The 114182-nt window shown below is 71.0% G+C and carries 99 protein-coding genes and 2 tRNA genes (2 of these 101 cut by a window edge); 61 read left to right on the plus strand and 40 right to left on the minus strand.

Annotated features, from left to right (window positions below; all coding sequences use genetic code 11):
* Nucleotides 1-306: the end of a dienelactone hydrolase family protein gene (locus AB0959_RS01300; protein WP_366824135.1), read on the plus strand. The gene continues 420 nt to the left of window position 1, outside the view; 306 of the gene's 726 nt are visible here — the last part of the coding sequence; its start codon lies beyond the left edge, outside the window; its stop codon occupies nucleotides 304-306.
* A 253-nt stretch (nucleotides 307-559) separates the two neighbouring features.
* A complete protein-coding gene (locus AB0959_RS01305; protein ID WP_366824136.1) occupies nucleotides 560-1021 on the plus strand; it encodes an ankyrin repeat domain-containing protein in 462 nt (153 codons plus the stop codon).
* Nucleotides 1022-1037: 16 nt separating this feature from the next.
* Here the strand turns inward: AB0959_RS01305 and AB0959_RS01310 are convergent, their stop codons facing one another.
* The 5 genes from AB0959_RS01310 to AB0959_RS01330 all read right to left on the minus strand — a co-directional run bounded on the left by AB0959_RS01310 (nucleotide 1038) and on the right by AB0959_RS01330 (nucleotide 7240).
* Nucleotides 1038-2069, minus strand: a complete 1032-nt coding sequence (locus tag AB0959_RS01310; RefSeq protein ID WP_366824137.1) for a dipeptide ABC transporter ATP-binding protein — start codon at nucleotides 2067-2069, stop codon at nucleotides 1038-1040.
* Between the two features lie 26 nt (nucleotides 2070-2095).
* Nucleotides 2096-3160, minus strand: a complete 1065-nt coding sequence (locus AB0959_RS01315) for an ABC transporter ATP-binding protein (RefSeq protein ID WP_366824138.1) — start codon at nucleotides 3158-3160, stop codon at nucleotides 2096-2098.
* Nucleotides 3161-3168: 8 nt separating this feature from the next.
* Nucleotides 3169-4152 (minus strand): ABC transporter permease subunit, encoded by a 984-nt coding sequence (locus AB0959_RS01320; protein ID WP_366824139.1) that lies wholly within the window; start codon nucleotides 4150-4152, stop codon nucleotides 3169-3171.
* A gap of 157 nt (nucleotides 4153-4309) precedes the next feature.
* Entirely contained in the window at nucleotides 4310-6100 is a 1791-nt protein-coding gene (locus AB0959_RS01325) for an ABC transporter substrate-binding protein (protein WP_366824140.1), read from the minus strand.
* Between the two features lie 111 nt (nucleotides 6101-6211).
* A complete protein-coding gene (locus AB0959_RS01330) occupies nucleotides 6212-7240 on the minus strand; it encodes an ABC transporter permease (protein WP_366824141.1) in 1029 nt (342 codons plus the stop codon).
* Nucleotides 7241-8091: 851 nt separating this feature from the next.
* On the opposite strand from AB0959_RS01330, the gene AB0959_RS01335 reads away from it, so the two are divergent.
* Genes AB0959_RS01335 through AB0959_RS01355 form a run of 5 tightly spaced genes read left to right on the plus strand, consistent with a single transcriptional unit; the run spans nucleotide 8092 to nucleotide 13721 of the window.
* Complete coding sequence (locus AB0959_RS01335; RefSeq protein ID WP_366824142.1) at nucleotides 8092-9738, plus strand: ABC transporter substrate-binding protein; 1647 nt, start codon at nucleotides 8092-8094, stop codon at nucleotides 9736-9738.
* A gap of 6 nt (nucleotides 9739-9744) precedes the next feature.
* Nucleotides 9745-10668, plus strand: a complete 924-nt coding sequence (locus AB0959_RS01340; protein ID WP_366824143.1) for an ABC transporter permease — start codon at nucleotides 9745-9747, stop codon at nucleotides 10666-10668.
* Nucleotides 10661-11671, plus strand: a complete 1011-nt coding sequence (locus tag AB0959_RS01345) for an ABC transporter permease (protein WP_366824144.1) — start codon at nucleotides 10661-10663, stop codon at nucleotides 11669-11671. Before AB0959_RS01340 ends, AB0959_RS01345 begins: the two co-directional genes overlap by 8 nt.
* 9 nt (nucleotides 11672-11680) lie before the next feature.
* Nucleotides 11681-12655 (plus strand): ABC transporter ATP-binding protein, encoded by a 975-nt coding sequence (locus tag AB0959_RS01350; protein WP_366824145.1) that lies wholly within the window; start codon nucleotides 11681-11683, stop codon nucleotides 12653-12655.
* Nucleotides 12648-13721, plus strand: a complete 1074-nt coding sequence (locus AB0959_RS01355; RefSeq protein WP_366824146.1) for a dipeptide ABC transporter ATP-binding protein — start codon at nucleotides 12648-12650, stop codon at nucleotides 13719-13721. Before AB0959_RS01350 ends, AB0959_RS01355 begins: the two co-directional genes overlap by 8 nt.
* 156 nt (nucleotides 13722-13877) lie before the next feature.
* On the opposite strand, the gene AB0959_RS01360 is transcribed toward AB0959_RS01355, so the two are convergent.
* A complete protein-coding gene (locus AB0959_RS01360) occupies nucleotides 13878-16049 on the minus strand; it encodes a prolyl oligopeptidase family serine peptidase (RefSeq protein WP_366824147.1) in 2172 nt (723 codons plus the stop codon).
* A gap of 160 nt (nucleotides 16050-16209) precedes the next feature.
* On the opposite strand from AB0959_RS01360, the gene AB0959_RS01365 reads away from it, so the two are divergent.
* The 4 genes from AB0959_RS01365 (at nucleotide 16210) to AB0959_RS01380 (ending at nucleotide 20498) form a co-directional block, all read left to right on the plus strand.
* Entirely contained in the window at nucleotides 16210-16404 is a 195-nt protein-coding gene (locus AB0959_RS01365) for a hypothetical protein (RefSeq protein ID WP_164432626.1), read from the plus strand.
* Nucleotides 16405-16507: 103 nt separating this feature from the next.
* Nucleotides 16508-17506, plus strand: coding sequence for an N-acetyl-1-D-myo-inositol-2-amino-2-deoxy-alpha-D-glucopyranoside deacetylase (gene mshB / locus AB0959_RS01370; RefSeq protein WP_366824148.1), 999 nt, complete (start codon nucleotides 16508-16510; stop codon nucleotides 17504-17506).
* A 73-nt stretch (nucleotides 17507-17579) separates the two neighbouring features.
* Nucleotides 17580-18014: a DUF6113 family protein gene (locus tag AB0959_RS01375; protein WP_366824149.1), complete on the plus strand. Its 435-nt coding sequence runs from the start codon at nucleotides 17580-17582 to the stop codon at nucleotides 18012-18014.
* 249 nt (nucleotides 18015-18263) lie between these two features.
* Nucleotides 18264-20498 carry a hypothetical protein gene (locus AB0959_RS01380; protein WP_366824150.1) on the plus strand — a complete coding sequence of 745 codons (2235 nt, stop codon included), beginning with the start codon at nucleotides 18264-18266 and terminating at the stop codon, nucleotides 20496-20498.
* 128 nt (nucleotides 20499-20626) lie between these two features.
* Here the strand turns inward: AB0959_RS01380 and AB0959_RS01385 are convergent, their stop codons facing one another.
* Entirely contained in the window at nucleotides 20627-21478 is an 852-nt protein-coding gene (locus AB0959_RS01385; RefSeq protein WP_366824267.1) for a transglutaminase-like domain-containing protein, read from the minus strand.
* Between the two features lie 17 nt (nucleotides 21479-21495).
* Nucleotides 21496-22572, minus strand: a complete 1077-nt coding sequence (locus AB0959_RS01390; protein WP_366824151.1) for a GNAT family N-acetyltransferase — start codon at nucleotides 22570-22572, stop codon at nucleotides 21496-21498.
* A 110-nt stretch (nucleotides 22573-22682) separates the two neighbouring features.
* Here AB0959_RS01390 and fdxA point away from each other — a divergent pair, with 110 nt between their 5' ends.
* Nucleotides 22683-23012, plus strand: coding sequence for a ferredoxin (fdxA, locus tag AB0959_RS01395; protein WP_366824152.1), 330 nt, complete (start codon nucleotides 22683-22685; stop codon nucleotides 23010-23012).
* Between the two features lie 99 nt (nucleotides 23013-23111).
* Nucleotides 23112-24206, plus strand: coding sequence for a bifunctional succinyldiaminopimelate transaminase/glutamate-prephenate aminotransferase (locus AB0959_RS01400; protein ID WP_366824153.1), 1095 nt, complete (start codon nucleotides 23112-23114; stop codon nucleotides 24204-24206).
* A 103-nt stretch (nucleotides 24207-24309) separates the two neighbouring features.
* Here AB0959_RS01400 and AB0959_RS01405 read toward each other — a convergent pair whose 3' ends face one another.
* Both AB0959_RS01405 and AB0959_RS01410 read right to left on the minus strand, forming a co-directional pair.
* Nucleotides 24310-24759: an ATP-binding protein gene (locus AB0959_RS01405; protein ID WP_366824154.1), complete on the minus strand. Its 450-nt coding sequence runs from the start codon at nucleotides 24757-24759 to the stop codon at nucleotides 24310-24312.
* A gap of 305 nt (nucleotides 24760-25064) precedes the next feature.
* Nucleotides 25065-26120 carry a heavy metal transporter gene (locus tag AB0959_RS01410; RefSeq protein ID WP_366824155.1) on the minus strand — a complete coding sequence of 352 codons (1056 nt, stop codon included), beginning with the start codon at nucleotides 26118-26120 and terminating at the stop codon, nucleotides 25065-25067.
* 174 nt (nucleotides 26121-26294) lie between these two features.
* On the opposite strand from AB0959_RS01410, the gene dapE reads away from it, so the two are divergent.
* Both dapE and AB0959_RS01420 read left to right on the plus strand, forming a co-directional pair.
* Nucleotides 26295-27374 (plus strand): succinyl-diaminopimelate desuccinylase, encoded by a 1080-nt coding sequence (gene dapE / locus AB0959_RS01415; RefSeq protein WP_366824156.1) that lies wholly within the window; start codon nucleotides 26295-26297, stop codon nucleotides 27372-27374.
* A gap of 120 nt (nucleotides 27375-27494) precedes the next feature.
* The gene (locus AB0959_RS01420) at nucleotides 27495-28253 is read left to right on the plus strand and encodes a TIGR00730 family Rossman fold protein (protein ID WP_366824157.1); all 759 of its coding nucleotides are present in this window, start codon (nucleotides 27495-27497) and stop codon (nucleotides 28251-28253) included.
* Between the two features lie 200 nt (nucleotides 28254-28453).
* Here AB0959_RS01420 and folP read toward each other — a convergent pair whose 3' ends face one another.
* Nucleotides 28454-29314 carry a dihydropteroate synthase gene (folP, locus tag AB0959_RS01425; RefSeq protein ID WP_366824158.1) on the minus strand — a complete coding sequence of 287 codons (861 nt, stop codon included), beginning with the start codon at nucleotides 29312-29314 and terminating at the stop codon, nucleotides 28454-28456.
* 130 nt (nucleotides 29315-29444) lie between these two features.
* On the opposite strand from folP, the gene AB0959_RS01430 reads away from it, so the two are divergent.
* Together AB0959_RS01430 and AB0959_RS01435 are read left to right on the plus strand one after the other, a co-directional pair.
* Nucleotides 29445-29798, plus strand: coding sequence for a DivIVA domain-containing protein (locus AB0959_RS01430; RefSeq protein ID WP_366824159.1), 354 nt, complete (start codon nucleotides 29445-29447; stop codon nucleotides 29796-29798).
* Nucleotides 29795-30373: a DNA-3-methyladenine glycosylase I gene (locus AB0959_RS01435; RefSeq protein WP_366824160.1), complete on the plus strand. Its 579-nt coding sequence runs from the start codon at nucleotides 29795-29797 to the stop codon at nucleotides 30371-30373. The genes AB0959_RS01430 and AB0959_RS01435 overlap by 4 nt, the downstream gene beginning before the upstream one ends.
* 126 nt (nucleotides 30374-30499) lie before the next feature.
* Here AB0959_RS01435 and AB0959_RS01440 read toward each other — a convergent pair whose 3' ends face one another.
* Complete coding sequence (locus tag AB0959_RS01440) at nucleotides 30500-31303, minus strand: enoyl-CoA hydratase-related protein (protein WP_366824161.1); 804 nt, start codon at nucleotides 31301-31303, stop codon at nucleotides 30500-30502.
* A 374-nt stretch (nucleotides 31304-31677) separates the two neighbouring features.
* Here AB0959_RS01440 and AB0959_RS01445 point away from each other — a divergent pair, with 374 nt between their 5' ends.
* Nucleotides 31678-31845, plus strand: a complete 168-nt coding sequence (locus AB0959_RS01445) for a DUF3117 domain-containing protein (protein ID WP_003966491.1) — start codon at nucleotides 31678-31680, stop codon at nucleotides 31843-31845.
* 120 nt (nucleotides 31846-31965) lie between these two features.
* Here AB0959_RS01445 and AB0959_RS01450 read toward each other — a convergent pair whose 3' ends face one another.
* Nucleotides 31966-32664, minus strand: a complete 699-nt coding sequence (locus AB0959_RS01450; RefSeq protein WP_366824268.1) for an O-methyltransferase — start codon at nucleotides 32662-32664, stop codon at nucleotides 31966-31968.
* Nucleotides 32665-32887: 223 nt separating this feature from the next.
* Here AB0959_RS01450 and sigE point away from each other — a divergent pair, with 223 nt between their 5' ends.
* From sigE to AB0959_RS01475, 5 genes are all read left to right on the plus strand, one after another.
* Nucleotides 32888-33586 carry an RNA polymerase sigma factor SigE gene (gene sigE / locus AB0959_RS01455; RefSeq protein ID WP_366824269.1) on the plus strand — a complete coding sequence of 233 codons (699 nt, stop codon included), beginning with the start codon at nucleotides 32888-32890 and terminating at the stop codon, nucleotides 33584-33586.
* Nucleotides 33583-34866, plus strand: a complete 1284-nt coding sequence (locus AB0959_RS01460; protein ID WP_366824162.1) for a zf-HC2 domain-containing protein — start codon at nucleotides 33583-33585, stop codon at nucleotides 34864-34866. The genes sigE and AB0959_RS01460 overlap by 4 nt, the downstream gene beginning before the upstream one ends.
* A 762-nt stretch (nucleotides 34867-35628) precedes the next feature.
* Nucleotides 35629-37335: a trypsin-like peptidase domain-containing protein gene (locus tag AB0959_RS01465; protein ID WP_366824163.1), complete on the plus strand. Its 1707-nt coding sequence runs from the start codon at nucleotides 35629-35631 to the stop codon at nucleotides 37333-37335.
* Between the two features lie 226 nt (nucleotides 37336-37561).
* Nucleotides 37562-38008, plus strand: coding sequence for a sec-independent translocase (locus tag AB0959_RS01470; RefSeq protein WP_366824164.1), 447 nt, complete (start codon nucleotides 37562-37564; stop codon nucleotides 38006-38008).
* 365 nt (nucleotides 38009-38373) lie between these two features.
* On the plus strand, nucleotides 38374-39036 hold the full coding sequence (locus AB0959_RS01475) for a hypothetical protein (RefSeq protein ID WP_366824165.1): 663 nt from the start codon (nucleotides 38374-38376) through the stop codon (nucleotides 39034-39036).
* Nucleotides 39037-39180: 144 nt separating this feature from the next.
* On the opposite strand, the gene AB0959_RS01480 is transcribed toward AB0959_RS01475, so the two are convergent.
* Genes AB0959_RS01480 through AB0959_RS01490 form a run of 3 tightly spaced genes read right to left on the minus strand, consistent with a single transcriptional unit; the run spans nucleotide 39181 to nucleotide 42295 of the window.
* Nucleotides 39181-40314, minus strand: a complete 1134-nt coding sequence (locus AB0959_RS01480) for an Mrp/NBP35 family ATP-binding protein (RefSeq protein WP_366824166.1) — start codon at nucleotides 40312-40314, stop codon at nucleotides 39181-39183.
* Between the two features lie 42 nt (nucleotides 40315-40356).
* A complete protein-coding gene (locus tag AB0959_RS01485; protein ID WP_366824167.1) occupies nucleotides 40357-40989 on the minus strand; it encodes a DUF1003 domain-containing protein in 633 nt (210 codons plus the stop codon).
* Nucleotides 40979-42295, minus strand: a complete 1317-nt coding sequence (locus tag AB0959_RS01490; protein WP_366824168.1) for a CBS domain-containing protein — start codon at nucleotides 42293-42295, stop codon at nucleotides 40979-40981. Before AB0959_RS01490 ends, AB0959_RS01485 begins: the two co-directional genes overlap by 11 nt.
* 174 nt (nucleotides 42296-42469) lie before the next feature.
* Between AB0959_RS01490 and AB0959_RS01495 the strand changes: the two genes are divergently transcribed.
* Nucleotides 42470-43219, plus strand: coding sequence for a hypothetical protein (locus AB0959_RS01495; protein ID WP_366824169.1), 750 nt, complete (start codon nucleotides 42470-42472; stop codon nucleotides 43217-43219).
* Nucleotides 43220-43338: 119 nt separating this feature from the next.
* On the opposite strand, the gene AB0959_RS01500 is transcribed toward AB0959_RS01495, so the two are convergent.
* Together AB0959_RS01500 and AB0959_RS01505 are read right to left on the minus strand one after the other, a co-directional pair.
* Nucleotides 43339-43872, minus strand: coding sequence for a hypothetical protein (locus tag AB0959_RS01500; RefSeq protein WP_366824170.1), 534 nt, complete (start codon nucleotides 43870-43872; stop codon nucleotides 43339-43341).
* Nucleotides 43873-43927: 55 nt separating this feature from the next.
* On the minus strand, nucleotides 43928-45040 hold the full coding sequence (locus AB0959_RS01505) for a magnesium and cobalt transport protein CorA (protein ID WP_366824171.1): 1113 nt from the start codon (nucleotides 45038-45040) through the stop codon (nucleotides 43928-43930).
* Between the two features lie 604 nt (nucleotides 45041-45644).
* Between AB0959_RS01505 and AB0959_RS01510 the strand changes: the two genes are divergently transcribed.
* Nucleotides 45645-46232 (plus strand): suppressor of fused domain protein, encoded by a 588-nt coding sequence (locus tag AB0959_RS01510; protein WP_366824172.1) that lies wholly within the window; start codon nucleotides 45645-45647, stop codon nucleotides 46230-46232.
* 130 nt (nucleotides 46233-46362) lie between these two features.
* Here AB0959_RS01510 and AB0959_RS01515 read toward each other — a convergent pair whose 3' ends face one another.
* Nucleotides 46363-47616 (minus strand): MFS transporter, encoded by a 1254-nt coding sequence (locus tag AB0959_RS01515; RefSeq protein ID WP_366824173.1) that lies wholly within the window; start codon nucleotides 47614-47616, stop codon nucleotides 46363-46365.
* A gap of 199 nt (nucleotides 47617-47815) precedes the next feature.
* Here AB0959_RS01515 and AB0959_RS01520 point away from each other — a divergent pair, with 199 nt between their 5' ends.
* From AB0959_RS01520 to AB0959_RS01535, 4 genes are all read left to right on the plus strand, one after another.
* Nucleotides 47816-48457, plus strand: a complete 642-nt coding sequence (locus AB0959_RS01520) for a DUF6758 family protein (RefSeq protein ID WP_366824174.1) — start codon at nucleotides 47816-47818, stop codon at nucleotides 48455-48457.
* A 218-nt stretch (nucleotides 48458-48675) separates the two neighbouring features.
* Nucleotides 48676-49542 (plus strand): PHP domain-containing protein, encoded by an 867-nt coding sequence (locus AB0959_RS01525; protein WP_366824175.1) that lies wholly within the window; start codon nucleotides 48676-48678, stop codon nucleotides 49540-49542.
* Nucleotides 49543-49827: 285 nt separating this feature from the next.
* Nucleotides 49828-50433, plus strand: a complete 606-nt coding sequence (locus AB0959_RS01530) for a MarC family protein (RefSeq protein ID WP_366824176.1) — start codon at nucleotides 49828-49830, stop codon at nucleotides 50431-50433.
* 179 nt (nucleotides 50434-50612) lie between these two features.
* Nucleotides 50613-51995, plus strand: coding sequence for an MFS transporter (locus AB0959_RS01535; protein ID WP_366824177.1), 1383 nt, complete (start codon nucleotides 50613-50615; stop codon nucleotides 51993-51995).
* 37 nt (nucleotides 51996-52032) lie between these two features.
* Here AB0959_RS01535 and AB0959_RS01540 read toward each other — a convergent pair whose 3' ends face one another.
* Nucleotides 52033-52185: a hypothetical protein gene (locus AB0959_RS01540; protein ID WP_152776214.1), complete on the minus strand. Its 153-nt coding sequence runs from the start codon at nucleotides 52183-52185 to the stop codon at nucleotides 52033-52035.
* A gap of 269 nt (nucleotides 52186-52454) precedes the next feature.
* On the opposite strand from AB0959_RS01540, the gene AB0959_RS01545 reads away from it, so the two are divergent.
* Nucleotides 52455-53354: an NYN domain-containing protein gene (locus tag AB0959_RS01545; RefSeq protein WP_366824178.1), complete on the plus strand. Its 900-nt coding sequence runs from the start codon at nucleotides 52455-52457 to the stop codon at nucleotides 53352-53354.
* A 16-nt stretch (nucleotides 53355-53370) separates the two neighbouring features.
* Here the strand turns inward: AB0959_RS01545 and AB0959_RS01550 are convergent, their stop codons facing one another.
* Complete coding sequence (locus tag AB0959_RS01550; RefSeq protein ID WP_366824179.1) at nucleotides 53371-54258, minus strand: alpha/beta hydrolase; 888 nt, start codon at nucleotides 54256-54258, stop codon at nucleotides 53371-53373.
* 223 nt (nucleotides 54259-54481) lie between these two features.
* Nucleotides 54482-56764, minus strand: a complete 2283-nt coding sequence (locus AB0959_RS01555; RefSeq protein ID WP_366824180.1) for a DEAD/DEAH box helicase — start codon at nucleotides 56762-56764, stop codon at nucleotides 54482-54484.
* 482 nt (nucleotides 56765-57246) lie between these two features.
* Between AB0959_RS01555 and AB0959_RS01560 the strand changes: the two genes are divergently transcribed.
* The gene (locus AB0959_RS01560) at nucleotides 57247-58002 is read left to right on the plus strand and encodes a ferritin-like fold-containing protein (RefSeq protein ID WP_366824181.1); all 756 of its coding nucleotides are present in this window, start codon (nucleotides 57247-57249) and stop codon (nucleotides 58000-58002) included.
* Nucleotides 58003-58138: 136 nt separating this feature from the next.
* Here AB0959_RS01560 and AB0959_RS01565 read toward each other — a convergent pair whose 3' ends face one another.
* From AB0959_RS01565 to AB0959_RS01580, 4 genes are all read right to left on the minus strand, one after another.
* The gene (locus tag AB0959_RS01565; RefSeq protein ID WP_366824182.1) at nucleotides 58139-58408 is read right to left on the minus strand and encodes a hypothetical protein; all 270 of its coding nucleotides are present in this window, start codon (nucleotides 58406-58408) and stop codon (nucleotides 58139-58141) included.
* Between the two features lie 232 nt (nucleotides 58409-58640).
* Nucleotides 58641-58871 carry a DUF3107 domain-containing protein gene (locus AB0959_RS01570; protein WP_322724976.1) on the minus strand — a complete coding sequence of 77 codons (231 nt, stop codon included), beginning with the start codon at nucleotides 58869-58871 and terminating at the stop codon, nucleotides 58641-58643.
* A gap of 167 nt (nucleotides 58872-59038) precedes the next feature.
* Nucleotides 59039-59680 (minus strand): TetR/AcrR family transcriptional regulator, encoded by a 642-nt coding sequence (locus AB0959_RS01575; RefSeq protein ID WP_366824183.1) that lies wholly within the window; start codon nucleotides 59678-59680, stop codon nucleotides 59039-59041.
* A 392-nt stretch (nucleotides 59681-60072) separates the two neighbouring features.
* Nucleotides 60073-60300, minus strand: coding sequence for a hypothetical protein (locus AB0959_RS01580; RefSeq protein ID WP_366824184.1), 228 nt, complete (start codon nucleotides 60298-60300; stop codon nucleotides 60073-60075).
* A 271-nt stretch (nucleotides 60301-60571) separates the two neighbouring features.
* Between AB0959_RS01580 and AB0959_RS01585 the strand changes: the two genes are divergently transcribed.
* The 7 genes from AB0959_RS01585 (at nucleotide 60572) to moeZ (ending at nucleotide 70002) form a co-directional block, all read left to right on the plus strand.
* Nucleotides 60572-61753 carry an alpha/beta hydrolase gene (locus tag AB0959_RS01585; protein WP_366824185.1) on the plus strand — a complete coding sequence of 394 codons (1182 nt, stop codon included), beginning with the start codon at nucleotides 60572-60574 and terminating at the stop codon, nucleotides 61751-61753.
* An 8-nt stretch (nucleotides 61754-61761) separates the two neighbouring features.
* Entirely contained in the window at nucleotides 61762-63492 is a 1731-nt protein-coding gene (locus AB0959_RS01590) for a DUF3152 domain-containing protein (protein ID WP_366824186.1), read from the plus strand.
* Nucleotides 63493-63717: 225 nt separating this feature from the next.
* On the plus strand, nucleotides 63718-65586 hold the full coding sequence (locus AB0959_RS01595) for a DUF3492 domain-containing protein (RefSeq protein WP_366824187.1): 1869 nt from the start codon (nucleotides 63718-63720) through the stop codon (nucleotides 65584-65586).
* Nucleotides 65583-66842, plus strand: a complete 1260-nt coding sequence (locus AB0959_RS01600) for a hypothetical protein (RefSeq protein ID WP_366824188.1) — start codon at nucleotides 65583-65585, stop codon at nucleotides 66840-66842. Before AB0959_RS01595 ends, AB0959_RS01600 begins: the two co-directional genes overlap by 4 nt.
* Nucleotides 66843-67069: 227 nt before the next feature.
* Nucleotides 67070-68023: an NAD-dependent epimerase/dehydratase gene (locus AB0959_RS01605; RefSeq protein ID WP_366824189.1), complete on the plus strand. Its 954-nt coding sequence runs from the start codon at nucleotides 67070-67072 to the stop codon at nucleotides 68021-68023.
* Nucleotides 68011-68760, plus strand: a complete 750-nt coding sequence (locus AB0959_RS01610; RefSeq protein ID WP_366824190.1) for a spherulation-specific family 4 protein — start codon at nucleotides 68011-68013, stop codon at nucleotides 68758-68760. Before AB0959_RS01605 ends, AB0959_RS01610 begins: the two co-directional genes overlap by 13 nt.
* A 63-nt stretch (nucleotides 68761-68823) precedes the next feature.
* Complete coding sequence (gene moeZ, locus AB0959_RS01615) at nucleotides 68824-70002, plus strand: adenylyltransferase/sulfurtransferase MoeZ (RefSeq protein WP_366824191.1); 1179 nt, start codon at nucleotides 68824-68826, stop codon at nucleotides 70000-70002.
* A gap of 119 nt (nucleotides 70003-70121) precedes the next feature.
* On the opposite strand, the gene AB0959_RS01620 is transcribed toward moeZ, so the two are convergent.
* From AB0959_RS01620 to AB0959_RS01630, 3 genes are all read right to left on the minus strand, one after another.
* Nucleotides 70122-71672, minus strand: a complete 1551-nt coding sequence (locus tag AB0959_RS01620; protein WP_366824192.1) for an alpha/beta hydrolase — start codon at nucleotides 71670-71672, stop codon at nucleotides 70122-70124.
* 151 nt (nucleotides 71673-71823) lie between these two features.
* On the minus strand, nucleotides 71824-73371 hold the full coding sequence (locus AB0959_RS01625) for an alpha/beta fold hydrolase (RefSeq protein WP_366824193.1): 1548 nt from the start codon (nucleotides 73369-73371) through the stop codon (nucleotides 71824-71826).
* 194 nt (nucleotides 73372-73565) lie between these two features.
* Nucleotides 73566-76361, minus strand: a complete 2796-nt coding sequence (locus tag AB0959_RS01630; RefSeq protein WP_366824194.1) for a lysylphosphatidylglycerol synthase transmembrane domain-containing protein — start codon at nucleotides 76359-76361, stop codon at nucleotides 73566-73568.
* 185 nt (nucleotides 76362-76546) lie between these two features.
* On the opposite strand from AB0959_RS01630, the gene AB0959_RS01635 reads away from it, so the two are divergent.
* From AB0959_RS01635 to nudC, 5 genes are all read left to right on the plus strand, one after another.
* On the plus strand, nucleotides 76547-76912 hold the full coding sequence (locus tag AB0959_RS01635; RefSeq protein ID WP_366824195.1) for an MGMT family protein: 366 nt from the start codon (nucleotides 76547-76549) through the stop codon (nucleotides 76910-76912).
* A 248-nt stretch (nucleotides 76913-77160) separates the two neighbouring features.
* A complete protein-coding gene (locus AB0959_RS01640) occupies nucleotides 77161-80622 on the plus strand; it encodes a UvrD-helicase domain-containing protein (protein WP_366824196.1) in 3462 nt (1153 codons plus the stop codon).
* A gap of 123 nt (nucleotides 80623-80745) precedes the next feature.
* Nucleotides 80746-84273, plus strand: a complete 3528-nt coding sequence (locus AB0959_RS01645; RefSeq protein WP_366824197.1) for an ATP-dependent DNA helicase — start codon at nucleotides 80746-80748, stop codon at nucleotides 84271-84273.
* A gap of 10 nt (nucleotides 84274-84283) precedes the next feature.
* Nucleotides 84284-85696: a dipeptidase gene (locus AB0959_RS01650; protein WP_366824198.1), complete on the plus strand. Its 1413-nt coding sequence runs from the start codon at nucleotides 84284-84286 to the stop codon at nucleotides 85694-85696.
* Nucleotides 85697-85788: 92 nt separating this feature from the next.
* Nucleotides 85789-86736, plus strand: coding sequence for an NAD(+) diphosphatase (nudC, locus tag AB0959_RS01655; protein ID WP_366824199.1), 948 nt, complete (start codon nucleotides 85789-85791; stop codon nucleotides 86734-86736).
* A 103-nt stretch (nucleotides 86737-86839) separates the two neighbouring features.
* Here nudC and AB0959_RS01660 read toward each other — a convergent pair whose 3' ends face one another.
* A complete protein-coding gene (locus AB0959_RS01660; RefSeq protein ID WP_366824200.1) occupies nucleotides 86840-87082 on the minus strand; it encodes a mycoredoxin in 243 nt (80 codons plus the stop codon).
* 221 nt (nucleotides 87083-87303) lie between these two features.
* On the opposite strand from AB0959_RS01660, the gene AB0959_RS01665 reads away from it, so the two are divergent.
* The 5 genes from AB0959_RS01665 to AB0959_RS01685 all read left to right on the plus strand — a co-directional run bounded on the left by AB0959_RS01665 (nucleotide 87304) and on the right by AB0959_RS01685 (nucleotide 91211).
* A complete protein-coding gene (locus AB0959_RS01665; RefSeq protein ID WP_366824201.1) occupies nucleotides 87304-89502 on the plus strand; it encodes an ATP-dependent DNA helicase UvrD2 in 2199 nt (732 codons plus the stop codon).
* A 165-nt stretch (nucleotides 89503-89667) separates the two neighbouring features.
* Nucleotides 89668-89994: a hypothetical protein gene (locus AB0959_RS01670; protein WP_366824202.1), complete on the plus strand. Its 327-nt coding sequence runs from the start codon at nucleotides 89668-89670 to the stop codon at nucleotides 89992-89994.
* Nucleotides 89995-90168: 174 nt separating this feature from the next.
* Entirely contained in the window at nucleotides 90169-90537 is a 369-nt protein-coding gene (locus AB0959_RS01675) for a WhiB family transcriptional regulator (RefSeq protein WP_030038270.1), read from the plus strand.
* On the plus strand, nucleotides 90534-90857 hold the full coding sequence (locus AB0959_RS01680; RefSeq protein WP_366824203.1) for a hypothetical protein: 324 nt from the start codon (nucleotides 90534-90536) through the stop codon (nucleotides 90855-90857). The genes AB0959_RS01675 and AB0959_RS01680 overlap by 4 nt, the downstream gene beginning before the upstream one ends.
* Before the next feature lie 129 nt (nucleotides 90858-90986).
* Nucleotides 90987-91211, plus strand: a complete 225-nt coding sequence (locus tag AB0959_RS01685; RefSeq protein ID WP_366824204.1) for a hypothetical protein — start codon at nucleotides 90987-90989, stop codon at nucleotides 91209-91211.
* Nucleotides 91212-91220: 9 nt separating this feature from the next.
* Here AB0959_RS01685 and AB0959_RS01690 read toward each other — a convergent pair whose 3' ends face one another.
* Both AB0959_RS01690 and AB0959_RS01695 read right to left on the minus strand, forming a co-directional pair.
* On the minus strand, nucleotides 91221-92567 hold the full coding sequence (locus AB0959_RS01690; protein WP_366824205.1) for an AarF/ABC1/UbiB kinase family protein: 1347 nt from the start codon (nucleotides 92565-92567) through the stop codon (nucleotides 91221-91223).
* Nucleotides 92560-93762, minus strand: a complete 1203-nt coding sequence (locus tag AB0959_RS01695) for a ThiF family adenylyltransferase (protein ID WP_366824206.1) — start codon at nucleotides 93760-93762, stop codon at nucleotides 92560-92562. Before AB0959_RS01695 ends, AB0959_RS01690 begins: the two co-directional genes overlap by 8 nt.
* 250 nt (nucleotides 93763-94012) lie before the next feature.
* Between AB0959_RS01695 and AB0959_RS01700 the strand changes: the two genes are divergently transcribed.
* The 4 genes from AB0959_RS01700 (at nucleotide 94013) to AB0959_RS01715 (ending at nucleotide 97974) form a co-directional block, all read left to right on the plus strand.
* Nucleotides 94013-94609, plus strand: coding sequence for a M48 family metallopeptidase (locus AB0959_RS01700; protein WP_366824207.1), 597 nt, complete (start codon nucleotides 94013-94015; stop codon nucleotides 94607-94609).
* A gap of 185 nt (nucleotides 94610-94794) precedes the next feature.
* Nucleotides 94795-96510 carry a TerD family protein gene (locus AB0959_RS01705; protein ID WP_366824208.1) on the plus strand — a complete coding sequence of 572 codons (1716 nt, stop codon included), beginning with the start codon at nucleotides 94795-94797 and terminating at the stop codon, nucleotides 96508-96510.
* Nucleotides 96511-96521: 11 nt separating this feature from the next.
* Nucleotides 96522-97202, plus strand: coding sequence for an AIM24 family protein (locus AB0959_RS01710; RefSeq protein WP_366824209.1), 681 nt, complete (start codon nucleotides 96522-96524; stop codon nucleotides 97200-97202).
* A gap of 16 nt (nucleotides 97203-97218) precedes the next feature.
* Nucleotides 97219-97974, plus strand: a complete 756-nt coding sequence (locus tag AB0959_RS01715) for an AIM24 family protein (RefSeq protein WP_366824210.1) — start codon at nucleotides 97219-97221, stop codon at nucleotides 97972-97974.
* Nucleotides 97975-98028: 54 nt separating this feature from the next.
* On the opposite strand, the gene AB0959_RS01720 is transcribed toward AB0959_RS01715, so the two are convergent.
* A complete protein-coding gene (locus AB0959_RS01720) occupies nucleotides 98029-98550 on the minus strand; it encodes an NUDIX hydrolase (RefSeq protein WP_366824211.1) in 522 nt (173 codons plus the stop codon).
* A complete protein-coding gene (locus tag AB0959_RS01725; RefSeq protein WP_366824212.1) occupies nucleotides 98547-99968 on the minus strand; it encodes a zinc-dependent metalloprotease in 1422 nt (473 codons plus the stop codon). Before AB0959_RS01725 ends, AB0959_RS01720 begins: the two co-directional genes overlap by 4 nt.
* A gap of 192 nt (nucleotides 99969-100160) precedes the next feature.
* Here AB0959_RS01725 and AB0959_RS01730 point away from each other — a divergent pair, with 192 nt between their 5' ends.
* The 4 genes from AB0959_RS01730 to AB0959_RS01745 all read left to right on the plus strand — a co-directional run bounded on the left by AB0959_RS01730 (nucleotide 100161) and on the right by AB0959_RS01745 (nucleotide 103263).
* Nucleotides 100161-101270, plus strand: coding sequence for an SDR family oxidoreductase (locus AB0959_RS01730; protein ID WP_366824213.1), 1110 nt, complete (start codon nucleotides 100161-100163; stop codon nucleotides 101268-101270).
* A 79-nt stretch (nucleotides 101271-101349) separates the two neighbouring features.
* Nucleotides 101350-101811: a molybdenum cofactor biosynthesis protein MoaE gene (locus AB0959_RS01735; RefSeq protein WP_366824214.1), complete on the plus strand. Its 462-nt coding sequence runs from the start codon at nucleotides 101350-101352 to the stop codon at nucleotides 101809-101811.
* Nucleotides 101812-101935: 124 nt separating this feature from the next.
* On the plus strand, nucleotides 101936-102097 hold the full coding sequence (locus AB0959_RS01740) for a hypothetical protein (protein ID WP_366824215.1): 162 nt from the start codon (nucleotides 101936-101938) through the stop codon (nucleotides 102095-102097).
* A 68-nt stretch (nucleotides 102098-102165) separates the two neighbouring features.
* Complete coding sequence (locus tag AB0959_RS01745; RefSeq protein WP_366824216.1) at nucleotides 102166-103263, plus strand: PDZ domain-containing protein; 1098 nt, start codon at nucleotides 102166-102168, stop codon at nucleotides 103261-103263.
* Between the two features lie 100 nt (nucleotides 103264-103363).
* Here AB0959_RS01745 and AB0959_RS01750 read toward each other — a convergent pair whose 3' ends face one another.
* Nucleotides 103364-103906 carry a PPA1309 family protein gene (locus tag AB0959_RS01750; protein WP_366824217.1) on the minus strand — a complete coding sequence of 181 codons (543 nt, stop codon included), beginning with the start codon at nucleotides 103904-103906 and terminating at the stop codon, nucleotides 103364-103366.
* Between the two features lie 174 nt (nucleotides 103907-104080).
* Here AB0959_RS01750 and AB0959_RS01755 point away from each other — a divergent pair, with 174 nt between their 5' ends.
* From AB0959_RS01755 to AB0959_RS01770, 4 genes are all read left to right on the plus strand, one after another.
* The gene (locus tag AB0959_RS01755; protein WP_366824270.1) at nucleotides 104081-107059 is read left to right on the plus strand and encodes a UPF0182 family protein; all 2979 of its coding nucleotides are present in this window, start codon (nucleotides 104081-104083) and stop codon (nucleotides 107057-107059) included.
* A gap of 44 nt (nucleotides 107060-107103) precedes the next feature.
* A tRNA-Met gene (locus AB0959_RS01760) sits at nucleotides 107104-107177 on the plus strand.
* Nucleotides 107178-107473: 296 nt separating this feature from the next.
* Nucleotides 107474-109381, plus strand: a complete 1908-nt coding sequence (locus AB0959_RS01765; RefSeq protein ID WP_366824218.1) for a tetratricopeptide repeat protein — start codon at nucleotides 107474-107476, stop codon at nucleotides 109379-109381.
* A gap of 79 nt (nucleotides 109382-109460) precedes the next feature.
* Nucleotides 109461-109534, plus strand: a tRNA-Met gene (locus AB0959_RS01770).
* 185 nt (nucleotides 109535-109719) lie between these two features.
* Here AB0959_RS01770 and AB0959_RS01775 read toward each other — a convergent pair.
* From AB0959_RS01775 to hisN, 3 genes are all read right to left on the minus strand, one after another.
* The gene (locus AB0959_RS01775) at nucleotides 109720-110136 is read right to left on the minus strand and encodes a Fur family transcriptional regulator (RefSeq protein WP_366824219.1); all 417 of its coding nucleotides are present in this window, start codon (nucleotides 110134-110136) and stop codon (nucleotides 109720-109722) included.
* 222 nt (nucleotides 110137-110358) lie between these two features.
* A complete protein-coding gene (locus tag AB0959_RS01780; protein WP_366824220.1) occupies nucleotides 110359-110751 on the minus strand; it encodes a CBS domain-containing protein in 393 nt (130 codons plus the stop codon).
* A 194-nt stretch (nucleotides 110752-110945) separates the two neighbouring features.
* Nucleotides 110946-111746, minus strand: coding sequence for a histidinol-phosphatase (gene hisN, locus AB0959_RS01785; RefSeq protein ID WP_366824221.1), 801 nt, complete (start codon nucleotides 111744-111746; stop codon nucleotides 110946-110948).
* Nucleotides 111747-112388: 642 nt separating this feature from the next.
* On the opposite strand from hisN, the gene AB0959_RS01790 reads away from it, so the two are divergent.
* A complete protein-coding gene (locus AB0959_RS01790) occupies nucleotides 112389-113006 on the plus strand; it encodes a TetR/AcrR family transcriptional regulator (protein ID WP_366824222.1) in 618 nt (205 codons plus the stop codon).
* 17 nt (nucleotides 113007-113023) lie between these two features.
* On the opposite strand, the gene AB0959_RS01795 is transcribed toward AB0959_RS01790, so the two are convergent.
* Both AB0959_RS01795 and rsgA read right to left on the minus strand, forming a co-directional pair.
* Entirely contained in the window at nucleotides 113024-113347 is a 324-nt protein-coding gene (locus AB0959_RS01795; protein ID WP_366824223.1) for a multidrug efflux SMR transporter, read from the minus strand.
* Nucleotides 113348-113544: 197 nt separating this feature from the next.
* Nucleotides 113545-114182, minus strand: partial view of a ribosome small subunit-dependent GTPase A gene (gene rsgA, locus AB0959_RS01800; protein ID WP_366824224.1) — the 3' portion only. Its footprint extends 373 nt past the window's final position; 638 of the gene's 1011 nt are visible here — the last part of the coding sequence; the start codon falls outside the window, past its right edge; it ends in the stop codon at nucleotides 113545-113547.

Consider the following 114182-nt stretch of genomic DNA (forward strand, 5'->3'; position numbering starts at 1 on the left):
ACAGTCAACGCGCTGACCACGGGCCGACCGGGCGAGGCGGCGCGCATCCGCTGCCCGGTGTGGGCAGGGGTCGGGTCGGAAGATCCGATCATGCCGCCCACGCAACGGGACGCGTTCACCGCCGAGATGCAGGCCGTGGGCGTCGACTGGCGCCTCGTGGTCTACGGCGGTGCCCTGCATGCCTTCCACCATCCGCCGGTCGACCATCCGGTGGTCCCCGGCGTCGGCTACCACCCACGGCAGGCGCAGCGAGCCTGGCACGATGTCGTCGACCTGCTCGCCGAGTGCCTGCCCGTAACGGAGTGATCTGGTCAGTCCAAGCTCGGGCGCCCGCTGCCCACCGTGCCGCCTGGGCCGCACTGCCACACGGGCGGGGCGGGCTGCGGCTTGCCAGTGATCCACTTCGGCCGATCGGTTCGGCCACCATGCCCCTCCGCACTGCCTGACCACCAGCTACGACAAGCTCGCCGTCCGCTACGGGGCCACTGTGCTGGTCGCCATGATCAACGAATGGATATGAGTGGCTCTGGCGAACCCATGATCGCTAGCCTCACCGGCTATGAAACAGCGGCTGCAGAAGAAGCTCTCCCACCGTCTCTTCGAGGCAATCCTGTCAGGTGACGCCAGAAGCGCGAAGTCCCTGCTGCGCAGTGGAGCAAGTCCGGAGTGGAGGAACACCGACGGCACCACTCCTCTCTACCTGGCATCGGTACAGGGAGAGGCCGAAGTGGTCGGCTTACTCATGGAAGCCGGGGCTTCCCCCGACGCGGAAAGCAGCGGCCCCGGCTCAGAAGGCACACCGCTGTGCGCAGCTGCTTGCTGGGGACACACCGCAACGGTCCGGGAACTGTTGGCGCATGGTGCCGATCCCAACCTCCGCGAAGACCACGGCGCCGGCTGGTCCCCACTGGACTGGGCGGGCAAGGGCCCCCACCCCGACACTGCCGAAGTCCTCAGGGCAGCAGGAGCGCACCCAGCAACGAAAGCCCACCCAGCAACGAAAGCCTACCCAGCTCCGTAGCCAGCAGGATCTCTACTCACTTTCGCAACAGACCCTGGGCGGCCTGGGCGACCGGCACCGTCTCCGGGTGGTGGCAGGCCGTCAGGTGGCCCGTGCCGTTGCCCTCGATCCTGAGCAGCGGCGGGGTCTCGGTGGCGCACTGCTCGGTCGCCTTCCAGCAGCGGGTGCGGAAGCGGCAGCCGGAGGGCGGGTCGATCGGGGAGGGGACGTCACCGGTCAGGAGGATGCGTTCGCGGGGCGGGGCGTGCTCGCTGACCTCGGGGACCGCCGAGAGCAGGGCCCGGGTGTAGGGATGGCGCGGGTTCTCGTACAGGTCCTCGCGGGTCGCGATCTCCACGATCCTGCCGAGGTACATCACCGCAACCCGCTGGGAGAAGTGGCGGACCACCGCGAGGTCGTGGGCGATGAAGACGAAGGCGATGCCCAGGTCCTTCTGGAGGGTCTGGAGGAGGTTCACGACCTGGGCCTGGATCGAGACGTCCAGCGCCGAGACCGGTTCGTCCGCCACGATCAGCTTGGGGGAGAGGGTCAACGCCCTCGCCACGCCGATGCGTTGTCGCTGGCCGCCGGAGAACTCGTGCGGGAAGCGGTTGTAGTGCTCGGGATTGAGGCCGACGGTCTCGAGGAGTTCGCGGACCTTCCTCTCCCGGCCGCCGGCCGGGTTGATGCCGTGGATCTCCATCGGGGATTTGATGATCGTGCCGACGGTGTGCCGGGGATTGAGCGACGAATACGGGTCCTGGAAGATCATCTGGATCTCGGGGCGGACGGCGGTGAGTTCCCTCCGCGAGGCGTGCGTGATGTCCCGGCCCTGGTATGTGATCTTTCCGGCCGTCGGTTCCAGGAGCCTGGTGATCAGGCGGCCCGTGGTCGACTTGCCGCAGCCCGACTCGCCCACCAGACCCAGGCTCTCGCCCTCGGCGACCTGGAGGTCCAGGCCGTCGACGGCCCGCACGGCGCCGACGGTCCGCTTGACCGGGAAGCCGCCGCGGATCGGGAAGTGCTTGGTCAGACCGCTGACGTCCAGGAGCGGGGCGGTACTGGTCATCGAGTGGGGTTCCTTCCTGCGCTACGTCAGTTGACCCGGGCCGCCGCGTAGTCCGCGAAGTACTCGCCGCGCTGGTCGGTGGTCAGGTGGCAGGCCGTGGCGTGTCCCTCGGCCGGCTCCAGCAGGGGCCGCCGCGTGGCGCACAGCCCGCCCCCGACCTTCTCCGCGAACGCGCACCGCGGGTGGAAGCGGCAGCCCTGCGGCGGGGTGAGCAGCGAGGGCGGGGTGCCCGGGATGGGCGACAGCGGGACGTCCACCGGGCCTTCCAGGCTCGGCATCGAGCCCAGCAGGCCCAGCGTGTACGGGTGCTGGGGCGCCCCCAGCACCTCGGCCCGGCCGCCCTGCTCCACACACCGGCCGCCGTACATCACCAGGACGTCGTCGGCGATCTGGGAGATCACCCCGAGGTCGTGGGTGATGAAGATGATCGCGGTGCCGAACTCCTGCTGGAGGTCCCTGAGCAGGTCCATGATCTGCGCCTGCACCGTGACGTCCAGGGCCGTCGTGGGCTCGTCGGCGATCAGCAGCTCGGGGTCGCAGACCAGCGACATGGCGATCATGGCGCGCTGCCGCATACCGCCGGAGAACTGGTGCGGGTAGTCGTCCACCCGTACGTCCGGCTGCGGGATGCCGACCCTGCGCAGCATCTCCACCGCCCGCTCCCGTGCCTCGCGCCGGGAGGCCCCGGTGTGCTTGCGGTACGTCTCGCCGATCTGTGCGCCCACCGTGTGGTACGGCGACAGGGAGGCCAGCGCGTCCTGGAAGATCATGGACATCTTGTTGCCGCGCAGCCGCTCCAGCTCCCGTTCGGTCGCCGTCAGCAGCTCCTTGCCGTCCAGCAGGATCTCACCGTCGATCGCGGTGCGGTGGCGGTCGTGGAGGCCCAGGATCGCCAGGTTGGTGACGGACTTGCCGGAGCCGGACTCGCCCACGATGCCGAGGGTCCGGCCGCGCCCCAGCTCGAAGGAGAGCCCGTCGACCGCCCTGACGACCCCGTCCTCGGTGTCGAAGTGGACCTTCAGGTCCCGCACGGAGAGGAAGGCCCCGCCCGCCTGTGCATGCGTACTCCCCGTCTGCGTCTGCGCACTCATGACTCCCCCTACGCCAGCCGGATCCGCGGATCGATGAGCGCGTACACCGCGTCCACCACGATGTTCGCCACGACGATCGCCGCGGCCGCGACGAGGACGACCCCGAGGAGCAGCGGCAGGTCGTTGTCCCGTACGGCCTTGATGGAGAGCGCCCCGATGCCGTGCAGCCCGAACGTCTCCTCGGTGATGATCGCGCCGCCGAGCAGATACCCCAGGTCGAGGCCGAGGATCGTGACGATGGGGCCCATGGCGCCGCGCCAGGCGAACCGGAAGAAGACGGTGCGGCGGGACATGCCCTTGGCCCGGGCCGTGCGCACGTAGTCCTCGTTCAGGGTCTCGACCAGCTGCGAGCGGGTCATGCGCGTGTAGTTGGCCGTGAAGATCAGCGCCAGGACCAGCCACGGCAGCAGCAGGCCCTTGAACCAGGCGGCCGGGTCCTGGGTGAAGCCCGAGCTGTCCTGGGGGCGGGGCAGGATGTGCCACTCGTCGGAGAGGTAGTACATCGCGACCACGCCCACGATGTAGATCTGCAGCGACGAGCCGATCAGCGACGCCGACGACGCGATCTTGTCCAGTGCCTTGCCCTGCTTGACCGCCGCGAGCATGCCGGTGCCCACGCCGAAGGCGACGAACACGACCGCGCTGCCGATCGACAGCGACAGCGTGGTCGGGAACCGGTCGGTGATCAGGCCGAGCACCGGCTCGTGGTTGGTGAACGAGTAGCCGAGGCACGGGGCCGAGCAGTGCCCGAGCCCCTGGTAGTCCCGGCCCGCGAACACACCAACGAGCCAGTGCCAGTACTGGACGGGGAGCGGGTCGTCGATCCCGAGGTTGTGCCGCACCAGCGCCAGCGTCTGCGGCGTGCACACCTTGCCGCAGGCGGCGCGGGCGGGGTCGCGCGGGGCGACGTAGAAGAGGACGAAGGTGATGGCGCTGATGATCAGCAGGATCAACACCGCACTGAGCGTCCTACGGGCGATGAAGCGGACCATGGCGATAGGTGTCCCTGGAGAGTCCCGGTTCGAGGGGGTGCGCCCCGTGTTTTCAGAGGCGCGGGGCTGTGCCGATCTGCGGCTGCGCCGCGGGGCGCGACGAGCCACGACGAACCAGCGGTCGGCAGTCGGCAGAACCCCGCAGACGAGTCGCCGATCAAGCCTTGGCGTACAGCTTGTAGAGAATGAACGCGGAGAACAGCGGATCGAACTCGGCCCCGCCGACCTTCGTCCCGTACAGGTAGAAGCGCCGCTGATACGTCTCCGGAATGATCGGCGCCTCCTTCTGCATGATCTCCTTGTCCAGCGCCGCCCAGGCCGCCTCGGACTTGACCGTGTCCGTGATGCCCGCGTCCTTCTTGATCGCCGCGTTGACCCACTTCACGTTGAGCTGCGAGACGTTGTTGGCGCCGTTGGCGATCGTCGTGCCGTCGAAGAGCGGCTGGATGAGGGTGTACGCGGCGGGCCAGTCCGGGGACCAGCCGAACCACATCACGTCGAACTGGTTGTCTATCTGCTGGACCTGGTCGTAGTAGCTGGTGGAGTCCACCGGCTTGACGACCGGATCGAAGCCCGCCGCCTTCAGGGCGTTGGCGATGACGACCTTGGTCTTGTCGTACGCGTCGTTGGATCCCTGCGGATAGGTGTAGACGATCTTCTGGCCGAGCTTGCCGGCCTGCTTCAGCAGCGCCTTGGCCTTCGCCGTGTCACCCTGCGGCTTGGTCAGCTTGCCGTAGATGTCGAACTTCACGCGGCCCGCGATGTCCGGGCTGAGGATGGTGGTCGCGTAGTCGCCCGCTGACGGGCCGCCGTAGATCGAGCGGATCTGCTCCAGCGGCCAGGCGTAGTTGAGGGCCTGGCGTACCCTCACGTCAGTGATGCGCTTGCAGTTGATGGCGTAGTAGTACAGGCCGGTGAGCAGGCCGTTGACGGTGCGGGACTTGAGGTCGGCGGTGCTGATCACCTTCTGGATGCGTTCGGCCGGTACGCCGCTGTAGGCCATGACCGCGTACTGGTCGTTCCCGGAGTCCGCGATCAGCCGGTCGGTGGCCTGGAGGGCCTCCGGACCGAACTCGAACACGAAGGAGTCCGGGTAGGCGTTGCGGATCGCGTCCGTCTTCGGGTCCCAGTGCGTGTTGCGCACCAGCGTCATGGACTTGTCGATGGAGTGCTGCTTGATCCGGTACGGGCCGGCGGAGACCGGGTCCTTGTCGTACTTCTCCTTGGTGTCGTGCTTGACGGGCACGGCGCCGTAGGAGTGCATCGCCAGCGCCCAGTTGAGGTCGCCGCGGGGCGTCTTCAGATGGAAGGTGATGGTCTTCTTCGCGGAGTCCGTGACGATCGAGTCCAGGTGCTTGCCGCTGTACGGGCCCTTGTAGAGCGACCGGAAGTCGGTCGAGCCGGTCAGCCAGGTCTGGACGTAGGTGGCGCCCTCCGTGGTGAAGCTCGCGAAGCCGCGCTCGATGCCGTGGCGTACGTCGTCGACGGTCAGTTCACTGCCGTCCTCCCACTTCAGCCCGTCCTTCAGCGTGAAGGTCCACGTCTTGCCGCCGTCGGACATGGTGCCGGTGTCGGTGGCGAGGTCGCCGACGAGCTTCATGGAGCCGCCGGGGGCGATCTTGTAGCCGGTGAGGCAGCGGATGTAGAGGTTGCCGACCGTGGAGTTCCAGGCGAAGTAGATGCGTTGCGGGTCGAGGTGGGAGAAGTCGTCCGGACCCAGCGCGTGGATCGTGCCGCCCTTCTTCGCTCCCGTGACCTCGGGCGCGGGCCCGGTCGAGTCGTCCTTCGTGCCGATGGTGACCGCCGAGTACTTGGTGGAGCCGGTGGAGCCGCTGCCTTTGCCCGTGGTGCCACCGCCTCCGCCGCCGCTGCTGCACGCGGTGAGGACCATGGAGCCGCCGGCCGCGACCGAGGTGGCGATGACGAAGTTTCTGCGGGAGAGAGACATGAGGTGTCCTGCCTGAATCAGGGAGATAGGGGGAGGCTGCGGGTGGTCCGGCGGGGCCCCGTCGCCCGGGCCGGAGGGAGGGGTCGGCCCCTCGGGGCGCCGTCAGCGCCGTCAGCGCCGGATCTTCGGATCGAGCGCGTCGCGCACGGAGTCGCCGAGGAGGTTGAAGGCGATCACGAAGATCACCATCGTCAGACCGGGGAAGAGCATGTACGTGATGTCGTTCTGGTAGACCTGCGAACCGCGCTGGATCATCACGCCCCAGTCGGGCGTGGGGTCCTGGAGCCCGACGCCGAGGAAGGCGAGGGCCGCCTCCGTGGTGACGTACATGGGAAGCGCGAGGGTCCCCTGGATGAGGATCGGCGTCCACAGGTTGGGCAGCAGTTCCTTGAAGATGACCCGGGCCGGTGAGGCGCCGGTGACCTTGGCCGCCTCGATGAACTCCCGCTCCCGCAGGGCGAGTACCTCACCGCGCAGCAGACGGGCCATGGGCGCCCAGCCGAACGCGGTCATCACCGAGATCAGGCTGAGGACGATCAGCCAGGTCGGGGTGTTGTCCTCCGGCGAGACGAAGATCGAGATCATCACCGGCCAGAAGGCGATGAAGAACAGCGTGGAGGGAAACGCCAGCAGGATGTCGATGATCCGGCCGACCAGGTTGTCGACCCGGCCGCCGAGATAGCCGGCCGTGATGCCGACGACCACCCCGAACAGGGTGACCAGCAGGGTCGTCACCGAGGCGATCAGCAGCGAGTTGCGGATGCCGTAGAGCAGCAGGGTGAACACGTCGCGGCCGAGCTGGGGTTCGATGCCGAACCAGAAGTCGCCGCTGATGCCGCCGTTCGGCTTGATGGGGAACCCGAAGTCGTTCAGCAGACCCGACTGGTTCTGCCCGTAGGTGGTGTACGGGTCCTTGCCGTACAGCTTCGCGATCAGCGGGGCCGCGAGTCCGGCCACGAAGAAGAACAGCACCACCCAGGCCGAGAGCACACCCGTCCGGTCGCGCCGGAAGCGCAGCCAGGCGAGCCGCCCGGGGGAACGGCCGGCACCGCCCTGGGTCGGCGCGGTGGGCGCCGGGGGTGCGGCACCCGGGTCCGCCGCCACCTGGAGGGGGGCGGCCGATGGCATGGGGGAGGTCATGGTGCTCCTGGCCTGGATGGGGCGAGGGGGGTGGCGCGGGTTCACTGCCGTGGACATGGCGAGGACCGACGTGCCGTCAGCACGGGGCGAACCCTGTGCCGTTGGCGTTGAGCGAGCCTGTGTGCCGTTGGCGCGTGGCGTGCCCGTGTGCCGTTGGCGTTGGGCGAGCCCTGTGCCGTCGGCGCGGGGCGAACCCCTGTGCCGTCAGCGTGAGGCGCACCCTCGGCCGTCAGGCGCGTGGCGTGCCCGCATGCCGTCGGCGCGGGGCGAACCCCTGTGCCGTCAGCACGGGGCGAACCCTGTGCCGTCGGCGCGGGGCGAACCCCTGTGCCGTCAGCACGAGGCGAACCCTGTGCCGTTGGCGCGAGGCGAACCCGTATGCCGTCAGCGTGAGGCGCACCCTCTGCCGTCGGCGCAAGGCGAACCTCTTGCCGTCAGCACAGGCCCAACCCCGTGTCGACGAAGCGGAGCGCCCCCGTGTCGCCGGTGCGGCGAGCTGCCCGAACCGTGAGACACAGCGGTGACTCCCTGCCGTTCGACACGACGTGAACCGACGTGCCAATCGCGACTTTCAACCCCCCTCCGTCCAGCGTCAATGAATCGTTGACGGCTTTGATCTGGTCTTTTGCCGTTTGACCCAGGTGTGGTGGGCCGCATGGTCCGGCTTTGGACTGTCATGACCAAAGCGGGGGACGGCGGGCGCACCGGCCACGGGGTCCGATATGCGGGTGCCGTCCTCTCGGAATGCGTACATCCGGATGGCCGCCACCCCCGGACGGGCGGGGTGAATGTGCGTCATGTGCGTGATGAGCTGATATTGACCGGTAACAGCACTCACGAGGAGGCACCCCATGCGCGGAGCCAGACACACCCGACCGGTCCGCCCGGTCGTCTGCGCGATGGCCGTCGCCCTCGCGGCGACGGCCTGCGGTGGCGGCGGCGGTGGCGGCGGCGAGGGCGGTGGCGACACCGGCGCGGTGCTCAGCTCCTCCTGGGGCGACCCGCCGAACCCGCTGGAGCCGGCCAACACCAACGAGGTGCAGGGCGGCAAGGTCCTGTCCATGATCTTCCGCGGTCTGAAGCAGTACGACCCGAAGACCGGCGCGGCCGAGGACATGCTCGCCGAGAAGATCGAGACCACCGACTCGACGAACTACACGATCACCGTCAAGGACGGCTGGACCTTCAGCAACGGCGAGAAGGTCACCGCACGCTCCTTCGTGGACGCCTGGAACTACGGCGCGAGCCTGAAGAACAACCAGCGCAACGCGTACTTCTTCGAGTACATCGAGGGCTACGACAAGACCCACCCGGCCAAGGGCAAGCAGACCGCGGACACCCTCTCCGGACTGAAGGTGACGGGCGAGCGGACGTTCACCGTCAAGCTGAAGCAGAAGTTCTCCAGCTTCCCCGACACCCTCGGCTACAACGCCTACGCCCCGCTGCCCCGGGCGTTCTTCGACGCGCACGAGGCCTGGCTGAAGAAGCCCGTCGGCAACGGCCCCTACCTGATCGAGTCCTACGCCAAGGGCTCCCAGCTCTCCCTGCGCACCTGGGACGCCTACCCGGGCGAGGACAAGGCCGTGAACGGCGGCGTCGACCTGAAGGTCTACACCGACAGCAACACCGCCTACACGGATCTGATGGCGGGCAACCTCGACCTCGTCGACGACGTACCCGCCTCCCAGCTGAAGAACGTCCGCAGCGACCTCGGCGACCGCTACATCAACGCCCCCGCCGGCATCATCCAGACGCTCGCCTTCCCCTACTACGACAAGAGCTGGGGCAAGACCGGCATGGAGAAGGTCCGCCAGGGACTCTCCCGGGCGATCAACCGCGTCCAGATCACCCAGACCATCTTCCAGAACACCCGCACCCCCGCCATCGACTGGACCTCACCCGTCCTCGGCAAGGAGGGCGGCTACCGGGCGGGCCCCTGCGGGGAGGCCTGCGTGTACGACGCCGCGGCCGCCAAGAAGCTGATCAAGGAGGGCGGCGGGCTCCCCGGCGGCCAGGTCAAGATCACCTACAACGCGGACACCGGCTCCCACCGGGAGTGGGTCGACGCCGTCTGCAACTCCATCAACCACGCCCTCGGCAAGGACAACGCCTGCGTCGGCAACCCGATCGGCACCTTCGCCGACTACCGCAACCGCATCACCGACCGGAAGATGACCGGGCCCTTCCGCGCCGGCTGGCAGATGGACTACCCGCTGATCCAGAACTTCCTCCAGCCGCTGTACTACACCGACGCCTCCTCCAACGACGGAAAGTGGTCCAGCCCTCAGTTCGACAAGCTCGTCGACGAGGCCAACGCCGAGTCCGACGCCGCCCGGGCGGTCGCGAAGTTCCGGCAGGCGGAGGAGGTCCTCCGGGACCAGATGGCCGCCATCCCGCTCTGGTACCAGAACGGCAGCGCGGGCTACTCACAGCGGCTGACGAATGTCGCGCTGAACCCGTTCAGCGTCCCGGTGTACGACCAGATCAAGGTGGGCTGACCGACCGTGGGACGGTACGTCGCCCGTCGTCTGCTGCAGATGGCCCCCGTCTTCGCCGGCGCCACCCTGCTGATCTTCCTGATGGTCAATGTCATGGGTGATCCCGTCGCGGGACTGTGCGGCGAGCGGCAGTGCGACCCGGCGACGGCCGCCCGGCTGAAGCAGGAGTTCGGCCTCGACCAGCCCGTCTGGCGGCAGTACCTGACCTACATGGGCAACGTCTTCACCGGCGACTTCGGCACCGCGTTCAACGGGCAGAAGGTCACCGAGCTGATGGCGACGTCCTTCCCGGTCACCGTCCGGCTGACGATCGTCGCGATCCTCTTCGAGATCGCCATCGGGGTCACCCTGGGCGTGGTCACGGGCCTGCGCCGCGGCCGGCCCGTCGACACGGGCTTCCTGCTGGTCACCCTCGTCGTCATCTCCGTCCCGACCTTCGTCACGGGCCTGCTGCTCCAGCTGCTGCTCGGCGTCCAGTGGGGCTGGATCAAGCCGTCGGTGTCACCGGAGGCCGGTTTCGGCGAGCTGATCGTGCCGGGGCTCGTGCTGGCGTCCGTGTCGCTCGCGTACGTGACCCGGCTGACCAGGACGTCGATCGCCGAGAACGCTCGCGCCGACTACGTCCGTACGGCCGTCGCCAAGGGGCTGCCGCGGCACCGGGTGGTCGTCCGGCACCTGCTGCGCAACTCCCTCATCCCCGTGGTCACCTTCATCGGCGCCGACGTCGGGTTCCTCATGGGCGGCGCGATCGTCACCGAGCGGATCTTCAACATCCACGGCGTCGGCTACCAGCTCTACCAGGGCATCCTGCGCCAGAGCACGCAGACGGTCGTCGGCTTCGTGACCGTCCTCGTCCTGGTCTTCCTGGTCGCCAACCTGCTCGTCGACCTCCTCTACGCCGTACTCGACCCGAGGATCCGCTATGCCTGAGCCGCAGCCCCTGGAGGAGCCCTTGGAGGAACCTCTGGGGTCGTCGTACGTCTCGGGCGGGGCCGCGGACCTCGTCCCCGCCGACGCGGAGATCCTCCGGACGGGACCGAGGGACAGGGGGCCACGCGGGCAGGAGCCCACGGCCGCCCCCGAGGAGCGGGTGCGGAGCCTGTGGTCCGACGCGTGGCACGACCTGCGCCGCAACCCGGTCTTCGTCGTCTCCGGGCTCGTCATCTGCTTCCTCGTGTTCATCGCCCTGTGGCCCTCGGCGATCGCCCCCGGCAACCCCCTCGACTGCGACCTCGCCAACGCCCAGCGGGGCCCCGGGCCAGGCCACCCCTTCGGGTTCAACGGCCAGGGCTGCGACGTCTACACACGCACCGTCCACGGGGCGCGGACCTCGGTCACGGTCGGCGTCTGCGCCACGCTCGGGGTCGCGGTGCTCGGCTCGGTCCTCGGCGGGCTCGCCGGGTTCTTCAGCGGGACGTGGGACTCGATCCTGTCCCGGATCACCGACGTCTTCTTCGCGATCCCGGTCGTGCTCGGCGGTCTCGTCCTGCTCTCGGTGGTGACCAGCTCGACCGTCTGGCCCGTCATCGGGTTCATGGTGCTGCTGGGCTGGCCGCAGATCTCCCGCATCGCGCGCGGCTCGGTCATCACCGCCCGGCAGAACGACTACGTCCAGGCCGCCCGCGCCCTCGGCGCCTCGAACACCCGCATCCTGCTCCGGCACATCACGCCCAACGCGATCGCGCCGGTCATCGTGGTGGCGACCATCGCGCTCGGCACGTACATCGCGCTGGAGGCGACCCTGTCGTACCTCGGCGTCGGACTGAAACCGCCGAGCGTCTCCTGGGGGATCGACATCTCCGCCGCGTCCCCCTACATCCGCAACGCCCCGCACGCCCTGCTGTGGCCCTCGGGCGCCCTCGCGCTCACCGTCCTCGCGTTCATCATGCTCGGCGACGCGGTCCGCGACGCCCTCGACCCCAAGCTCAGGTGAGGTGACGTCATGCTGCTCGAAGTGCGTGACCTGCACGTGGAGTTCAGGACCCGGGACGGGGTGGCCCGGGCCGTCAACGGGGTCAGCTACGGCGTGGACGCGGGCGAGACGCTCGCCGTACTCGGCGAGTCCGGCTCCGGCAAGTCGGTGACCGCGCAGGCGATCATGGGCATCCTCGACACCCCGCCCGGCCGGATCAGCGGCGGCGAGATCCTCTTCCAGGGCCGGAACCTGCTGAAGCTGAAGGAGGAGGAGCGCAGGAAGGTCCGGGGCGCCGAGATGGCGATGATCTTCCAGGACGCGCTGTCGTCCCTGAACCCGGTCCTCACCGTCGGCGACCAACTCGGCGAGATGTTCGTCGTGCACCGGGGGATGTCGAGAAAGGACGCCCGCGCGAAGGCCGTCGAGCTGATGGACCGCGTCCGCATCCCGGGCGCCGCCGCGCGCGTACGGGACTATCCGCACCAGTTCTCCGGCGGTATGCGCCAGCGCATCATGATCGCCATGGCGCTGGCCCTCGAACCCGCGCTGATCATCGCCGACGAACCCACCACCGCCCTCGACGTCACCGTCCAGGCCCAGGTCATGGACCTTCTCGCCGAGCTCCAGCGCGAGCTCACCATGGGGCTCGTCCTCATCACCCACGACCTCGGGGTGGTCGCGGACGTCGCCGACCGGATCGCGGTGATGTACGCGGGCCGCGTCGTCGAGTCGGCCCCCGTGCACGACCTCTACAAGGGGCCCGCTCACCCGTACACCAGGGGCCTGCTGGACTCGATCCCCAGGCTCGACCACAAGGGCCGGGAGCTCTACGCCATCAAGGGTCTGCCGCCCAGCCTCACGAGCATCCCGCCCGGCTGCGCCTTCCACCCGCGCTGCACGGCGGCCCGCGACCTGTGCCGCACCGACGAACCGCCCCTGCACGAGGTCACCGGCGAGCGCGGGAGTGCCTGCCACTTCTGGACGGAGTGTCTGCATGGCTGAGCTCACGGCCGACCTCGAGGCCGGCCTCACGGCCGAGCCGATCCTCCAGGTCCGCGGCCTCGTCAAGCACTATCCGCTCACCCGGGGCGTCCTGTTCAGGAAACAGGTCGGCGCCGTCCGGGCCGTCGACGGGGTCGACCTCACGCTGGCCAAGGGCGAGACGCTCGGCATCGTCGGCGAGTCCGGCTGCGGCAAGTCCACGCTCGCCCGGCTGGTGGTCAACCTGGAGAAGCCGACCGCCGGGTCCATCACCTACCGGGGCGAGGACATCACCAAGCTGTCCGGCAGGGCCCTCAAGGCCGTCCGGCGCAACATCCAGATGGTCTTCCAGGACCCGTACACCTCGCTCAACCCCCGGATGACCGTGGGTGACATCGTCGGCGAGCCCTACGAGATCCACCCCGAGGCCGCGCCCCGGGGCGACCGGCGCCGCAGGGTGCGGGAGCTGCTCGACGTGGTCGGGCTCAACCCCGAACACGTCAACCGGTACCCGCACCAGTTCTCCGGCGGCCAGCGCCAACGCATCGGCATCGCACGCGGGTTGACGCTGCGCCCCGAGATCATCGTGGCCGACGAGCCGGTCTCGGCGCTCGACGTGTCCGTGCAGGCACAGGTCGTCAACCTGATGGAGCGCCTGCAGGGTGAGTTCGGGCTGAGTTACGTCGTCATCGCCCACGACCTGTCGATCGTGCGGCACATCTCCGACCGGGTCGGGGTGATGTACCTCGGGCGGATCGTGGAGACCGGCCGGGACGCCGAGATCTACGACCACCCCACGCACCCCTACACCCAGGCCCTGCTCTCCGCCGTGCCCGTGCCGGACCCCGGGGCGCGGGAGCGCCGGGAGCGGATCATCCTCTCCGGGGACGTGCCCTCCCCGACGGCCGTCCCCTCCGGCTGCCGCTTCCGCACCCGCTGCTGGAAGGCCCGGGAGCGGTGCGAGACGGAGGTGCCGCCGCTGGCCGTACCCGCCGGGTTCCGGTACGCCGCCGGGCCCGCCGCGCACGACTCGGCCTGCCATTTCGCGGGGGAGAAGCACGACGATCACGTGTACGACCCGAAATAGCCGTACAAACACGCACCAACTGCGTTAACACGCAGGCAACTTCACCGAAGCGGTACCGATATACGGACGGGTCAGTCTGTACAGCGTACGGCCGTGCGGGTGCCGTAAACGGGCCGGGCGCGCCATGTCGCCCGGCCCGTTGCTGTACCTGCCCGCCTACCTACCTACCGTCGCCAGGCCCAGTGAACGCTTCAGGAAGTCCAGTTGGAGCCGCAGCAGGTTCTCCGCGACCGCCTCCTGGGGGGTCATGTGCGTGACCCCGGAGAGCGGGAGGACCTCGTGGGGGCGGCCGGCCGCCAGGAGGGCCGAGGACAGGCGCAGGGAGTGGGCCACGACGACGTTGTCGTCGGCCAGGCCATGGATGATCATCGTGGGGCGGTGGGGCTCCGCGGCGCCCACCAGGCCCGAGTCGTCGATCAGTGAGTTCTTCGCGTACACCTCGGGCTGTTCGCCGGGGTGGCCGATGTAGCGCTCCTGGTAGTGGGTGTCGTACAGGCGCAGATCGGTGACCGGCGCCCCGATGATCCCGGCGTGGAAGACGTCCGGGCGGCGCAGCACGGCGAGGCCCGCGAGGTAGCCGCCGAAGGACCAGCCGCGGATGGCGACCCGGGTGAGGTCCAGTGGGAAGTCGGCGGCCAGCGCCTGGAGGGCGTCCACCTGGTCCTGGAGCACGACCGCCGCGAGGTCGTCCTTGACCGCCTTCTCCCAGGCGGGGGAGCGGCCCGGTGTCCCGCGCCCGTCCGCGACGACCACCGCGAATCCCTGGTCGGCGAACCACTGCGAGGTCAGGTGCGCGTTGTGCGCGGCGACCACCCGTTGGCCGTGCGGACCGCCGTACGGATCCATGAGAACCGGAAGGGGAGTGTCCCCGTGGTAGTCCGTAGGCATAAGCACGGCGCACGGTACGCGGCGTGCGCCCCCCTGTGTCAGCGTCACGCGCGGGGACAGACCGGGATGTTCCGCATGAGAGGTGACGGTCGCCGCAGTCCCCCAGCCTCCGGCCGGGGGGACCCCCATCTCCCTTCGGTCGCCGTCCCGCAGCACCCGCACCTTGGCCCCCGGCTGGTCCGGCACCGCCGAGATCAGCACGGTCACGTCCCCCGACCGCACCGCCGAGTGCACGCCGGGCTCCTGCGACAGGCGCTCCACGCCCAGCTCGTTCACGCGGTACACGTGCACCTGGCCGATCTCGGGGTCGTCGGCCGCCTCGCCCGCCGACGCCGAGACCAGCACGTCCTCGTCCGCCACGTCGAGCACCGCACGGACGTGCAACTGCGGTCCGGTGAGCGGCCGTTCACCCACCGCGAGCACCCGCGCGCCGCCCTCGTCGACGATGCGGACGAGCTGTCCGGAGGGCGTCCAGGCCGGCACTCCAGGGAAAAGATCAAGCCAATGTGGATCTTCATCGGCGTGCACCATCCGGGTCGTCCCCGAGTCCGGGTCCACCGCCAGGAACAGCTGGCTGCGCTGGTCCCTGGCCTGCACCAGGATCAGCGGCGCCCCCGCCGCTGACCAGTGCACATGCGCCAGATACGGGTAGCGCTTCCGGTCCCAGAGCACCTCCGTGCGCGCCCCCTGGAGGTCGACGACGAACAGCCGCACGTCCGCGTTGTCCGTGCCCGCCGCCGGGTACGCGACCTCCTGCGGCGCCCGGTCGGGATGGGCCGGATCGGAGATCCACCAGCGCTTCACCGGCGTGTCGTCCACGCGCGACACGAGCAGCCGGTCCGAGTCCGGCGACCACCAGAAACCGCGCGAACGCCCCATCTCCTCGGCCGCGATGAACTCGGCCAGACCATGCGTGACGTTCTCCGGTCCCTCCTCGGTGAGCACCACGTCGTTCCCGCCCTCGGTCTCGACGACGCGCAGGGTGCCGTCGGCCACGTACGCGACGTAGCGGCCGTCGGGAGAGGGGCGCGGGTCGATCACCGGCCCCGGGACCTGGAGTTCACGGGCCGTCCCGGCGCGCAGCTCGGCCACGAAAAGCCGCCCTGACAAGGCGAAAGAGGCCAGCTCGACGGCCGTGTCGGTGGCATAGCCGACGATGCCGGCACCGCCCTCGCGGCTGCGTTCGCGGCGTGCCCGCTCCTCGGCGGACAGCTCCTCCGAGGCGCCGCCCAGGAGGGCGGCCGGATCCGCCGCGATCCTCTCCTCGCCCTCCGTCAGGTCGTACACCCACAGTTTGTTCGCGCGGTCGGTGCCGGAGGCCGACCGCAGGAAAACGACATGGGACGCGTCGGGTGCGATGGCGAACGCGCGCGGCGCGCCGAGGGAGAACCGCTGGGTGCGGGCGTGCCGGCGGGGGAAGGATTCGGGCTCGGTCGTCATGCTCCGACCATATTGGCCATGCGCCCCCTTGTGCGGCTGTGCGCCGACCGATGCGCGCGTACCGATAGTTATGATCACTACCGCTGTGTGGGTATGAACCTGCTGGCTGCTGTATGGATTTACATATTTCGGTGCTCTGTTCTATAGGAGGTGAGCCGCCGTGGCACTCTCGATTTCGGCGGTGGTGCTGCTGGCGATCATCGTCTTCCTGCTGATCAAGAAATCGGGGCTGAAGGGCGGGCACGCGGCCGTCTGCGTCCTCCTCGGCTTCTACCTCGCCTCGTCCACGATCGCCCCGACGATCAGCGAGCTCACGACGAACATCGCGGGCATGATCGGCAGCATCAAGTTCTGAACCCGGGTCCCGCCTCGCGCCACCACTGGCCCGAAACCGCTCCGAAGCTGTGAATGGTCCGGGGCCGCCGTGGCGCGGGGCGTCGCCTCGTAGGGTGGGGCACATGAGCGATCTGCCTTCCCCCAGCGTTCGGCCGGGGGTGCCCCCATCTCGCTGCGCTCCTCGTCTGCTCCTGGTGCACGCGCACCCGGACGACGAGTCGATCAACAACGGCGCGACCATGGCCAAGTACGCGGCCGAGGGCGCCCAGGTGACCCTGGTGACCTGCACTCTCGGCGAGGAGGGCGAGGTCATACCGCCGCACCTGGCCCACCTCGCACCCGACCGCGACAACGCGCTGGGCCCGTACCGCGAGGGCGAGCTGGTCGAGGCCATGAAGCAGCTCGGCGTCACCGACCACCGGTTCCTCGGCGGCCCCGGGCGCTTCCACGACTCCGGGATGATGGGCGTCGAGCAGAACGACCGCGAGGACGCCTTCTGGGCAGCCGACGTCGACGAGGCCGCGGCCCTCCTCGCCGAGGTGATCCGCGAGGTCCGCCCCCACGTCCTCGTCACCTACGACCCGAACGGTGGCTACGGCCACCCCGACCACATCCAGACCCACCGCGTCGCCATGCGTGCCGCCGACCTCGCCGCCGACTCCGGCTTCCGCGCGGAGCTGGGCGAGCCCTGGGAGATCGCCAAGGTCTACTGGAACCGGGCGCCACGCTCCGTGGTCATCGAGGGCTTCACCAGGCTGCGCGAGACGATCGCCGAGCCCGGCCGGCTGCCCTTCACCAAGGCCGCCTCCGTCATCGACGTCCCCGGTGTCGTCGACGACTGGATCGTCACCACGGAGGTCGACGGCTCGGCCTTCGCCTCCGCAAAGGCCTCGGCCATGCGGGCGCACGCGACCCAGGTCATGGTCGCCGAACCCTTCTTCGCGCTCTCCAACGAACTGGCGCAGCCCCTCTTCACCACCGAGTACTACGAGTTGGTGCGCGGCAGACGCGAAGGAGGCGGACGCGAGACCGACTTGTTCGAGGGCGTCGAAGGCGTCGAAGGCGTCGAGGCTGTCGAACGGAACGTTTCGGCGGCAGGACAGAACGGAGCGGCCCTCTGATGCGTACGACTGGGTATGACGGACACACACGGCACACTTCGCGCACGGCCGGTGCCGGAAGGGCGGGTGCCCTGTGAAGACGGCGGGACCGCAGAGGCGCAGCGAGCAAGGCGGCGGGCTCGCACAGCCGTTGACGATGCCCTCGGCCGGACGGGCCGCCGCCTACGTGGGGCTCTTCCTGCTCGGGGCCGTGGTCGGAGCGGCCGGGGCACTGGTGCAATCCGCCTTGATCCCGGCCGGATTGCTGCTCGCGCTGCTGGGTGCGGCCGGGACGTTCCTGGGCGGCGCGCACGCGATGGGCACCCGGGCCGGGGCCGTTGCGCCCGCGGCCGGCTGGATGATCTCCGTCATCCTCCTCACCGCCACGCGCCCGGAAGGGGACTTCCTCTTCGGCGCGGGAGCCGTGTCGTATCTCTTCCTGCTCGGCGGCATGGCAGTCGCTGTGATGTGCGCCACGCTTGGACACGGGCGGCAACCGAAAGGCCCCGGCGCCCGACTTGCCAAGTGACGTACTACTTCGCCACCAGGCGCTGGTGGAGGGCCCGTGTGGGTTTCATCGGCGGTCGTGGGATACGGGCGAGAAGTGGCCAGTATGGTGGTGCGCGCCGCCTAGCTGCCCGCCGTGTGAGGTCGTCACGGGCGGCGAAGCCAATCGGGAGAACCTGCCTTGAGTCGTGAAACTGACACTTCGTCCTCCGGGCCCAACGGGCACGGAGGAGCCGCGTACCCGTCGGGGACGCCGCCGTACGGGACCCCCATGGCTTCCGACGGCGCTGGTGACCCGGGCCGTTCGGCCACGGGCGCGCGGTCGGACGAGCGCAAGACCGAGACCACGCTGACCACGCGCGTGCGGATCAACATCCCCGGATCGCGCCCCATTCCGCCGGTCGTCGTCCGCACTCCGGTGGCGGAGGCCGAGACCGCGTCGGACGAGACGTTCAGCGAGTCGGAGACCACGGGCACCACGAGCATGCCCGTGCTGACGGACACCGCCCCGCCCTCTCCGGAGCCGGCCGCGCCGGCCGACGAGAAGACCAGCGACTGGTTCGCGCCCCGCAAGGCCGGAGCGCCCAAGCCCGGTTCCGGCAACGGCTCCACCAACGGTGCGGGTCTCCCGTCGGGTTGGAGCGGCGGGCCGACGGGCACCCAGGGCGGCGGCTCGGCGAACGGGTCGGGCGCGGGTACGGGTGCTCCGGGCGGTCCCGGCAGCGGCCTGCGCCCGGGTGGCTCCGGTCCGCGGTCGAACGGCTCCGGCCCGCTGGGCGGAGCCGGCGGCCCCCGCCCGGGCGCCACCAACGGTGCCGGGCTCCCCGGTGCCACCGGCGCCGGACCCGTGGCGCCCGGCCACGGCGGCGGCACCGGCTCCTTCGACGTGTCGGCCGCGCTGACGGCCGGCTCGCGCCCCGGAGCCAGGCCCGACAGCGGCACGGGACGGCGCGACGACCTGCCGTACTTCTCGGACGACACCGCGAACGGCCAGGGCCGCGGGGGCGGCCCTGCCGAGCGGGGCGGGCCCAGTGGTCCGACCGGCGGCCCGGTCACCGGTGACGGCGCGCTGTCCCCGTCCCCCGGCTCCGGCCCGGGCTACGGTGGCCCCGGAGCGGGCATCGGCACGGGGCCCGGCGGGCCCGGCGCGGGCCTGGGTATCGGTCCCGGCGGTCCCGGCACGGGCGCCGGACGCCCCGGCGGGGGTCCCGGCACCGGTGGCCCCTTCGGCGGTTCCGACCGCGATGTCCCCGGCCCCGAATTCCCCGGCCCCGGCGGCGGCCTCAGCGACGACACCGCGATCCTCACGCCCCAGCGCCCGGCACCCGAGCCGGGGCCAGGGGGCCAGCAGGGGTACGACGGCCCGGGCGGCATCCGGGAGAACGTCTCCGGACACACCCTGACCAGCGGCATCCCCGTGGTCCCGCCCGGCGCCCAGAGCTCGCGCTTCGGGCCGGGCGCCACCGGCGAGCAGTCGGGGCCGCACACCCCGCCGAAGCTGCCGGAGCCCGCGCAGTCGACCAGCGGCGGCTCCTCGAAGCCGGCCAAGAAGAAGAAGGGCCGCAGCAAGTTGGTGCTGCTGGGCGGCGGGCTCGTGTTCGTGGCGGCCGGCGCGTACGGCGCCGGGCTGCTCATGAGCCACTCCGACGTGCCCAAGGGCACCACCGTGCTCGGCGTCGACATCGGCGGCGGCACCCGCGACGACGCCGCCAAGAAGCTCGACGCGGCCTTCGGGGACAACGCGGACAAGGCGCTCAAGCTGTCGGTCGACGGCGACACCGTGTCGCTCAGGCCGGACCAGGCGGGCCTCCAGCTCGACGCCGACGCCACGGTCGGCGCCGCCGCACAGAGTGACTACAACCCGGTGTCGGTGATCGGCTCGCTGTTCGGCCAGAAGCGCGTGATCGAGCCCGTCATGCCCGTGGACGAGGAGAAGCTGCGGGCCGCCCTGGAGCGTGCCGCGGGCGGCGCCGGCTCGGCCACCGACGGCACGATCAAGTTCGAGTCCGGCAAGGCCGTCGCGGTGTACGGCAAGGAGGGCAAGGGCATCGCCGTCGCCCAGTCCACGCGGGCCGTCGAGGAGGCCTACCGCACGCAGGTCGAGACCGGCGAGACGGACCCCGTGACGCTGCCCACGGCCAGCAAGGAGCCGTCGGTCCCCAAGGCCGAGGTCGACCGGATGATGAAGGAGTTCGCGGAGCCCGCGATGTCCGGGAACGTCACGGTCAAGGTGGACTCGGGCCCGCAGTTCATCGCCTTCAGCCCGGAGAACTCCCTGTGGAAGTTCCTCGGCGTGAAGGCCCAGAACGGCAAGCTCGTCGAGTACTACGACAAGGCCGCCCTGAAGGAGCTGTACGGCACCACCTTCGACGGCGTCCTGATCGAACGGGGCACCGGCAAGAAGACGCCGGTGACGCCGGAGGACGTGATCGGCGTCCTGCGCAAGGCACTCCTCGGCAAGACGGCGGCCCAGCGCACGGCCGTGATCGAGACGAACCCGAGCTGACCGCCTGCTCACCACCACGCCGAGGGCACCCGCTTCCGAGCCGGGTGCCCTCGGCGTTGTTCAGGCGTCCAGATCCCTCAGTCGAGCAGATCCCTCAGTCGAGCAGATCCCTCAGTCGAGCAGATCCCTCAGTTGAGCATCGCCCGAGCCGCCCGTGCCTGCCCGCGTACCCGGTCGGCAGCCTGCTCGTCGACGGCCGACACGACATCGGCGTACGCGTCGAGCTCGGCGGCGCCGCGCACGAAGTCGCCGCGCTGGACCAGGAGCTGGGCGTGCTCGTGACGCAGGCGGGCGGGGTGGGAGGGCAGGAGCAGGGAGAGTTCCACGGCCCACAGCGACACGTCGGAGCGTTCGGGACGGGCGGCGGCCCAGGCGCGGATGTTGTTGAGGACGCGCAGCACCACGTCGAGCGGGTCGGCGGGCTCCAGCATCGACGGATCGAGCCGCGCGCCCGTGGCCCCCACGACCAGGAGCTCCGCGTCCCCACCGGTCATGACGCGGCCCCCGTCGAACGGATCGGCGAGCACCTGTTCCTCCGGAGGCCCGAAGCCGACGACGAAGTGACCCGGCAGGGCGACCCCGTAGACCGGCGCGCCGGCTCGCCGCGCGACCTCCATCCACACCACCGACAGCAGGATGGGCAGCCCGCGCCGATGCCGCAGCACCTCGTGCAGCAACGACGACCGCAGCCGCTGGTAGTCGCCGGACGAGCCGCGGAACCCGTGGCGCTCGCCGAGCAGCTCGGCCAGTGCGAGCGCCCAGGAACGGGGGCCGCCGGGCCGGAACGGCACCTGCCCGGCCAGCCGGTCGAACTCGATCTGCGCGGCGTCCTCCCCGGCGTCGTCCAGCGTCCCGTCGCCGGCCGCGCCCACCAGCAGGCACAGCGTCGCCAGATCCGGCCGCTCGGCCCGCGCCTCCTCCCCGAACCGCCGCCGCACCTCGGCGGCCCGCCCCGGCTCCGGGGGCCGTGGAGCACCCATGGTCTCGTCGTGCCCGCTCACGGTGATCGGTACGACTCGCCGACGGAACCGCCGGATCCGGTCCCGGGTGCGTCCGGCTCCCGATAGTGGTGGTACGCGTGATGCGCCGCGAAGCCCATCGACCCGTACAGCGCCCGCGCCCCCGCGTTGTCCGTCTCCACCTGGAGCCAGCCGGCCGAGGCGCCCTCGTCCAGTGCCTGGCGGGCGAGGGCCGTCATGACGGCGGTGGCGTGGCCCTCACGGCGACGGGACGGATCGACCTCCACCGCCGCGAAGCCCGCCCAGCGGCCGTCCACCACACACCGCCCGACGGCCGCCGGAGGGGCGCCCGCCGGCCCCGGTATCGTCGCGAACCACACCGAGGGCCCTCTGCCGAGCACCGTCAGTGCCACCTCACTCACACCCTTGCGCTGGTAGCGGCTCAGCCACGCCTCGTCCGCCACCCGCGAGAGCACGACCCCGCCCGGCAGCTCATGGTCGGCGACAGGCGCCAGCGAGCCGATCCACAGCTCGGCCGTCACCTCGCGTGCCCAGCCCCGCCGCTCCAGCTCCGCGCACAGCGGTTCCTGCGTTCCCTCGGCGCCGGTGGCGAGCTGCACGTACGCGGGAAGCTCCCGGGCCGCGTACCAGGAGCGGGCGTACGCCAGCGCCTCGTCGAGCGGCAGGCCGGGATCACCGAGGGGCAGCACGGAGTTGGCGCGCCGCGTGAACCCGGAGGCGGCCCGCAGCTCCCACTCGCCGAGCCGCTCCCGCTCCACCGGCTGCCAGCCCCGCGACGCCACCCGGGCCAGTTCCGCGTACGAGGCCGCGGGCCCCCGGCGGCGCGCCGGAGCCGCGGGAACGACCTTGCCCGCCACCAGCGACGACTCCGGTATCCGCACCCGCTCACCGGTCCGCCGTGTGATCACCAGCACGCCTTCGTCCCATGATGTGAGAACGCCCACCGTGTCGGTGAACTTCTCACTCTTGGGTGCGTCTTCGACGACCTGCCGTACCGAGACGCGTTTGCCCACGTCAGCGGTGGTGATACGCACTTCGAGCCGTGCGCCGGTAGAGAATTCCACAGGTCCGGCCACCCCTCCTGTTCGGATCATGCCCAAGAACGGCGATACTAGATGCGGGCATCGACGACGCCGCGCTCCCGCGCGCCAGGCGGCGGAGCCTGAGGAGGCCCGCCAGCGCCCTATCGAGGAGGAACGACAGCGTGACCTACGTCATCGCAGAGCCTTGTGTCGACCTGAAGGACAAGGCGTGCATCGAGGAGTGCCCGGTCGACTGCATCTACGAGGGCCAGCGGTCCTTGTACATCCACCCGGACGAATGCGTCGACTGTGGCGCCTGTGAACCGGTCTGCCCGGTCGAGGCGATCTTCTACGAGGATGACACCCCGGAGGAGTGGAAGGACTACTACAAGGCGAACGTCGAGTTCTTCGACGAGCTGGGTTCGCCCGGTGGCGCGAGCAAGCTGGGGCTGATCGAGCGTGACCACCCCTTCATCGCGGGCCTGCCCCCGATGAACCAGGAAGAGCACTGAGCGGTCCTCACCCGCGCCACCTCGGTCCCGTACGGCACGATCGCCCTGATCGCGCCGTACGGGACCGAGGCGTACGTACGAGAAAGTGAGCCAGATCCCGTGTCCGCAGTCTCCGACCGACTCCCCACCTTTCCCTGGGACAAGCTGGAGCCCTACAAGGCGACGGCCAAGGCCCACCCGGACGGCATCGTCGACCTCTCCGTCGGCACCCCGGTGGACCCGGTCCCCGACCTGATCCAGAAGGCGCTGGTCGCCGCGGCCGACTCTCCCGGCTACCCGACGGTCTGGGGCACCCCCGAGCTGCGGAACGCGATCACGGGCTGGGTGGAGCGCCGCCTCGGTGCCCGCGAGGTCACCCACCGCCACGTCCTGCCGATCGTCGGCTCGAAGGAGCTCGTCGCCTGGCTGCCGACCCAGCTGGGCCTCGGCCCCGGCGACCGGGTCGCGTACCCGCGCCTGGCCTACCCGACGTACGAGGTCGGTGCCCGCCTGGCCCGCGCGGAGTACGAGGCCTATGACGACCCGACCGAGCTGGACCCGGCCGGTCTGAAGCTGCTGTGGCTGAACTCGCCCTCGAACCCGACCGGCCGCGTGCTCGGCAAGGACGAGCTGACCCGGATCGTCGCCTGGGCCCGCGAGCACGGCGTCCTCGTCTTCTCCGACGAGTGCTACCTCGAACTGGGCTGGGAGGCCGACCCCGTCAGTGTCCTGCACCCGGACGTCTGCGGCGGCTCGTACGAGGGGATCGTCTCGGTCCACTCGCTGTCCAAGCGCTCGAACCTGGCGGGCTACCGCGCGGCCTTCCTGGCCGGTGACCCCGAGGTCCTCGGCCCGCTGCTGGAGATCCGCAAGCACGGCGGCATGATGACGGCCGCGCCGACCCAGGCGGCCGTGGTCGCGGCCCTCGGCGACGACGAGCACGTCCGCGAGCAGCGGGAGCGGTACACGGCACGTCGTACGCTCCTGCGCGGGGCCCTGCTGGACCACGGCTTCCGCATCGAGCACAGCGAGGCCAGCCTCTACCTGTGGGCGACCCGTGACGAGTCCTGCTGGGACACGGTGGCCCACCTCGCGGAGCGCGGGATCCTGGTCGCGCCCGGCGACTTCTACGGTCCGGCGGGCGACCGCTTCGTCCGCGTGGCCCTGACGGCGACGGACGAGCGGGTGGCGGCGGCGGTGGAGCGGCTGCGCTGAACGCCCACGGGGGACAGCGGGAACCGAACAGCGAAGGGAGGGGGCCGGGGAACGCGATGTTCCCCGGCCCCCTCCTCACTGCTCACCGGTCCGCGATCGCCTGTCAGCCGAGCGGCAGACCGCCCTTCAGGGGCGTGCCCTGGGCCGGCAGGCTGTTGCCCTTGCCGACGGACTTGGTCGGCAGGTCGCTGCCCGCCGCCTTCGTGGCGTCACCGAGGAGGCCGCCCGCCTGGCCCGCCGCGGCTCCGGCCGTCTTCTGGGCGGCGGGTGCCGCGGTCTTGGCCACCTTGCCGCCGGTCTTGCCGACGGCCGGCACGGCCTTGTTCACGGCCTTGCCTCCGGTCTTGCCCGCGAGCCCGGTGACCTTCTGCGCCGCGTCGTCGGCGGTGTTGCCTACGTTCGCCCCGTCCAGGGCGGACAGTCCGCCGAGGTTCGGGGTGGCCGGGAGTTCGGGCGCAGCGCTCGCGGAGCCGGTCGCACCGACCACGGAGGCCGCTCCCGCTGCGGTGAGCAGCGCGGCACGGGCGATCCGACGGGTCAGGGGGAGAGACATGGTGCTCCTTTGACGGGAGGGAACGTGATCGTCCGGGCTCGGACGCAGTGACTACCGCTCGAAGGCCGCGAAGGTTGCGGTGACCCTGTGTAAAGAATTGGCAATGCGTCGCATTATCGGATGCGGATGAAAACGGGCAAAGAGAATCCGTCCGGAAGTCCCGGCGAATCCTCGGAGCCCTTTGTTCTCAAGGGTTCTCGCGGTCTCTCAGGGCCTCTGTCCCTGGCTCGGGTGAGGGGGCGGAAATTTGCGCACATCGTCCACGGGGCGTGCCCGGCATACCCCCTGCGGGTGACCGTCGGCCTCTACTGTCCAGTGACGATTCGAACCTCGGAAAGCCCGTCCCGCCCGGCGCCCTCGTCGCCGTACGCGCCGGCGGAGGCGCCGCTGTCCGCCGGTGTGCGCCACTCGCCCGCCCTGCCGCCGGCGACCCACTCCCGGTCCGCGTAGGCGACCCGCTCGATGTGCAGGGCCGACGAATTGGCCACGGCCCAGTGCGCGAGCTCCCAGCCGCGACGCCGGAGCGAGTCCTCGGAGGTGGTGCCGGAGCCGCTGTCGGACCGCACGGGGATGGAGACGGTGTTGGCGGCCGGGGTGGTGGGAGAGGCGGCGGCCGTTTCGGGGGCGTTCGGGGACTCGGGGGCGTTCGTGGGCTCGGGTGTGGCCGCGGAATCGTCGGACCGCATCTCCGTCGCGGCCGACTCCAGCACGGTGCGCCCGAAGTCCCGCACGAGGGCGGCCCGTACCGCGTCCGGTCCGCCGTTCGCGGTCGCGGCGGGGCGGCCCTCGCAGGTCAGGGTGGCCGCCGCGCGGCCGGTCAGGGCGGCGGCGAGCAGCGTGGCGTCCGGCTCGTGCTTCGCGTACGCCTGCGGGAAGCCGCTGCGCTGCACCCGCTGGGCGGCGACGGTCAGCGGCAGCCGCGAGTAGCCGGGCACCTTGGTGAGGTGCTCGTAGAACTCGCCCGCCGCGTACGTCGGGTCCATGATCTGCTTCTCGGTGCCCCAGCCCTGTGACGGGCGCTGCTGGAACAGGCCCAGCGAGTCCCGGTCGCCGTGCGTGATGTTGCGCAGCCCCGATTCCTGCAGCGCGGTCGCCAGGGCGATGGTCACGGCCCGCTCGGGCATGCCGCGCGAGGTGCCCACGGCCGAGATCGTCGCGGCGTTCGTGGCCTGCTCCGGCGTGAACTCGTACGAGGCGCCGTCGCCCTTCCCCGACACCACCTCGCACCGCGGGGCTCCCGTCCCGCCGGTGAGGTACTGCATGGTCAGGTACCCCCCGAGTGCGAGCAGAACGGCGAAGGCGGACCCGCGGCGGAGGAAACGGCCACGGCGACGACGAGAGGGGTGGGACGGTGCTGACACGCCTCCGAATTTATCGGAGTCAGCTGTCAACGGTGTGTGCGTCTGTGAGCAGGGGGGCGCGGGTGGCGAGATCCAGTCGCGGAAGGACGTATTCCGGGCGGCGGTCGGGTCCCGGGGGCGGCAGGCTTCCGGGGGCGGTCGGCGCACTCTCGGCAGGGCGTTAGGGTCGTCGGCATGGCCGACACCCCGCTTGACCTCACGCTGGACGCAGCGCGGCTGACCGCGCGGCTCGTGGACTTCCCCTCCGAGAGCGGCAGCGAGAAGCCGCTCGCGGACGCGATCGAGGGTGCGCTGCGGGCCCTGCCACACCTGACGGTCGACCGGTACGGCAACAACGTCGTGGCCCGCACCCGCCTGGGCCGCGCCGAGCGTGTGATCCTCGCCGGACACATCGACACGGTCCCCATCGCGGACAACGTGCCCTCACGGCTCGACGAGGACGGCGTGCTCTGGGGCTGCGGCACGTGCGACATGAAGTCCGGGGTGGCGGTCCAGCTGCGGATCGCGGCCACCGTCCCGGAACCGAACCGCGACGTGACCTTCATCTTCTACGACAACGAAGAGGTCGCCGCCCACCTGAACGGCCTGAAGCACGTCGCCGAGGCCCACCCCGACTGGCTCGAAGGTGACTTCGCGGTCCTCCTGGAGCCCTCGGACGGCCAGGTCGAGGGCGGCTGCCAGGGCACCCTGAGGGTGCTGCTGAGGACGAGGGGCGAGCGGGCGCACTCGGCGCGCGGCTGGATGGGTTCCAACGCCATCCACGCGGCGGCTCCGATCCTGGCCCGGCTGGCGTCGTACGAGCCGCGCTACCCGGTGATCGACGGCCTGGAGTACCGGGAGGGCCTGAACGCGGTCGGCATCTCGGGTGGCGTGGCCGGCAACGTGATCCCCGACGAGTGCGTGGTCACGGTCAACTTCCGCTACGCCCCGGACCGCACGGAGGCCGAGGCGCTGGCCCATGTCCGAGAGGTCTTCGCGGACTGCGGGGTGGAGGAGTTCGTGGTGGACGACCACAGCGGCGGGGCGCTCCCCGGCCTCTCCCACCCGGCGGCCGCCGCCTTCATCGAGTCGGTCGGTGGCACCCCGCAGCCCAAGTACGGCTGGACGGACGTGTCCCGCTTCAGCGCGCTCGGCGTCCCGGCTGTCAACTACGGCCCCGGCAACCCGCACTTGGCGCACAAGCGGGACGAGCGGGTGGAGACGGCGAAGATCCTCGCGGGGGAGGAGCGCCTGCGGGAGTGGCTGACGTCCTGAGGGCCCCGTGGGGCGCCGATCGCCCCGGCGGTTCACGGCGGACATGCCGGCGTCCCCCGTCCGTAACCCTCGTGGATCTACGCTGAGGTGGAACGACCCGGCACGGCGGAGGGAGCGCACATGGCTACCGGTGACCCGGAGGGCAAGAAGCAGCCACCTGAGGAGCAGCGGTTGGGTCCCGTACTGCGCAGACGCGGTCAGGTGCAGGCGAGCACGACGGACCAGCGGCTGCTGGACGCGGGCGGTCCCTCCGACTGGGTCCACACCGACCCCTGGCGGGTCCTGCGCATCCAGTCGGAGTTCATCGAGGGCTTCGGCACCCTGGCCGAACTCCCGCCCGCGATCAGCGTGTTCGGCTCGGCGCGGACTTCGGTGGACACTCCCGAGTACGAGGCGGGAGTGGCCCTCGGCCGGGGACTGGTGGACGCGGGTTTCGCCGTCATCACCGGGGGCGGCCCGGGTGCCATGGAGGCGGCCAACAAGGGTGCCGTCGAGGCGAAGGGCATCTCGGTCGGCCTCGGTATCGAGCTCCCCTTCGAACAGGGCCTCAACCCCTACGTCGACATCGGCCTGAACTTCCGCTACTTCTTCGTGCGGAAGATGATGTTCGTCAAGTACGCGCAGGGCTTCGTGGTCCTGCCGGGCGGTCTCGGCACCCTCGACGAACTCTTCGAGGCCCTGACCCTCGTCCAGACCCAGAAGGTCACCCGCTTCCCCATCGTCCTCTTCGGCACCGAGTACTGGGGCGGCCTCGTCGACTGGCTCCGCAACACCCTCGTGGCCCAGGGCAAGGCCTCGGAGAAGGACCTGCTCCTGTTCCACCTGACGGACGACGTGGACGAGGCGGTGGCCCTGGTGTCGAAGGAGGCGGGCCGGTAGGGGGACCGGGGCGCGCGGGGCTTCGCCCCGGACCCCGCTCCTCAAACGCCTCAAACGCCGGAGGGGCTGAGTATTCAGCCCGTCCGGCGTTTGAGGACGAGGCCGTCAGTCCGACAGCGGGGGTCTGGGGGCGCAGCCCCCAGGGATGGGACGGGTAGGGGCGGCGGGGGCGAGGAGAAGACCTGGCCGGCCCCGGAGGGCTACGCCAGCCCCCGCCGGGCCACCGCGGGCGGCCGGTGCCCGGCGATCGACGCCACCATGTCCAGCACCTGACGCGTCTCCGCGACCTCGTGCACCCGATACACCTGCGCCCCGAGCCACGCCGACACCGCCGTGGTCGCCAGCGTCCCCACCACCCGCTCCTTCACCGGCTTGTCCAACGTCTCCCCCACGAAGTCCTTGTTGGACAGCGACACGAGCACGGGCCACCCCGTGTCGACCATCTCCCCCAGCCGCCGCGTCGCCTCCAGGCTGTGCCGCGTGTTCTTGCCGAAGTCGTGCCCGGGATCGATGAGCACCCCTTCCCGCGGTACCCCGAGGGCCACCGCACGCTCGGCCAGCCCCACGGTCACCCGCAGGATGTCGGCCATGACGTCGTCGTACGTGACGCGATGGGGACGTGTACGCGGCTCGGCGCCCCCCGCGTGCGTACACACCAGCCCCACCCCGTACCGCGCCGCGACCTCTGCCAGCCGGGGGTCCACCCCGCCCCACGCGTCGTTGAGCAGATCCGCCCCCGCCTCGCAGACCGCCTCACCCACCTCGTGCCGCCAGGTGTCGACGCTGATGACGACATCGGGGAAGTGCCGCCGGACCTCCGCGACGAAGCCCACGGTCCGCCGCGCCTCCTCCTCGGCCGTCACCTCCTCGCCGGGCCCCGCCTTGACCCCGCCGATGTCGATGATCGCCGCGCCCTCGGCCACGGCCTGCTCCACGCGCGCGAGCGCGGGCTCGTCCCGGAAGGTGGCCCCCTGGTCGTAGAAGGAGTCGGGGGTCCGGTTCACGATCGCCATGATCACCGGCTCGTGCGTGCCGAATTCACGCCTGCCCAGCCTGAGCATCCCCTGTGACCTCTCCCAGTACTTCCCGCTGCTTAGCCGCCTGCGACCCTAACTGTCAGACTCGCATGGCACGATCGGAGCCGTAGGGGCGCGCCGGAGGCGCAGCACGACAGTAAGGGGTAGCCCAGCGATGTTCATGTTCTTGTTCCTGGTCGTCGCGCTGGCCGTCGTGGTCGCCGCGGTGACGCTCGCCGTGGTGGGAGGCGGCGAGAGCGGCGTGCTGTCCGAGGCCGCGCCCGAGCGGTTCCAGGACCCCCTGCCCCAGGACCGACCGGTGAACCGCGCGGACGTGGAGACGCTCCGCTTCCCCGTCGCCGTGCGCGGTTACCGCATGTCGGACGTGGACGACGCCCTCGGCCGCCTCGGCGCCGAGCTCTCCGAGCGGGACGCCCGGATCGCCGACCTGGAGGCCGCCCTCGCCGGCGCCCGCGCGGCCACACCCCCGACCTCGCTGCACAAGCCGGAGCAGGGGGAGCACCAGTGAGCGGCGCCGTGGCGGGCCCGGACGGCAGACTGCGCTGCCCGTGGGCCCTGTCGACCGAGGACTACGTGGCGTACCACGACGAGGAGTGGGGCCGCCCGGTCCACGGCGACGACGCGCTGTTCGAGCGGATCTCCCTGGAAGCCTTCCAGTCCGGGCTCTCGTGGATCACCATCCTCCGACGCCGTCCCGGCTTCCGGGCCGCCTTCGCCGACTTCAAGATCGCCTCGGTGGCCTCCTTCACCGACGACGACCGCGCCCGCCTCCTCGCCGACCCGGGCATCATCCGCAACCGCGCCAAGATCGACGCGACCCTCGCGAACGCGCGTGCGCTGGCGGAGTGGTCCCCGGGCGAGCTGGACGAGCTGATCTGGTCCCACGCCCCCGACCAGGCCACCCGCCCCGCCCCGAAGACCCTGACCGACGTCCCCGCCGTCACGGCCGAGTCGACGGCCCTGTCGAAGTCCCTCAAACAGCGCGGCCTGCGCTTCGTGGGCCCCACCACGGCGTACGCGCTGATGCAGGCATGCGGCCTGGTCGACGACCACCTGTCGGACTGCACGGCAAGACACCGCTGAGCCGGCCGCCGCTGAGCCGGCTGCCGCTGAGTCGGATGTCGCTGAGTCGGATGTCGCTGAGCCGGCCGGAGGGGGAGCGACGGTAGCGGCGCGCCCCCGCCGCCCCGCCCCCATGACCGGCGGCCCTTACCGACCCAGGTACTTCGGCTTCTCCTTGTTGACGAACGCCTGCACCGCGATCCCGTGGTCCTCCGACGAGCCCGCCCGCGTCTGGAGCTCGTCCTCCTTCTCCAGCGTCTCCTCCAGCGAATGGGACAGCCCGTAGGCGACGGCCTCCTTCAGTGCCGCGTACGCCAGGGTCGGTCCCTCCGCCAGCGCCCGGGCCACCTTCTCCGCCTCGGCCCGCAGCTCGGACGCCGGGACGACCCGGCCCGCGATGCCCAGCTCGTACGCCTCCTGGGCCTTGACGCTGCGGGGGAAGAGCAGCAGGTCGGTGGCGCGCCCGGGGCCGACGACCCGCGGCAGGGTCCACGAGACGCCGGAGTCGGCGGTCAGCGCGACCCCCGCGAACGACGTGTTGAAGGACGCCGTGTCCGCCACGACCCGGTAGTCCGCGGCCAGCGCGAAGCCGAAGCCCGCCCCGGCGGCGACCCCGTTGACCCCCGCCACCACGGGCTTGGCCATCCCGGCCAGCGCCCGCACGATGGGGTTGTAGTGCTCGCGGACGGTGCTCATGGTGTGGCCGGAGCCGGTCTCGCGGTCGCTCACGAGCAGTCCGATGTGCTCCTTGAGGTCCTGTCCCACGCAGAAGGCACGGTCCCCGGCGGCCGTGAGCAGCACGGCCCGTACGGCGTCGTCGTCGGCGGCGGACCGTGCCGCCTCCCGAAGGGCGACCTTGGTCTCGACGTTCAGCGCGTTCATCGCCTCCGGGCGGTTCAGCGTGATCGTCGCCAGTCCGTCGCTCACTTCGTAGAGCACGGTGTCGGCCATGTTGGTTCCCCTCCGTGTGGCGGCTCCGGCGTACCGGTCGGTACGTCGCGGTCATCGCACAGCATGGCGGAGATCACCGGCGGTGGCGCGGGCCGGACGTGTGACCTGCGTCAAAGAATTCCGGTCGGCGGAACTCCGGCGGAACTCCGTGAGGCCGCGCAGTATCGCAGCCACATCGCCGAATTGAGTGGTTTTGCTCGCGCGCGTTGCCCAAGCGATGCCGACTGATGTTGGTCATCGGGTCCTGAGATGCGGGATAATGGCCTGGAAGCAATGTGTTCGATGCCGGTGTCGCGTGTCCGAGGAAAGAACGCGCGTGCCCTGACAAGGGGGCCGTCGGCTGACGTGAGCTGGTTTCAGGAAGGGGAACGAGCATGGCGGCCATGAAGCCGCGGACGGGCGATGGCCCGCTCGAGGTGACCAAGGAGGGGCGGGGCATCGTCATGCGCGTTCCGCTCGAAGGCGGCGGTCGGCTCGTCGTCGAGCTGACCCCTGACGAGGCCGATGCCCTCGGCGACGCCCTCAAGAAGGTCGTCGGCTGACGCGGAAAGCGACCATACCCTTTCAACCGCCCCGGCACCGAACGTGTGGTGCCGGGGCGGTTGTTTGTCGGGGGGATCACCGTCAGGGCAGGTCAGGCCCGTATCCACGGCCGCCGGGCGTCACCGTTTGACGGCGCACAGCAGCCCGTCACCCACCGGCAGCAGCGACGGAATCAGGTCCTGGCTCTCGCGGACCGTGCGCAGCAGCTCGCGTACCCGTATGACCTCCGTGGGCTGCGGGCCCGAGTCGACGGTCCGGCCGTTGGTGAAGACGCCCTCGAAGACCACCAGGCCTCCCGGGCGGAGCAGCCGCAACGATTCAGCGAGGTACTCCAGGGACTCCAGCCGGTCACCGTCACAGAAGACGAGGTCGTAGCCGGCGTCCGCGAGCCGTGGCAGGACGTCCAGGGCGCGGCCCGGGATGAAACGGGCGCGGTTGCTGGCGAAGCCGCACGCGCGGAAGGCCTGCCGGGCGAACTGCTGGTGCTCCGGCTCGGGATCCACGGTGGTCAGTACCCCGTCCGGCCGCATACCGCGCAGCAGATGGATCCCGGAGACGCCGGTCCCGGTCCCGATCTCCGCCACCGCCTTCGCGTCCACGGTGGCGGCGAGCAACCGCAGCGCGGCGCCCGTGCCGGGCGACACCGAGCGCAGCCCCGCCTCGCGGGCCCGGTCGCGGGCCCAGAGCAGAGCTTCGTCCTCGGCGACAAAGGCGTCGGCGAACGCCCAGCTCGTCTGCCGGTTGCCGGTAATGACCCTCTCCTGTCCCCGTGGTTGCCTCGGCGTGACTGTATCCGTTGGTGCCGGGAACCCGCAGATGGGACCGGTCGTTTAAAGGGGTGGTAGAGACGGCGGGGGGCATCGGATGGATCAGGACACCGAGCAAGTGCTGACACAGGCCCATCAGCCGAGGCAGCGAGTATCAAAATTTCGTAAAACCGCTTATCCGGAGCTAACGGGCGAGGTGGCTATGGTAGGGGCTCCACTGGACACCACCAGAGCCGACAGGGGAGGTGCGGCTGCGCCTGTGGATCGGAGAGGAGTGCTGCGGCGCCTTCTCGGGTCGGCGGGCAGGCCGAAATCCGTGAACGACACCGCTGACCACAGCCACGCCGCTGACTTCGCCCAGACCGCGACCTTCTCCACCGACGCGGACGGGCAGGCGTGGACTCCGCCCACCTGGGAGGAGATCGTCAGCACGCACAGCGGCCGGGTCTACCGACTGGCATACCGCCTGACCGGTAACCAGCACGATGCGGAGGATCTCACCCAGGAGGTCTTCGTCCGCGTCTTCCGTTCCCTGTCCACCTACACGCCGGGCACCTTCGAGGGCTGGCTGCACCGCATCACCACGAATCTCTTCCTGGACATGGTGCGCCGCAAGCAGCGCATCCGCTTCGACGCGCTCGGCGAGGACGCGGCCGAGCGGCTGCCCAGCCGTGAGCCCTCCCCGCAGCAGGTCTTCAACGACTCGCACTTCGACGCGGACGTCCAGCAGGCCCTCGACACCCTCGCACCCGAGTTCCGCGCCGCCGTGGTGCTGTGCGACATCGAAGGACTGTCGTACGAGGAGATCGCCGCGACCCTCGGCGTCAAGCTCGGCACGGTCCGCTCCCGGATCCACCGCGGCCGTTCCCAGCTGCGCAAGGCCCTCGCGCACCGTTCGCCGGAGGCCCGCGCCGAGCGCCGCACCTTCGCCGTCGGAGTGCCGGCGCTGGGAGGAGGGGGCGCGACCGCGTGAGTGGAACACGGCCGAATCCCGGCGAGCGGCGTGTCGCCGACCAGCATCTAGGGGACCGACTCTCCGCCCTGGTGGACGGAGAGCTCGGTCATGACTCGCGTGAGCGCGTCCTGGCCCACCTTGCCACGTGCGCGAAGTGCAAGGCGGAGGCGGACGCCCAGCGCCGCCTGAAGAGCGTGTTCGCGGAAGCGGCACCTCCGTCGCCCTCCGAGAGCTTCCTGGCCCGGCTCCAGGGCCTTCCCGGGGGAGGTGACCTCGACGGTGGCGGCTCGCCGCTGGGCGGGGGAGGCTTCGGAGGAAGACTTCCGGGTCCGGGCGCGGGACCGGGGATCCCTGGTGACCCCAGGACGGCCGCGGGTCCCGGAATCTTCGGAGTGAGAGGCGAGCCCTTCGGATACGTCCCGTCGGGGCCGCACTCCGGTGTGCTGTCGCCGTCGGAGGAGCGCGGCCTGTTCGGTGGCCGGGGGTTCGCCGGGGGACGTGGCTTCTTCGGCGACCGCGGGCTGCCCGGCAGCGGGCGCGGGTTCTTCGGCGACCGGAGCCCCTCCATCGGGCGGGGTTTCCTCGGCGACCGGGGCCCGGGGCCGGAGGAAGGCCGTGAGTTCGCCGGGGCCGAAGGGAGCGGACCCGCCGAGGGCGCCCAGGCCGTGGGCCCCGTCGACGGCAGCGGCATCACCGGCGACCACGGCATCACCGGCGACCACGGCATCACCGGTGACCGTGGCTTCCGTATCCACCACGTCGGGCGTCACGACGCCGAGCGGCAGGCCTCGCGAGGTCTGCGGTTCGCCTTCGTGGCGGCCGGGGCGGTGTCGCTGGCCGCCATCGCGCTCGGCGGGATGTCCACCGGCGTGCCGGGGGACACCACGGAGGCCCGGGGCGGTTCGGGCTCGGGAAGCAATGTGACGCCGATGCGGGCGCCGGGTTCGGGCGTCTCCACCGTCCCCGAGTCACAGCGCCGCCGCGGATCCGTCGCACCGCTGATCGGACAGGGACACGGGGCCATGGGCGAGACCCCCGTGGCGCCCACCGAGGTGTCCGCACCCCTGCTGCCCGGAGTCTCCGCTCCGGCCGGCCAGAGCCAGCAGGCCGCGCATCCGCTGACCACTCCCGTGCTGGCGGGCGCGGCCGCGATGTCCCCGCTCATACGGCCCCTCTCGGCGGCCTCGCACGTGCTGTCGGCCGAGTGGCCGACCACACCGGAGCTCGTCGCTCCGGGCCTGCTGTCCGCCCCCGCCGCGACCACGTCCTCCACACCCACCCCTCCTGCGGCCCCCTGACCCCGTCCACTGCGCCGCGGCCCGCGAACCTGGTTGAATCCATGGTGGGCCGCGTCCGCCGGGGTGACCCCGGACGCGGAGTCGACGATCTGCGATGACCGCCGGCGAGTCGTGCCGCGGGCCAGGTGTGGGGAGAGCATGAACGAGGGGAAACCCACGAAGGCGAAGTGGTGGAGCCGCCCCCGAGCCCAGGGCACGGAAGGCACGGAGCCCGGCCCGACGCCGGATCACATGGGCACGGGGCGGGTCTCGTCGGGGCGGGAGGACGTTCGGGAGGGGCCCGCCGCGACGACTCCGATACCGGGCCTCAAGGACGCCGAGGGCCCGACAGCGGGCTCCCCGGGCGATCAGGGCGAGGCGGAGGGCCCGGCGGTCGTTCAGGACGGCGTGGCCGGTTCGGCGGGGGCGAGTGCGGCTGTGACGGCGAGGGCGGGAGCGGCTGGTGCCGGGGCCGGGGGAGCCGGTGGTGGCGACGGTGGTGGCGACTTCGAGTTGAGGCGCCCGGACGAGGCGGCGCCCGACGCCGGTGCGGCCGCCGACGGCGACTTCGAACTGGCCCGGCCCGAGGCCGGGGCAGCGCAGGCCGAGAGCCCTGCCGCGCTGCGGGCAGAAGCGGGCGCCGGGGGAGACTTCGAACTCGCACGGCCGGCCGCTGCCGTTACCTCTGCGTCTGCGTCTGCGTCTGCGTCTGCGTCTGGGCCTGAGCCCGAGCCTGCGTCTGCGCCTGCATCTGGGCCTGCGCGTGAACTTGCGTCTGGGCCTGTGTCTGCGCCCCAGGGCGGCAGCCCGGCCAGCGCCTATGGCGAGGTGAGCGCCCGCGAGGACGGTCGCGCCGGTGTCCCTGCCGAGCGGCCCGAGCCGCTGCACGACCCCGACCCCTACAGCACCCCGCCCTACGGTGAGCCGGGCCCCTGGGCGCCCGCGCCGCCGGTTCAGCGCCCGGGGACTCCCGCGCACGGTACGGCTGTCGCGCCTGCGGCCCCGTCCGCCTCCGCCGAGCTCTCGGCTCCGTACGAGCCATACGCGCCAGGGGACCGCCATGAGCAGGGAGGCACCTCGTTCGCGCACGGCGCCCCCTTCGCGAACGGCATGCCCGCACCGGCGCGGGGCCAGGGGCCGGCCGTCCCGCCTACGGACACGGCACAGAGCCCGGACGCAGGCCACCCCCACCCGAACGCCCAGGGCCCCGCCCAGGACGTCACCTACCCCGGCGGCGCCCCGCAGCCGCCCGTCACCCCCGCCGCACCCCCGCCCCACGACCCCCCGCCCCACGACCCCTGGCAGAACTACGACCCCTGGGCGGTAGCCCCGGGGCCACTGCAGCAGAACGGGGCCGCGGTGCCGAGCGAGGACCAGCGGCGCAGGCGGACGCGGAAGTCGCTCGTCCTCGGCGCCGTGCTCCTCGCGCTCGCGTCCGGCGGGATCGGCGGAGCCGTCGGCGCCTATTTGGAGCGCACCGGCGGGATCGGGGACGTCGAGCTGCCCCAGACCGCGGACAGCGCCAAGGGCCGCGCGCCCGACAGCGTCGCCGGGATCGCCGCCAGCGCGCTGCCCGGCGTGGTCACCCTGCACGTCAGCGGTGCGGACGCGCAGGGCACCGGCACCGGCTTCGTGCTCGACAGGCGAGGACACATCCTCACCAACAACCACGTCGTCGAACCGGCCGGCGACGGCGGCGAGATCTCCGTGACCTTCAGCGGAGGCGAGACCGCCAAGGCCACGATCGTCGGCAAGGACAGCGGCTACGACCTCGCCGTGGTCAAGGTCTCCGGCGTCAGCGGGCTCAAGCCGCTGCCCCTCGGCAACTCCGACGACGTCCAGGTCGGCGACCCCGTCGTCGCCATCGGAGCCCCGTTCGACCTGGCCAACACCGTCACCTCGGGCATCATCAGCGCCAAGGAGCGGCCCATCACCGCGGGCGGGCAGGAAGGCGACGGGAGCGACGTCAGTTACGTGGACGCGCTGCAGACCGACGCGCCGATCAACCCGGGCAACTCCGGTGGCCCCCTCGTCGACGCGAGCGCCCGCGTGATCGGCATCAACAGCGCCATCCGCTCCGCCGACAACGGCTCCGACCTGGAGGGCGGACAGGCCGGTTCCATAGGACTCGGCTTCGCCATCCCCATCAACCAGGGCAAGCGCGTCGCCGAGGAGCTGATCAACACGGGCAGGGCGACCCACCCCGTCATCGGCGTGACGCTCGACATGGACTACGCCGGCGACGGCGCCCGGGTCGGCACCGAGAGCAACGGCGGCGGCTCCCCGGTCAAGGCCGGAGGCCCCGGGGACAAGGCCGGCATCAAGGCGGGCGACGTCATCACGGAGGTCGACGGACAGCGCATCGACTCCGGCGAGGAGCTCATCGTCAAGATCCGCGCCCACCGTCCCGGCGACCGGCTGGAACTCACCCTCCAGCGCGACGGCCGGGACAGGCGGATCACCCTGACCCTCGGCTCCTCCGGTGGCTGAGGGTGTGGGGCACGATTGACAGCAACTTCACAGCACATGCCCCGAAGCGCCCCTGAACGGCAAACTTCGTGGAAAACCGGCCCTCTACACGAATCCCGGAGCGCCGCGGCAGTACCGGACGGACAGGAACCCCGGGTACCGTGGACCCGGCCCGGACCACGGAAGACACCACGGAACGACCGCCGAGGGCCGATGGACAGGGCCGAGGACTCGCAAGGAGCTTCAGGTGTTCAATGACATAGGACCGCTCGAGCTGGTGACGCTCGTTGTCCTCGCCGTGCTCGTCTTCGGCCCGGAGAAGCTGCCGAAGATGATCCAGGATGTCACGCGCACCATCCGCAAGATCCGCGAGTTCTCCGAGAGCGCCAAGCAGGACATCCGGCAGGAGCTCGGCCCGGAGTTCAAGGACTTCGAGTTCGAGGACCTCAACCCCAAGACGTTCATCCGCAAGCAGCTGGACAACGACGAGCTGGGTCTCAAGGAGATCCGCAACGGCTTCGACCTGAAGAAGGAGATGGCCGAGGTCACGGACGCGGTGCACAGCCGTGAGTCCGAGACGTCCGCGGGCTCCTCCGCCGGGTCGTCCAGCGGTGGCGGCACCGTCGACATGACCAAGAAGCCCGAGAAGACTGAGCCGGACGAGCGGCCGCCGTTCGACGCCGACGCCACGTAGGCGCTCCGCTTCGGGGGCCGGGTGGGCGCCGTTCTGGTGCGGCTCCTCTGTCGGGTGCGGGTTCGTTGTGGTTGCTCGCGCCCACGCGGCGGAGCCGCATATTCAACACAGCCCCGCGCCCCTTTTAGGCGCGCCCCTCCACGGCGCCGTGTGCATCCTCGTGTGATGCTTGTCATACGTGTACGCCCCTTCGTGCGGCCGGAACCCGGGCCGAACGCGCCTTGGCGCCCCGGTCGGTTTCACTGCAGTTCGGAGCGCTGTGGCTATGCTGCCCAGTTGTTGTGCGGACCGTACGAAAGTGAGCGACGACGCCCGAGGGGGGCGGGCCGCTCCGGTCCGACGAGAGCGAGGAGGCGTCCGGGCACATGGAGACGACGAGTCGGGTAGGCGCGCAGGCGCCGGCCGCGGAGGACGGACAACCCGTCCACTCCGCCCGGCGCACGATCGACGGCTACCTGCTGGCGCCCTTTCCCTGGTACGGCCTCGACGAGGCCTTCACAGGGCCGCGCCGGCTGATGCAGGTGGGTACGGCTGCCGACGGCGCCGTTGAGCACGGATCGATCGGGCACGGCGACGAACCCTCGATAAAGCACGAGGGCTCCGGCGAGGACGGCAAGGAGCGCTTCGCCGTCGTGGTCACGGTCGCCGCGAACCCCGTACGGCGAAGCGCCGACGGCACGGGGGTCCTGGAGGCCACGTCGGTCTCCTCGGCTGCCTGGCTGGCTGGTGTGGGGCTACTGACGGTCACCTGGCCCGGCCAGATGGACCACACCCTGCGGGACGACTGGCTGGACCAGCAGACCGAGACGGCGTGGGTCCTCGCGGACGACCTGGCCGGTCCGGACTGGTCGACGCTGTCCCTGCCCGTGGACGGGGTGCCGACCCCGTTCCACTACCGGGAGTCCGAGTTCGGGTGGGTCCTCGCGGGGTCCACGCCGGAGGGCGTCCATGTGGGTGCGTACGGACGGGGGATGAGCGCGTATGGGCTTGGCTTTGCCATGATCAAGGACATCGCCGCGTACGCGTAGCCTGCGGCGCTGAGCCGGGAGGGGTGCCGTTTTGGTGCGGCGCCTTCGTTGGGTGCGGGTTCGTTGTGGCTGGTCGCGCAGTTCCCCGCGCCCCTTGCGGGGCGCGCCCCCCTCCAGGGAGCGCGCCCGAACGTCGTACGCGCCCTAGAACTTGTTCCTCGGTGTGATCCCCAGTGACATGCCCGACAGGCCGCGCTGGCGGCCGCCCAGCTTGCCGGCGATCGCGCGCAGGGCCGCGCCCGCCTCGGAGTCGGGGTCCGTGAGGACGACCGGCTTGCCCTCGTCGCCGCCCTCGCGGAGGCGGACGTCGATGGGGATGTTGCCGAGGACCGGGACCGTCGCGCCCGTCGTACGGGTCAGTCCGTCGGCCACCACCTGGCCGCCGCCCGTGCCGAAGACGTCGACCATCTCGCCGCAGTGCGGGCAGGGCAGGCCGGACATGTTCTCGACGACGCCGACGATCTTCTGGTGGGTCTGGACGGCGATGGAGCCGGCCCGCTCGGCGACCTCGGCCGCGGCCTGCTGGGGCGTGGTCACGACCAGGATCTCCGCGTTCGGGACCAGCTGGGCGACCGAGATGGCGATGTCGCCCGTGCCGGGGGGCAGGTCAAGGAGCAGGACGTCGAGGTCGCCCCAGTACACGTCCGCCAGGAACTGCTGGAGGGCGCGGTGGAGCATCGGGCCGCGCCAGACGACTGGCGCGTTGCCCGGGGTGAACATGCCGATCGAGATGACCTTCACGCCGTGGGCCGACGGCGGCATGATCATGTTCTCGACCTGGGTGGGACTGCCGTCGGCGCCCAGCATGCGCGGCACGGAGTGGCCGTAGATGTCGGCGTCCACGACGCCGACCTTCAGGCCGTCCGCCGCCATCGCCGCCGCCAGGTTCACGGTCACGGAGGACTTGCCGACGCCGCCCTTGCCGGACGCCACCGCGTACACACGGGTCAGCGAGCCCGGCTTGGCGAAGGGGACCTCGCGCTCGGCCTGGCCGCCGCGCAGCGCGGACGCCAGCTCCTTGCGCTGCTCGTCGCTCATGACGTCCAGCGTGACGTCGACGCGCGTGACGCCCTCGACCGCGGAGACCGCGTCCGTCACGCGCTGGGTGATCGTCTCGCGCATCGGGCAGCCGGAGACCGTCAGGTACACGGTGACCGCGACCGCTCCGTCCGCGCCGATGTCCACCGACTTGACCATCCCGAGTTCGGTGATGGGTCGGTTGATCTCGGGGTCGTTCACCGTCGCCAGTGCCTCGCGCACCGCGTCTTCCGTAGCCATAGGACGATGGTACGGCGCCCAGAGCGGGCCCTGGGAGCCCCGTCAGCGGTCGTCCATGTCACGTCCGGGGGCGGGCTCGGCCGGGAATACGGCGTCCCGGTGGCCGTTCGCGTGGCCGTTCCCGTGATGCTCGTCCAGCTCCTTGACGAGGTCCTGGAGTTCGGAGCGGATCCAGTCGCGGGTGGCGACCTCGCCGAGGCCGATCCGCAGGGCGGCGACCTCCCGCGTCAGGTACTCCGTGTCCGCGATCGACCGCTCGTTCTGCTGCCGGTCCTGTTCGAGGTTGACCCGGTCGCGGTCGGCCTGGCGGTTCTGCGCGAGGAGGATCAGCGGCGCGGCGTACGAGGCCTGGAGCGACAGCACCAGCGTCAGGAAGATGAACGGGTACTCGTCGAACCGCAGGCCGACGGGCACGGAGACGTTCCACACCACCCACAGGACGATGACGACGGTCATCCAGACGAGGAACCGTCCGGTGCCGATGAACCGCGCGATCCGCTCGGACAGCTTCCCGAAGGCCTCCGGGTCCCACGTCGGCAGGAACCTGCGGCGGGGCGGGCGCGGCTGGTCGAGGTGGACGCGGGAACGGGAGCGGGCGGTGGCCGCCGTGGCGCCGACGGGCACGCGCTCACGTCCGCCGTGGGCGCGCTCTCGTCCCTCGCGCTCAGGAGCCATGCGTGCCCGCCCCCTCGTCCGCTTCCTCGTCAGCTTCCTCGTCCGCTTCCTCCTCCAGGTGGAACTCCGTCTCCCGCCAGTCCTCCGGCAGCATGTGGTCGAGCACGTCGTCCACGGTCACCGCGCCCAGCAGCGAGCCGCTCTCGTCCACGACGGGGGCCGCGACCATGTCGTACGTAGCGAAGAACCCGGCCACGACGGGCAGCGGGGCCTCGGGGCCGAGCGTCTGCAGGTCGTCGTCGACGAGCGAGCTGACCAGGGTGTACGGCGGGTCGCGCAGCAGCCGCTGGAAGTGGACGGTGCCCAGGTACTTGCCGGTCGGGGTCTCGTCCGGCGGACGGCACACGTACACCTGGGCGGCGAGCGCGGGGGAGAGGTCGCGGTTGCGGACGCGGGCCAGCGCGTCGGCGACCGTCGCGTCGGGCCGCAGCACGACGGGCTCGGTGGTCATGAGCCCGCCGGCGGTCTTCTCCTCGTACGCCATGAGCCGGCGCACGTCGGCGGCCTCGTCCGGCTGCATCAGTGTCAGCAGCCGCTCCTTGTCCTCCTCCGGGAGCTCGGAGAGCAGGTCGGCGGCGTCGTCCGGATCCATGGCCTCCAGGACGTCCGCGGCCCGCTCCTCCTTGAGCTTGCCGAGGATCTCGATCTGGTCGTCCTCCGGCAGCTCCTCCAGGACGTCGGCGAGGCGGTCGTCGTCGAGGGCGGAGGCGACCTCGACGCGGCGTTTGGCGGACAGGTGGTGCAGCACGTTGGCCAGGTCGGCGGGCCTCAGCTGCTCGAAGGTGGCCAGCAGGCTCTCGGCACCCTGCCCGTGCTCCTCCAGCGAGAACCCGGTCACGGCGGACCACTCGACGGTCAGCGTCTCCCCCCTGCTGCGCCGGAAGGCACCGCTCTTTCCCTTGCGTACGAAGACACGGTCGATCTCCCACTCCCGGCGGGTCGGCAGCTGGCGCACGGAGACGTCGAGGACCGTCACCTCCTCCTCGGTCTCCACGAGCCGTACCCGCCGGTCGAGGAGCTCACCGAGGACCAGCCGCTCGGTGGGCCGCTGCTCGAACCGGCGGACGTTCAGCACGCCCGTGGTGATGACCTGACCCGACTCGATGCCGGTGACCCGGGTCATGGGCAGGAAGATGCGGCGCCGGGTCGTCAGCTCCACGACCAGCCCCAGCAGCCGCGGGGGCTTGCGGCCGACGCGGAGCATGGCGACGAGGTCGCGGACGCGTCCCACCTGGTCTCCGTTGGGGTCGAAGACGGCGATGCCGGAGAGGTGGGAGACGAAGATCCGGGACGCGCCGGCCGCCATGTGCGACGCCTCCATTTCGTGCGGGAATATCCGTCAACGTGGGCTTCAGGCTAGCCCGTCCCGGTCGGATACGCCCTGGTGAGCGGTGCGGACGGACTGCTTCTGAGGGGCGCGCGACGCACCGGTACGCTGCGGTACGCCGTTGAGTACCCCCGTACGAGAGGTGTCCCACCTGTGACTGTGATTCCCCGTACCCGACGGGCCGCGATGGTCGGCGCGATCTGCGCGCTGATGGTGACCGGGGCCGGGCTGACCGGGTGCGGTGAGAACCCCGACGAGGGCACGAACGGGGTGGGGAAGCTGTCGGCCACGAAGATCCAGAGCCGGACGACGGCAGCGGCGAAGTCGGCGGAGGCCGTACGGCTGTCCGGAACGGTGGTGAGCAACGGCCGCACGTACAAGCTGGACATGCGTCTCGCGAAGAACGGCGGTACGGGTTCGGTGACGTCGGAGGGCTCGACGTTCCGGCTGCTGAAGGTCGGCGAGCACCTGTTCCTGAAGGCCGACAAGGAGTTCTGGGACCACGAGGAAGGCAAGGGCGGTGGCAGCGCGTCGGACGCGGCCGCCGCGGACAAGCTGGACGGCATGTACGTGAAGGTTCCGACAGGGGACCCGGCGTATCAGCGCTTCAGCGGCTTCACGGACAAGGACGTCCTGCTGGAGGGCCTGCTGACGCTGCACGGTGACCTCTCGACGGACGGCCGCTACGAGCAGTCCGGCATCCGCACGATCCGCATCGCCGGCGACAAGGGCTCCGGCGGCACCCTCGACGTGTCCCTGGAGGGCACCCCGTACCCCCTGCTCCTCGTCCGGGCGGGCGACGCGGGCACCATCCGCCTCACCGACTGGGGCAAGTCCTTCCCCCTCAAGGAACCCGAGGACGACGAGGTCGTGGACTACGGCAAACAGCTGCCGTCGTCGTAGCTTTTGTCGTCGTAGCTTTCAAGGGGCGCGGGGCTGTGTTGGATATGCGGCTCCGCCGCGTGGGCGCGAGCACCCACGACAACCCGCACCCGAAAACCGGCCTCGGAAACCCACGAACCTCAGTCGGCCGACCCTGCGGACCGGCGCCGCTTCTTCAACAGCAGACGGTGAAGCCCGGCCGGTATCGGCCGACGAGTGACGGCCGGACTCGGAAGCGGCGCCGAGGCCAGCGAGGAGTCGGGCAGCGGTGCCGTGACCCCCGTCGGCTCCAGGCGGAGCACCCGGCACTCACGGGACCACCGCTCCGGCATCGCCTCACCGTCGTGCGCGTTCAGCCGCTTGCCCTTCAGCTCGGCGACCGCCGCCTCCCAGGCGGGGGACCCCGGGGCCAGCTCCGCGACCTTCGCCGTCCAGGTGGCGAGGCGCCCGCCCTTGTCCTTGCTGCGGACCGTCACGACGGCCTCACCGCCGTCCACCAGCCCCGGCAGCGGCTGCTCACCGGGCCCGTCGCCGATCACGCACGCCGCGCCCTCGTGCCAGACGTGCCACAGGGCGCGGGCCGGCGCGCCGGTGCCCTGGACCCAGATGAGCCCGGACTTCTTGGTGGCCTCCTCGACCAGGGCCCGGTCGAGCAGCGTGTCGGTGACGGTCATGGGGCAAGCCTAACGAGCGCCACCGACAACGCGGGGGCCCCGGCAGTGCCTCGCCTCAGAGCCACCCGTTGCGCTTCAGCGAGCGGTGGATGCCGAAGCAGATGGCCACGGTGACCGTCAGCACCAGCGGGTAGCCGAACTTCCAGTGCGTCTCGGGCATGTAGTCGAAGTTCATCCCGTACACCCCGCACACCATCGTCGGTACGGCGACGATCGCGGCCCACGACGTGATCTTGCGCATGTCCTCGTTCTGCGCCACCGAGGCCTGCGCCAGGTTCGCCTGGAGGATCGAGTTGAGCAGCTCGTCGAAGCCGAGGACCTGCTCCTGCACCTGGGTGAGGTGGTCGGCCACGTCCCGGAAGTACTTCTGGATGTCCGGGTCGATCAGCCGCATCGGGCGCTCGCTCAGCAGCTGCATCGGCCGCACCAGGGGCGAGACCGCGCGCTTGAACTCCAGCACTTCGCGCTTGAGCTGGTAGATCCGGCCCGCGTCGGTGCCGCGCGGCCCGCCCTTGCGGCCCGGGGAGAAGACCTCCGTCTCCACCTCGTCGATGTCGTCCTGCATGGCCTCCGCGACCGCGATGTACCCGTCCACGACGTGGTCCGCGATGGTGTGCAGCACCGCCGACGGGCCCTTGGCGAGCAGCTCGGGGTCCTCCTGCAGCCGGTGCCGCAGCGCCCGCAGGGAGCCCTTCCCGCCGTGCCGCACGGTGATGAAGAAGTCCCGTCCGGTGAAGCACATGACCTCGCCGGTCTCGACGACCTCGCTGGAGGAGGTCAGCTCGTCGTGCTCCACGTAGTGGACGGTCTTGAAGACCGTGAACAGCGTGTCGTCGTACCGCTCCAGCTTGGGCCGCTGGTGCGCGTGGACCGCGTCCTCCACGGCCAGCGGGTGCAGCCCGAACTCGGCCGCGATGTCCGCGAACTCGGCCTCGGTCGGCTCGTGCAGACCGATCCACACGAACCCTCCGTCCCGGCGCACCTGACGGATCGCCTCATGCGGCGTCAGGTTCCGGTCGGCGGTGAGGCGTTCGCCGTGGCGGTAGACGGCGCAGTCCACGACGGCGGAGTTGTTCTCGGCCGCGCACGCGGTGTCGTACGCCGCGCCGTTCTTGCGCAGCGAGGGACGGGGGCGGACCGCGGCTCGCAGGTCACGGATCATCGACATGGCTGGCTCCTTCGCAACGAAAGGCCGCCGGCGGCGGTTGGAACTGCCCGGAATGGGGACGTCCTGACTGCGGAGGTTTGGCACGTCCACAAAGCGGGGAGCACCGCACCGTCGCGGTGGCAGCTTCGCTTGATTCAGATCAAGACAGATCGGACGGATCGGATGGAACGACGAGACCTGGCCCGGGTTTGGTTTCGAGCCGGATCGACGACGTCCCGTGGATCGGTCGGATCAGGTGGAACGAAGCGCTCTTCCGTTGTGCACGGGCGACACGACGGCGCATGTGACGCGAGTGCGGCAGGCGGTGGCCGACAGTAGCGACGGCCAGAACCGGAAACTACGGAACGCAGGGGGCGGAAGAGCGGGTCATACTGCACGGTCGACTTCGATCCATTGCAGCCCCACCTCCTCCGGCCGGTCCCCCGTAAGGGACGATCCAATCCCGGGACCCGCGGGGTCCCCGGTCCCCGTAGGGGAGTTTCAGCCGGTCAAGACTTGAGAGCGACGCTTCTGCGTGCTGCCTCGACCGGTGCCCAAGAATATCAGCAGCCCTCAGAGTCAAGGCGCCGCTTTGCCCGTTGCTGACGAGTTCTATGCTCGGCTCATGGCTGACGTTCTTCCTTTGGTGGAGGCCCGTTTGCGCTCTGCGCTGGGCGAACCCGACGCGCGCGCCGCGCTCACCTTCCTCGGTACGGACCGCATCGAGGTGCTCCGTTTCACAGAGGACGACATCGTCCGCTACGCCACGCTCGGCATGTCCGCCCAGCCGATGGCCGACCCCAACGCGGTGCTCGCCGACCCGGTCAGGGGCCCGCGCGCCGAGCTGGTCCTCACGGTGCGGCGCGGCGTCGGCGCCGACACCGACAAGGTGCTCCGCCCGCTCGCCGTGCTCGCCGCGTCCCCGCAGGTCGAGGGCGTGATCGTGGCCCCGGGAGCCTCGCTCGACGTGGGGGAGCCGCTGTGGCCCGGAGCCCCGTTCACCTCCGTCCTCGTGGCCGAGTCCGGCGGCCTGGTGGAGGACCTGGAACTGGACGAGCCCGCCGACCCCGTGCGCTTCCTGCCGCTCCTGCCGATGACTCCGAACGAGGCCGCCTGGAAGCGTGTCCACGGCGCTCAGGCGCTCCAGGAGCGCTGGCTCGCCGGCGGGACGGACCTTCGCGATCCGTCCCGCCGGTCGGTGTCCTTGGACTGACCCTCGCATGTGGCCGAAAACACTTCCTACGTCGAGCAGTTGACCGCTGACGGTCAGTCGTCCACGACGAAGTGCCCGGTCGTGTCCGTCAGTTGATTCCGTTGAGTGCGTTGAGTCCGGCAGTGGCGGGTCAGTTGGCGAAGACGGCGACACCGTCCTCCGTGGCGTGCTGCGGCTGGTGCTCCTCCGCTTCCCCGGTGAGCGCCCTGCGCCGTACGAGGACAACGAGGGCACCCGCCACCGCCGTCACGCCGGCGACCACGAAGGGGACGTGGACGTCGGTCCACTCCTCGATCTTCGGAGCGAAGAACGGGGCGGCCGCGGCCGCGAACCACCGCACGAAGTTGTATCCGGCGCTCGCCACGGGCCGCGGCGCGTCCGAGACGCCCAGGGCCAGCTCGGTGTAGACCGTGTTGTTCACGCCGATGAAGGCGCCCGACAGGATCGTGCAGACGACGGCGGTGGTGTGGTCGCCGTACCCGAGGACCAGCACGTCCGCCGCGAGCAGTACCAGGGAACCGCCCAGTACCTTCAGCGAACCGAATCGCTCCTGCAGCCGCGGCGCCACGATCACCGAGAAGACCGCCAGCAGCACGCCCCAGCAGAAGAACACCGCGCCCGACCGGTACGGGCTCATGTCCAGCACGAACGGCGTGAAGGCCAGCACGGTGAAGAACGTGTAGTTGTAGAAGAACGCCGAGACCGCCGCCGAGGCGAGGCCACCGTGGCCGAGCGCCCTGATCGGGTCGAGCAGTCCCGTCTTCCGCGCGGGCCTCGGCTGTTCCTTCAGGAACGCCGTGATGCACAGGAACCCGACCGCCATCAGGAACGCGGTGCCGAAGAACGGGTACCTCCAGCTCGCGTCCCCGAGCAGCGCGCCCAGCAGCGGCCCGCACGCCATGCCGAGGCCCAGGGCCGACTCGTACAACAGGATCGCGGCGGCGCTTCCCCCGGCGGCCGCGCCGACGATGACCGCGAGCGCGGTGGACACGAACAGCGCGTTGCCGAGCCCCCATCCGGCGCGGAAGCCCACCAGTTCGCCGACCGACTGCGACGTGCCGGACAGGCCCGCGAAGACCACCACGACTGCGAGGCCGAGCAGCAGGGTCTTCCGGCCGCCCATGCGGCTGGAGACGAAGCCGGTCACCAGCATCGCGACGGCGGTGATCAGGAAGTACGACGTGAAGAGGAGCGAGACCTGGCCGGCCGTGGCGTCGAGGCCCCTGGCGATGGACGGCAGGATCGGGTCGACGAGTCCGATGCCCATGAAGGCGACGACGGACGCCCCGGCGGTCGCCCAGACCGCCTTCGGCTGCCGCAGCAGCCCGCCGGCACCGGCGTCGAACGCGTCCGTCTCGTTGGGGCCTCCTGTACTCCTGGTCATGCCTGCTCCTCCTCAGAACTGGATCGTTGGTGCATACACATAATAAGTTAGAGTGGCTAATTAATGCAAGCTACATCTAGTTTTGTGATGGTCGAGCTGTGATCGAGCCATGATCGAGCCGCGTTCGAGCCGTGATCGGGCCCTCCGGACGGGTGATCGTCCTTGACGCGAGGAAGGACGGGGAGGACCGTTGGGCCCTATGAGGGGCGAACCCAGTTGCCCGAAGTGCGGTGGCCGGGTCAGGGCTCCCGGACTCTTCTCCGATGCCTGGCAGTGCGATGTGCACGGGACCGTGCATCCGCTGCAGCCCGTGATCCCGCCCAGCGTGGAGGCCCTGAGTGTCGTCGTGCACCGTGCTCAGGTGCCGGTGTGGATGCCGTGGCCACTGCCGGTCGGCTGGCTGTTCACCGGTGCGGCCTTCGCCGGGGACGAGCGCAGTGGCGGTCGCGCCACCGTCGTCGCCTGCTCCGGTCCGGGGCCGCTCGGCGGTGTGGGCGAACTGGTGCTCGTCGCCGAGGAACTCGGCGTCGGGCTCGGCGCGCGGTACGCGGGCATCGACGGACCCGACCCCGGCCCCTACCTGAACGTCGAGAAGCCGCCCCAGGCCAAGGTCCTCGCCGCCGGCCGCCCGACCCCGCTCTGGCACGTCTCCGGTACCCCCGACGACCGGGCCGTCTTCGCCGGTGAGGCGCGCGGTCTGTGGCTGTGGGCGGTCGTGTGGCCCGAGACGACGGGGTTGCTCATGTACGACGAACTGGTGCTGACCGATCTGCGGGACGCGGGGGCGGAGGTCGACCTGCTGCCGTGCGGGGCGTTGTCGCCGCGGATTCTTGAGCCGTGACGCTCTGCTGGGTTGGGCGGGTGGGGTCGTGGGGGCTGGGGTGTCGCTTTGGGTGCGGGGTGTCGTGGGTTGCTCGCGCAGTTCCCCGCGCCCCTTTTCGTGTCGTTGCCCGGAGTTGTTCGTGTCGTTGCCCGGAGTTGAGGGCGTGACCGGAGTGGTTCGGGGCGTGGTTATCCTTGAGCGGTCCCTTCCGCCTCGTCGTGCCTGGAGTTCGTGTCGTGCGTATTGACCTGCACTGTCACTCCACGGCTTCCGACGGTACGGACACCCCGGCCGAGCTGGTGCGGAACGCGGCTGCCGCCGGGCTGGACGTCGTCGCGCTGACCGATCACGACACGACTCGTGGGTATGCCGAGGCGATCGCGGCGGTGCCCGAGGGGCTCACGCTGGTCACCGGTGCGGAGCTCTCCTGCCGTCTCGACGGGGTGAGCATGCACATGCTGGCGTACCTCTTCGATCCCGAGGAGTCCGAGCTGCTCGCCGAGCGCGAGCTCGTCCGGGACGACCGGGTGCCACGGGCCCGGGGCATGATCGCCAAGCTGAACGAGCTGGGTGTGCCCGTGACCTGGGAGCAGGTCGCGCGGATCGCCGGAGACGGGTCGGTCGGGCGCCCGCACGTCGCCACCGCCCTGGTCGAGCTCGGCGTCGTGCCGACCGTGGGCGACGCCTTCACCGCCGACTGGCTGGCCGACGGCGGCCGGGCCTTCGTCGAGAAGCACGAGACCGACCCCTTCGAGGCCCTCCGGCTGATCAAGGGCGCGGGCGGTGTCGCCGTCTTCGCGCACCCGGCCGCCGCCAAGAGGGGCCGTACCGTGCCCGAGTCCGCGATCGCCGAGATGGCCGCCGCCGGGCTCGACGGCATCGAGGTCGACCACATGGACCACGAGCCGGAGACCCGGGCGCGACTGCGCGGGCTGGCGAAGGACCTGGGACTGCTCACCACGGGCTCCTCGGACTACCACGGCAGCCGCAAGACCTGCGTGCTCGGCGAGTACACGACGGATCCCGAGGTGTACGGCGAGATCACGCGGCGGGCGACCGGGGCGTTCCCCGTGCCGGGGACCGGCGGAGGCCGCGAGGCCTAGCCGCCTGCTCGCTCTGCCGCCTGGTCGCCTGCTCGCTCTGCCGCCTGGTGGCTCCGTGGCTTGGTCGCTTCAGCCTGTCGGACGGTCCCTGGGTCTGTCTGATTCCGTCCGGGCCGGTTACGGTTCGGCTCGGTCCCGCCTGAGCCTGATCGCTCCCGCAGCACCGCACTGCACCGCACCGCACCGTCGCGGCACCCGGCCCTGTCCGGCTGTGCCCACTCGCCCCTGGCCACGGCCACGCGGGCCGTCATCCTCGTTCGTTTCCCTCCTCCGCAAGGCACCCCTGTGTTCGATGTCGCCGTCTTCGGCTCGCTCTTCCTCACCCTGTTCGTGATCATGGATCCGCCGGGCATCACCCCGATCTTCCTGGCGCTCACCGCGGGCCGTCCGGCCAGGACGCAGAAGCGGATGGCGTTCCAGGCCGTCTGCGTGGCCGGCGGGGTCATCACGGTCTTCGGGCTCCTGGGGCACCAGATCCTGAACTACCTGCATGTCTCCGTGCCCGCGCTGATGATCGCGGGCGGGCTGCTGCTCCTGCTGATCGCGCTGGACCTGCTGACCGGCAAGACCGACGAGCCGAAGCAGACGAAGGACGTGAACGTCGCCCTCGTACCGCTGGGCATGCCGCTGCTCGCGGGACCCGGTGCCATCGTGTCCGTGATCCTCGCGGTCCAGAAGGCGGACGGTGCGGCCTCCCAGGTGTCCGTCTGGGCCGCCATCCTCGCGATACACGTCGTGCTGTGGCTGACGATGCGGTACTCGCTGCTGATCATCCGCGTCATCAAGGACGGCGGGGTGGTGCTGGTGACCCGGCTCGCGGGCATGATGCTCTCCGCGATAGCCGTCCAGCAGATCATCAACGGGGTGACGCAGGTGGTTCGGGGCGGCTGAGTCTCCCGGGGGAGTCCTGCTTCGTCCGAAGCCCGGTGTACAACGTCTGGTTGTGGCGGTCGTGCGGATGGTTGTTTGATCAGGGGACCCGCCGGGCGCTTTGCTGTCGCTGGTCAACGTGAGCTGGATCGGGTGCGGCGGGCGGCGGGCGGCAGGCGGCTGGGGGGGGTGCGTGGGGTATGGGGGCCAGACGGTCGCTTGGGCGGCGGTTCGGGTGGCTGTGGGCGGCGTACGCGGTCAGTTCGTTCGGTACGTGGCTCGCGTTCGACGCGTTCCCTCTGATCGCGGTCCTGGTGCTGCACGCCGGGCCCGCGCAGGTCTCGGCCCTCGCCGCCGCGGGGCTGGCCGTGGGGGCGGTGGTGGCGGTGTCGCTCGGCCCGCGGGTGGAGTCCCGCCGCAAGCGGCCGGTGATGATCGCGATGGACCTGGTCCGGTTCGCGGCGTTGCTGAGCGTCCCGGCCGCGTTCGCGCTCGGCCTGCTGAGCTTCGTCCAGCTCGTGGTCGTGTCGGTGGTGGTCGCCGCGGCCGACATCACCTTCAACGCGGCTGCCGGGGCGTGTCTGAAGGCACTGGTCCCGCCGGAGGACCTGCTCGTCGCGAACGGCCGGTTCGAGGCCACGACCTGGACCACCACCATGCTCGGGCCGTCGCTCGGCGGGGCGGCGGTCGGGGCGTTCGGCCCGATGGTGACCGTGGTGGCCAACGCGGTGAGCTACCTGCTCTCGGCGGTGGGCATCCGCGCGATCGGAGGCGGGGAGCAGCGATCCGTTCCCGGGCGACTGCGAGTTCCGGGGCGATCGCGGGGCGAGGAACCGCCGAAACCCCCGAAACCGCTCAACGGCGGTCCGTTGCCGCAACCGCAACCGCAACCGCAACCGCAACCGCAACCGCACCCGGCCGAGAAGACGTCGCGGCCACGCGCCGGTGAACTCCTCGACGGATGGCGGTACATCTGGGCCGACCCCGTGCTGCGCCCGCTGTTCCTCAATACCGTCCTGGTCGGCGGCCTGATCATGGCGACCTCTCCGCTGCTCGCCGTCCTCATGCTCGGCCACCTGGGGTTCGCGCCCTGGCAGTACGCACTTGCCTTCACGGCGCCCTGTGCCGGCGGACTGATCGGCTCGCGGCTGGCCCGTCGGCTCGTCGAACGGTTCGGGCAGCACAGGGTCCTGCTCACCGCCGGGACGCTGCGCGCGTGCTGGTCGGTCGGGCTGGCCTTCGTCGGCCCCGGTACCGCGGGCCTCGTCCTCGTCATGGCCGTCGAGCTGGGGCTGATCACGTGCATGGGTGTGTTCAACCCGGTGTTCGCCACCTGCCGGCTCGAACGGACGGCGACGGAACGGGTCGCCCGCACCCTGACCGCGTGGTCGGTCACCAGCAAGGGCACCATCGCGGCCCTGACCGCCGCGTGGGGCGTGCTGGCCGGCTTCGTGGGCACCCGTACGGCGGTCGGGATCGCGGGTGTCCTGCTGCTGGCCACCCCGCTCCTGCTCCTGCTGCTGCGGGTCGACCACGGGCACGAACAGAGCCCCGCGCGGCACCGAAGCCGTGCGGGGCTCTGAAAACTGGGAAGGTCCGCGTTACGAAGCGGTCACCGCGTTACGAAGCGGTCGATTCGGCCGGGCGGATCCACAGGCGCTGTCCGATGGCGGCGGCCTGCTGAACGATCCGGTTGACGGAGGCGGCGTCCACGACGGTGCTGTCCACGGGCGTACCGTCGACGTCGTCGAGTCGCATGATTTCGAAGCGCATGGCTTCTCCCTTCGTCTGGTCATCCTCCTGAGGAGAAATCTGGTCATCCTCCTGGGGAGAACTACTGATGGTGGGGCGCGCGGGGCGTTGGTCCCCGTGTTCCCAAATGAGTCAACGGGATGCGTGTTACAAACATTCCCTACGCTAAGGAAATTTTTCGAGAAGCTAATTACTCGCAGGTAAGCGGGCTGTCCGGAGCCAGTGCCGGTGAAGAAGACTGATTGGGACCGGTTGTGTTCGCAGCGTGACCGCCGGGACAATGTATGCATATGAACGACGACGACCTCACGGCGCTCGGCGCCCGCATCGACCGTACGAACGAGCTGCTCCAACGCATGCTCGCCGAGGTGGCGAAGACGCCCTCGACGCATGCGATCTTCGTCGACGCGGGCTACCTCTACGCGGCCGCCGGACGGCTCGTCGCCGGAACGGAGGACAGGCGGTCCTTCGACCTGGACGCCGAGGGGCTCATCGACGCGCTCATCGACCGGGCCCGCACGGTCTTCGCCGACAGCCGGCTGCTGAGGGTGTACTGGTACGACGGGGCGAGACGCAGAATCCACACGGCGGAGCAGCAGTCGATCGCCGAACTGCCGGACGTGAAGGTCCGGCTCGGTAACCTCAACGCGAACAACCAGCAGAAGGGCGTCGACTCCCTGATCAGGACCGACCTCGAGTCCCTGGCCCGCCACCGGGCCATCAGCGACGCGGCGCTGCTCGGCGGGGACGAGGACCTGGTGTCGGCGGTCGAGGCGGCCCAGGGCTACGGGGCGCGGGTCCACCTCTGGGGCATCGAGGCGCCCGAGGGCCGCAACCAGGCGGAGCCGCTGCTCTGGGAGGTCGACAGCCAGCGGACGCTCGACCTCGACTTCTTCAAGCCCTACGTGTCACGGCGGACCGCCCCCACGTACGACGCCTCGGCCGCCGCCCGCCCGACCCGGGAGGACGTCCGTTTCGTGGGTGCCCAGATCGCGGCGAAGTGGCTGGCGGCGCGAGGCCGGGAGTCGGTGGGGGAGCTGCTGCCCGGGCATCCGTATCTGCCGGGGTCGGTGGACCAGGACCTGCTCGTGGAGGCGGAGGGGCTGCTGCAGTACTCGCTGCGGGGGCAGGCCGATCTGCGGCGGGCGCTGCGGGACGGCTTCTGGGAGCATCTGCAGGCCCAGTTCTAGTACTCCAGTTGCGGTACTAGGGCTGGTGCGGCTCGGGCCGTGCCGAGAGGGTGTCCCAGAACGCGATGAGCGCCCGGGCCGTCGCCTCCGGCTGGTCCGCGTTCGGCGAGTGTTCGGCTCCCGGGACGACGGTGCGGTGGGCGCCGAGCCGTACGGCCATGCCGTCGAGGAGGGCGACGGGCCAGGTGTCGTCGCGTTCGCCGGAGAGAACGTGGACGGGGAGCCGGAGCGCGGCCAGTTCGGCGACGCGGTCGGGTTCCGTGCAGAGCTGGCGGCCCGTGGCCAGGAGCTGGGCCGGGCTGTTGCCGAGCCAGCGGTGACGCAGAGCGGCACGGTCGTCCAGACCGTTGTCGAGTGCGGGCGTGTCGGTGTCCTCGGGGGGCTCCATCGCCTGGATGGCGTCCCACACCTGGGTCATGTTCATCACGGCGAGGGCGTCCCGGAGCAGCTTCACACGCTGCTGCTGCGAGACCGAGATCTGGGCCGGACCCGAGGACATGAGGGTGAGGGAGGCGAACGGGGCCGGATCGAGGAGTACGGCCGCTCGGGCGATCTGACCGCCGAGGGAATGGCCGACGAGGTGTACGGGGGGCTCGCCGACCGAGGCGACCTGGGCGAGGACGTCCCGCGCCAGCTCCTCCTGGGCGTACGGGGCTTCGTCGTCCGTTGGCCCGGGCGTCTCGTACTGGCCACGGCCGTCCACGGCGACGGTCCGGTAGCCGGCGTCCGCCAAGGGCCGGTGGAGGGCGATGAAGTCCTCCTTGCTGCCGGTGAACCCCGGAAGGAGCAGGGCGGTGCCCTTCTCGGCCCTACCCGCCTCTATCACGGCGAATTCCCCGCGGGAGGTACGGAGACGGTGCGCTCGTGCCCCCGGAGGCGGGGCGAAGGTGGCGGGACGGCTCATGGGGTGAGGTTATAGGCGTGGGGACGGCGCCCGCATGGGGATGCGCCCCTGAAAGGACGCGGGGCCATGTGGGACATGCGGCTCCGCCGCGCGGGGGTGACCAGCCACAACGGGCCCGCACCCTCACTCACGGCAGAAACACTGATGGCCCGGCCCCCGGAAAGGGGCCGGGCCATCAGCCATCAGCCATCAGCCATCGGCATCAGCCGTCAAGCGGCAGCGATCACGCTTCCGGAGCCTCCGCGGCAGCCGTGGCAGCCGCGGCCTTTCGCGTGCGGCGCCGGGGCTTGACCTCGGCCTCGTCGTCGGCCTGCGCCGGGACCGTCGCCTCGGCGGCAGCCGTGGTCTTCCGAGTCCGGCGGCGCGGCTTGGCCTCCGCGGCCTCGGCCGTGTCGACCGCCGCTTCGGCCGGTGCCGCAGCAGCGGCAGCGGTCTTGCGCGTCCGGCGGCGGGGCTTGACCTCGGGGGCCTCGTCGGACTGCACCGGGACCTCGGTCTCGGTGGTGGCCGTGGCCGTGGCCTTGCGGGTACGGCGGCGCGGCTTGGCCTCCGTGGCCTCGGCCGTGTCCACCGCCACCTCGGCGGGTGCGGCGGCCGTGGCCTTGCGGGTCCGACGGCGCGGCTTGACCTCCGTGGCTTCAGCCGTGTCCACCGCTGCCTCGGCGGCGGATTCGACCGGGGCCGTCGGCTCGGCGGCGGCAGCCTTGCGGGTACGGCGGCGCGGCTTGGCCTCCGCGATCTCCGTGACCTCCGTGGCCTCGGCCGTGTCCACCGCAGCTTCAGCGGGTGCCGTGGCCGCAGCCGTGGTCTTGCGGGTACGGCGCCGCGGCTTGGCCTCGGTGGGCTCGCCGGCCTCGGTGGGCTCGGAGGGGGCCAGGGCCGTCTCGGTGCCCTCGGCCGTGTCCACCGCCGCTTCGGCGGGTGCGGCGGCCGCGGTCTTGCGGGTGCGGCGGCGGCGCGGCTTCGCGGCCTCTTCCAGGGCCTCGCTCGGCTCCGTCGCGGCAACCGCCTCGGCGGTCACCGGGGCGGTCGGTTCCTGGACGGCCGGCTGGTCCGCGGAGGCGCCGGCGCGGGTACGGCGACGGCGGCGCGGGGTACGGGGCTCCGTGGACGCCGGAGTGTCGGCGGCGCCCGTCGAGTCCGTGGGGCCCGCCGATTCCGTGGAGTCCGTGACTGCCCCGGGAGCCGGGGACTCCAGCGGGGCGCCGGCGCGCGTACGGCGGCGGCTACGGGGCGTACGCGCCGCCCGCGCCGGGCGGTCCTCGGAGGAACGGTCGGAGGAACGGGAGTTGCGGCCGCGAGGGCCGCGGGCGCCCGTCTCGCCCAGGTCCTCCAGCTCCTCTGCCCCCAGGCCCGCACGCGTGCGCTCGGAGCGGGGCAGGACGCCCTTGGTGCCCGCGGGGATGCGGAGCTCCTCGAACAGGTGCGGGGAGGTGGAGTAGGTCTCCGGCGGGTCGTTGAAGGTGAGCTCCAGCGCCTTGTTGATCAGCTGCCAGCGCGGGATGTCGTCCCAGTCGACGAGCGTGATCGCCGTACCCGAGGCGCCCGCGCGGCCCGTACGGCCGATGCGGTGCAGGTACGTCTTCTCGTCCTCGGGGGACTGGTAGTTGATGACGTGCGTCACGCCCTCGACGTCGATGCCGCGGGCCGCGACGTCGGTGCAGACGAGGACGTCCACCTTGCCGTTGCGGAAGGCCCGCAGCGCCTGCTCACGGGCGCCCTGGCCGAGGTCGCCGTGGACCGCGCCGGAGGCGAACCCGCGGCGCTGGAGCTGCTCGGCGATGTCCGCGGCCGTGCGCTTGGTGCGGCAGAAGACCATGGCCAGGCCGCGGCCGTCGGCCTGCAGTATGCGGGCCACCATCTCGGGCTTGTCCATGTTGTGCGCGCGGTAGACGTGCTGCGCCGTGTTCGCGACCGTCGCGCCCTGGTCGTCCGGGGCCGTGGCCCGGATGTGCGTGGGCTGCGACATGTAGCGACGGGCGAGACCGATGACCGCGCCCGGCATGGTGGCCGAGAAGAGCATGGTCTGGCGCCTGGCCGGAAGCATGTTGATGATCTTCTCGACGTCGGGCAGGAAGCCCAGGTCGAGCATCTCGTCGGCCTCGTCGAGCACCAGGCACCGTACGTGCTTCAGGTTGAGCTTCTTCTGACCGGCGAGGTCCAGCAGACGGCCCGGGGTGCCGACGACCACGTCGACGCCGAGCTTGAGCGCCTCGACCTGCGGCTCGTACGCGCGGCCGCCGTAGATCGCCGTGACGCGTACGTTGCGGACCTTGCCCGCGGTCAGCAGGTCGTTCGTGACCTGGGTGCAGAGCTCGCGCGTCGGGACGACGACGAGTGCCTGCGGGGCGTCGGTGAGGTCCTCGGGCTTGGCGCGGCCGGCCTCGACGTCGGCGGGGACGGTCACGCGCTCGAGGAGCGGGAGGCCGAAGCCCAGCGTCTTGCCGGTGCCGGTCTTGGCCTGGCCGATGACGTCGGTGCCGGAGAGGGCGACCGGGAGCGTCATCTCCTGGATGGGGAAGGGAGTGATGATGCCGACGGCTTCCAGGGCCTCGGCAGTCTCGGGAAGGATCCCGAGATCTCGGAACGTCGTAGTCAGGGTGCTGCCTCTTCTGTGTGGGCGGCGCGAGGCGAGCGCGGGGGTCGTGTCGGACCGTGCCAGGGGGACGTCGGCCGCCTCACGGGCTGGCCGTGGGGCACGGGACCACTGCCGACGCTCTAGCGCTCGAACCGCTGAGGGCCCCTCCGGACTTCGTACGAGCAGTGTCGTTGAACAGTGCCGTACGACCCAGGAGGGCTGTCGGGTCGGAGCCGATCGGGCCACCGACCGGGCATCCTCATTCGTGCGGCCCGTCGAATATTCGCCGGGCGCATTACCACCATACCCCGGAATCGCGCACACGCGATGGCCGATTTGGTCACGTAGTCGTCGTCACAGTGATTGACCAGGGACTTACGCCGCATGACGGGCGGGCTATTGTGCGCTGCATGACGACGTCTGAACAGCCTGACCACGCTGACGACACTGCCGCCGAGACCCCCGAGCACACCGGGGTCGCCGCCCAGGACTGGGAGCGGGCCTCCGCCGACCCGCAGTACCGCGCCGCGGTCGTGGACCTGCTCGGAGCGCTGGCGTACGGGGAGTTGGCGGCGTTCGAGCGGCTCGCGGAGGACGCCAAACTGGCGCCGACGCTCGCGGACAAGGCTGAGCTGGCCAAGATGGCGTCGGCGGAGTTCCACCACTACGAGAAGCTGCGCGACCGTCTCGCGGAGATCGGCGAGGAGCCGACGCGGGCGATGGAGCCGTTCGTCGCCGCGCTCGACGGCTTCCACAAGCAGACGGCGCCCTCGGACTGGCTGGAGGGCCTCGTCAAGGCGTACGTCGGCGACTCGATCGCCAGCGACTTCTACCGGGAGGTCGCGGCCCGCCTCGACTCCGACACGCGCGGGCTGGTGCTCGCCGTGCTCGATGACACGGGGCACGGAGGCTTCGCCGTCGAGAAGGTGCGCGCCGCGATCGACGCGGACCCGCGCGTGGGCGGCCGGCTCGCGCTGTGGGCGCGGCGGCTGATGGGTGAGGCGCTGTCGCAGTCCCAGCGGGTGGTCGCCGACCGGGACGCGCTGTCGACGATGCTGGTCGGCGGGGTGGCGGACGGGTTCGACCTCGCCGAGGTCGGCCGGATGTTCTCGCGGATCACCGAGGCGCACACGAAGCGGATGGCGGCGCTGGGCTTGGCCGCGTAGCGCCTGAGCGCCGCGGAGGTTTCTGTGCGTGGGCGGCTACCGGGTTGTTTGTGGCTGGTCGCGGAGTTCCCCGCGCCCCTTACGGGGGCGCCCCTAACGGGCGCCCGGGCCCCGGTGCTCTGGTCGGCGGTCGGCCTTACGCCGTCGCCGACCGTCGCCGAAATCTCTCGGCGGGGCGGAGCAGCAGGGACAGTGAGGCCACGGAGATGATCAGCGCGCCGGACAGGATGACCAGGATGTGCCCGGCCCCCAGCGCGCTGTGGGTGAGGAAAGCGCCGAAGAGCGCCCCGGCGACTCCGGTCGGCAGGACCAGGGTCCGGGACGGCAGGCGGTGCGGCAGCCGGTGCAGGGCCGCCCATGCCAGGGCGAGACCGAGCATCGCGGAGCCGAGCGCTTCCAAGAACATGGTGGGTTCCCTCCCGCACGGCCGTGAGCAGATCGGTCGTAGCCCGTCTTACCCCTGACCTGCGGGGGGCAATCATCGTCTGTGGGGGAGTTGTGCTCCGTCTGTGCAGTTCGGACCTCGAGCGGCGTAACAAAGCGCAAGGGCGGGCGGAGAGACGAGCACGAGGGCGGGTGCAGCGGCAAAAAGGGCCCGGGAGCGAGTCGCCCCCAGGCCCTTTTGGTGCTCGCGCCTGTTAGAGCGCGCTGCTGAAGCCCACCTTGCGCGCGGTGGGCTCGCCGATCTCCACGTACGCCAGGCGTTCGGCGGGAACCAGGACCTTGCGGCCGTGGTCGTCCACGAGGCTCAGCAGCGGCGACTTGCCGGCCAGCGCCTCGGACACCGCGCGCTCGACCTCCTCGGCGCTCTGACCGCTCTCCAGAACGATCTCGCGCGGCGCGTGCTGCACGCCGATCTTGACCTCCACGGCTATGTCCCTCCGACGGTCAGTGAAGTGCGCGGCCGTCCGCGCCGTACCCAGCACACATTAGCCCGGTGAGGGGACGTACATCGTCCGGCCGGGAACGCCAGGAGCGAACAGGCGACGGGAACAAAGGACCGCGATGACCGTACGGCCCCGCGCACGATGGGCGGTCAGTGGTGCTCGCTGCCGTGCAGGGGGAACCCGGCGATGCCCCGCCAGGCCAGCGAGGCCAGCAGCTGGACCGCCTGCTCGCGCGGCACGCTGCGGTCGCTGTGCAGCCAGGAGCGCGCCACCACCTGGGCGAGGCCGCCCAGGCCCGAGGCGAGGAGCATCGACTCCGAGCGCGACAGGCCGGTGTCCTCGGCGATGACGTCGCAGATCGCCTCGGCGCACTCGTTCGTGACCTTGTCGACGCGCTCGCGCACGGCGGGCTCGTTGGTCAGGTCCGACTCGAAGACCAGCCGGAAGGCGCCGCCCTCGTCCTCGACGTAGGCGAAGTACGCGTCCATCGTGGCCCGTACGCGCTGCTTGTTGTCGGTCGTCGACTCCAGCGCGCCGCTGACCGCCTGGAGCAGTGCCTCGCAGTGCTGGTCCAGCAGCGCCAGGTACAGGTCCAGCTTGCCCGGGAAGTGCTGGTAGAGCACCGGCTTGCTGACACCGGCGCGTTCGGCGATGTCGTCCATCGCGGCCGCGTGGTAGCCCTGGGCCACGAAAACCTCCTGGGCGGCTCCCAGGAGCTGGTTCCGTCGGGCTCGGCGCGGCAGGCGAGTGCCCCGCGGGCGTGCCGCCTCTGTCTGCTCGATGGCTGTCACGCCGCCTCCCAAAATCGTCCACATGCGGTGTGCGCCGCGCCGCCATCGTACTTTTCGGTAACCCGGCTGTGCGCGGTGCGAGCGCAGAATTTCATGGACCGGACGCAGGAGGAAATGGCGTGGGGCGCATCAAACAAGTGTGAGCTGGGTAGATGAGCGCCCTGCCCGGTCGGCCGTGCGTCTCGAACTCCGGTCATCTGCGCCTCCCGGGTCGTCCTCCGTCTTGGCGGTTCATCCGGTTTGTACCGGTTCGCCTCGCGGTCCTGCTGCCGGGTGGATCGGGTCGAGGTCTTCCTCGCCGGACCCGGTTCGAGTCCTGCCGGCGGGTTCGAGCGCGGTTGCCGGTGTCGCCCACGCGCCTGGCGGGCGTCACCTCGTCGGTCGTCGGTCCGTCATCGATAGTCGTCCTCGTCCAGTTCGACGACCCGTGCCTGCTCGGCGCGGTCGGCCTCGTTGGCGCTGTCCGGGTCCGCGCCCGTCAGAGGGTCGTCGCGGTGCGGAGCGAGGTCCGCGTGCTGTTCGGCGGCATCGGCCTCGGGGGCCTCGACGTCGAACTCGGTGTCGTTCCGCTCGTCGTTCTGCTCGTCGAGCGTCTCGGGATCGGTGGGGTCGACGGTCATGCTGGGCTCCCTTCCCAGAACATCTCGGAACATCCCGGAACATTCCTGAGTATCCCTGGAAGAAGCAGAGGTCACGTGCGTGTTCCCTGTGGTACGAGCCTAGGAGACGCGTGATGGCGGCGCTATGCGATCCGCCCGTGGCCTCTGCGTGGTCCAGGTGGACGCTGTACGGTTTCCCACGTGCGGTGAGGGCGAACTTCCGTGCCTGCAGCGGGCGTCTGTGACGGCGAACACATGAACCACTGCGTGATCGTCTCGTAACATTGCCCGCATGTCTCCGACCGAGTTGCCGTCCGCGCTTGCCGCCACAGTCACGCCGAAGGCGAGCCCGGTGCGGGTCGCGGCCGGCGAGCGGCTGCGGTCGGTCGGGCTGCCGGGGGTCACCCTGACCGTACGGTCGAGACCGCCGGCGCGGGAAGGACTCCCACCCGCCCTGTACGTGCACGGCCTGGGCGGTTCCTCGCAGAACTGGTCGGCGCTGATGCCGCTCCTCGACGGTCTGGTCGACAGCGAGGCGCTCGATCTGCCCGGCTTCGGGGACTCCCCGCCGCCGGACGACGGCGACTACTCGGTCACCGGCCACGCCCGCTCGGTGATCCGTTATCTCGACGCGTCCGAGCGCGGCCCCGTGCACCTCTTCGGGAACTCGATGGGCGGCGCGGTCGCCACCCGGGTCGCGGCGGTACGCCCCGATCTGGTCCGCACGCTGACGCTGGTCTCGCCCGCGCTTCCCGAGATCCGCGTGCAGCGGACCGCGGTGCCCACGGCACTGCTGGCCCTGCCCGGTGTGGCGGCCCTCTTCACGCGCTTCACCAAGGGATGGTCGGCCGAGCAGCGTGTCCGAGGCGTCACGGCGCTGTGCTACGGCGACCCCGGCCAGGTCACGCCGGAGGGGTTCCGCAACGCCGTGGAGGAGATGGAGCGGCGGCTTCAGTTGCCGTACTTCTGGGACGCGATGGCGCGGTCGGCGCGCGGGATCGTGAACGCCTACACCCTGGGCGGGCAGCACAACCTCTGGCGCCAGGCCGAGCGCGTCCTCGCGCCCACGCTCCTCGTCTACGGCGGCCGTGACCAGCTCGTCTCCTACCGCATGGCCCAGCGCGCGGCCCGTGCCTTCCGCGAGTCCCGTCTGTTGTCCTTGCCGGACGCGGGGCACGTGGCAATGATGGAGTACCCGGAGACGGTCGCCACCGCGTTCCGTGAACTGCTGACGGATACGGTGGAGTTGAACGGTTCGCCGGACGAGAGCGGGCGGGCCTCCGGTGCGGAGGTGCCGATCGTGGGTACGGACGGCCCGGCTTCCGGTGCGGACAGGCCCGACAGGGGTGAAGTCGGTACAGGTGGAATCGGTGCGAGTGAAGCCGGTTCGGGTGAAGTGGGTTCGGGCGAAGTCGGTTCGGGTGGAATCGGTACGGGCGAAGCGGATACAGGCGTCTCCGGCGCGGGGAGTTGAGGCGCGGCGTGGGACGACACAGCCGCAAGGGGCGGCCCGCCAAGGGCGGGACAACCGAGACATCCATGGCCCAGGCGCCACCGGTGGCCGGGACGCCCGGCACGCCTGCGCGCGGGATGCCGCGCCGCCAGGAGGGCGCACCCGCGCAGGGAGTGCCCCGATTCGCCGACGGCACCCCCGCGCGTGGGGTGCCGCGCATGCACGACGGGACGCCCGCTCAGGGCGTCCCGCGCTTTCCCGGGGCTCCCGGCGGTACGCCGACGCAGGGGGTGCCTCGCTTCCCGGACGGGACTCCGGCGCGTGGGGTTCCTCGGCTGCCTGACGGTACTCCGGCGCATGGTGTGCCGAGGCTTGCAGACGGGACGCCTGCGCGTGGGGTTCCGCGTGTGCCGGACGGGACGCCTGCTCGCGGGGTTCCTCGATTCGCCGACGGCACCCCCGCGCAGGGCACGCCTCAGGTGCGGGGCGGGCATCCGCAGCAGCGTGAACAGGGCGGGGCGTGGGGACGGTTCGCCGCCGCGGGCACTCCGCAGGGCATGACGCGGGGCGCTCCGCAGGGCATGCCGCAGGGTGCTCCGCAAGGTATGACGCAGGGTGCTCCGCAGGGCACGCCGCAAGGCGCAACGCAGGGCATGCCGCAGAGCGCGTCGTCCTCGGCGGGGTACGCGGACCCTCGCATACCGCGACAGCGGCAGCAGCCGGCCTCCGGTCACGGGCAGGAGGCCGGGGCCGGCGCGGCGTCTCGTGCGGGGCGTCCCGCCGGTTCCGGTGCCGGGCCGCGACAGGCCTACGTCGACGCCTTCGACGAGGTCGACGACGTCTTCGCTCCCGGTCGGACCCACCGTGCCGCCCCGGGCCCGGAGGCCGGCGAGGCCGAGGAAGCGGCGCTGCCGGACGGGACGGACGAGGCGCAGGAGACCGCGAAGGGCAAGGGGCCCAAGGGGCGGACGTTCACCGGGATCGCGGCCGCCGCGGTCACCACCGTGCTGGCCGTCGTCGTGGCCGGACAGGTCACCGTCGGCCCTGATGGTGTCTCCTTGCAGTCGCAGGCCGCCAAGGACGGTGAGCGCGAGGCCCGTGACTCCGCCTCACGGAGCGACAACCGGCCCACTCAGTCCGGGGCACCGAGCGCGGCCCCGCTGACGTACGACGAGCAGATGGGCAAGAAGTACCCGCTCTCCGCCGACCTCAAGGGGGACGGGAAGTTCCAGGCGGTCATGGGCTTCGACAAGGCGCCCGGCACGGGCCAGAAGTACCGGTACCGCGTCGACGTCGAGGAGGGACTCGGCCTCGACGCCGAGCTGTTCGCGAAGGCCGTGCAGAAGACCCTGAACGACGACCGGAGTTGGGCCCACAACGGCGGCCGCACCTTCGAGCGGATCTCCTCGGGGAAGCCGGACTTCGTGATCACGCTGGCCAGTCCGGGCACCACCGCCGACTGGTGCGCCAAGTCGGGTCTCGACACGACCGTCGACAACGTCTCCTGCGACTCGGCCGCCACCGACCGCGTGATGATCAACGCCTACCGCTGGGCCCAGGGCTCCAAGACGTACGGCGACAAGATGTACGCGTACCGGCAGATGCTGATCAACCACGAGGTCGGCCACCGCCTCGGCTACAACCATGTGACCTGCGACAAGGACGGCGAGCTCGCTCCCGTCATGCAACAGCAGACGAAGTTCCTGGACCACAACGGGATCCACTGCCGACCCAACCCCTGGCCGTTCCCAGGGAGTTGAGTACCCGGGAAGTGGCGGGAGCCGTGCATGACCTGCCGATACGCGGTCGCTTGATCCCTTAGCGCGACAAAACGCCGCCCGCACGCGAAAGTTACGACCGTTCACCCCTTTTGGTGGCGCGACGGACAACCGTCCGTCGCGCCACCGGCATGTCCGCATACGTTCGTCCCGCTGCGAGCCGCCGGTCCCACGGCGGCTCCCCAACGGGAGATCGGGGGTGCACGCGTGCGCATCGGACTGTTGACGGAGGGTGGCTATCCGTATGTGAGCGGTGACGCCAGGCTCTGGTGCGACCGGCTCGTGCGCGGACTCGGGCAGCACGAGTTCGACATCTACGCGCTGAGCCGCAGTGAGCAACAGGAGGACGAGGGCTGGATCCAGCTGCCGCCCCAGGTCAGCCGCGTACGGACGGCTCCGCTGTGGAGCGCGCCGGACGACGGCGTCGTCTACGGCCGCCGGGCCCGGCGGCGGTTCGCCGAGGCGTACGGGGAGCTGGCGGCGGCGGTGTGCGGCGCGGGTGTTTCGGAGGGCGCCCCGGGTGCCCCGGACGCCTCGGGCGGTACCCCGGGCGACGAGGCGGACCGTTTCGGCATCGCGCTGTACGGGCTCGCCGAACTCGCCCGCGACGAGGGCGGACTGGTCCGTGCCCTGCGCTCGGAAGCCGCCGTACGCATTCTGGAACGCGCCTGTCGCGCACCCGGCGCACTGCGCGCGGCGCGGGAGGCGCGCGTACCCGATCTGCTCACCGTCGCCGCACACCTCGAACGCGCCCTGCGCCCCCTCTCGCTCGACTGGTACGGGGACGACGGCCTCGGCTCGGTCGACCTCTGCCACGCGGCGGGCGGCGGACCGGCCGCACTGCCCGGGCTGGTGGCCCGGCACTTCTCGGGCGTTCCGCTGCTCGTGACGGAGTACGGGGTGCAGTTGCGGGCGCACTACCTCGCGGTCTCCGGCGACGCACCGGTCCGCTCGCTGCTCTCCGCCTTCCACCGGCGGCTGGCCGCCGAGGTGTACCGGCAGGCCGCCTGCGTCACGCCCGGCAACACCCACGCCCGCCGCTGGCAGGAACGCTGTGGCGCCGACCGCGCCAAGCTCCGGACGGTCTATCCCGGCATGGACGCGTCCCGCTTCGCGGACGTGGGCGAGTCGGCGGAGTGCGCCGACCCGTACACGCTCGTCTGGATCGGCCGCATCGAACCCGCCAAGGACCTGACCTCCCTGCTGCACGCCTTCGCGGAGATCCGCCGGAGCGAGCCGAAGGCACGGCTGCGGATCGTCGGCGTGCCCGCCGACGGGCCGGAGGGCGCGGCCTACCTCGGCCACTGCCGCATGCTGGCCGCGCAGCTCTTCCCCGACGAGGCGGAGGGCGCGCACGCCGTCGGCGACAGCCCGGTGTCGTTCGAGGAGATCGGCGGGCCGGACGTGCCGGACCTGGCGGAGGCGTACGCGGCAGGGGCGGTCGTCGTCCTGTCGAGTGTCGTGGAGGGCTTCCCGATCAGCCTCGTCGAAGCCATGTTCTGCGGGCGAGCGACCGTGTCGACCGACGTGGGCGCCGTGGTGGAGGTCATCGGCGGAACGGGGCTCGTGGTGCCGCCGCGCAATCCGCGGGCGCTCGCGGAGGCGTGCGTGGCACTGCTGCACGACCCCGAGCGCCGTGCACGCCTCGGCGCGGCCGCCCGCGCGCGAGCACTCGAACTCTTCACCGTCGAGCAGAACGTCCAGGCATTTCGTGGCATCTATCTCGAGATCGTCTCCCACTCACCGGTGCGGAGGATGGCCGTGGACGACATGGGTGACCCACTGCCCTTCGGCGTCCCCGCCGAGGCCTACGTCCCGGGACGGTGGACGGAGGTCGGCCTGACGGCGGAGAGCCGGTCGGCTGCGGAGGGCCCGTCGGCTGCGGAGGGCCGGCCGGGGGAGGGCCGTCCGGAGTGCGAGGGCCGTCCGAGTTGGGCGCTCGGGGTTCAGGCGGGGACGGCGGCTTCGGTCGGGGCGGCGGATGTGGCGGATGTGGTCGGGGCGGCGGCTCCGGCCCCGGCTTCGGGCGCGGCGTCGTCCGGGAAGCCCGTTCGGGCGGGGGAGGTGGCGGGATGAGCGAGCCGAGAGACGCCTTGAACCCCGTGGCTCCGGGCGTCAGCGAACCCTCCCATGAGCGCTCCCACGGGATCTCCCACGAGCTCCCCCATGACTCATCCGCTGCGCCCTCCTCCCGCCCGGCCGCTCTCTCGGCGACGGCGGCGAGCCGCAGACAGCCGGCCCGGCGAGGTGGCGGGGGCGCCGACCCCGTCAAGGCGCTGATGCACCGTCACCGCGCACTCTGCGAGCGGGCCGTCGACCCGCTCGAGATCGCTGCCGGGCTGGAGGCGCACGGTGTGACCGACCGCACCGCCGCCCGCTTCCGCCACCGCGACGTGTTCTCCCTGGCCGAGGAGATGTACGCGCGCGTGCCCCGCGACGAGGAGACACGGTCCACGGAGCACACGGCGACCGGCGCGCCAGGCGCACGCCCCGGGTGGGCGGCCCTCGCCCTGCTGCCGGGCGCCCTGTGCACGGCGGTCGTGCTCGGTGCACGGCTCACCGACGGCAGGCCCCGCCTGGTGATCGCCACCGCGGGCGCCCTCGCCGTGTTCCTGGGCCTGCGCCTGGCGCTCCGCCGAGGCCCGCTGCGCACCGCGCCTGCCACGACAGGTGGCACACGTACCTGGACGAGCGGCACACGTGCCTGGACGTGCTGGCTGTTGGCGTACGCCGTCGGGGGCGACGGCCTGCTGAGCGCCGGCCTGGAGGGCGGCCCGAGCGGCCTCTGGTCCCTGGCCCCCGCATCCGTCCTGGCCCTCGCCCTCGCCTACGCGCCGGCCGCCTGGTGCGCCCACCTCCTCGCCGTGCGCGCCCGCCGCAAGCTGGCCGCGAGCCGAGGCCTGGCCGACTTCGCCGACTCCGTACGCCCCGTGCTCCTCATGGTGTTCGTCCTCTTCCTGTGCGCGCTGGCCGCGCTGCTCGCCCTGTGCGGCGCGGCGCTGCACGAGCCCGCCGCATACGCCGCCGCCGGCTCCCTCGGCGCGCTGCTCCTGCTCGCCCGCCTCCTGACCGCGCACGGCTTCACCCGCGCTCCCGTCCTTGCCCTCGGCACGGCGGGAACCATCGAGGTGATCGCTCTCGCCGCGGTCTTCGCGAGCCGGCTGCCCGGCTGCTCCCTCCTGGCCGTCCCCGTCGACACCGTCGTCAGTGCCTCGGGGCCGGGCGCGGTCCCCGGTCTCGCGTGCGGCCTCGCCGCCCTGACCCTCCTGATCCACTCCACCCGCACCCTGACCCGGGCCTCGGCCCACGCCACGCCCTCCGGAGCACCGTGAACCCCGGCCCACCACCCGGCCCGGCGCACACCACCGGAGGAACCCCGAGCCGCCACGGACCCGTCCCGCTCGGAGCCCAGTGACTGTCCCGGGCCCAGTGACGAGTCCTCAGCCCATCCCTCCCGCGGGGCCGACACCGCGGGCCTTCCCTCGATTCACGGCAACCCACAAGGAGAACGTCAGATGATCACCTCCCGAACCGGACGATCCGCCCCGGGAGCCGCCCGATGAGGGTCCTGCTGATCGGAGCCAACGGATACCTGGGCCGCTTCGTCGCCGACCGCCTGCTCGCCGACCCGGCCGTGCAGCTCACCGCGCTCGGCCGTGGCGACGACGCCGACGTACGGTTCGACCTCGCCACCGGCAGCCCGGGCGCGCTCACCCGCTTCCTGGACGCCGTCCACCCCGGCGTCGTCGTCAACTGCGCCGGAGCGACCCGTGGCGGTGCCCGCGAACTCACCCGGCACAACACCGTCGCCGTCGCCACCGTCTGCGAGGCCCTCCGCCGCAGCGGCTGCGGGGCGCGCCTCGTCCAGATCGGGTGCGCCGCGGAGTACGGCCCCAGCCAGCACGGCTCCTCGACCGCCGAGGACGCCGTGCCCCGCCCCGGCGGCCCCTACGGCGTGAGCAAACTCGCCGCCACCGAACTGGTCCTCGGTTCCGGCCTGGACGCCGTCGTGCTGAGGGTGTTCTCACCCGCGGGTCCCGGCACCCCGGCCGGCTCCCCACTCGGCCGCCTCGCCGAGGCCATGCGCCGCGCCATGCAGTCCGGCGACGGAGAACTCAAACTCGGCGGCCTCGGCGTCCAGCGCGACTTCATCGACGTCCGCGACGTCGCCCGCGCCGTCCACGCCGCCTCACTCTCCGCGGCCCAGGGCGTGATCAACATCGGCTCCGGTCGTGCCGTGCGCCTGCGCGACGCCGCCGCCGTCCTCGCCCGCGTGGCCGGCTACGGCGGTGCCCTCCACGAACTCGACGGGCCCTCCGGCCACGTCAGGCCGTCCATCGGGCACCCCCGCCCCGAGCCGGACCACGCCGCCCCCTACCCCTACCCCGACGGCTGCGGCAGCTGGCAGCAGGCCGACGTGCGCACGGCCCGCGACCGCCTCGGCTGGCGGCCCCGCATCAACCTCGAAGAGTCCCTCGCCGACATCTGGATGGAGGCGGCATGCCGCATCTGACCAGTACGGCCGTCGGCACCGCGAGTACCGGCGCGGTCCTCGGGTTCGGCATCCCCGGCTATGCACACCCCCTTCTCGCACCGAGGGAATGGGGCGAACTCACCCGCCCAGGCACCCCTCTGCACTGGGTCGTCCTCAACGTCGGCGGCGGCCCCGGCACGCGGCCCGACCCGAAATGCCTGGAGGCGGCCGGCCGACTGCGCAACGCGGGCATCCGCGTGCTCGGCCACCTGGACGCGACGTACGGCGCTCGCACCTCGGGTGAACTGCTCTTCGACGCGCACCGGTATCTCGGCTGGTATCGGGTCGACGGCTTCCTCCTGCACCGCTGCCCCGCCGACCGTGCGGCGCTCCCCGAGGTCCGCCGCACGGTCACCACGCTCCGGGAACGGCTCGACGGAGGACACATCGTCCTCGGCCACGGCACCCACCCGTACCCCGGATATGTGGAGCACGCCGATCAGCTGGTGACCTTCTCCGGGCCCTGGAGCGACTACCGCTGGTCGCAGGTGGCCGAGTGGACCGCCGACCATCCACCCGAACGCTTCTGTCACTTCGTGCACGGCGTGCCCCGCGGCCACCTCGACGAGGCCCTCCGCGTCGCCCGCTGGCAGGGCGCGGCCACCATCTACTTCACTGATCGCACGGACAGCGGCGGTCGCACCGACCCCTGGGAGACCATGCCCGGCTACTGGGACGACATCGTCTCGCGTGTTGGACCGGGTGTCTCGGAATGAAAAAGGGCGTGGCAGTGTTACGGAAAGAACAACCGTAGTGATTGACCGATCAACGGAGTCCCCGTGTCGCTGCCACCCCTGGTAGAGCCCGCTTCTGAGCTCACCGTAGACGAGGTCCGCAGGTACTCCCGCCACCTGATCATCCCCGACGTCGGGATGGACGGGCAGAAGCGGCTGAAGAACGCCAAGGTGCTCTGTGTGGGCGCCGGCGGCCTGGGCTCGCCGGCGCTGATGTACCTGGCCGCGGCCGGCGTCGGCACGCTCGGCATCGTGGAGTTCGACGAGGTCGACGAGTCCAACCTGCAGCGTCAGATCATCCACAGCCAGTCCGACATCGGCCGCTCCAAGGCCGAGTCCGCGCGCGACTCGGTCAAGGGCATCAACCCGTACGTGAACGTCATCCTTCACGAAGAGCGGCTCGAGGCCGACAACGTGATGGACATCTTCAGCCAGTACGACCTGATCGTCGACGGCACCGACAACTTCGCGACCCGCTACCTGGTCAACGACGCGTGCGTGCTGCTGAACAAGCCCTACGTGTGGGGCTCGATCTACCGCTTCGACGGCCAGGCCTCCGTGTTCTGGTCCGAGCACGGCCCCTGCTACCGCTGCCTCTACCCGGAGCCCCCGCCGCCGGGCATGGTCCCCTCCTGCGCCGAGGGCGGCGTCCTGGGCGTGCTGTGCGCGTCCATCGGCTCCATCCAGGTCAACGAGGCCATCAAGCTCCTCGCGGGTATCGGCGAGCCCCTCGTCGGCCGCCTGATGATCTACGACGCCCTGGAGATGCAGTACCGGCAGGTCAAGGTCCGCAAGGACCCCAACTGCGCGGTCTGCGGCGACAACCCGACCGTCACCGAGCTCATCGACTACGAGGCCTTCTGCGGCGTCGTCTCCGAGGAGGCCCAGGAGGCGGCCGCCGGCTCGACGATCACTCCCAAGCAGCTCAAGGAGTGGATCGACGACGGCGAGAACATCGACATCATCGACGTCCGCGAGATCAACGAGTACGAGATCGTCTCGATCCCCGGCGCCCGGCTGATCCCCAAGAACGAGTTCCTCATGGGCTCCGCCCTGGAGAACCTCCCGCAGGACAAGAAGATCGTCTTGCACTGCAAGACGGGTGTCCGCAGTGCGGAAGTACTCGCCGTCCTCAAGTCGGCGGGCTTCGCCGACGCCGTCCACGTCGGCGGCGGCGTCATCGGCTGGGTCAACCAGATCGAGCCCGACAAGCCGGTCTACTAGGCACACGCCTCTCGCGGAGGGGCTCGGCACCGTGTGTGCCGGGCCCCTTTTCGTTGCCCAGGGGGGCAGTGGCGGTGTGGGGACGGGGCACCGGGCCGGCAGCCCGTGCCCCGGCCGGGCTACGAGCAGACCTTGCCGTCCTCGGGCACCTTGCCCTTCAACAGGTACGCGTCCACCGTCGAGTCGACGCAGTCGCTTCCGCTCCCGTATGCCCCATGGCCCTCGCCCTTCCAGGTGAGCTCCACACCGACGTCGTCGCCCAACTCGTCCGCCATCTTCCTCGCGCCCTCGTACGGCGTCGCCGGGTCCCCGGTGTTGCCCACGACCAGCACCGGCTCGGCCCCCGGAGCGCTCACCTCGGGCGTGTCGAACTGGCCCGGTACCGGCCAGTCGTGACACCAGCCCGCCGTGTCCCAGCCCAGGAACTCCCCGAACACCGGCGAGATCCTGCGGAATTCGGGCAGCAGCTTCTTCGTCTCCTCGGCGGTCGGCCGCTGCTTCTGGTCCAAGCACGATATGACCCGTTGTGAATGCGTCGTCGTGCCGTAGCGTCCGGAGGGGTCGCGCTCGTTGTAGCCGTCGGCGAGCGCCAGCAGCTCGGAGCCGTCCCCGTCCTCGGCCGCCTTGAGCGCGCTGGTCAGGGTCGGCCAGCTCTGCTCGCTGTAGAGCGGCAGGACGATGCCGGTGACGGCCAGTGTCTGGGTGAGCTCGCGGCCGGACGACGCCGGCAGTGGTTTGGCGTCGATCCGCTTCAGGAGGTCCACGATCTTCCGCGTGCCCTCCTTCGGGTTCTGTCCCGTCGACTTGAGGTAGTTGTCGAGGGCGCGCTGGAATCCGCGTGCCTGGTTCCTGGCGTGACCCTCCGCGTCGGCGCTCGGGTCGACGACCGCGTCCAGCACCAGACGCCCCACGTTCTTGGGGAACAGGTGGGCGTAGACCCCGCCGAGCTCCGTTCCGTACGAGATGCCGAAGTAGTGGGTCTGTTTGTCACCGAGTACCTGACGCATCAGGTCCATGTCGCGGGCCGTGTCGGTCGTCGAGACGTGCGACAGCAGCTTGCCCGCGGCCTTCTCGCAGCCCGCTCCGAAGTCGGCCGCGTCCTTGAGGTACGCCGTCTCCTCGGCCGCGTCGTCCGGCGTGGCGTCCACCGACTCAGCGGCCTGGATGTCCTTGTCGGTGCGGCAGCGCACCCCCTCGCTGCCGCCGACCCCGCGCGGATCCCAGCTCACCAGGTCGTACCGCTCGTGCAGGCTGCTGACGATGTCGGCGTACGAGGGCATCATCGAGACGCCCGAGCCGCCGGGGCCCCCGAAGTTGAACAGGAGCGATCCGATGCGGCCGCCCTGGCCGCCGGTCGACTTCGAACGGATCAGCGCGAGTCCGATCGTCTCCCCGCTCGGCTTCTTCCAGTCGAGGGGCGTCTTCAGCGTGGCGCACTGCCAGTCGCCGCCGGGTGCCGGGCCCTCCGCCGTCGCCTTGCAGCGGCCCCAGTCGAGCTTCTGGGAGGTGAGGGAGGCGGGCAGCTTCGATGACGTGTCCGAGGATGACGGGGCCGACGCTCCCGCGTCGTCCTTCCCGTCGTCCGAGCCGCCTCCGGATGATCCGCCGCTGCAGCCGGCCATGAACACCGCGGCGGCGGCCAGAGCCGTCCACCGTCCGTATCGCGCCATGAGCAATTCCCCCCTCGCCTCGTCGTCCGCCGGATGTCGCGGATGACAGTCATGCCATCGTAGGCGTACTGCCACGAACGGCACGGCGGCCTGTGGATAACTCTGTGACCTGCGCTTTTGTAGGTGTACAGCGCAAACGCACGTCACTTTCTCACGAGCAGACGCTCCCCGCCTCGGGCGTCTTCCCCTGCAGCAGGTAGGCGTCCACGGCACCCCGCACGCACTTGTTCCCGCTGCTGTACGCGCCGTGCCCCTGCCCCTTGTACGTGAGCTCGACCCCGACTCCCTCACCCAGCGCCTCCACCATCTTCCGCGCGCCCTCGTACGGTGTGGCCGGGTCGCCGGTGTTGCCGATCACGACGATCGGCGCCGCGCCGGGCGCACTCACGTCGGGGTGGTCGGCGGCGCCGGGCACGGCCCAGTCGGTGCAGCTGATCATCTCCCAGGCAAGGGTGTCGCCGAAGAGAGGGGAGGCGGCCCGGAACTCGGGCAGCTTCGCCGTCACGTCCTCGACGGTGTAGCGGGGCTTGTCGTCCGCGCAGTTGATGGCGACGTTCGCGGGGATGAGATTGCTGTACTCACCGTCCTCGTTCTTCCCGTTCAGTGAGTCGGCCAGCAGCATCAGCAGCTTGCCGTCGCCTTGGTACGCCTGGGCCAGGCCCTGCGTCAGGTACTCCCAGAAGTCCCGGGAGTAAAGGGTCTGGAGGATTCCGTCCGTGGCGAGTGACTGGGTCAGCTCGTGTGGGAAGACGCCGGGGATCGGCTTGGCGTCGAGATCCTTCAGGAACCCGGCGATCCGGTCCTTGACCTGCTGCGCGGTGTCCCCGACGGGGCATCTCTCCTTCTTCGAGACGCAGTCCTGCGCGTAGTTGTCGAGCGCGAGCTGGAAGCCCTTGGCCTGCCCGAGCGAGCCCTGTTCCGGGTCCTGCGTCGGGTCGACGACCGCGTCGAAGACGGCCCGCCCCACGTTCTTGGGGAAGAGGTGGGCGTACACGCCACCGAGCTCGGTTCCGTACGAGATGCCGAAGTAGTACAAGTTGCTGTCGCCGAGAACCTGGCGCATCAGGTCCATGTCGCGTGCCGCGTCCGTGGTGCGGACGTGCGGGAGCGTCGCGCCGGACTTCTTCTCGCAGGCCGAGTTGAACGACTCGGTGCTGTCGCGGAGCTTCTCCTCCTCGGTGGCGTCGTCGGGTGTCATGTCCTGCTGGAGGTACTCGTCGAGCCCCTCGGTGTTCTCGCACTCGACGCCCTCGCTGCGGCCGACTCCGCGCGGGTCGAAGCTCACCAGGTCGTACCGGGTGCGCAGTTTCGCGAAGTCGTCGGCGAAGGAGGGCAGGCCGGTGACTCCCGAACCGCCGGGTCCGCCGAAGTTGAAGACGAGGGAGCCGATGCGTTCGCTCCTGTCGCCGCTCGCCTCCGCCCTGATGAGCGCGATACCGATCGTGTCTCCCTTGGGATCGTCCCAGTCGAGCGGCGCCTTCATGGTGGCGCACTCCCACATGTCACCGTCCGGCAGCGGTGAGGGTGCCTGCCCTCCGCCCTCGGACGTGGACGGCGCCGGGCAGTCCTTCCAGCTCAGCTTCTGGTCCGTCAGGTCCTCGCCCTTGGCGTCGCCGTCCCCGCAGCCCGCCGAGAGCGGACACAGCAGGAGGGCTGTGGCGGTCAGGGCGGCGGCGCGCAGCCGGGGCTGGGTGGGCATGCTTCCCATCCTGGCGGCGCTCCGTCCGGTGCGCTCGGGGCGCGAGCCGGGCGGGTGAGGACCGTTTACCGACGGTCACGCGCGCATGCGCCGCGTTTTCCGCGCACGCCGACCCGTCACGCGCACGCACGCCGACCCGTCGGCCGTGGGCGACCGTCAGCCGTGCGCACGCCGATCCGTAGCCGTACGCGCGTCTACAGCGCGCCCTTGCGTGTCAGGTGGTTGAACGCCAGCCAGCCCGGCAGCACGGGCAGCCACAGCGTGAGCAGCCGGTACAGGAGCACCGCGGGCGCCGCGACCTCCTTGGGGAGCCCGACCGCGATCAGACCGACGGTGAGGGTGGCCTCGACCGCGCCCACACCACCCGGCGTCGGTGCCGCGGAGCCGAGCGCGTTGCCCGCGAGGAAGACGACCGCCACGCTGGCGATGCTCAAGGAAGGCATGCCCTCGCTGCCGAACGCCCGGACCGACGCGTCCAGGCACATCACGAAGCAGGCGGTGAGCAGCAGCATGCCGCCGATGCCCGTGACCAGCTTCTGCGGCCGCTGAAGCACGTCCAGCATGCGCGGCACGACTCCCGCGAACAGCGACCTCACGCGCGTGACGACGAACTTGCGCAGGAACGGCACCGATGTCACCACGAGTACGAGGACCGCGACCGTCAGCAGCCCCGCGATGACGGTGCGGGACGGCGACAAGGAGGGCGTCTTCTCGGTGCCCGTCAGATAACCGAAGGACAGCAGCATCAGGATGTGGCAGCCCAGCCCGAACAGCTGCGACGCGCCGACACTCGCCACCGCGAGCCCCGGTCGCACCCCCGAGCGCTGCAGGAACCGCGCGTTGAGGGCGACGCCACCCACCGCGGCGGGCGCCACGATCTTCACGAACGATCCGGCGACCTGCGCCGCGACGGTCCGCAGGAACGGCACCCGCTCGGGCACGAAGCCCAGCAGGCTCATCGCCGCCGCGACATAGCTCAGCGCCGAGAAGGCGACGGCCGCGGCGACCCAGCCCCACTGAGCGTTCTCGATGAGCGGCCCGAACTCGATGTGGGCGAGCTGCGTCAGCAGGAAGTACGCGCCGATCGCGCCGGCCATGAAACTGATCAGCGTACGCGGCCTGATGCGCTCCAGCCGGGCCGGCTCGACCGGCGCCTGCGGCCTGATCAGCAGCACCTGGTGGCGGATCTGGCTGAGCAGGTCCTCCTCGCGCGCCTCCTCGATGGCTTCGTCGATCGCGCGCTTCTCGGCTCGCTGCTCGGCGCGTACGGCCTTCTTGTCGGGCTTCTCGGCGGGTTGCTCGGCGGCGGACGCCTCGGACTCCTCCAGACGGGCCTCCTTGGCGTGCTGGGACGCCTCCAGGACCGCCTCGCGCTCGCGTTCCGCCCGCTCCCGTGCCAGCCGGCGCAGCGTCGCGCGCGTGGAGCGCGACAGTGCGATGGGCTGCAGCAGCGGCAGGCAGTCGGCCACCGCGTCGGGGCCGAGCACGCTCACGGCGGAGCCCACCGCGCGCTCGGCGCCCACCCGCAGGCCGAGCGTCGTCAGCAGCTGGGACACGTCCATGCGCAGCAGCAGGTCACCGGCCGCGATCTCGCCGACGCGCAGATCGGTGAGGATCACCGTGCCGGAACGATCCACCAGGATCGCGTCACCCACAAGCATGCGGTGCGCGATGCGCCGCGACTGCAGCGCCTTCACCTGGTCCCAGGTGTCGTGCAGCAGCTCGTCGGTGATCTCCTCGTCCGCCAGGGAGTCGAGGGTGCGCCCGCCGGTGTGCTCGTAGACGAGCATCACGGCGTCGGGGCCGAGTTCCGAGGTCGCGATCAGCTTGGGCGCGTTGGCGCCGGCCGCGATGGCCGCGTAGGCGAGCAGGGCCTCCTGCTCCAGCGCCTGGCGCAGGGACTGCAGGCTGCGGCGGGTGGCGAGACCGCGCAGGGTGAGGTTGCGCCAGGCGCGGTAGAAGAAGCCCTGTGCCTGCTGCTCCCGGTCCACCACCGTGACGTCGAGCGGTGAGCCGTCCTCGAGCGTCACGAAGTACCTGCGGCCCCGGTCGCCGCTCTCGGCGGTGTCCGGGACCTCCTCGCGGCTCGCGCTCACGGGCTTGAATCCGACGCGCCGCAGCCCGGCCATCAGGGTGCGCCCGGTGGGGCGCACGTTCGGCGAGCCGACCGCGTACAGCGTCCCGTAGGCCACGGTCCAGCCGATCAGCACCGTCAGGATGATCGAGAACGGTGTCGTGTACCCGGTGACCAGCATCGAGAACGCGTCGAGCAGCAGCACGATCCACAGCACCGCGCGCCAGCGCGGTCTGCGGGACATGCCGACTGCCGTCATGTACGCGATGACGGGTGCGAGATAGCCGTGCACGGGGTCCGTGAGGGCGGTGATGTCTCCCGGCGAGGGCTGGGTGAGCGCCTCCTGGATCGAGTCCGGGGCCGCTCTGGCGACCCACAGGTCGGTGGCGAGGGTCACTCCGTGCGCGAGGACCGCCGCGAGTACGCCGTCGGCGATGCGCAGGCCGTCGCGTTTGATCAGCCGCTCGATCGCGAAGGCGACCGGCACCAGGAGGATCGCGATGCTCGACGCCAGACCCGCGATCTTGATCAGCAGATCGGGTGCCTGTCCGGTGCCCTTGTTGATGTCCTGCTCGAGTCCGGACGTGGTGCCGTGCGCGAACGCGGCGATCGCCAGCAGCACCACGATCGCGAGCAGGCCCACCGAGAGCCTCATGAGGTCGGACGGGCGGTGCACGCGCGCGGGGAGCAGCGGTTCGTCGCCCTCCACCTCGTCGGCGTACGCCTCGTCCGAGGTCTCCGTGTCGCCCTCGGCCTGCGGTTTCTCGTTTTCGTTTGTCTTGGGGGCGGGTGTCTTTCCGGTCGTCTCAGGGGCGGGCGACGCGCCGGTCGCCTGGTCCTCGTCGGAGGTGTCCGGACGCGACGACGCGTCAGAGGTGCCCGCAGCGTCTTCTGGGTGCACGCTCTGCTGCCTCATCGTCTCTTCTTGGTCTCGTATCACCGGTCACCGCCCGCACGATGGTGGCATGCCCCGTCGACACGCGCGGGCATCAGGGTGCGATACGGGGGCGCACAGTCTGCCCGAAGCGCGGCGAGAGGGCGAGGAATACGCGCTGCCGCCACCACGTCCCATTGTCGGTGGGGTCGGGCAGGATGGGGCGGATGAGCGAGGAGAGCTTTCCGGCGGACGCCCTGCCGGAGTACGCGGAGCGGGTCCTTGAGGTCGCCGAGATGATCCCGCCCGGGCGCGTCATGACGTACGGCGATGTCGCCGAGTGGCTGGAAGAGGGCGGCCCGCGCCAGGTCGGACGCGTGATGGCCCTCTACGGAGGCGCGGTTCCGTGGTGGCGGGTCATACGCGCGGACGGCGTGCTGCTCCCGGGCCACGAGCTGGACGCCCTGGGGCACTACCGCACCGAGGGCACACCGCTGCGCGAGGCGAGCCGCGCCTCCGAGGGACATGTGCCGCGGGTCGACATGAAGCGGGCGCGATGGGACGGCGCCGGACGCGCGCAGGATCACACCTGACAGCTTCCGGCGCCGGGCGGGCGAAGCGGCGCCCCGTGCCCCGTACGGGGGAAGCGGGGGACGTCCGTGGCATGGCGTACGTTCGTGAGTCGAGGGCCCCGTGTGCCACGCGGGCCGGGAGGGAACAAGAGGAAGCCCTGCTTCCGCGCTCGGCGGCGGCGTAGCGTCGACGTCGCGTGCCCCTCTCATCCCGCGGCCACCGCCCTCCACGCACCACCCGAGTACGACCTCCAGGACCGGCGAACCACGTGAGCTCCTCTTTCTCCACCACACACCTGTCGCACCCCCAGGCGCGGCAGGGGAGCCGTGGCGCCTACCGACTGGTGCGTACCCCGCCGGCCAGGGTGGATCCCCCTCTTCTTGACGCAGGCCAGCGTGCCGTGGTTGACCACGGCACCGGCCCACTGCTCGTTCTCGCAGGTCCGGGCACCGGGAAGACCACCACGCTCGTCGAGTCCGTGGCGGCCCGTATCGCGCGCGGTGCGGACCCCGAGCGCGTGCTCGTCCTGACGTTCAGCCGCAAGGCGGCGGTGGAACTGCGCGACCGCATGGCCCTGCGCATCGGGGCCGCACACGCGCCCCAGGCGACCACGTTCCACTCCTTCTGCTACGCCCTGGTCCGCGCCCACCAGGACACCGACCTGTTCGTCGAACCGCTGAGGCTGCTGTCCGGTCCCGAACAGGACGTAGCCGTCCGTGAGCTCCTCTCCGGCCAGCCCGACCTCGAACGCCTGGGACTGGCGCACGTCCGCTGGCCGGACGAACTGCGCGCCTGCCTCACCACGCGCGGCTTCGCCGACGAGGTCCGCGCCGTGCTGGCCCGCAGCCGCGAGCTCGGACTGGGCCCCGCCGACCTGAGGCACTTCGCCGCCCGCACGGGCCGCCCGGACTGGCTCGCGGCCTCCGCCTTCCTCGCCGAGTACCTGGACGTCCTCGACCTGCAGGGCGTCCTCGACTACGCCGAACTGGTCCACCGCGCCGTACTCCTGGCCCGTCGCCCCGAAGTCGCCGAGCGTCTCGCGGCGCGCTACGACGCCGTCTTCGTGGACGAGTACCAGGACACGGACCCCGCACAGGTACGGCTGCTCCAGGCTCTCGCGGGCGCCGGCCGCACCCTCGTCGCCTTCGGCGACCCCGACCAGTCGATCTACGCGTTCCGGGGCGCCGACGTGAACGGCATCCTGGACTTCCCGGACGCCTTCCCGCGCCCGGACGGCCGTTCGGCCCCGGTGGAGGTCCTCAGGGCCTCCCGCCGCTCGGGTGCCGCCCTGCTCACCGCGACGCGCCTGCTCACCCAGCGCATGCCCCTGACCCGCCTCCCCGCCGAGAAGGTACGGGCCCACCGCGAGTTGAAGCCGGTGCGGGACGGAGGGCGCGTCGAGGTGTACACATACCCGACCCCGGGGACCGAGCTGGACAACGTCGCGGACATCCTGCGCCGGGCCCACCTGGAGGACGGTGTCCCGTGGAGCGACATGGCGGTCCTGGTGCGGGCGGGTTCCCGCACGATCCCGTCGGTCCGGCGGGCGCTCACCGCGGCGGGCGTACCCCTGGAGATCGACGGGGACGACCTCCCGCTGCGGCACGAACCGGCCGTGGCGCCCTTGCTGACAGCGCTGCGGGCGGTGGCACGGGCGGAAGCGGGCCAGAGCGGTGAGACGGCCTCAGAGGGGCCAGGAGAGCCCGAGGAGCTGGGAGGGCCTGACGAGCCGGGAGCGCCCGAGGAACCGGGAGGGCCTGACGAGCCCACACGGCCCGGCGGGCACGCACGCCCCACCGAAGAGCCCGGACAGCCCGGCGAGCACGCACGCCCCGACGACTCCGAACAGCGGGCCCCCTGGCTCGACACCGAGACGGCTCTGGACCTCCTCGCCTCCCCCCTCGCGGGCATGGACACCGCCGACCTGCGGCGCCTCGGCCGCGCCCTGCGCGAGGAGGAACGGGCCGCGGGCAAGGCCCTGCCCCCGCCGTCGGACGAGCTGCTGGCGCTGGCGCTCGCCGAGCCGGAGCGCCTGGTGACGCACGACCCGACGTACGCGCGAGGCGCCCAGCGGCTCGGCGAACTGCTGCGCCGGGCCCGCGGACGCCTCGCCGACGGCGGCACGGCCGAAGAGGCGCTCTGGGAGCTGTGGGACGGCACACCGTGGCCCAAGAGGCTGGAGTGGGCCGCCCGGCGCGGTGGCGCGGCCGGACGCAACGCGGACCGCGACCTCGACGCCGTGTGCGCGCTGTTCGCGACCGCGGCGCGCGCCGAGCAGCGCACCGGCGGGCGCGGCACCCTGAACTTCCTGGAGGAGATCGAGGCCGAGGACATCGCCGCCGACACGCTCACCAGGAGGGCCGTGCGCCCCGACGCGGTACGCCTGATGACCGCGCACCGTTCCAAGGGGCTGGAGTGGCGCCTGGTGGTCGTGGCGGGCGTCCAGGAGGGACTGTGGCCGGACCTGCGCCGCCGCGGTTCGCTTCTCGAGGCCGACCGCATCGGCCGCGACGGGCTCGCCGAACCGCTCACTCCGGGCGCGCTCCTGGCGGAGGAGCGGCGTCTGTTCTACGTGGCCGCCACGCGCGCGCGTGAACGTCTCGTGGTCACCGCGGTGAAGACCCCCGCCGACGACGGGGACCAGCCCTCCCGGTTCCTCACCGAACTCGGCGTCGAGCCCAAGGACGTGACCGGCCGTCCCCGTCGCCCGCTGTCCGTCGCGGCCCTGGTCGCCGAGCTGCGCGCCACGACCGTGGACCCGCGCGTGTCGGACGCCCTCAGGGAGGCCGCCGCCCGCCGACTGGCCCGGCTCGCCGCGCTCGGCGACGAGGACGGCCGTCCCCTGGTGCCCTCGGCGCACCCCTACCGCTGGTGGGGCATGTTCGAACCCACCGAGAGCAAGGTCCCGTTGAGGAACCGTGACCAGCCGGTCGTGCTCTCCGGCAGCGCCCTCGACCAACTCGCCAACACCTGTGCCCTGCAGTGGTTCCTGGGCCGCGAGGTGAAGGCCGACGCGCCCGCGACGGCGGCCCAGGGCTTCGGCAACGTCGTCCACGTCCTCGCCGACGAGGTCGCCTCCGGCCGCACTCCCGCCGACCTCGCCGTCCTCATGGAGCGCCTCGACTCCGTGTGGAACGCGCTCGCCTTCGACGCGCCCTGGAAGTCGGCCCAGGAGAAAGAGCACGCGCGCGTGGCGCTCGAACGCTTCCTTCAGTGGCACGTCATGGACCGCACCGGACGCACTCCGGTGGCCAGCGAGCACGACTTCGACGTGACCCTTGAGGCGGGCGACTACGCGGTGCGCATCCGGGGCTCCATGGACCGCGTCGAGACCGACGGCGAAGGCCGCGCCTATGTCGTCGACTTCAAGACCGGCAAACAGGCGCCCACCTCCGCCGAGGTGGCGCGCCACCCCCAGCTCGCCGTCTACCAGCTCGCCGTCCGCGAGGGCGCCGTCGACGAGGCCTTCGACGGCATACGCCCCGAGCCGGGCGGAGCCGAGCTCGTCCAGCTGCGTCAGGGGGCGGCCAGGAAGGACGGTGGCGACGCCGTGCCGAAGGTGCAGGCACAGCAGCCCCTCGAGGGGGAGTGGGTCGGCGAGTTGCTGGCCAACGCGGCGGGCAAGGTCCTCGACGAGCGGTTCTCACCGACCACGGGACAGCACTGCGCACACTGCGCGTTCCGGGCGTCGTGCAGCGCCAGGCCGGAGGGGCGTCACGTCGTCGAGTGAGCGGCGCGCCCGTCGCATTCGTAGGCTTGTGACGCACAGCACCGCACGGTCCGGCCGGCGTTCCTCCCCGCCCCCGGTACGACCCGGCACTGGCTGTCAGTGGGCGCCGCTAGCCTCTCCTGTGTGTCCGCAACACCCGCCCGTCTCACCGATCCCGAGCAGCTCAAGGAGCTCCTCGGGATCCCGTTCACCCCGGAACAGACGGCCTGTATCACCGCGCCGCCCGCCCCGCAGGTGATCGTGGCCGGAGCCGGCTCCGGCAAGACCACGGTGATGGCCGCGCGCGTGGTGTGGCTCGTCGGCACCGGACAGGTCGCCCCCGAGCAGGTGCTGGGCCTGACGTTCACCAACAAGGCGGCCGGTGAACTCGCCGAGCGCGTACGGAAGGCACTCGTCAAGGCCGGCGTCACCGACCCGGACGTCATCGACCCCGACAACCCGCCGGGCGAGCCCGTCATCTCCACGTACCACGCCTTCGCGGGCCGCCTGCTGACCGACCACGGCCTGCGCATCGGGCTGGAACCCACCTCCCGCCTCCTCGCCGACGCCACCCGCTACCAACTCGCCGCGCGCGTACTCCGCGAGGCCCCCGGCCTCTACCCGGCCCTCACCCGCTCCTTCCCGGACCTCGTCAGCGACCTCCTGGCCCTCGACTCCGAACTCGCCGAACACCTCGTACGCCCCGAGGACCTGCGCGCGTACGACGCCGAGCTGTCGCGGACCCTGGAGGGTGCCAAGCTCACCAACGCCGACCTCCGCAAGGTCCCCGAGACGGCCGCCGCCCGTCGCGAACTCACCACACTGGTGGGGCGTTACCGGGCGGCCAAGCGCGAGCGCGACCTTCTCGACTTCGGCGACCAGATCGCGCTGTCGGCCCAGCTCGCCCTGCTGCCCGAAGTGGGCCGCGTCCTGCGTGACGAGTTCCGGGTGGTGCTGCTCGACGAGTACCAGGACACGTCGGTCGCACAACGCGTCATGCTCGCCTGGCTGTTCGGCGGTGGCACCGGCCACCCCGTGACAGCCGTAGGCGACCCCTGCCAGGCCATCTACGGCTGGCGCGGCGCCTCGGTCGCCAACCTCGACGACTTCCCCGAGCACTTCGCACATGCCGACGGCCGCCCGGCCACCCGTCAGGCCCTCAGCGAGAACCGCCGCAGCGGCGGCCGCCTCCTGGACCTCGCCAACGGCCTGGCGGAGCCCCTGCGCGCCATGCACGCGGGCGTGGAGGCCCTCCGCCCCGCCCCCGGTGCCGAACGCGACGGCACGGTCCGCTGTGCCCTCCTGCGCACCCACGCCGAGGAGGTCGACTGGATCGCCGAATCGATCGCCCACCTCGTACGCACCGGAAAGGAACCCGGCGAGATCGCGGTCCTGTGCCGCACGGCGACCGACTTCGCGGTCATCCAGGGCGCCCTCGTCGCCCGCGACATCCCCGTGGAGGTGGTGGGCCTCTCCGGGCTGCTGCACCTCCCCGAGGTGGCCGACCTCGTCGCCGTCTGCGAGGTGCTCCAGGACCCCGGGGCCAACGCCTCCCTGGTCCGCCTGCTCACCGGCCCTCGCTGGCGCATCGGCCCGCGCGACCTCGCCCTCCTGGGACGGCGGGCCCGGCTTCTGGTGTCCCACGCGCGCGTGGAGGCCGACGACGACCCCGACAGGCGGCTCGCCGCGGCCGTCGAAGGCGTCGACCCGGCCGAGGTGATCTCCCTCGCGGACGCGCTCGACACCTTCCTGGAGTTGCCCTTCGAGCCCGAGCGGGAGGACGACGGGCTGCCCTTCTCGCCGGACGCGCGCGTACGGTTCGCCCGCCTCGCCGCCGAACTGCGTGACCTGCGCCGCTCTCTCTCCGACCCGCTGATGGACGTCCTGCACCGGGTGCTCGCCGTCACCGGCCTGGAGGTCGAGCTCTCCGCCTCCCCGCACGCGCTGGCCGCCCGCCGCCGCGAGACGCTGTCCAACTTCCTCGACATCGCCGCGTCCTTCGCCGCCAACGAGTCGGAGGCCACCCTGCTGGCCTTCCTGGGCTATCTGCGCACCGCGGCCCAGTACGAGAAGGGACTCGACAACGCCCTCCCCGGTGGCGAGAACACCGTCAAGGTGCTCACCGCGCACAAGTCGAAGGGCCTGGAGTGGGACGTCGTGGCGGTCCCCGGCCTGGTCACCGGGACCTTCCCCAGCGACCGGGGCCGCGAGAAGTGGACAGCCCAGAGCAAGGTCCTCCCGCACGAGCTGCGCGGCGACGCCGACACGCTGCCCGACATCGAGGCCTGGGACTCCCGCGGCATGAAGGCCTTCCACGAGGCCATGAAGGAGCACCAGCACACCGAGGAACTCCGCCTCGGCTACGTCACGTTCACCCGCCCCCGCTCCCTGCTTCTCGGCTCCGGCCACTGGTGGGGCCCGTCCCAGAAGCGCCCGCGCGGGCCGTCCGACTTCCTCCTCGCCCTGTACGAGCACTGCGCCGCCGGGTACGGCGAGATCGAGGCCTGGGCCGACGAACCCGAGGAGGACGAGGAGAACCCCGCGTTGCACGAGGCGGCCGCGGACCACGCGTGGCCCCTCCCGCTGGACGAGACGGCCCTCGCCCGCCGCCGCGCGGCCGCCGAGACCGTCCTGGCCCACCTGGAGAGGGCCGGCTCCCAGGCGGCGCCCCATCCCGCGGCCGCCCACCGCGAGCCCACCCACGACCCGGACTGGCCCCCTCCGCCCGAGGACGAGGGGTTCCCGGACGAACCCCCTTACGGGGAAGAGAACCTCCCCGAGGAAGACGCGGACTGGGACTCCTGGACGAAGGCGCGCCCCGTGGTTCCCCACCAGGCGTCGGCTCCGGACGTCCCCCTTCCGCGCTCCGTGGACGAACACCCGGGGGACCCGGCGTCCCTCACCCCGGAAGAGGCCCGCACCATCGACTCCTGGGACCGTGACCTGGACGCACTCACCGGAGAGCTGCTGCGCGCCCGCCAGGGTGTCACCGACGTTCCCCTGCCCGCGTCGCTCACCGCGTCCCAGCTGCTGCGCCTGGCCGCCGACCCGGACGGCTTCGCCCAGGAGCTCGCGCGGCCCATGCCGCGCCCCCCGCAGCCCGCCGCGCGCCGGGGCACCCGCTTCCACGCCTGGGTCGAGGCCCGTTTCGAGGAACTGCGGCTGCCCATGCTGGAACCCGACGACCTGCCCGGCAGCGAGGCCGAGATCGCCGACGAACGCGACCTGGAGGCCCTCAAGGAAGCCTTCGACCGCACGCCGTACGCGCACCGGACGCCGTACAGCATCGAGTCCCCCTTCCAGCTCACGATCGCCGGGCGGGTCATCCGCGGCCGCATCGACGCCGTCTACAGGGAAGACGAGGGCGACGGCACCCACGCGGACGGCCACGGCACCACGTACGAGATCGTCGACTGGAAGACGAGTCGAACGCGCAACGCCGACCCCCTCCAGCTCGCGCTCTACCGCCTCGCCTGGGCCGAGCAGCAGGGCGTGCCCCTGGAGTCCGTCGGGGCCGCGTTCCTGTACGTGCGCACCGGCGAGGTCGTACGCCCGGGCGACCTGCCCGACCGGGCCGCACTGGAGCGTCTGCTCCTGGAGGAACCCGGCGCGGACCCGGGCGCACGGGCACCGAACGAACCGCCGGACGAGCATGCCGGCACGGGCCGATAGGCTCGTGAGCATGAGCCAGCCCGTTGACAGTGCCGTCAGCGCCGTCCGTACATACATCGAGAACCATCGCGCCGCCTTCCTCGACGACCTCGTGGAATGGCTGCGCATCCCGTCGGTGTCCGCCCAGCCCGAGCACGCCGCGGACGTGCGGCGCAGTGCCGACTGGCTCGCCGCCAAGCTCAAAGAGACCGGCTTCCGCACCGCCGAGGTCTGGGAGACGCCCGGAGCTCCGGCCGTCTTCGCCGAATGGCCCTCGGACGACCCCGAAGCCCCCACGGTCCTCGTCTACGGGCACCACGACGTGCAGCCGGCCGCCCGCGCGGACGGCTGGGACACGGAGCCCTTCGAGCCGGTGATCCGCGGAAACCGCCTCCACGCGCGCGGGGCCGCCGACGACAAGGGCCAGGTGTTCTTCCACACACTCGGCGTCCGGGCCCACCTCGCCGCCACCGGCCGCACCACGCCGGCCGTCCATCTGAAGATGCTGGTCGAGGGCGAGGAGGAGTCCGGGTCCCCGCACTTCCGCGCCCTCGTCGAGGAGCACGCCGACCGGCTCGCCGCCGACGCCGTCATCGTCTCCGACACCAGCATGTGGGACGAGGACACCCCCACCGTGTGCACCGGCATGCGGGGCCTGGCCGAGTGCGAGATCGAGTTGCACGGGCCCGACCAGGACATCCACTCCGGCGCCTTCGGGGGCGCCGTGCCCAACCCGGCCACCGTCGCCGCCCGACTGGTCGCCGCCCTCCACGACGAGCACGAGCCCGTGACGGTCCCGGGCTTCTACGACGGCGTGGTCGAGCTCACCGACCGCGAACGGGAACTCTTCGCGGAGCTCCCCTTCGAGGAGGGGCGCTGGCTGCGCACGGCCAAGTCCTCTGCCACCTGCGGAGAGGCTGGATACACCACTCTGGAGCGCGTCTGGGCACGCCCCACCGCCGAGGTCAACGGCATCGGCGGCGGCTACCAGGGCCCCGGCAGCAAGACGATCATCCCGGCCTCGGCCCTGGTGAAACTCTCCTTCCGGCTGGTCGCGGGCCAGGACCCGGACCACATAGAGAAGGCCGTTCACGCGTGGGTGGCCGACCAGGTGCCCGCGGGGATTCGCTGCGAGATCACCTTCGGCCCGGCCACCCGCCCCTGTCTGACGCCCCTGGACCACCCCGCCCTGCAGTCCGTCGTACGCGCCATGAGTCACGCCTTCGAGCAGCCCGTCCGCTTCACGCGCGTGGGCGGCTCCGGTCCCGCCGCCGACCTCCAGGACGTCCTCGGCGCACCCGTGCTCTTCCTGGGCATCTCGGTCCCCTCGGACGGCTGGCACGCCCCGAACGAGAAAGTGGAACTCGACCTCCTCCTCAAAGGCGTCGAAACCAGCGCCCACCTGTGGAGCGACCTGGCCGGAAACGGGCAAGAGACACCCTGAGAACGCCCCCGAAGCCCGCGCACCCCGCCCGCCGCACACCCCGCCGAACCGCCCGCAGAAACAACCGTCCCCTGGGGGAGTTGGAAGCACCCGTGACCACCTGGACCGACCACACAGCCGACCGCCCCATCTCCCTCACCGCCCCGAGCGGCATCGACCGCGCCGCCCACCACCGGCTCGACGAGGCCTGGCTCGCGGCGGCGTGGAGCCACCCGACGACGCGCTGCTTCGTGGTGTCCGGCGGCCAGGTCCTCATCGACGAGACGGAGGACGGCACCACCGAACTCGTCATGACCCCGTCCTTCGAGGCCCCGCTCACCGAGGCCCACCGCTACTTCCTGGGCATCGACGGCGACGGCGTGGCCTATTTCGCCCTCCAGAAGGACGCGCTCCCGGGCCGCATGGACCAGTCCGCGCGTCCGGCGGGTCTGCGGGAGGCGGGGCTGCTGCTGTCTCCGCGCGACGCGGGCCTCATGGTGCACGCGGTCGGCCTGGAGAACTGGCAGCGCACCCACCGCTTCTGCTCGCGCTGCGGCGAGCGCACCGTCATCGCGGCGGCCGGTCACATCCGCCGCTGCCCGGCCTGCGGAGCCGAGCACTACCCGCGCACCGACCCGGCGGTGATCATGGCGGTCACGGACGACGAGGACCGGATCCTGCTGGGCCGTCAGGTGCACTGGCCCGAGGGTCGCTTCTCCACCCTCGCGGGCTTCGTCGAGCCCGGCGAGGCCATCGAGCAGTCCGTGCGGCGCGAGGTCTTCGAGGAGGCGGGCATCACGGTCGGCCAGGTCGAGTACGTCGCGAGCCAGCCCTGGCCGTTCCCCTCCAGCCTCATGCTGGGCTTCCTGGCCCGCGCCACCTCCACCGACATCACCGTCGACGGCGACGAGATCCACGAGGCCCGATGGTTCTCCCGCGAGGAACTGCGAGCCGCCTTCGAGTCCGGAGACGTCCTGCCGCCCTACGGCATCTCGATCGCGGCCCGCCTGATCGAACTCTGGTACGGCAAGCCCCTGCCGAGGCCGGGCAGCGCCGTCTGACGGTCACGGACAGCAGGAAGGCGGTCTCCGGAACCTCCGGGGACCGCCTTCTCCCACTGCCGGCCGGGGACCCGGCGGCACGCCGAGCCACCACGACGCGGGGCTACGCGCCGATCTTCGCCTTGACCTGCGCCAGCGAGGGGTTCGTGAGCGTCGAACCGTCCGGGAACAGAACGGTGGGGACCGTCTGGTTGCCGCCGTTCGCCTTCTCCACGAACGCCGCGGAATCCGGGTCCTGCTCGATGTTGATCTCGGTGTACGCGATGCCCTCGCGGTCCATCTGGCTCTTCAGCCGGCGGCAGTAGCCGCACCACGTGGTGCTGTACATCGTCACAGTGCCCAGCATCTCTCTGGCGCTCCTTCACGGCTCGGGGGACTAGAGGCTGTGAGGTGAACGCACGGGGTCGGTTCGTCATTCCCGTGCTCGGGCGGCTCCCCGCTACCGCGCTGTTCACACGACAGGGACACGGGGCACATCCCGTGGCGCCTGCCGCATTAGTACGACTGTAGGACCGGGCCTGTGGACAACTTGCGCATCCGTCACCGGGGACCTGGCAGCATGGCGGGGTGACAGCAGCAACGCACTCCACCCTGTTCCCGCAGGTTCCGGACACCCCCGACGCGGTGCTCGAAGGGCTCGACCCCGAGCAACGCGAGGTGGCGACCGCCCTGCACGGCCCGGTGTGCGTGCTGGCGGGGGCCGGTACGGGCAAGACTCGGGCGATCACCCACCGCATCGCCTACGGGGTGCGTGCCGGGATGCTGCAGCCGTCCAGTGTGCTGGCCGTCACGTTCACCAACCGCGCAGCCGGTGAGATGCGCGGCCGCCTGCGCCAGCTCGGCGCGTCCGGTGTCCAGGCCCGGACGTTCCACTCGGCCGCCCTCCGTCAGCTCCAGTACTTCTGGCCGAAGGCGGTCGGCGGCTCCATGCCGAGGATCATCGACCGCAAGATCCAGACCGTGGCGGACGCGGCGGCCGCCTGCCGAATCCGTCTCGATCGCAACGAACTGCGGGACGTCGCCGCCGAGATCGAGTGGTCCAAGGTCACCCGGACCGTCCCCGCCGACTACGCCGCCATGGCGGCCAAGCAGGGCCGCGAGGCCCCCCGCGACCCGGCCGAGATCGCCCAGCTCTACGCGGCGTACGAGGACCTCAAGCGGGAGCGCGCCGTCATCGACTTCGAGGACGTCCTGCTGCTCACAGTGGGCGTCCTCCAGGACCGGCACGACATCGCGGAGCAGGTCCGCCGCCAGTACCAGCACTTCGTCGTCGACGAGTACCAGGACGTCAGCCCGCTGCAGCAGCGCCTGCTGGAACTGTGGCTCGGGGAGCGCGACGACCTGTGCGTCGTCGGCGACGCCAGCCAGACCATCTACTCGTTCACGGGTGCAACCCCGGACCATCTGCTCGACTTCCGTGTCCGTCACCCCGGAGCCACGGTCGTCAAGCTGGTCCGCGACTACCGCTCCTCACCCCAGGTCGTCCACCTCGCCAACGGCCTGCTCGCCCAGGCCCGCGGCCGCGCCGCCGAGCACCGCCTGGAGCTGATCTCCCAGCGAGGCCCAGGCCCCGAGCCCGTCTACACCGAGTACGCGGACGAGCCCGCCGAGGCCGAGGGTGCCGCCCGCCGTATCCGCGACCTCATCGCCTCCGGGGTTCCCGCCAGTGAGATCGCCGTCCTCTTCCGTACGAACGCCCAGTCGGAGACCTACGAGCAAGCCCTCGCCGACGCCGGGGTGCCCTACCAACTCCGGGGCGCCGAGCGGTTCTTCGACCGCCCCGAGGTACGCAAGGCGGGGGTCGCCCTGCGCGGAGCGGCCCGCTTCGGCGCCAACGACTCCCTTCTCGCCGACACCGTCGACCTGCCCTCCCAGGTACGGGCCGTGCTGTCGGGGGAGGGCTGGACCAGCCAGCCCCCGGCGGGTTTCGGCGCCGTCCGGGAGCGCTGGGAATCGCTGGCCGCACTGGTGAACCTCGCGCAGGACTTCGCCGCGGCCAAGCCCGACGCCACCCTCGGCGACCTCGTCGCGGAGCTGGACGAGCGGGCGAACGCCCAGCACGCGCCCACCGTGCAGGGCGTCACCCTCGCCTCGCTGCACTCCGCCAAGGGTCTGGAGTGGGATGTCGTCTTCCTGGTCGGAGTGGCCGAGGGCATGATGCCGATCACCTACGCCAGGACCGACGAGCAGGTGGAGGAGGAGAGGCGTCTGCTCTACGTCGGCGTGACCCGCGCGCGGGAACGTCTCCATGTCTCCTGGGCCCTGTCCCGTTCGCCCGGCGGGCGTCCGAACCGCCGCCCCAGCCGTTTCCTCGACGGCCTGCGCCCCGGGTCGGCCGCCGCTGCGGCCAGAACCGGCGCGGGAGGCACCGGTGGCATCGAGCGCGGCGTGCGGGGCGGCGCAGCCGCAGTGGTCCCACGGCCTACCAGCCGGACACCCGCCCGCTGCCGCGTCTGTGGCCGCACGTTGAGGGACGCCGGCGAGATGAAACTGATGCGGTGTGAGGACTGCCCCTCCGACATGGACGAGGCCCTCTACGAGCGACTGCGGGAGTGGCGGGCGGTACAGGCGCGGCGCAGCGGCCAGCCGGACTTCTGCGTCTTCACCGACCGGACCCTGATGGCCATCACGGAAGCGGTACCGACCACTCCGGCCGAACTCGCGCGCATCCCAGGGGTCATCGCGCGTAAGCTGCAGCGCTACGGGGACGATGTTTTGGTCATCTGCGCAGGTCAGGAGCTTGAGGCGAGCGACGAGGGTGACTGATTCCAACTCGTCGAAAAAATAGTTTGCGCATGCCCCAGCAATCCCCATAGGTTCTTAGGCACGGGAACGGCGGCCTTCTCCGAGGCACCGGTTCCGTGCTGTACTTAATACCCGTCGGATCGGGTTCATCTCGATCCCCTTAGACGCCGAGAGGAGGCGAGTCCAGTGATCAGCATCAACACCAGCACCGTCAGCATCGTCAAACTGACCGATCGCTCGGCCGTCTCCCTGTGCATGCTCGGCGTCTCGAACCTGGGCACCGGCCTGTCCGGCATCCCTGCCGCCCGGCTGGCGTCCTCCGTGTCTCACGCGGGTCTCCCCGTCCGCGAGCGCAATGAGCGACCGACCAAGGCACTGGAAGCAGCAGTAGTGGCACAGGCGCAGGCCTATGCCTTTGCGGCGGCCACCGGTGCCGGATCCCCGAAGCAGACGACGCAGCACCACACGATGTGGGCCTTCCGTGGGCCAGACCCCTGGAGTGATCCAGCCTGATCGCCGATCAGGCCGGCGCCTTCAGGGCCGCGGAACCCCACCCGGGATCCGCGGCCCTTCTGTTTGTCCCTGACCGGGGACGACAGAGCGAAGGGGCCTCGGGACAAGAAAAGAACCCGGTACCAGCCGCCACCCGGCCAACCGGCCGGAACGACCAGACGAGGAAGACGAACCGTGCAACTCGAAGCGCACGCCCCGTCCGTACCGCCTTCCGAAACGATCCCCCCGCCCGGCCTCACGGAGGACTCCACCTTGACCCCGCTCACTGCGCTCACCGCGCTCGACGACGCCATCGAGAACCTCGGCGTACCCGTCCCCTGCCGCTCCTACGACCCGGAGGTCTTCTTCGCCGAGTCGCCGGCGGACGTCGAGTACGCCAAGTCCCTCTGCCGCACCTGCCCGTTGGTCGAGGCCTGCCTCGCCGGCGCCAAAGAGCGGCGTGAGCCCTGGGGCGTCTGGGGTGGCGAGCTGTTCGTCCAGGGTGTCGTTGTGGCCCGCAAGCGGCCGCGTGGCCGCCCGCGCAAGAACCCGGTCACGGCATGAACACCCTAGGAACGATCGACCGTCCCCTCACGCACGACCCCAAGAAGCAGGCCCCGATGAAGCCGTCCACCAACGAGCCCACAGGCTCCGCGATTCCAGACTTCACCACCACCGGCGCGACGGGCTCGCGTCAGAACAGGACCCGAGAGATGCAACTCATCCCAGAAGCCCTGGCTCGTGCGCATATGCACGACCGACTGCGGGAGGCAGAGCAGGAACGCCGGGCCATGCGCCTGGCGATGGCCCGGCGGATGCAGCGCCGCGCCGAGCGCGCCTCGATGCGGGCTCGCCGTGCGCTCGCCATGGCCGTGATGCAGTAGCCGACGCCAGGCACGCAGTCACGCGGGCACCGACCAGAAGCAGTACCTGAACGGGGGCCGGTCCGAACGGGCCGGCCCCCGCTGTGCGCTGCGCCCACGCCCGTCGGACACGGCGGATATCGTCACCGGATGACGAATCCTTCCGGGGACAGCGACAACAGCGGCTCCGTGCAGCGGCCCGACACCGCGGAAAACCCCCACGTCGTCTGCGCGCAGTGCGGCACTTCGGCCGAAGCCCCTCAACCCACATGGACGTGCTCCATGGAGAACGGCACCCGCCACTACTTCTGCGACAGCTGCGCCCGGGCGAACCTCAGAGCCATCGAAGGGCGCCTGGACTCGGCTTGGTGGTGAGGCAGCCGCTCACGCCTCCGCGGCCTGCTGCTGCTCCGGCAGAAACCCCGGCAGCCACTCCTCCAACTCGTCCCGCAGCCGGACGGTGGCGCCCAGCTGGCACAGCACGCCGATCGTGCTCAGCGTCACCCGGTGGATCAGCAGGTACGCCGGAGGCAGGTTGAGCTGCTTGCCCAGTTGGTGAGCGGGAGAGCGCGGGTCGGCTATGCGGGCCGCCTGAGTACGCATCCAGCCCCGGGTGAAGGTGAACTCGTCGGCCTGGGCCGGTTCGATGATCGGCAGCAGATAATCGAGGACCGCGTCCGGCTCCAGCTCCACGGTCTCCTTCACGAAGCCCTCCGCGCAGAGGAGCTCGTACACCGCCTCGGCCTCGCCGTCGAGCGTCATTCGCAAGGAGTCCCCGATCGGTGAGGGCAGCCCCTCCGGGAGGCGGTCCACCGTGCCGAAGTCGAGAACGCCCAGACGCCAGCCGCTCTTCTCGTCCGGCACCAGGCGGAAGTTGCCCGGGTGCGGGTCCGCGTGCAGCAGGCCGGTGCGGGCGGGGCCCGAGAAGAGGAACCGCGCGAGCAGCTGGCCGGCACGGTCGCGCTGCTCCTGGGTGCCGTCCGCTATCACCTCCGACAGCGGTGTGCCGTCGATCCACTCGGTGACCAGGACCTGCTCGGACTGGTGGACGACGGCCGGAACGAGGACGTCCGGGTCGTCCGCGAACTCCGCCGCGTGTGCCTCCTGGGCCTGAGCCTCCAAGCCGTAGTCGAGCTCTTCGGACACACGGTCGCGCAGCTCCGTGATCAGCGGCTTGATGTCCATGCCCGGGATCAGCGGACCCAGAAGGCGGGCGAACCGGCTGAGTTGGCCCAAATCGGACAGGAGGGCTTCGCCCGCGCCCGGGTACTGCACCTTGACCGCGACCTCACGGCCGTCGTGCCAGGTCGCGCGATGCACCTGACCGATCGAGGCCGCGGCGGCTGGCTTGTCCTCGAACTGGAGGAACAGCTCCTGCCAGTCCTCGCCGAGCCGCTCCCGCAGCACCGAGTGCACCGTGCTCGTCGGCATCGGGGGTGCCGCTTCCTGGAGCTTCGTCAGGGCCGCACGGTACGGCCCCGCGATCTCCTCGGGCAGCGCCGACTCGAAGACGGACAGGGCCTGCCCGAACTTCATCGCGCCGCCCTTGAGCTCGCCGAGCACCTTGAACAGCTGCTCCGCCGTGCGCTGTTGCAGCTCACGGCCGACGATCTCCGCCGACTTCCCGCCGATCCTTTTGCCGAGCCCCCACGTCGCCCGCCCGGCGAATCCGAGTGGGAGCGCGGCGAGCTTGGCGGTACGGGTGACCGCCTTGCGGGGAAGATCAGACATGCGCCCTCCAAGTCCCGGACCGTCGTGCTGCGTGTGCTGTGCGGGACAAGCTCGTTGACCGCTGTTGCCCCGCCATTGTCTCGTGTGACCCCCCGTCCTCCGAGGTGTGTTCCTCCTTACCTTTCTCCGCGGCCGCGCACGGGCATGCCGGATGCGCCCACACAGGCCTGGAATGCCAGTCGAGCCCCGGGGAGGACACCTCCCAGCGTGCGCCCGCGCTGGACGGTACCCGACCGTCCAGGAAGGCGAGCGCGTGCCCCGCGGCCAGTCCGGCCACGACGGAGGCCAGGGTCAGGTCACAGGCCTCCGTCTGACGCTGTCTGCCCGAGCGCCACTGAGCGACGAGACGAGGCCAGCACCCGTCCCGGTCGGTGCGTCCCTGATCCAGACAGCCCGCGCAGCCGGTCTCGCCCGGCAGGACCAGCGGGCCGACCACACCCGTCCCCTCCACGACTCCCGCATACAGGTGCGGCGTTCCCGAGGCGATGAGCGGTTCGGCGGTGACCGGGTCGGGCGCGTGGATGTCGACACCGTTGCGCGGGGCGAGGATCACCAGGGAGAAGCCGGGGTCCTCTCCGGACCTGGTGGTCCGTGGAGGGCGATCCGGCGCGGCCTTTCGTACCGCCCGGCGCGCCGCATCCGCCCTGCGCTCACCGACCGAGTCGGCCGGCAGCCCGCCCGGTGCCACGTCCCACGGCTCCACCCGGCCCCCGTCGAGCACGTCGACGCCGCCCACGCCCGCGCCCGCCAGGAGCGAGGCCAGCACCGCGCCCACCCGGCCCGCACCGCGCACCTGCACCCGCAGGGAGCGGCGGGTGGCCAGGCGGCCCATCGCGCCGCCCGGCTCGGGGGAGACGAGGGAGAGCGCCGCGAGGTCGGGACGCAGACGGTCCACGACCGCGTCCTTCTGTCGCAGGTCGTCCGCGTCCGGGCCCCCTCCCGTCGCGTCGTCCAGCAGGCCCGACTGAGCGAGCCGCTCCACCAGCCCGTCGACATGGCCGTCGGGCAAACCCATCCGGCGTCCTTCGTCGCGCAGGAGCGGCAGGCCGCGTGTTCCGTCCAGCAGGGCGAGGAAGCTGCCCGTCGCCATGTCCATCGGGCCCAGCACCATCGCGTGCGCCGGTGCCATCCCGAACTGCACGGTGCTGAGGTCCCGCCAGCCGCGCCGCAGCGCGGGCTTCACCATCGGATGCATGATCGGCCCCCGTAGCCGTAGATGTGTCCCCGTGTGTCGACGGGTGTGCGGACACCACAGCCTCGGTCGGGCCATGTCTTCTGTCCGCTTCGCCGACGAACGTCAGAATGCCGGGCTCTCGCCGTTCCGTGTCGAGAGTTGTCCACAGGCCGCTGTATTAGTCGTACAAATCCAGCTCTCGGGGCGCCGATCGGCATCGAACCGTTCCGGAGTCGGGACTTCCCGCCTGTGCAACGGGTAACGTCGGGGCGTGCCCGCCGACCCACTGCACCGTGCCGGAAAGCCAGAACGCAGCACGACGAGCCAGCCGCCGAGCGGCTCGGGGGCGAGCGCGATCGAGGTCCGCAGGAGTGCGCGCCGGCGCAGAACGGTCTCCGCGTACCGCGAGGGCGATCGCACCGTCGTACTCATTCCCGCCCGCATGTCCGAGGCGGAGGAGCAGCGCTGGGTGACCGTCATGCTCGACAAGCTCGCCGCGCAGGAGAGCAAGCGGCGCATCGGTGACACCGAGCTGGCCGAGCGAGCTGAGCGCCTGTCACTGCAGTACTTCGAGGGCCGCGCCCGGCCCACGTCGGTCCGCTGGGTCACCAATCAGAACACGCGCTGGGGCTCGTGCACTCCGTCCGAGGGCAGCATCCGCCTTTCGCACCGATTGCAGGGCATGCCCGACTACGTCGTCGACTACGTCCTCGTCCACGAACTCGCCCACCTGCTCGTGCCCGGCCACGGCCCCCGTTTCTGGCGGCTGCTGGACGCCTACCCACGGACCGAGCGCGCCCGCGGCTACCTCGAAGGAGTGGTCGCGGCCGACCGGCTGCCGCACCCGCCCACCAGCGGCGACGAGTGACCGACTGACGAAAACCGGCCACCGCGCGTGCGCGAGCCCGTAAGGGAAGCGGCTCGGACGCAGCCCGGAAGCGGCCCGGAAGCGGGCGTTGTGTACCGGGTCTGTACCGGCATCGTCCATTGTCGGATTTTGCCGTTAGCCTGGCGCGACGCACTCGCATTCGGGATGGGGGACGGTCGTTACGCATGGCCAGGGAATTCCAACGCGGCCACAAGGCCAGGATCAGTGACCTCACGGCGGGAACGGATCTGTACGTGGGCGTACAGATCTCGGCCCCCGGACTGACCTTCGACATCAGCTGCTTCGGTCTGGACGCCGACGAACGGCTTTCGGACGACCGGTACTTCGTCTTCTTCAACCAGCCGAAGTCCCCGGAGGAATCCATCCAGCTGCTGGGGTCCCAGGCAGGTGACACGGAGTCCTTCCGCGTCACGCTCGACAAGATCCCGCAGCAGATCCAGAAGCTGTCGTTCACGGCGACCATCGACGGCTCCGGGCAGATGTCGCAGATCGCCCCTGGCTACATCCGCATCGTCGCGGGCGGCGAGGAGGTGGCCAGGTACTCGTTCAACGGTGCCGAGTTCTCCACCGAACGCGCCGTGATGCTGGGTGACCTCTACCTGAAGGACGTCTGGCGGTTCGCCGCCGTCGGGCAGGGCTTCGACGGCGGCCTGGACGCGCTGCTGAAGAACTTCGGCGGTGAGGTCGCCGAGGAGGAGCCGGCGGCCCCGCAGCAGCCGCAGTCCGGTGCCGCACCGGGCTTCGCCCCGCCGGCCCAGGCCGCCGCGCCGCCCGCGTTCGCGCCTCCGGCATCGGGAGCTCCCGCGCCCGCCCCGGCCCCCGCGCCCCAGCCCGCGCAGGGCTTCGCGCCGCCCCCGGCCCCCGCACCCACGCCATCGGTGCACGCGCAGCCCACCATCGTCGCGCCCATGAACACCCCTCCGGGAGGCGGAGTCCAGCCTCCTCCGCCGCCTCCACCCCCGCCGTACGGGCAGCCCAACCCGCCCGGTCACGGCCAGCAGCCCGCCCCGGGTGCGCCTCTGCCGCCCGGCTACGGCCAGCCTCAGGCCCCTCAGGCGCCCGCCCCGCCTCCGGGCTACGGCCAGCAGCCCCCGGCCGCGCCCCCCGGCTACGGCCAGCAGCCGCCCTACGGCCAGGTCCCGGGTCAGCCCGGTGCCCCTGGCGCTCCCGCCGCCCCGTCGCAGTACGGCGTTCCCCAGGGCGCCCCGCAGGGCGGTGCCGGAGTGGCCGCCGCGCTCCAGAAGTTCAAGGAGACGCCCACCGGGCAGCGGTGGACCCAGCAGAACAAGAGGCTCGTCCGCGTCGACCTCGGCGTCAGCGGTGACCAGGCCGTACTCGCCCGCCAGGGCAGCATGGTGCTCTACCAGGGCAAGGTCGACTTCAGCTACAAGGGCGCGGGCTTCGCGGGCCGGATCGTGGGCAACGCCACCGGCCAGGAGATGCAGCTGATGCGGTGCTCCGGCAAGGGGCAGGTGTTCCTCGCCGAGAACTCCACGATGCTGCACCCCATCGAGCTCCAGGGCGACGCGATCTGCGTCTCCGCGGAGAACGTCCTCGCCTTCGACGAGACCCTCCAGTACGAGGTGCGCAGGGTCGAGGGACACGGCATCCCCGGGGGCGCGCTGTTCACGATGCAGTTCCAGGGGACCGGCACGATCGTCGTCAAGACGCACGGAGCACCCGTCGTGCTGCCCGTGACGCCCACGACGTTCGCCGACTGCAACGCCGTGGTCGCCTGGTCCGCGGCCTCCCAGGTGATCGTCTCCAGCCAGGTGCGGATGCGCCGCAACGCCTACCCCGGGGACACCGGCGAGAGCGTGAACCTCCAGTTCCGCGGCGCGCCCGGCAATTTCATCGTCGTCCAGCCGTACGAGGTCTGAGGGAGCCCGTCATGAACCAGCCGCTCGCGGGCTTCGCTCCCGCACCCGTCACCGCCCGCATGGAGAACCACGGCAACCACATGCTCAAGGTCGCCATGCAGACCGGAAACGACCTCCTCGCGCGCGTGGGCTCGATGATCGCCTACGAAGGGTTCGTCCAGTACGAGCCCAACCCGCCCGCCGTACGGCAGATCGCACGGGACTGGGCCACCGGCGAGGGCGCGCCCCTGATGAAGTGCTCCGGCGACGGCCTGCTGTACCTCGCCGACTACGGGGCGAACGTCGTCGTGATCAACCTCAACGGGGACGCGATCTCCGTCAACGCCACGAACCTGCTCGCCTTCGACGCGCACCTGACGTGGGGAGTCGAGCGCGTCAAGGGACTCGCCAAGTTCGCCGGGCAGGGCCTGTGGAACACGAAGATCTCCGGCCAGGGCTGGGTCGCGCTGACCTCCCGCGGCAAGCCGATCGTCGTCGACTGCGGCGGCGGTGAGGACGAGACGTACGTCGACCCGGACGCGCTGGTCGCCTGGTCCCCGAACCTCAAGGTCAAGGGCAAGCGCAGCTTCAAGGCGCAGTCGCTGATCGGACGCGGCAGCGGCGAGGCGTACCAGATGGCGTTCTCCGGGCAGGGCATCGTCGTCGTCCAGCCCAGCGAGGACAGCACCGACCGCATCCGAGTCCGGGGCTGAGGGGGAGCGACACACCATGCAGAGCCCGATTTTCGGCTACAACGAGCAGCAGACCCAGGAACGCTGGAGCCTGCAGAACCAGCAGATGCTGCGCGTCGCCCTGGAGGGGCACGACGACATCCTCGCGCGCAAGGGCACGATGGTCGCCTACCAGGGACTGGTCGAGTTCGACGCCGAGTACCAGAGCAACAACCAGCGGCGCTCGCGGGCACGCACCGGCGAGGGCCTCGACCTCATGCGCTGCCACGGGCAGGGGACGGTCTACTTCGCCAACCTCGCCCAGCACGTGCACGTGATGGACGTGGACCACGAGGGCCTCACCGTCGACAGCAGCTACGTCCTGGCCATGGACTCCTCGCTGCACCACGAGGTGATCGCCGTGGACAGCCTGTACGGCATCTCCGGCTCCGGGAAGTACCAGCTCAACATCTCGGGCCGGGGCAAGGTCGCCCTGATGACCTCGGGCATGCCCCTGATGATGCACGTCACGCCGGACAGGTACGTCAACTGCGACGCCGACGCCATCGTGGCCTGGTCCACGTCGCTGCGGGTCCAGATGCAGGCCCAGACCCACTCCTCGGGAGTGTGGCGGCGCCGCGGCAACACGGGTGAGGGCTGGGAGCTCAGCTTCATGGGTCAGGGCTTCATCCTCGTCCAGCCCAGTGAGCTGCTCCCGCCGCAGAACGCCCAGATCGGCTCGGGCCTGGCCGCCCAGTACGGCATGGGCCAGCAGGGAGCCCGTGGACAGAACCAGGGCAACGTCTGGAACTGAGCTCGCGCGAGCATCCGGTAAGGGATGACCGCCAGGCGGTCATCCCTTACCGGATCAGAGCCTGGCGCGCGTCGCGTCCAACAGGCGCACCACCGAGTCGTCCGCTACGTCCGCCACCTCGTGGTACCCGAACCAGCGCAGGTCGAGCGACTCGTCGCTGATCTCCTGGACCGCGCCCGAGGGGGCCAGCACCGCGTACTGGACGTCGAAGTGGCAGTGGCACGGCGGCGGGATCGGATGCCGGTCGAGACGCACCGGGCCGCCCGGAAGCAGCGTCAGCCCCGCGATGCCCGACTCCTCCGTGGCCTCGCGCAGGGCCGTGGCCGCCAGCGTGGTGTCCCCCGGCTCGCAGTGGCCGCCCATCTGGAGCCACATGCGCAGCTTCTTGTGGAGCGTGAGCAGCACACGGCTGTGCTCGGGGTCGATCACCAGCGCGCTCGCGGTGATGTGCCCGGCGTGACACGACTTCCAGACGCCGTCCGGGTGCGCTTCCAGATGATCCAGGTAAGCCTGGCGAAGGTCCTCCTGGTCCTCGTACTCCTTCAGCACGAGGACCGTGTCGTCGTAGAGGCTCACTCGGTGTCGTCGTCCTCGTCCTTCTTGTTCAGATCCGGCTTCCCGGCGGAGCCGCCCGCGGCCTCGCCGAGCATCTTGTCCAGCTCGGAGAAGTCCAGCTGCTCGCGGTGCACGAAGCCGTCCGGGTCGTCCAGGTCGGACGCGTTCGGCAGCATGTCCGGGTGGGCCCACAGGGCGTCCCGGCCGTCGACACCGCGCGCGTCGGTGAGGGAGGCCCACAGACGGGAGGCGTCGCGCAGCCGGCGCGGGCGCAGCTCCAGACCGATCAGCGTGGCGAACGTCTGCTCGGCCGGACCGCCCGTGGCACGGCGGCGGCGCAGCGTCTCACGGAGCGCGTCCGCGGAGGACAGGCGAGGCTTCGCGGCGGCGTGGACGACCGCGTCCACCCAGCCCTCGACGAGCGCCAGAGCGGTCTCCAGGCGGGCCAGGGCCGCCTTCTGCTCCGGGGTGTCCTCGGGCTGGAACATGCCCTGCTGGAGTGCCTGCTGCAGCTCCTCGGGGTTCTGCGGGTCGAACTGGCCGACCACGTCCTCCAGCTTGGCCGTGTCGACCTTGATCCCGCGCGCGTAGCCCTCGACCGTGCCGAACAGGTGCGAGCGCAGCCACGGCACGTGCGCGAAGAGGCGCTGGTGGGCGGCCTCGCGCAGGGCCAGGTAGAGCCGCACCTCGTCCCTGGGCACGCCCAGGTCCTTGCCGAACGCCTCCACGTTCACCGGCAGCAGCGCGGCCCGGCCGGACGGCCCGAGCGGCAGGCCGATGTCGGTGGAGCCGACGACCTCGCCCGCGAGCACGCCGACGGCCTGCCCGATCTGCGTACCGAACATGGCGCCGCCCATGGAGCGCATCATGCCGATGAGCGGGCCCGCCATGGCCTGCATCTCCTCGGGCAGGACGTCGCCCATGGCCGCGCCGACACGCTCGGCGACGGGGTCGACGAGCTCCTGCCACACCGGCAGCGTCGCCTCGACCCACTCCGCGCGGCTCCACGCCACGGCGGAGCCCGCGCCCGACGGCAGGGACGTCGCGTCGTCCAGCCACAGGTCGGCCAGACGCACGGCCTCCTCGACCGCGGAGCGCTCGGCGGGACCGACGCTGAAGTCCTTCGTGCCGTCGGCGGTGCCCTGGGAGACCGTCTGGCGGGCGATCTGCTTGGCCATGTCCCAGTTCACCGGGCCGCCCTCGTAGGAGAGCATCTGGCCCAGCTGCTGGAAGGCGGCGCCCAGGTCGGTGGGGTTCATGGAACCGAACATCGCGGCGAGCGGATTGTCGGCGCCCGGTCCTCCGGCACCGGGCGACCCGAAACCGAACGGGTTGGCCGGTCCCTGACCACCACCGCTCTGCTGGTCCTTCTTCTTGCCCTCGTCGCCGTCGTCCGGCTCCTCCGGCGGAAGGCCGAATCCGAATGGGGTGTCACTCACGGGATTCCTCGGCTGGTAAGGCCACCGGTTCTCTCCGGCGGCGCGGTTGCCCGACAACACCACCCAGCGTAGACACCACAGCCGGTTCGGGCCTCGATGCTTCGCCGACGGCCGGCCTGCGGCAGGATGGGTGCCACCTGGTACGTACCCGTCACCCGCGTACGTACTGAAGACAACCGCTGGAGACGCCCGGTGAGTTCCCCAGATCCGCAGGTTCGCGCAACGCGAAACCACTCAACCAGCCCGGCCGTGCGCGGGCCAGTCGTCGCGGTCACCGGAGCCGCGTCCGGGGTGGGCGCGATGCTCACCGAACGGCTCGCCGCGTCCGACGGGATCAAGCAGGTCATCGCCATCGACGAGCGGCGCGGTGAGTGCGCGGGCGCCCAGTGGCACGTCCTGGACGTACGGGACCCGGTGATCGCCGACAAGCTGCGCGGGGCCGACGTCGTCGTGCACCTCGCGGTCGACCTGGACCTGGGCACCGACGCCGCGGCACGGACCGCCTACAACGTCAGAGGGACGCAGACCGTCCTGACGGCGGCGGCCGCGGCAGGCGTCCACCGGGTCGTGCTGTGCACGTCCGCGATGGTGTACGGGGCGCTGCCGGACAACGAGCTGCCGCTCTCCGAGGACGCCGAGCTGCGGGCGACCGCCGAGGCGACCGGGGTCGGGGACCTGCTGGAGATCGAGAGGCTCGCGCGGAGGGCGCCGCGCGCCCATCCGGGCCTCAATGTCACCGTTGTGCGTCCCGCGGTGCTCGTCGGAGGCACCGACACGGCGCTGACCAGGTACTTCGAGTCTCCTCGACTGCTCGTGGTGGCGGGGTCGCGACCCGCCTGGCAGTTCTGTCACGTCGAGGACCTGTGCGGTGCCCTGGAGTACGCCGTCCTGGAGAAGGCCGAGGGCGAGCTGGCCGTCGGGTGCGAGGGGTGGCTGGAGCAGGAGGAGGTCGAGGAGCTCAGCGGGATCCGCCGGATGGAGCTGCCGTCCACGGTGGCGCTGGGCGCCGCGGCACGCCTGCACCGCATCGGGCTCACCCCGTCCCCGGCGGGCGACCTGGCGTACACGATGTACCCCTGGGTGGTCAGCGGCAGCCGCCTCCACGACGCCGGCTGGCGGCCCCAGTGGACCAACGAGGAGGTCCTCGCCGAACTCCTGGAGGAGGTCTCGGGACGGCACACCGTGGCCGGACGGCGGCTCGGCCGCAAGGACGCGACGGCGGCGGGTGCCGCGGGTGCGACGGTGGCACTGCTGGGTACGGCCGCCCTGGTCCGCCGGGCCCGGAAGGCGCGGCGGCGCTGAGCCACTGTGGGCGCGGAGCGCCTGTGGACAGAACAACGGTTGTTCCGGGTTGTCAGTGGTGTGGGGCACGATGGAGGGCATGGCAGCCAACAACGATCACCCCGGTGAGCAGACGGCGCAGGACCCGATCAAGCTGATCGGCATACGGGAGACTCCGCTGTCCGTGGACGAGGTGTTCCGGGCCGTCGGGGACGACGCGGCCGGCGGGACGGCGCTGTTCGTGGGCACCGTGCGGAACCACGACGGGGGCGCCGATGTCGACGAGCTGGGGTACTCGTGCCATCCCAGCGCCGAGGCGGAGATGCGCAGGATCGCCGAGAAGGTCGTCGCCGACTTCCCGGTGCGGGCCCTCGCCGCGGTGCACCGGGTGGGCGACCTGAGGGTCGGGGACCTGGCTGTCGTGGTGGCGGTGTCCTGTCCGCATCGCGGTGAGGCCTTCGAGGCCTGTCGCAAGCTGATCGACGACCTGAAGCACGAGGTTCCCATCTGGAAGCACCAGCGGTTCTCCGATGGTACGGAGGAGTGGGTCGGGGCTTGCTGAGACCGCGGATCCATCGGCCCTGTTTCCGGTTGCGTAACCCCACCCCTGGCGTGAGCGTTGACGGAGCGGATGGTTAATCTGCTGATCAGTCAGTCGCGGTCGCTCACGGGGTTGGGAGGTTGGCATGGCGGCGCTCGCCTGGTTGCTGATTCCGCTTTTCGCCGCTGTCGGTGCCGGGGTGTGGGGCAGTTGGGCCGGCCGGAACCGCAAGAGCGTTGAGGACGGCACTGAGCTCGCGGGATACACCCGCTTCCGTGAGGCCATGGAGAAGTCCTCACGCGGCTGAGTCCCGGGGCTGCCCTGGACGGGCGGCCCCGAAAGTGCTGTGACAGACCCGTCCCGTACTGTCGTTCCATGCCACGCCGCACCGCGACGATGCTCGCCTCCACCCTGATGCTGATCGCGCTCCTGTGCGCGGGAGTGTTCATTCCCGTGCCGTACTCGGAGATGTCACCGGGGCCGACGGTGAACACGCTCGGGGACCACGGTGGCGAGCCGGTGCTGCACATCGCGGGGCACAAGACCTACCCGGCCTCCGGGCACCTGAACATGACCACGGTCCGGGTCACCAGCGCCGACTACAAGATGAACCTCGTCGAGGCCGTCTACGGGTGGCTGGCACACGACAACAAGGTCGTCCCGCACGACACGCTCTACCCGGACGGCAAGACCGAGGAGCAGTCGACCCAGGAGAACGCGGAGGAGTTCAGCCAGTCCCAGGAGAGCGCCAAGGTCGCGGCCCTGAAGGAACTGGGCATCCCCGTGAAGTCCTGGGTGATCGTCTCCACCGTCCTCAAGGACTCACCGGCCGAGGGCGAGCTGCACGCGGGCGACGTGATCAAGTCGGTCGACGGTACGGCGGTCAAGGCGCCCGAGGACGTCGCGAAGCTGGTCACCAAGCACAAGCCCGGGGAGAAGGTCACGTTCACGATCGTCCCCGCCAAGGCGCAGGCCGCCGCCGAGAAGGAGAACAAGACGGCGACCGAGACGCAGAACGTGACGATCACCACGAAGAAGTCCGACGACCAGGGTGAGGACCGCGCGATCGTCGGGATCTCGGCAGGGACGGACCACACGTTCCCGTTCACCGTCGACATCAAGCTCGCCGACGTCGGCGGCCCCAGCGCCGGCCTGATGTTCGCGCTCGGGATCTACGACAAGCTGACTCCGGGCAACCTCACCGGCGGCACGTTCGTGGCCGGCACCGGCACCATCGACGACGCGGGCAAGGTCGGACCCATCGGCGGCATCGAGATGAAGACCGTCGGTGCGCACGACAAGGGCGCCAAGTACTTCCTGACGCCCAAGGACAACTGCGCGGCCGCCGCCAAGGACGTCCCCGAGGGACTCACCCTCGTCAAGGTCGACACCATCGGCGACGCGCTCGGCGCCCTCAAGGACATCCGCTCCGGCGACACCGCCGCCCTGCCGAAGTGCACCACCAAGGGCTGACGGCGCCGTACGGTCCGCGGACGGCGTGCGCCGTCGGGGGCGCCCCAGGGCTGGGGCGCCCCCGACGCGCACACCGAGAAGTCAGCCGTACACCGGGAAGTCAGTCCGCGAACGTCGCCGCCAGCGCCTCGGCCAGGCCCGGCACCAGCTCCGACCCGGTCAGCACCTCCGTCGGCGAGTCCTTCTCGCGCAGGCGCAGCGCCGAATCGCGCGCCCCGTCCCTGAGGACCGCGACCGTCATGCGGACTTCCTGGCGGTCCGGGTGCTCGGCGACCCACTTGGCGAGACGGGCCTCGTTGAGGCCCTCCGGGACGGACGCCTCCGCGGACGGCGGCAGCATCAGCCGCTCCACGGTGAGCGCGCAGCCGGCCACCGAGTCGGGCCAGGCGATCGTGCCGAGGAACTCGTCCAGCGGCTTGCCCGCGGGGATCTCTTCCTGCTCGATCGGGGTGAGACCCGGGCTCTCGGACTCGTCCCGCAGGCCCAGCCGGTCCGCGAGAGAGGGTTGTTCGGCGCGCAGCCGTGCGGTGTCGACGAGGGCGAAGAGGCGAGCGGGCTGGTCCCAGCCGAGGCCGGAGGCGTACTCGTCGATTTCGAGGACGGCCCGGGTGAGGGGGCTCGCTGCCATGGGTGTGTTGGACATGGTCACAATCCTGCCTCGTTCGTTACCCGAACCGGGAACCGAGTAAAGCGTGAGTAAGTTGCATAGGTGAGGCCTCTACGATCTCGACGATCGGGGGGCCTGAAAGATGGTCCGCGTTTCCCGGGGGCCTGACGGATCAACAGCGACTTCGAGGTGCGAACCTTGGCTTTCCAGATGCCGGACCGCGGCGGAGGCCCGACCGGGCCACGGATCAGAGTGGGCCGACCGTCCCGGCGCGTCCGGACCCTGCTCATGACACTGGGCGTTCTGGCCGTGCTGCTCATGGCGTTCGTCATGTTCGCGGGGTTCTGGACGGACTGGCTCTGGTACCGGTCCGTGAAGTACTCCTCGGTCTTCACGACCACCCTGTGGACCAAGATCGGACTTTTCTTCGTCTTCGGGTTGCTGATGGCGGCCGCGGTCGGCTTCAACATCTGGCTGGCCCACCGGCTGCGCCCGCCGCTGAGCGCCATGTCGATGGAGCAGCAGAGCCTCGACCGGTACCGCATGGGCATCGCGCCGTACAAGCGATGGTTGCTTCTGGGCATAACGTCGCTCATCGGCCTGATCGCGGGCGCCTCCGCCTCGGGCCAGTGGCGCACGTGGCTGATGTGGGTGAACGGCGTCCCCTTCGGGCAGAAGGACCCCCAGTTCCACCTGGACGTCGCCTTCTACGCCTTCGACCTGCCCTGGTACCGCTTCCTGCTCGGCTTCGGCTTCGCCGCCGCGATCCTCTCGCTGATCGCCGCCGCGCTCACGCACTACCTGTACGGGGGCCTGCGGATCACCTCTCCGGGCGCGCGGGCCACGGCCGCGGCCACCGGGCACCTGTCGGTGCTGCTCGGGATCTTCGTCGCCCTGAAGGCGGTCGCGTACTGGCTCGACCGGTACGGGCTCGCGGTCAAGTCGAGTGACTTCAAGGCGACGGGCAACTGGACGGGCCTGAGGTACGTCGACGCGAACGCCTACCTGCCGGCGAAGACGATCCTGTTCTGCATCGCCGTCATCTGCGCCCTGCTGTTCTTCGCCACTCTGTGGCGGCGCACCTGGCAGCTGCCCGTCATCGGCTTCGGTCTGATGGTGCTCTCGGCGATCCTCATCGGCGGGCTCTACCCGGCGATCGTCCAGAAGTTCCAGGTCCAGCCGAACGAGCAGGCCAAGGAAGCGCCGTACGTCGAGAAGAACCTCGAAGCGACGCGCAAGGCGTACGGCATCGAGGACGCCAAGGTCGAGGAGTACTCGGGCGAGCGCAACACGGACGACGTGACCAAGCTGCGCGACGACGTGGACAAGACGGCGAGCGTCCGCCTGCTCGACCCGAACATCGTCTCGCCGACGTACCAGCAGCTCCAGCAGATCAGGAACTACTACGGGTTCCCGGCCAACCTGGACGTCGACCGCTACAAGGACAAGGACGGCAAGGTCCAGGACACGGTCATCGGCCTGCGCGAGCTGAACCTGGGCGGCATCCCGAAGAACAACTGGATCAACGACCACTTCCGCTACACCCACGGGTTCGGCGCGGTCGCCGCCAAGGGAACCGCAGCCGACGGGGACGGACGCCCGGTCTTCACCGAGTCCGACCTGCCCTCCAGGAACTCCAACGGGGGCAACCTCGGCACGTACCAGCAGCGGATCTACTACGGCGAGAAGACCAGCCAGTACTCGATCGTCGGCGGTCCCCAGAAGGAGATCGACTACTCCGACGACAGCGGTGAGAAGACCACCAGCTACAAGGGCAACAGCGGGGTCAACCTCTCCAACCCGGTCAACCGGGCCGCGTACGCGGTGGCGTTCAGTGAGCCGCAGATCCTCTACTCCGGCGCCATCGGCGAGGGTTCGCGGATCCTGTACAACCGCACGCCCAAGGAGCGCGTCGAGGCCGTCGCCCCCTGGCTGACGATCGACGGCGACGCCTACCCGGCGGTCGTCGACAACAAGATCCAGTGGATCGTCGACGCCTACACGACGACGAACGGCTACCCGTACGCCTCCCGTACGACCCTGGGCGACACGACCGCGGACTCGCTGACGGCCGCCGACAACCAGCGCGCGGTGGTGGCCCAGCAGAACCAGGTCAACTACATCCGCAACTCGGTGAAGGCGACCGTCGACGCGTACACGGGTGAGGTCAAGCTCTACCAGTGGGACACCAAGGATCCGGTCCTCAAGACCTGGATGAAGGCGTTCCCGAACACGGTGAAGCCGAAGGCCGACATCTCGCAGTCGCTCATGGACCATCTGCGGTACCCGCAGGACCTGTTCAAGGTCCAGCGTGAACTGCTCACCCGGTACCACGTGAAGGACGCGGACACGTTCCTCAGCGGCAGTGAGGTGTGGCAGGTGCCGGACGACCCGACCAACCGGTCCGGGGACGCCGTGCCGCCGTACTACCTGAGCATGAAGCTGCCCGAGCAGAGCGCCCAGACGTTCTCGCTGACGACGACGTTCACGCCGAACGGCCGGGACAACCTGAGCGCGTTCATGTCCGTCAACGCCCAGGCCGACACCAGCGACTACGGCAAGATCACCATTTTGAAGCTGCCGACCGGCAAGACCGTCGACGGTCCCAAACGGGTGCAGAGCCAGTTCAACTCCGAGCCATCCATCGCCGAGTCGATCCGGCTGCTGAGAGGCGGCGACTCGGAGGTGGAGTACGGCAACCTGCTGACCGTGCCGCTCGACGGCGGACTGCTGTACGTGGAGCCCGTCTACGTACGTGGTGGTGACCTCAAGTACCCGCTGCTGAAGAAGGTGTTGGTGACCTACGGAGGCGCGACCGCCTTCGAGGACACCCTCGACGAGGCCCTCAACAAGGTCTTCGGGGCGGAGGGTACGACGCCTCCGCCGGCGGACCAGGACCAGGGCGACGGCACCACCGAGCCGCCCACGTCGAGCAACCCGACGGTTCAAGCCGCCCTGAACGACGCCCAGAAGGCCTTCGACGAGGGCCAGGAAGCCCTCAAGAACGGGGACTGGGAGGCGTACGGCCGGGCGCAGAAGGACCTGGAGGACGCTCTGCAGCGGGCCGAGGATGCCCAGTCCAAGGCCGACGAGACAGGCGGCGGCGGAAAGAACAGCAGTCAGAACAGCAGTCAGGACAGCGACAAGAACAGCAGTCAGAGCAGCGACAAGAGCTCTGGGAGCGGCTGATTCAGAGCTCCGTCCCGCGCCGTGATACGGTTGCTTCACAACGGCGCGGGGTGGAGCAGCTCGGTAGCTCGCTGGGCTCATAACCCAGAGGTCGCAGGTTCAAATCCTGTCCCCGCTACTGAAGTCGAAGGCCCGGATCCTCAAGGGATCCGGGCCTTCGACGTGTGCGCCGACTATGGCCGAATCCGGGCCGCCGACTCCCCCTGAACATCCGGTGACCAGGGCGGGATCCACGGAGCGGCTGCCCTGCGTCCTGATCAGTGAGGCGACGACTCGCCAGAAGCCCTGCGTCATGCGACGGGAGTTGGGAAATCTGTGTTTGACTTGTCTCTCTGTGGGCATGTCGACAAAACGCTGTAGTGACCTCACTGACTGCGGTATACCAGGTGTACCCAGGTTGCAGGTGGTGCGACGATGGACGTTATGGGGGACAAGGCAACTCTGTTGGAGGACGGGCGGTTTGCGCAGCCTGCGGATTTTCCGCAGGTAACGGACCGGGACGAAGCCGGTGACGCTGTCGAGGAGGCGCGTCAGCGGCTCGCTGCCGAGGCCGGTGACGTCGAGGCGATGAGCGTCCTCGGCGCCATGCTGCTGCGCCGCGGTGACCTCGACGGAGCCGAGCCTCAGCTGCGCGCTGCCACCGCCGCGGGTGACCGTGCCGCCGCCAACAACCTGGGTGTCCTTCTGCACCAGCGTGGGTACGCCGACGAGGCGGCAGGGTGGTGGCGGATCGCCGCCGTCGCCGGCTCCGCGGCCGCCGCACACGCGCTCGGGCGGCACCACCGCGAGCGCGGCGACGAGCCGGCCGCCGAGTACTGGCTGCGCCAGGCCGCCGAGCAGGGGCACACGCTGGGCGCGTACGCGCTCGCCGACCTGCTGGAGCACCGCAGCGATCCCGCCGCCGAGCAGTGGATGCGGGTCGCCGCCGAGCGCGGGCACCGCGAGGCCGCGTACAGGCTCGCGCGGGCACTCGACCGGCGGTCGACGGCCGAGGAGTGCCGGGGCGCCCGGGAGGGCTCCTGTGCCGCGAGAGGGGATCACCTGGCCCCGCGCGACGACGACGAGGACGTACGCGAGGGGGAGGCCGGCACTGACAACGGTGTCGAGGCGTCCGCCGCCGAGGAGGCGGAGCAGTGGTACCGGCAGGCCGCGGCACGCGGGCACCAGAGAGCCGCGCTGCACCTCGGCGCGATCCTGGAGGGGCGCGGGGAGCTCAAGGAGGCCGGGCGCTGGTACCTGACCTCGGCGAAGGACGGTGAGCCGCGCGCCGCGTGCGCCCTCGGGTTCCTGCTGCGGGACGCCGGGGACACCGAGAGTGCGGCCGTGTGGTGGCTGCGGGCTGCTCAGGACGGCAACGGCAACGCGGCGAACGCGCTCGGCGCGCTGCACGCCGAGCGCGGAGAGACGCAGACGGCCGAGCGGTGGTACCGGGCGGCCATGGACGCCGGTGACGTGAACGGCGCGTACAACCTCGGGCTGCTCTGCGCCGAGCAGGGCCGGACCGTGCAGGCCGAGCAGTGGTACCGACGGGCCGCGTACGCCGGGCACCGCGAGGCCGCGAACGCGCTCGCGATCCTGTTGTTGCAGGTCGGGGACGCGGCGGGGGCCGAGCCGTGGTTCTCCAAGGCGGCGGAGGCGGGCAGTGTGGACGCCGCCTTCAACCTCGGGATCCTGTACGCGGGGCGCGGCGACGACGCGGACGCACGGGTCTGGTACGAGCGGGCGGCCGCCGCCGGGCACACCGAGGCCGCGCTCCAGGTCGCCATCGCGCGGCTCCGCGAGGGTGACGAGCGGGCGGCCGAGCGGCATCTGCGGCAGGCGGCGGGTGGCGGCAGCGCCGAGGCCGCGTACCGGCTCGCCGCCGTCCTGGACGCCCGGCGCCCGCCGACGCCAGCGCACGAGCTGGGCGAGCCCACGCGGGAGAAGAGCGAGTGCGAGGAGTGGTACGAGCGGGCCGCGGATCAGGGGCACCGGCGGGCCCAGGTGCGGGTCGGCATGCTCGCGGCGGCCCGTGGGGACGTCGTCGAGGCGGCGCGGTGGTACCGGGAGGCGGCCGAGGCCGGGTCCCGGAACGGGGCGTTCAACCTCGGGTTGCTGCTGGCCCGGGAGGGGAGCGAGCCGGAGGCCGCGCTGTGGTGGACGCGGGCGGCCGACGCCGGGCACGGGCGGGCGGCGCTGCGACTGGCCCTGGTCTACGCGCGTCGGGGTGAGCTGGCGGAAGGGCAGCGGTGGGCGGATCGGGCGGTGTCGCTCGGACCGGTGGAGGTCGCGGAGCGGGCGGCGAAACTGCGGGACGCTCTGCGGGAGGAGTTGTCGGCGTAGGGCTGTGGCCCCGTCCCGCCACTGGGGCCGAAGTGATTTGCGCGGGGCCGAGGTGCTGACGTAATGTTGCGTTCATCGACGCGGGGTGGAGCAGCTCGGTAGCTCGCTGGGCTCATAACCCAGAGGTCGCAGGTTCAAATCCTGTCCCCGCTACTGATCCCGAGGGGTCGGAGCCTGTAAGGGTTCCGGCCCCTCGGTGTTTGTGTTGCGGGGCTCTGTGTCGGTGTTTTGCGTGTCGGTGCTTCGGCTGGTGTTTTGCGGGTGACCACAAGTCGACATGTCGATTTGTGGTCGGTGACCGGCTCAGAGCTGAAGCATGAGTGGCGTGAGTAGCGCGATTACGCTGCCGTGCAGTGGGGGCACACGCCCCGGTACGTCACCTCGACGTCCGACACCGTGAAGCCGAAGCGCTCTGAGTCGGGGAGGTCGGCGAGGGGGTTGCCCGTCGGGTGAACGTCGCGGATCGCGCCGCACTGGGCGCAGACCAGGTGGTGGTGCGGACGGTGCGCGTTCGGGTCGTACCGCTTGGCGCGCCTGTCCGTGGCGACCTCGAGCACCTCGCCGAGGGAGACCAGCTCACCCAGCGTGTTGTAGACGGTCGCCCGGGAGATCTCGGGCAGCTTGACGACAGCCCGAGCGTGTACCTCGTCGGCCGTCAGATGGACGTGATCGCCGTCGAGGACCTCGGCCACGACGCGCCGCTGCGCGGTCATGCGCCATCCGCGTCCGCGCAGCCGCTCCAGAAGGTCACTCATACGACCAGCGTAACAGCAAGAGGACTAGAATCCGAACAGGTGTGAGTTTGGAATTCTCCTTGACTTAGACATTGTCCATTGTAGGATCGAGCTCTGAATTCGGCGAGCGCCTGGGGCCGCTGTCCAGGCCCTGTGCGGCTGACCAGGGTTGGACCGCTTGCCGTGCGAGACGGGCCGGAACTCCACTGGAGTTCCGGCCCGTTGGCTTTCGCGGCGCGCCGGTCAGGCCGGTGTGGGCTGCCGTGCCGGGACCCAGCAGCGGATGATGTCGCGGACCGAGACGATGCCGACGGGTTCGTCGCCGTCGAGGACGACGAGGTGGCGGAAGCCGCCGTGGGTCATGGCCCGGGCGGCGTCCTCCAGGGTCCAGGACGGAGTGGCGAAGACGACGTCGGTGGTGGTGTGGGCGTGTGCCCGCTCGGTGTCCGGGTTCTGGCCCAGGCCGACGGAGTTGAGGATGTCGCGCTCGGTCAGGATGCCGAGGCCGCCGGCGTCCGGGTCGAACACCACGGCCGCGCCGACCCTGCGGGCGGACATCAGGGTGGCGGACTGGCGGAGGGTGTGGTCGGGGCCGATGGTGAGGACCAGAGTGCTCATGGCGTCGCGGACGAGCATGGAATTGAGCCACCTCCTATGGAATCCCGGTGAGGCTTGTTCAGGGATTCACAAGTTCACAAGTGGGGGGACTCTCAATGTGGCAGGTAAAGGGGAGGTCAACAAGAGGGCGCGCGTGGTGAGTTCAGGGGCGCTGCGGGGCACTCCTGATCACTCGGGTGCCCCGTACGACTCAGTACTGCGCCCCGTACGACTCAGTACTGCTGGTTGAGGTACCCCAGCAACTCGTCGTGCAGCAGCCCGTTCGACGCCGCCGCGTTGCCGCTGTGCGGGCCGGGGCGGCCGTCGAGGCCCGTGAAGGTGCCGCCCGCCTCGGTGACGACGATCGCGGTGGCCGCCATGTCCCACAGCGACAGCTCGGGTTCGGCGCAGATGTCCACGGACCCCTCGGCGACCATCATGTAGGGCCAGAAGTCGCCGTACGCGCGCGTGCGCCACACCTCGCGGGTGAGGTCCAGGAAGCCGTCCAGCCGGCCCTGCTCCTCCCAGCCGCCCAGGGAGGAGTACGCGAAGGAGGCGTCGGGCAGCGTCGCGACGCGCGAGACGTGGAGGCGGGAGGCGGAGGAGAGACTCCGGCCGGAGAACGCGCCGTGGCCCTTCGCGGCCCACCAGCGGCGGCTGAGCGCGGGGGCGGAGACGACGCCGACGACCGGCTGGTAGCCGCCCTCGCCCGCTTCCATCAGCGAGATCAGCGTGGCCCACACCGGGACGCCGCGGACGTAGTTCTTGGTGCCGTCGATCGGGTCGATGACCCAGCGGCGCGGGCCCGTGCCCTCGATGCCGTACTCCTCGCCGAGGATCGCGTCGCGTGGCCGGGCGCGCTGGAGCTGGCCGCGGATCAGCTCCTCGGCGGCCTTGTCGGCCTCGCTCACCGGCGTCATGTCCGGCTTCGTCTCGACCTTGAGGTCGAGCGCCTTGAACCGGTCCATGGTCGCGGCGTCGGCGGCGTCCGCGAGGACATGGGCGAGCCGCAGGTCATCGAGATAGTCGGGCATGAGCGAACCGTATCCGGCGGGTCATGGATCCGGCCACACGCCCCCGGAGATCACTGCGGGACCTCCTCAGGAAGGGCAGGACGGGACTGTGACGCGGGGGTGGGGAGGGGGTAATGGGACGGTTGGGGCAGGTGAGAGTGGTGAGGCCTCGGGGGCGACGAATCGGTGCAGGCGGAGGCGTTTGACCGTGCGCGGGTCGCGCTCGGGCCATGATCGGGCCGTGCTCGGGTGGGAGGCTCCGGCTCCGTTTGACCGGCGTCGCCCAGAGCACCCGTGCGCCCGTGCCCCTTGTTCGAAGCCACCCATGCCACCGAAGTCACCCCCGCCATCGAAGTCACCCCAGCCCTCGAAGCCGCCCGAGTCGCCCGAGTCACCAAAGCCGCCCAAGCCACCGGAGTCGCCGTAGCCGCCTGAAGTCGCCGAAATCGCCGCCTCGCCGGTCGCGGCGCCGGCCCCTCAAGGGCTTCGCCCGCGCCTGCCCGGGGCCTCCGCGGACGCCGTTACGCGGCCCCCGCGATCTTCCTCGCCGCCACCGCGCACGTTGGCCGAACACACGCCCCTCGGCGCCGCCGAGAACCCTTGACAGTGCATCGGCGCGCGTCAAACCTGAGGTCCAAAGCCGCCGCTCGGCAGAGGGAGGCGATGATGCCTGCAGCCCGGGAATCCCTGTTGGACGCCGCCTACAAGGCGCTCGCGCGCCGTCCGTGGTCCGCCGTGCGCATGGTCGACGTCGCCGCCGTGGCAGGAGTGTCCCGGCAGACGCTCTACAACGAGTTCGGCAGCAAGGAGGGACTCGCGCGCGCCCTGGTACGCCGGGAGGCCGACGCCTATCTCGCCGGTGTCGACCGGGCGCTGGCCGTGCACGCGGACGCCCGTGAACGACTGGCCGCCGCCGCCGAGTGGACGTTTTCGGCCGCCCGGGGCAACGCCCTCATCAAGGCCATGCTCACCGGCTGCTGGAGCGAACGCCTGCCCACGCCCACGCTCACCGCGGTGCCCTCGTCCTCAGCTGTGCCCGCACAGCGCCGTGCCGACGGGCCCTTGCCCTCGCCCGCCGACTTCGTGGCCCTGACCCGTGACCGAGCCGTTGCCGTCCTCTCCGCCCCCGGCGTCCCGAAGACCGACACGGCGGAACTGGCCCGTTCCTGTGAACTCGTCGTCCGCGTCGCCCTGTCCTGCGTGTCCGCGTCGCCGGGCGAAGGCGGCGTCAGCGGCCTGGTGCGTACCGTCCTGAAACGACAGCCGATACGGCAGGGCTGAGCGCGACCGGCTCACAACTAGTGTGCCGATCCGGACAGTTGCAGCCCTATGACCCCCGCGATCACCAGAGTGATCGAGATGATCTTCAGCGTGGACACGATGTCGCCGAGGAAGATCATGCCGTAGATGGCGGTGCCGGCCGCCCCGATGCCCGTCCACACCGCGTACGCGGGGCCCACGTCGAGCTTCTTCAGCGAGAGGGTCAGCAGGCCGAAGCTGCCGAGGGCGAAGATGCAGAACGCGACGGTCGGCCAGAGCCTGGTGAAGCCGTGCGAGAGCTTCAGGCAGACGGCGAAGCCGGTCTCCAGCAGTCCCGCGACGATGACCAGCAGCCACGCCATGTATCTCGTCCTCCCGCGTCCCCACGTTCCGTGACCGCTTCGTCTGGCTTGGATCGGCTCGGTGCGATTATGCACTTACCGGCCAGGTACAGGAGCAAACAACGCGGAGGTCAGCCGCCTTCCCGTCGGCGGCTCTCCCGTCACCTGCCTCCCATCACCTGCCTCCTGTCGGCGGCCCTCCCGTCGGTGGCCCTCGGTCAGTCGCCCTCGTGCCGCTCCCGCGTGGCCAGCAGCCGGCGCAGGGAGTACAGCCTGGCCGGGTCCGCGTGCCCGGCCGTCACCCACTCGTCCAGCGCGCAGTCCGGTTCGTCGTGACTGCACGCACGGGGGCAGCCCTCGGTTCCCGGTTCCAGGTCGGGGAAGGCGTGGATCACGCGGGACGGATCGATATGCGCCAACCCGAAGGACCGTACGCCCGGGGTGTCGACCACCCAGCCGTCCGTCTCCCCGAGCGGCAGCGCCAGCGCCGACGTCGTCGTGTGGCGGCCACGGCCCGTCACCGCGTTGACGTGTCCCGTCGTACGGCGACGCTCCTGGGGTACGAGCGCGTTGACCAGCGTCGTCTTGCCCACGCCCGAGTGGCCGACGAACGCCGTGATCTTGCCGTCGAGCTGTTCCCGTACGCGGTCCGCCGCGTCGCCGTTCTCCAACTCCTCGCGGCTGGTGACGACATAGGGGATGTCCAGGTCGCCGTACAGCTCCAGGAGCTTGTCGGGCGGGGCCAGGTCCGACTTCGTCAGCACCAGCAGCGGGTCGAGGCCGCCGTCGTACGCCGCGACCAGGCAGCGGTCGATGAGGCGCGGGCGGGGCTCGGGGTCGGCGAGGGCGGTGACGA

The sequence above is a fragment of the Streptomyces sp. NPDC046862 genome, from assembly GCF_040704615.1.
Lineage (GTDB): Bacteria > Actinomycetota > Actinomycetes > Streptomycetales > Streptomycetaceae > Streptomyces.

Excerpts from the sequence above, each read along its gene's own strand:
- AB0959_RS01305 (WP_366824136.1), top strand. The coding sequence starts at position 560 with ATGAAACAGCGGCTGCAGAAGAAGCTCTCCCACCGTCTCTTCGAGGCA.
- AB0959_RS01310 (WP_366824137.1), bottom strand. The coding sequence starts at position 2,069 with ATGACCAGTACCGCCCCGCTCCTGGACGTCAGCGGTCTGACCAAGCAC.
- AB0959_RS01315 (WP_366824138.1), bottom strand. The coding sequence starts at position 3,160 with ATGAGTGCGCAGACGCAGACGGGGAGTACGCATGCACAGGCGGGCGGG.
- AB0959_RS01320 (WP_366824139.1), bottom strand. The coding sequence starts at position 4,152 with ATGGTCCGCTTCATCGCCCGTAGGACGCTCAGTGCGGTGTTGATCCTG.
- AB0959_RS01325 (WP_366824140.1), bottom strand. The coding sequence starts at position 6,100 with ATGTCTCTCTCCCGCAGAAACTTCGTCATCGCCACCTCGGTCGCGGCC.
- AB0959_RS01330 (WP_366824141.1), bottom strand. The coding sequence starts at position 7,240 with ATGACCTCCCCCATGCCATCGGCCGCCCCCCTCCAGGTGGCGGCGGAC.
- AB0959_RS01335 (WP_366824142.1), top strand. The coding sequence starts at position 8,092 with ATGCGCGGAGCCAGACACACCCGACCGGTCCGCCCGGTCGTCTGCGCG.
- AB0959_RS01345 (WP_366824144.1), top strand. The coding sequence starts at position 10,661 with ATGCCTGAGCCGCAGCCCCTGGAGGAGCCCTTGGAGGAACCTCTGGGG.
- AB0959_RS01350 (WP_366824145.1), top strand. The coding sequence starts at position 11,681 with ATGCTGCTCGAAGTGCGTGACCTGCACGTGGAGTTCAGGACCCGGGAC.
- AB0959_RS01355 (WP_366824146.1), top strand. The coding sequence starts at position 12,648 with ATGGCTGAGCTCACGGCCGACCTCGAGGCCGGCCTCACGGCCGAGCCG.
- AB0959_RS01360 (WP_366824147.1), bottom strand. The coding sequence starts at position 16,049 with ATGACGACCGAGCCCGAATCCTTCCCCCGCCGGCACGCCCGCACCCAG.
- mshB (WP_366824148.1), top strand. The coding sequence starts at position 16,508 with ATGAGCGATCTGCCTTCCCCCAGCGTTCGGCCGGGGGTGCCCCCATCT.
- AB0959_RS01380 (WP_366824150.1), top strand. The coding sequence starts at position 18,264 with ATGGCTTCCGACGGCGCTGGTGACCCGGGCCGTTCGGCCACGGGCGCG.
- AB0959_RS01385 (WP_366824267.1), bottom strand. The coding sequence starts at position 21,478 with ATGGGTGCTCCACGGCCCCCGGAGCCGGGGCGGGCCGCCGAGGTGCGG.
- AB0959_RS01390 (WP_366824151.1), bottom strand. The coding sequence starts at position 22,572 with ATGATCCGAACAGGAGGGGTGGCCGGACCTGTGGAATTCTCTACCGGC.
- AB0959_RS01405 (WP_366824154.1), bottom strand. The coding sequence starts at position 24,759 with ATGTCTCTCCCCCTGACCCGTCGGATCGCCCGTGCCGCGCTGCTCACC.
- dapE (WP_366824156.1), top strand. The coding sequence starts at position 26,295 with ATGGCCGACACCCCGCTTGACCTCACGCTGGACGCAGCGCGGCTGACC.
- AB0959_RS01420 (WP_366824157.1), top strand. The coding sequence starts at position 27,495 with ATGGCTACCGGTGACCCGGAGGGCAAGAAGCAGCCACCTGAGGAGCAG.
- folP (WP_366824158.1), bottom strand. The coding sequence starts at position 29,314 with ATGCTCAGGCTGGGCAGGCGTGAATTCGGCACGCACGAGCCGGTGATC.
- AB0959_RS01430 (WP_366824159.1), top strand. The coding sequence starts at position 29,445 with ATGTTCATGTTCTTGTTCCTGGTCGTCGCGCTGGCCGTCGTGGTCGCC.
- AB0959_RS01440 (WP_366824161.1), bottom strand. The coding sequence starts at position 31,303 with ATGGCCGACACCGTGCTCTACGAAGTGAGCGACGGACTGGCGACGATC.
- AB0959_RS01445 (WP_003966491.1), top strand. The coding sequence starts at position 31,678 with ATGGCGGCCATGAAGCCGCGGACGGGCGATGGCCCGCTCGAGGTGACC.
- AB0959_RS01475 (WP_366824165.1), top strand. The coding sequence starts at position 38,374 with ATGGAGACGACGAGTCGGGTAGGCGCGCAGGCGCCGGCCGCGGAGGAC.
- AB0959_RS01480 (WP_366824166.1), bottom strand. The coding sequence starts at position 40,314 with ATGGCTACGGAAGACGCGGTGCGCGAGGCACTGGCGACGGTGAACGAC.
- AB0959_RS01485 (WP_366824167.1), bottom strand. The coding sequence starts at position 40,989 with ATGGCTCCTGAGCGCGAGGGACGAGAGCGCGCCCACGGCGGACGTGAG.
- AB0959_RS01490 (WP_366824168.1), bottom strand. The coding sequence starts at position 42,295 with ATGGCGGCCGGCGCGTCCCGGATCTTCGTCTCCCACCTCTCCGGCATC.
- AB0959_RS01500 (WP_366824170.1), bottom strand. The coding sequence starts at position 43,872 with ATGACCGTCACCGACACGCTGCTCGACCGGGCCCTGGTCGAGGAGGCC.
- AB0959_RS01505 (WP_366824171.1), bottom strand. The coding sequence starts at position 45,040 with ATGTCGATGATCCGTGACCTGCGAGCCGCGGTCCGCCCCCGTCCCTCG.
- AB0959_RS01510 (WP_366824172.1), top strand. The coding sequence starts at position 45,645 with ATGGCTGACGTTCTTCCTTTGGTGGAGGCCCGTTTGCGCTCTGCGCTG.
- AB0959_RS01515 (WP_366824173.1), bottom strand. The coding sequence starts at position 47,616 with ATGACCAGGAGTACAGGAGGCCCCAACGAGACGGACGCGTTCGACGCC.
- AB0959_RS01520 (WP_366824174.1), top strand. The coding sequence starts at position 47,816 with ATGAGGGGCGAACCCAGTTGCCCGAAGTGCGGTGGCCGGGTCAGGGCT.
- AB0959_RS01535 (WP_366824177.1), top strand. The coding sequence starts at position 50,613 with ATGGGGGCCAGACGGTCGCTTGGGCGGCGGTTCGGGTGGCTGTGGGCG.
- AB0959_RS01540 (WP_152776214.1), bottom strand. The coding sequence starts at position 52,185 with ATGCGCTTCGAAATCATGCGACTCGACGACGTCGACGGTACGCCCGTG.
- AB0959_RS01545 (WP_366824178.1), top strand. The coding sequence starts at position 52,455 with ATGAACGACGACGACCTCACGGCGCTCGGCGCCCGCATCGACCGTACG.
- AB0959_RS01550 (WP_366824179.1), bottom strand. The coding sequence starts at position 54,258 with ATGAGCCGTCCCGCCACCTTCGCCCCGCCTCCGGGGGCACGAGCGCAC.
- AB0959_RS01555 (WP_366824180.1), bottom strand. The coding sequence starts at position 56,764 with ATGACGCTCCCGGTCGCCCTCTCCGGCACCGACGTCATCGGCCAGGCC.
- AB0959_RS01560 (WP_366824181.1), top strand. The coding sequence starts at position 57,247 with ATGACGACGTCTGAACAGCCTGACCACGCTGACGACACTGCCGCCGAG.
- AB0959_RS01565 (WP_366824182.1), bottom strand. The coding sequence starts at position 58,408 with ATGTTCTTGGAAGCGCTCGGCTCCGCGATGCTCGGTCTCGCCCTGGCA.
- AB0959_RS01580 (WP_366824184.1), bottom strand. The coding sequence starts at position 60,300 with ATGACCGTCGACCCCACCGATCCCGAGACGCTCGACGAGCAGAACGAC.
- AB0959_RS01585 (WP_366824185.1), top strand. The coding sequence starts at position 60,572 with ATGTCTCCGACCGAGTTGCCGTCCGCGCTTGCCGCCACAGTCACGCCG.
- AB0959_RS01600 (WP_366824188.1), top strand. The coding sequence starts at position 65,583 with ATGAGCGAGCCGAGAGACGCCTTGAACCCCGTGGCTCCGGGCGTCAGC.
- AB0959_RS01605 (WP_366824189.1), top strand. The coding sequence starts at position 67,070 with ATGAGGGTCCTGCTGATCGGAGCCAACGGATACCTGGGCCGCTTCGTC.
- AB0959_RS01610 (WP_366824190.1), top strand. The coding sequence starts at position 68,011 with ATGCCGCATCTGACCAGTACGGCCGTCGGCACCGCGAGTACCGGCGCG.
- AB0959_RS01620 (WP_366824192.1), bottom strand. The coding sequence starts at position 71,672 with ATGGCGCGATACGGACGGTGGACGGCTCTGGCCGCCGCCGCGGTGTTC.
- AB0959_RS01625 (WP_366824193.1), bottom strand. The coding sequence starts at position 73,371 with ATGCCCACCCAGCCCCGGCTGCGCGCCGCCGCCCTGACCGCCACAGCC.
- AB0959_RS01630 (WP_366824194.1), bottom strand. The coding sequence starts at position 76,361 with ATGAGGCAGCAGAGCGTGCACCCAGAAGACGCTGCGGGCACCTCTGAC.
- AB0959_RS01635 (WP_366824195.1), top strand. The coding sequence starts at position 76,547 with ATGAGCGAGGAGAGCTTTCCGGCGGACGCCCTGCCGGAGTACGCGGAG.
- AB0959_RS01650 (WP_366824198.1), top strand. The coding sequence starts at position 84,284 with ATGAGCCAGCCCGTTGACAGTGCCGTCAGCGCCGTCCGTACATACATC.
- AB0959_RS01660 (WP_366824200.1), bottom strand. The coding sequence starts at position 87,082 with ATGCTGGGCACTGTGACGATGTACAGCACCACGTGGTGCGGCTACTGC.
- AB0959_RS01680 (WP_366824203.1), top strand. The coding sequence starts at position 90,534 with ATGAACACCCTAGGAACGATCGACCGTCCCCTCACGCACGACCCCAAG.
- AB0959_RS01685 (WP_366824204.1), top strand. The coding sequence starts at position 90,987 with ATGACGAATCCTTCCGGGGACAGCGACAACAGCGGCTCCGTGCAGCGG.
- AB0959_RS01690 (WP_366824205.1), bottom strand. The coding sequence starts at position 92,567 with ATGTCTGATCTTCCCCGCAAGGCGGTCACCCGTACCGCCAAGCTCGCC.
- AB0959_RS01695 (WP_366824206.1), bottom strand. The coding sequence starts at position 93,762 with ATGCATCCGATGGTGAAGCCCGCGCTGCGGCGCGGCTGGCGGGACCTC.
- AB0959_RS01705 (WP_366824208.1), top strand. The coding sequence starts at position 94,795 with ATGGCCAGGGAATTCCAACGCGGCCACAAGGCCAGGATCAGTGACCTC.
- AB0959_RS01710 (WP_366824209.1), top strand. The coding sequence starts at position 96,522 with ATGAACCAGCCGCTCGCGGGCTTCGCTCCCGCACCCGTCACCGCCCGC.
- AB0959_RS01715 (WP_366824210.1), top strand. The coding sequence starts at position 97,219 with ATGCAGAGCCCGATTTTCGGCTACAACGAGCAGCAGACCCAGGAACGC.
- AB0959_RS01735 (WP_366824214.1), top strand. The coding sequence starts at position 101,350 with ATGGCAGCCAACAACGATCACCCCGGTGAGCAGACGGCGCAGGACCCG.
- AB0959_RS01740 (WP_366824215.1), top strand. The coding sequence starts at position 101,936 with ATGGCGGCGCTCGCCTGGTTGCTGATTCCGCTTTTCGCCGCTGTCGGT.
- AB0959_RS01745 (WP_366824216.1), top strand. The coding sequence starts at position 102,166 with ATGCCACGCCGCACCGCGACGATGCTCGCCTCCACCCTGATGCTGATC.
- AB0959_RS01750 (WP_366824217.1), bottom strand. The coding sequence starts at position 103,906 with ATGTCCAACACACCCATGGCAGCGAGCCCCCTCACCCGGGCCGTCCTC.
- AB0959_RS01755 (WP_366824270.1), top strand. The coding sequence starts at position 104,081 with ATGCCGGACCGCGGCGGAGGCCCGACCGGGCCACGGATCAGAGTGGGC.
- AB0959_RS01765 (WP_366824218.1), top strand. The coding sequence starts at position 107,474 with ATGGACGTTATGGGGGACAAGGCAACTCTGTTGGAGGACGGGCGGTTT.
- AB0959_RS01775 (WP_366824219.1), bottom strand. The coding sequence starts at position 110,136 with ATGAGTGACCTTCTGGAGCGGCTGCGCGGACGCGGATGGCGCATGACC.
- AB0959_RS01780 (WP_366824220.1), bottom strand. The coding sequence starts at position 110,751 with ATGCTCGTCCGCGACGCCATGAGCACTCTGGTCCTCACCATCGGCCCC.
- hisN (WP_366824221.1), bottom strand. The coding sequence starts at position 111,746 with ATGCCCGACTATCTCGATGACCTGCGGCTCGCCCATGTCCTCGCGGAC.
- AB0959_RS01790 (WP_366824222.1), top strand. The coding sequence starts at position 112,389 with ATGATGCCTGCAGCCCGGGAATCCCTGTTGGACGCCGCCTACAAGGCG.
- AB0959_RS01795 (WP_366824223.1), bottom strand. The coding sequence starts at position 113,347 with ATGGCGTGGCTGCTGGTCATCGTCGCGGGACTGCTGGAGACCGGCTTC.